Genomic DNA, 115,343 nt, shown 5'->3' on the forward strand with positions numbered 1-115,343 from the left:
CTCTTGATGCTGATCACGACATTGGTAATTTCACTTCATTTTTACGTGTCTGTTGTTCGCGTTATTTATCGCTGGTGGCCGATGGCAACTTAACCCGCGAAGATGCGATACCTTTAAATGATATCGACGCGACACAAGTTTTAGAACAAGAAAAATTGCGTACCAGTGTGCGCAAAAGCCAGTATATAGATACATCGTTAAAGTCTTCACTTAACTAGAGTTTTCATGTCACAATCCTCCTTAGTTCGATCTTTTAAAAAGATTGTTGGCGCACGTTATGTATTAACGAGCGATCGTGCAACTGCTCCTTACCGTAAAGGCTTTAGAGAAGGTCACGGTCCGGCACTAGCAGTAGTAAAACCGGCAACACTATTACAACAATGGCATATTTTACAAGCCTGTGTAAGTGCAAAGGTCATCGTTATTATGCAAGCCGCAAATACCGGTTTAACGGGCGGCTCAACACCGACACAAGGTTGCGATCGCAATACGGTGATCATCAACACCTCGCGCCTTAACGACATTCAAGTATTAGCTGAGCAACAACAAATTGTCGCGTTCCCTGGGGCGAGTTTGTTCTCATTAGAAAAAGCCCTCGCCCCATACGGCCGAGTACCACATTCAGTTATTGGCTCATCATGTATTGGCGCATCGATTGTCGGTGGGGTATGTAATAACTCAGGTGGCGCTTTAGTTGAGCGAGGCCCAGCATATACTGAACTTGCCTTATACGCCCAAGTAAATAGCAATGGTAGCCTCAGTTTAATTAATAATTTAGATATTGAACTTGGCGATACACCAGAGCAAATACTCACTAATTTACAAAATAAAAAATACCGCACCCAAGATGTTAAAACGACAGCTAAGAAAGCATCCGATCGCGAATATGCCGATTGGGTTCGTAAAACAGATGATGATACCCCGGCACGATTTAATGCCGATCCTCGGCGTTTACATCAAGCCAGCGGCTGTGCGGGAAAACTAGCTGTATTTGCCGTACGAGTAGATACCTTCGCAAAAAATCAACAAGAACTGACGTTTTACCTCGGTACTAATTCCTCCACTGCGTTGCAAGCGGTACGAAAAACGTTATTAGAGCAAGCCACCAGCTTGCCTGTTTACGCCGAATATTTACACCGTGATATTTTTGAGCTTGCTGATAATTATGGTCGAGATACAGTATTATTAATTAAACATCTTGGCACCAATTGGTTGCCTACTTTTTTTAATATTAAGCGCCAGCTCGATTCCGTCTGTCAAAAACTGCCTTTTATATCCAAAAATGCTATTGATAAACTAGTTTATTGCTTCGCAAAACTGTTCCCAAGTCAAACACCCAATAAGCTCAAGCAATGGAATAGTCAATATCAACATCAGCTCATTTTGACAGTTAAAGGCGAGGCGCATCAACAAACTCTTGCATTGCTTGAACACGTTCAAAAAGACTACCAAATTGATTTTTTTCAGTGTAGTGAGCAAGAAGCTAAATCGGCATACTTACTACGTTTTGCTGCCGCAGGTGCTGCTGTGCAATATGCCAAAATAAATCATCAAGAAGTCGAAGATATTCTCGCGCTGGATATCGCTTTAAAACGTAACGACAACGAATGGTTCGAAAAATTACCGCCAAGCATCTGCAATAAATTAGTAGGGAAACTGTATTACGGGCACTTTTTATGTCACGTATTTCACCAAGATTACTTAGTGCGTAAAGGTGAAGACGGCAAAGCAATTAAAGCAGCCTTACTTGAGTTATTAGAGCAACGCGGCGCGCAATACCCCGCAGAGCATAATGTAGGACATCATTATGATGCAAAACCAGCCCTTGCTGATAACTATCGCAATTTAGATCCAACCAATAGCTTTAATACGGGCATTGGCGGCATGTCTAAAAAGCGCGATTATGCTAAGTAAGCTAGTAAGCTAGTAAGCTAGTAAGCGCGATTATACATCGCGCTGTTAGCACACTTAAAAGCTGTAATTAATCCCAGCATAATAACGGCGGCCTGAATAACTAGTATTAAGTAGCCGCGCATCGGTATCTTTACCCAAACGTGTTACCGACTCCGATTGCGTTAAGTTAATTACCGCTGCGGTAAAGCTTAAGTTATCGGTAACGTTATATGCTGCATTTACATCTACTTGCTGGTATGGATCTTGGTAGACATTTAAACCACTGTTAATACCGAGCACCGTTTCACCTCGTTTATTGTACGAAGCGCGAATGTTAAAACTATCCCCTTCATAATAAACGGAGGTGTTATATTGATAGTCAGCACTGCCTATTAATGGCGACTCTGCTAACTTTTCACCTGCAACTGTTACATCGGCCTGATTGGTGTTGTTATACGTGTAGTTTGCGTAAATACCAAAGCCACTATCAAAGGCGTGTTGAATAAACACTTCCACCCCTTTTGATACCGCATCAGTACCATTACCTACTGTGCTATACGGGGAAATACTAATAGTACCAGCATCAACAAGACCTGCTTGCCCTGCAAATTCACGCTGTGAATCAATCACCAGTGGCACGATAAAGTTATCGACCTGTTTATGAAATAACGCAACACCTAATGCAGAGCCTGGCGCGTAGTAATACTCAAGAGATAAATCGGCTTGTACTGACTCAAACGCTTTTAAATTTTTATTACCACCACTACCACTAAAACCGGGTTGTTCATTAAAAGCGGCGCGATCATCTGCCCATTCGTCCGACACATAAGTAATACGCTGTTGACTACCCAAATCGCCGTAATCGGGGCGCGACATCACTTTAGCAAGCGCACCACGGATCACCACATCATCACTGGCATCCCACGCAATATTTAAACTCGGCAATACGTGGGTGTCTGCTGTTTGCTGCGTGATCAACTGGTATTGCTCAACTAAACGATCATCACCGGTGATTTGCTCGCCCGTTTCGTCATCGGTTTCATCCAATAAAAAGGTATAGAGATCGGTTGAAGCACTGCTAGTCTTGGTTTGTACAACGCGCACACCAAAATTACCGCGTATATCTCTGTACTCAAAATCACCTTGTAAATAAAACGCACTGATCTGCTCGGCAATATCATAGACAAAGTTATCTTCAATTCGAGTATACGGCACATAGTTACTGTAAATATAATCGCGATATTTATGCCAATTAATAGTTGGCATTAAATTGATATTAAAGCCACCAGCAATATTGCTTTCACCTTCCACATTAAACACATCTTGTGCCTGTGGCATACCATTATTCCATTGATAGCTATCAAATTGCGTGATACCCCCTGCGCTTGCCTCGCCTGCGGCAATATCAAAACTTGGATCAAGGAAAAAGTTGTTGCCCGTTTCGCGATGCAGTGATGCATCACGGTATTTTGCACCAGTGCGAATGGTGGTCAATATGCCCCAATCAACATAAAAATCAACGTCGCCTTGGTAGTACTTTTCTGCTAAGGTGCTACGTACAAAACTTGAGTTCGATGAGCCTGCATCACGACCTCCGCCAACACCTGCGAGTAAGTTATTGAGTGTATTTGGGTCTATCAGCATCGAAATACGGTCATCACTGATTGACCAAGCGGCACTTTGCGAGGCGTTCTCAATATTACTTTGCCCCTCACCCGCGTTTGAGCTTTTATACGCTGCTTGCCAACTTTCTTTTGGCCCGCCTTTAGCTTTAGTTTTACCAACGACAAAGCGTGCTGTAAAGTTGTCGCCTTCGTAGCTTAAGTTAAAATCAAAAGTATCAGAGGTTGACTCTTCATCCAAATAACTGCCGCGCAACCACGGCAATTGCATATCTTTTTCAACGCCACTGGCCATGGCACTGTAGTCCATGCCATTGACAATTGTGCCACTTTCATCAAGTGTAATACCGGTTAAAAAGTCAGGATTTAACGCCCATTCCGGCATATCAACGACCGAGTCGCTGCGTTGTTGCTTTAAACTAAAACCAAAGTAATTAAAACCTAGTTCAATGCGATTAGTTGGTCGCCACTGAGTCGAAAACTGCACGCCTTCACGTTCACGTTTTTCATTCACAACAGAGCTGCGCACCACCTGCGGAAACCACATATTCTCATAACGTTGCCCGTTGGCATCAGTCACCGCGCCCCAGTCATTACTGTTATTAACCTCGTTACCATTTATATCAACAGCTTGCTGACCTGTGTAACGCCAAACATTGGCATCTGTGCCACCAGAGAGCGTACGGTTGGTGCGCTCTTGACGGGTATAGCCAAGTAAAAAACCAAAGCTATCGCTATCGTTTTTCCATGAATACAAACCAGTAAACTGAGGTTCATAATCTTCCGTTACATCTGCATAAGTACTTTCAACATTAAAAACGCCCGAATTAGCATCCATATCCAATGGTTTGCGGCTATGCATTAACACTGTACCACCGACGCCACCTTCATCTAGTCGCGCTTCAGGTGATTTGAATACTTCAACGCTTGCGATCATCGCTGATGGGAGTAAAGCATAATCAAATGAACGAGATGGCTCTCCTGGTGACGAGGCAATAAAATTACCATTTAACTGCGTGTAAGTAAGATCAGACGATAAACCACGAATACTCACCGTTGATCCTTCACCGCCTTCACGTTCAATCACTACACCCGGCACACGGGCTAATGAATCAGCCACGTTTTTATCCGGGAATTTACCAATGTCTTCAGCGGTAATGGCATCAACCACAGAACTTGATAAACGCTTCACCGCTAAGTTTTCAGCCATGCTAGAGCGAATACCTCGCACCTCAATCACTTCCATATCTTTTTCTGTTTGAGTGCCTGTTAATTGCTCGGCAGCCGCCGCATTCATAGCACTAAAAACCGATAAACTAATAACTGAAAAACGCAGCGATGCTGCTAAAGGCGAGTAACACGTTGAGGTTGACATTGAATGTACGAGTCCATTACTGGTTAACAATTGTAAAGGCGGCAATTGTACACAGCCAGACTTAATGGATTGTTAACCACAACTTACAAGTAACTGAATAAGCGAGCAAATAACCACCTCATAAATAGCCTTGCTCGCACCTAAATAACAGAGCTCGATAGGTTAATTACTCAAGCCTTGCATCCATAACGTTACTAACTGCTGAGCAGAGATACCTAGCGCTGGTGTCTCATTGGTATCAGCTGCTGTAGTGAAAATTTTCTGCGCGACTTGCCGACCAACAAGTTGAGAGGCTGAGGTTTTATCTATGCGTTGTTGATAAAAAGCCGTTAAGGCGTGCTCTAAATCATCATACTTTTCTAACACCCGTACAAGATGCCAAGCATCTTCTAGCGCCTGACATGCCCCCTGCCCTGAAGTAGGTAAAGGAGCATGAGCCGCATCCCCCATAATCAGTACATTACCTTGATGCCAATATGGCAAACGGTCAATATCGTGCACAAATATTCGTTTGAGTGAGTTTTCATCATAAGACTTAAGCACCTGCTGTACTGCATCTGGCCAAGTTAAAAAGCGTTGGTGCATTTCTTCATACCAAGCAGATAGCGGCCGCGCTTTATCAATATTTGTACTCCACCCGGCAGCCCAATAACAAAGGTCTGCTTTAACAGGCACAATACCAAAGCGCTCGCCACGGCCGCGAAAATCATGGATCACATTATCTAAAGTGCCCGGTTTTAACTGGCTAATAGCAATAATATTAATAAACCCCTGATACTGAGGAGTGATTTTTTCAGCATATAAAAATTGCCTTACCACCGAGTTCATCCGCCCATCAGCGCCCACAACTAAATCAAAATCTTGTTTTAGTTGAGCAATCTCTGATACGGTTATTGCGCTGTTAAAATGTATGTTTACCCCTAAATCAGCTAATGTGCGGCCCAACACACTCATAAGATCACGGCGCAATATACTGATACTAGAAAAACCACTGAGTGTATTTACTTTTGCAATATCAAATTCACTTTGCACCGTGCCATGCTGATCACACTGACGCATAAACAAAGGCATACCGCCCAGCGCTTGGATCTGTTTATCCAAGCCCATTTGCTGTAACACAAACATTGCATTCGGCCATAACGTTACCCCGGCACCAATAGAGGAAATCTCACTATCGCGCTCAAATATGTTCACCTGATAACCTTTTCGTGCTGCAAGAATGGCCAGCGCTATCCCCCCGATGCCCGCACCCACAATGGCAATTCGCTTGCTGTTCATATTCTTTACCTCAATAATTAACTGAATAACCATTATCACAAAGTCATTTTTTAAGATAAATTAGTAATAATTGCGTTATTAATCCCATATTTTGAGTTAATTAATGATTGATAAAATCGAACTTCAGTGGTTACTCAGCTTTCAGTGCGTATATGAACAACTGAGCTTTAAACTCGCAGCCGAACAACTGCAATTGCCTACATCTAATGTTAGCCGCCATGTCGCGTTATTAGAGAAGCAACTTAATTTAAGATTATTACAACGTACCACCCGAAAAATGATTGCAACGGCTGCAGGTAAACAACTTTATCAATCTATCACCCCACTGATACAAGCAATGAATGACTCACTAGAAGAGGTGTCTGTGTATGGTGATTCTCTTGCCGGGCACCTTAAAATCATCATGCCTGATCTGCCTTTTTTAGCCGAAATAAGCGCAGAGTTTTGCTCTGTGCATCCACAAATACAACTAAGTTGCGATACGCAATTAAATCCAACCGAAGGCTTGTTAGAGGGATTTGATTTGGTGCTACGCTTTGGCCGTGGACCATTGGACGATTCAGGTTGGGTTGCTAAAGAACTGCTGCGCTGGCCCAGTTGCATTGTTGGCGCGCCACAACTGATCAACAATGCGCCACCGCCTCGCTCGCTAGATGAGTTAAGTAAAGTTCCTTGTATTACTAGCTTATCAGTACTGCAAGGTATGCCTTGGCGTTTTAAACAGCAACAAGCAGTGCAAGTAAAATCTAATTTTAAAGTAAACAGTGGCAACATGGCCAAAGCCGCTGCACTAAAAGGGCTCGGCTATGCCATTTTACCCATTCATGCATGCCAAGAAGATATAGACAACGGCTCATTGATCAATATTAAACTCGACCATGAACCAGAAGATCTGGTGTTATACGCATTTTATGCAGGCAGAAAATACCCGCTAGAAAAGGTAAAAGTATTTTTAGAATTCTTAAAGTCTAACTGCATTGAGCTTACCTAAGATATCAATGCAGTTGGAATTAGATACACAAGTAAGCTAGAAGAAGGAAAGTATAAGCCCTCATATACAAGGTATCCCTCGATATGACACAATCGCCGGTGTAATGAGCCAAAAACACCTTAAAGTCATGCTTTTCCCTGTGATTAGAGGTATTAATAACCGCTCGTGATAATGTTTAAATATATTCTATAAAAGTTTTATTCATCAACTTGTAAATATTATAAAAGTAACCATACATCAATACTATAATGATTTAATAATTCATCAGCCGCTAGTAACAAAGGATGTATATGCACGCCGAAAATTCACTTTCTAACAGTAAAAATATACTCATTAATCTTACTGATAAAAATAGTAGCGATGCTAATTTAAATTACCTATTAACACACTTTTGTGGCACAACAATAACCTTCGCAGCTGATATTACCTGCGTTAATGATCCGCAAAGAATATATGTTATTGGCGATCTTGCAAAACTTGATAGCTGTTTTAATGAGCATGTTGAGCTGTTAGTTATTAAAGAATTTTCTCTTAATATTGAGCCTATAAGTAATGCGACACTAACAACCATTAGCCATGGGCAAGTGCCATTAAATATTCACGGTGCGGGGGTTTATTATCGTAAACTGTTTAGTGATGAATGTGACTATTTTTCAAAAATAAAAGCCGAGCATGACTTTCAACAATTAACAGAGTCTAACAAACCATCAACCGCGCTGCGTAAAGGCATATACATCAGCAAAGTAACGCAAACTAACGCTAAAGACGAGCAACTGCATTTTCATTTACTACGCTGCTCTAGCAATTTAACCGGGGCTACCGACAACCTGCGTGAAACCGACCATCACGTTGTTAATTTGGTAAATGAGGCAGCTAAATATGACTTTACACAGCCTACCGACCTTAATCATGTATTGGCGCAGATTTATGAAAATAAAGCTAAAGATGAAAATAACCCAAAAGATGTTAAAGCAAAAATAAAAGCCCACTCAGATAAAACCAAAGATATGCCAAAAGCGGGGCTAATTGCTTTTTGTACATTTTACGAAAACAGTAAATTTGCTGAGCTAACACCATCAAAAACCGACACATTCGATTGGTGTTATAAAAAATCAAGCGCCCTAACTCGCTTGATTTTTAAACTTAAGCCTTCAGTTACTGATGAATCATTAGTAAAAGAATTTACCGTGACTTTATACCCTAACTCGGTGTTTATTATTCCGCTGTCAACTAATCGCTTATATACCCATGAAATACGCCCTTCGGTATTAAACATAGATAAAATTCCTATTAGAATGGGCTATGTAATACGCTGCTCTAATTTAGAAGCGGTTTATACAAACGATAAAACCTTCATAAAAGAAAATGATGAACTCATTGAAATGAAAAATATCAATGACGAAAACATGCTTGATTTAAGAGATGCTTACTACAAAGAAAACAAATACCAAAGCCACGTTGATTACGGCACAGTGCATTTTAGTATGAACTCTGGCGATTATAAAAAGCCGATATTATGACCTTCCCGTTTTATAAAATAACCCTCCCTTGTGATGAGCACTTATTTGCTCATTTACAAGCGCATACCCAATTAGAAAATATAACGAAAGGTCGGCTAGGTAACACGCTGATTAAAAAAACCAGTGCGGGTATTCCCCTTGTTAGAACCACCAGCCAATATCAAAATCCAGCTCAAGCGTTTTTAACCTGCCACCAGCAAATTGTTGAGCATATAAATAAAGCGCTTAAACAACATGCATTACCAGAGACTGACTTTAACAATGCGTTGGTCGAAGTGTATGATGCCAGCTACAGCACCATGAAATATCACAGTGATCAGTGCTTAGACATTAAAAAACCTTCATGTATTGCGCTATTTTCGTGTTACGAAAAACCCGATTTATTAACTGATAAGCATATTAGAACTCTGCGCGTTAAACATAAAAATAGTGACGAGCAATTTGATATACCGCTCACACATAACAGTGTGGTGTTATTTTCAACCGATACCAATGAGCAGTATCATCATAAAATTATATTGCAAAAAACACCCAGTTTTAAAAAGGGTGAAATAGATAATAAATGGTTTGGCCTAACATTTAGAGAGTCAAAAACCTTTATCAAATTTAAAAACGGCCAACCCTATTTAAACAACGGCCAGCGGCTTACTTTCGCAACAGAATCTGAACAAAAACAATACTATAAGCTCAGAGGAGAAGAAAACAAAAGCCTTGAGTTTAACTATCCACCAATCAATTACACATTAAGTGCTGCCGATTTACTTGAGCCTTAAATATATTATTGAAAGTCGGTATGTCACTGGCTGCACTTACACCTGCGCCAGTGATATATAATATCGTCATAAATAATCCTGTTTAATTGTAAGATTTACGACTCGTTATAGCAGCGTTTAGAGCCCTGTTGATTTCTAGCCAGTAAGTTAATTTGTGTAATTGCGCGCTCCATTTTTATGCGTGCTGAGCTATTAGCTGAATGAACGGTTATTGCTGGTGGTACAAAGCCATCAATAAACACTGCCCGCTCAATCCAAAGTAAAACATCATAGCCAGTGCCTTTAGTATCATTTCCTAAATCATGATCAAGGCTGAGCTGCTTTACTTTACCGGTCTTCAAAAGTTTAATCACTTCATCGGGCCAATAGGCTCGTAACCAACCGGCTGGAGTTTCCCTCTCATCATCTAAATATACGTTCATAGATTTATACCACTTAAAAAAATATTCAGACTCTGAAAACAACAGCTAACAACCCTTTAAGTACAAATAGTGAATAACCGTTATTTCCCGGAGGGCGGCGGGGCTTGATTACGAATAAATGCGGGTATATCAAAAATATCTGAAGCTTGAGGTTTATAGATTACAGCATCTGGCTTTTTTAGTTCACTATTAGGCGCTTTATCATTAGGTTCAACAAGCATCTTCGCGCTTGCGCCCGTTGCTATGATCAACAGTTCGTAATTAGTTGCTAAGCTCTCAATTTTAGACACACCACAGATCACTAACGCATTAGGGCTAACTTGCTGGCGAACCGTGTCGGTGATGAGATTATAACTACCCAGTGAAATCTCATCTTTACAGTTTACTTGCACAATAACGCCGGTACTTGATGACATATCAACTTGGTTAACCAGCGGATTATTAAGCGCCCCATCAAGCGCGTTTGAAAGTTCATCTTCAAGATCGCACTTGCCTACACCTAATACGGCATCGCCTTGGCAATCCATAATTTTAGCAAAGTCGTTTAAATCAACGTTAATCAAACCTTGATAACACAGCATATCGATTAACGATTTTATTAATGAATGCAATATTTGGTTGCTGTGTTTAAAGGCATCAAACAAGCCAACATCATTACCTAACACTTCAATAAGTTGATCATTAGGTAACGTGATCACCGCATTAGCATACTCTTTTAAGGTATTCAGCCCTGCTTGCGCTATGTTGCTTCTAAACTGCCCTTCACTGCTAAAAGGCAATGTCGCTACAAATATCACTGGCTTATTTTGCTCACGCGCAAGCTGCGCTATAAATGGGCTTGCGCCAGTGCCGGTGCCACCACCAAGCCCTGTTGCACACAATAAAATATCGCAGCTATTTATTAATACTAACAGTTGCTCTTTACTCTCTTGAGCAGCCTGTAGGCCAACCTCAGGATCGGCCCCAGCGCCATAACCATGAGTGAGCTCAGCTCCTATAAGCACTGCTTCATCACTTTGTGTATGCTCAAGCACCACTTTGTCGGTATTAACGCTGTACAAGTGCGCCTGATCAGACTCTCGCTGCTCATAAATACTATTTAACGTATTACAGCCGCAGCCACCAATACCAAATACACCAATAGATAAACCATCTTGCTGCTCAATTAATTGAAACATAACCACTCCTTTCATCTTTAAAAGAAGCATAGCAAACAGGTGCGTCAAGAATTGACGCACCCAGACTAGCTAAGGTCATTAGAGGTAGTTTGTAGTAGCAGCTTTAAGCTTAGAAATAATTCTTTGCCGCAGCTTTTCAGGTTTAATAACCTCAAGCCAATGAGCACATTTAAGCAACTCATCAGTTAACTGCTCTGTATCAATGGTTTGGTAGGTGAGTAATACGTTTTTATCGTCAATATGTTGCTTGTCAATCAGCTCGCCAAGTTCAATAAAACCTTGATTAACCGCCGAATGGCTGGGCACTTTAACAATTAACTCAATAGCTGATTGCTTCATGCCTTTATTAATAGCACTGCGTAACGATTTTAATTGCTCAGCAGTTGGCCCACGTCGTGTTTTTTGTAGTACCTGTACATTACGAATACGGTAAACCGGCATTTGGTAGCATTTATCGTGAAGTTGCCCCACCATAAACTGCACCATTAAAACACCGCCTTGCTCAACTAAGTTGTAAAAACTCAACTCAGCAAACTTCAACCAATGTGCTTCATCGTAAAGTACCCTATAAAGTTCAGCGCTCACTGCACGCTTATGCTTAATCGCATGCTCAATTTGTGCCACTAACTGAGCATCAATATTCACTTTTAACGAAGGCTTAGGAAGGGTTGCAAGCCAGTCAGGTACATGCCCATTAAAACGTTTAAGCGCCTGCTCTGCTTTAATATGCACTGACTGCTTAACATCACTCGGGACAGATTGCGGTAGTAACTGCTCTAGCAACAAATAGTGTTCAGCCATTTCGCTACTCATTACTTTTGCGTTACCACCTCGCCACTGTGCATTGATAGACCAACCATACGGTTTACTCCTCGTGTCTTTTTCAAGCCCAAAACAACCTTGTTCGTAAAGTGATTGGAGGTCTCGCTGGAGCATGCGGGTTGAAAGGTCAAAGCCACGTTCAATTAATTGCTGTTGTAATTGTTGTGTCGAGATAAAGCTTGGCCCCATTGGCACAAGCTCGAGAATAAATAAATGACGATGTGAATTCATTAATAAACTTTTGTATCAAGGAGTAAAATCCGGTGCAGCTGAGCATAATTCATCATAATAATGTGAAAACGCATCATCTCGTTCACTTATAGGGATGACAACTCCATGTAATTGTGAGCGAAGTTGATCCCAGCGTGCATGCAATACCTGCCAATTATATTCGTCATAAGTTCCCTTAAATATAACCTGCTTAATTTCAATAAATGGAAGCTCTCCCCCTTGGTCTTGTTGCTCATAAAACTCTTTCTCCCAACGAGATCCGAGCCTATCAACACGACCTATTTGTTGCTCAACAACGCCAGGATTCCACTCTGGGTGTAATAAATATACGAACCGACAAGCTTGATGTAAATTTAACCCTTCTCTTCCAACTACTGACTGTGCAACTAACACATTAGGAAAACTGTTCTTACGATTAAAACCCAGCTGTAACATACGACGACTTGCCGCTGACGTATTCCCATACATTAAACGCGCCATGCCACCTCTAACATGTTCATACTCTTCTTTTACCCTTGCTTCTATACAGGGCCAAAGCTTGCTTGCTTCTTTTTCATCTAATTGACCATCACCATCGGCATCACCTTCATTTTCTGCTGTGACTGCCCCCATTAGATCTTTAAAACCCTGAGCAACTTCTTCAGATGTTAAATTAAAATCGCTTGAATCTGATAGCTCATAAATAGCACGAGTCATAAAGGTAAGAACAGAATGTTCCTCTGAGCAGGCTTGTTCAACAGATTTTTTAAATGCTTTGAAGAGCTGTTCACAACGTGTATCCAATAAAGAGATAGAGCGCTCTATATTTTCAATTAGATGCTGTTTAGTTTGGTCGACTTGGTTTGCATGTTTTTCATATTGACGTTTTAAACGCTCATTTATTTCATCAATACCCCAATTTAAACCAAGTTGCTTTGACGCAAATTTGGCCGCATGCACTTCAGAGTCATCATTTTCTTTATCACTGATATGAACTTTAGTTTGAGGCCAAAACTCGTTTTTATCTAGCCTGCGTAGCATTTCTCTTGCATTTAATAAATTAACTAATATCCTCATAGGCTTGGTCAACTTACCAAACACTAATGCTTTTTGACCCAACATTAAATTATTTTCAATTTCTGAAATAACTTTTAATAATGCAGGATGTTGATATAACGATTCATCTCCACTTGCATATACTTCAGTGATCTGTTTTTTCCACCAGTGAGCTCGTTGAAGCTTTTTACTATCATCATTGTTCAAATCATTTTCTAGCTCGTCATCGTCAGGGGATGAATAAGCTGAGTTATCAATAATTCCAGCAATCCCGTGACCATTAGCTAGTGTAAGTCGTGCTCTTTTTGAAGTCGCATCTTGCATAATTGAAGCAGCAGATAGTCCCTCAACAGAGCACACTATTTGCTTCCACTGCCCTGATAGTTCTTCTACTTTGATTTCAACCTGGGTATGCTTCCTATATGCATTAATTGGTAAATTTGAAACAGAGTGAAATTGTTGAATTGTTGGGTCTTGTCGCTTATCTCTTCTTAATAAATAAGGTTTTAACGAATTTTCAAACGCTCTAGCCGCCCGCTGAAAACTCAACCTAGATTGCTCATCAACCTTCCAATATAACTTGAGTTTAGCGACAGCTTTAGCATAGTTATCAACACTCTTTAAAATAGGCTGCTGATCAGATTCGGATAACTCAATTCTATTGAGCATTTGTTGCCATTGCTCAACATTTAACTCAACAGGTGTAGCCGTCATAGCTAACCGGCGACCATTATCATTTTGAATAATAATTTCATTCAAAATTCGGCTTAAGCTGCTGCTTTCACCTCGGCTTTTATGTGCTTCATCTATAACAACTAAGTCAAATGAACCGAGTCCTAAACCTACCGTTTTTTCTAACAAATCTCGATATTCACTTCCAGCAGAAAAATTATCCCCACCAAATGAATTTACACCCCATTCAAAGTTTTCAATGATGCAATTTAAAATTTTCTTTCTAGGATCATTATTCGATAGGTAATATGTTTGTTCAACAATTCTACGTGCGCAATATTCAGCATCCATATATTTTAGGTCTTCATGGCTATTGTAACCATTAGGTAACCTGTTATTTTTAGCTTTTCGCCACTGTGCATACACTTCTGGTAACAGTGCCCAACGACTTGAATGAGAATTACCACCAATGCGCCAATTCGCAAAATTTTGAGATAATAAAATAACCGACTGTTTATCCCAATGCTCTTGCTTATCACCATCAGCCCAAGCAGACATAAAACGCCAGAGACTATTTACTGTGAACTGTGGCGCTAAATCTGCTTCGCGTTCATTAAGCTCTTTTTGCCATTGATATCCTAATGTTGTGGGCACAATAATGGCTGTACGACCACCTGCTTGTTTAACAGCATGGATAAGCTCAACTGCTATTCGTGTTTTACCCATGCCGACTTCATCAGCAATAATTACTCCCGTGTCAGCTATCCTATTTAATATCGCATTTACACTTTCTTTTTGGGTTGAGTTCAAACGCTCATTAAATGCGAGAGTATGTTTTATTATTTCAGCAACCTTTTTCCAACCTAAAAAACTACTCACCTTTGCCTCCAAGCGTTATTAACTGATTCAATTCCAAACTATGTTCAATTTTTCTTAATAATGACTCATATAAACGACCTTGTTCAGTACTTGAATCTTCTGCAAAATGAGGTCTAAAAGGGGCTGCCCATAAAGGGGATAATGGATTAATATTAATTTCTTTAAAGTAAGAAATTGCTGCTGATTTACTCATTTGACAAAATATTTGCTCTAAACGATAACACCACTGTTCCCAGTTGAATGGATCTAGTTCTGTTTGTTTTTGTGCTATATGTTCAATCAATAACATCATTTTATTTATATGATAATTAGAACCTGATGTCTCATGCTGACAATTTAATGCCACTGAATGACTTTCATCTAGCACCTCGCCATCGAAACCGTCCTCTGCGGGCAAAGTAGGGAATGCGCCTAGTAAGTTCCATGCGTCATCTATCTCTAACTCAGGCAAAGCGGTTGCTGCCATTCGTCCAAACTCATCGAATACAGGTATATAAATGCTGTGCGTCTCATCTTTGATATTCCACGTAACTTTCACTTGCCTCGGAGTATTATCGGGCCAAATTATATTTTCACCTTTACACTCACACGCGTAATTTTCAGCGTACCAAACTTGATAGCCTTTTATATCATCAGTATTAGGTCGTAATAAGCAACCTGTCTTAGTTAAGCTACAAATAGTAAAATAACTTATCGGTGCAGCTACAAATTCACCTTCGAGTTCTGGCATCCCTTTCCCTGAGCACAACTGCGTAGCATCTGTAATAATCGTTTCTTCATCCCAATTAATAGGCAATTTATCACTAATGCAATTAGCTGAGTCATCTTCGCCATACCAACTCAATTCTTTTGGAGAAAACACAACTCCCGCTTCTAGGTTACCGCCATGCAAACTTGCTTTACTTAAAAAGCCAGGCGTTGTTAAATTTCCTGACCCTAAATACAACCATGATCTTTTGCAGATATCGTCATTTCCATTTTTGGCTGAAAAAATAAACTTTGCATGCAATGATCTTTGATAATTTTTACTTTGATAAACAGCATCGTAAGCAGGCCTAACTGACCAATCATTTGTATTTAATATATCTAAAGTTTGAGCGACTAGTTGACAATTATCAGGGTTGACATAAACATCTTTTTCAGCTGTTTTAGTTAAGAGACCAGCCTGCTGTAATACTTTTTCAATCTCAGAAATCACTTTTGGCACTTTGCTCTTATTATCTCCACCTTCATAAAAACCAGAACCAAGGGCTAAATAATTGCACTTTGTATTATTACTATGTGTTTTTATTAAATGTGGTAACTGTGTGATGAGTGCTTGCTTTGTATTATCAAAAAAGCGAGGTTGTACATTTTTTACTGGCTTAATTTCATCTAAAACATGTTGATAGTGTTTAAACCTTAACGCTGTTGCTGTTGCTTTATTTTCTATTCTTACGCTATTTAATATATCGATATTAAAAAAAGTTAAAGTGTGATTGATAAAATCATTTACCTTGGCAATATCAGTTTGCACTTGATGATCATCACTATAGGCTACTTCATAATCAATCGACCAAACCATATCTAAACTGTCTTCTATTGTTTGGCGTGTCCAATTCCCCGTAGACACAATAACCCTAATAATTTTTTGCTCTGTTAGCTTATTTTTAAATAGTAATAACGCTACTTTTGCATGTAATAATCTAAACTTTTTTTCTGTATTAGATTTAGCTGCTAAATGAACCAACCCAGGGCAGTCAACCGCAGATATCTGGTGATGGCTTGGGTCTAACATCATGGCTAAATAACCACTTCCTTCATAGGCTCTTTGTGATTTAATTGTTTGCGTAAACTTATCAAGTGCATCATTAAAAAAGTGAGTATCTGCAGAATATCCAGTCAACAAGCCAAACTCACCAATACAATCTGTCGGTGGCACAAAATAAGCCGATAAAGAAAGTGGTAATGGATTACTCATCAGCTTTCTCCTTTTTATTTAGCCACATATTGGGCTGCACATTAAAGTCAATATTCAGTAGATACAAGTTCCTAAAACGAAATGAAACGCCTTTTGGAAATAAGCTTTCTGTTTCGCCAGCGTCGCTGGCATCTTGCTGGACTCCACCAAAAGCAGATCCTTTAATAACAGCTTTATCTCTTACTTTAAGTACTAAATTATCTCTTTCAACAACACTTAAAATAATTAATTCATCCTGACTTTGTAAGCATTCACGTGCAAAACTCAGCGCTAATTTATCAGGTGTAGGATCATGGCTTAAATTAACAAAACTAGTTGCTGCCGACTTCACTCTGGTTAATGCGTTTTGTAAATCTAAAGGAGTGCCTTTACGTAAATCTAAACTCCCCGACTTTTCATTAGCAACTGCGGTTTCAATAGCGTCTAATAACATCATCACACTATCTCTGAGTATGAAAAAGTAAGCTCCGCTTTTTATGTCTTTAAAATGTAAGTCTGTTAATTCTGATGGTTTTCGCCAATTAATACATGGGTTTGTATTTATATTACTAACCCACGTTAATGCATTTCTTCTTCGAAGTGCAGACTCATCATTACCAGAAACCAAACGGTCTTTTAAAATAGCTGTAGCGTCTGCCGCTAAACTATAAATTGGCGCTAGCGCCTGTATTAAACCACTCACTCTAGGATTTCTATGATTGCCTAGCACCCACTTAACTAAAAAATTAACAATACTACTGTTATGGCATTTAAGATTAGCGCAGCCGGCAATAACTAACTTCAATCCGTTGTCGTTCAAACTATAGCTATTAAATCGCTCTCCTTGTGATTCAACTAACCCAAGCCCTGGTAATAATTGCACAGTAGCCATACGCATAGGCTGTGTTACATAATAATTGTTAGCGCCAACTACTTTATATGATAAATCTTTTGCACCTGCTAACTTGGAGTTTCCCCTTAACCTTTCATCAGACTGCCAATTATTTTTTTCAAACGACAAAATACAGCCGAGCGCTTCAATTGCATTTGCAACTTGTATGTTACTTACCTGCTTACCCTCTAATCTTACTTTTTCAGCCACATGAATGCCCAAACAGGCTAAAAAAACATTTTTACTAAATTTTACCCCACCTAAATTAGGTACTGCCAAGTCATTAAATGCACGTACAGCAACTGCAAGACCCAAGGTGCGAGTGCGTCGTTCAGATTCAAGTTTATCAGGGCCAAGTAGACCCCAGTTTATTATTGTCATGTAAACCTTCTTAGGCCGTTATTTTATTAAAGTAAATAAAAAGCACTCAACCGAAATCTTGCAAACTCAGTCAGCAAAATAAACGAGTTATCGGCTGTTTTAAGCCTCTTTCTTTGCTTTCACATTTTGCGCTTGCTCAAATATTTCTTTGTACACTTCATCGCGGCTGATTGGTGGGTATTTAAATTTAGCGAGTATTAAAATTAGCTCTACTTTGAGCGATGATTTAATGTCGTCACGGTTATTCCAATCTACAAATTTTACCTTGTCGTCTACGATAACTTTTACTGCTTGGGCGAGCTCTATTAGTTTATCTTCGGGGTAGTCAAAGTCGTATTTAAACGCTAACATTTTTAATGCGTCGTAAAAGCCTTTTTCTTCAATATCAATGCCTAGCTCGTCGCCGGCGTTCATTTCGTCGCGTACGCTGTAAATCATATCAACCATGCTTTCTGAAAAGTCATCCAGTACGCTACTTACCAGTACGTCATCTTCTTTGCGCTCGTTGTAGCGCTGTACTAGCGATTCAAAGCGTTTAGTAAAATCGATACCTTGAGTTTGGTTTACTTTTTTAAGCTCGCCAATGGCTTTGGCTAGCATTTGTTGCAGTATTTTTATTTTGGTATTGGGGAGTTTTATTTTTTCTATTTTGGCGATGTAGTCGTCATTAAAAATGTCGATTTCGCCGCCTTCTTCATTACCGAGTTTAAATACCTCTTCTACGCCCTCGCTTTGCAGGGCCTCGCTTATCATTTCGCGCACTTTAGCGTTCATTTGCGCGGTGTCGGGCGCTTCGCCTTTGGTGAGCTTGTAAATAATGGCGCGAATGGCGAGGTAAAAATGAATGTGGTTTCGCTCATTTTCGTTAATTTTTTCACTACCACAACATACATCGTAAGCGGCTTTTAACCGCTTAACTAAATCCATAAAACGCTTTTGGCGCTTTTCGGTAATTAGTGCAAACTCGGCGGCGTGGTTTAAACAGTTTAGTTGGGCTACGGCTTCACCGCTAAAGTATGGGCTGCTGTCAAAGTTATGAAATAACTGGGCAAGTAGCGCTAAGTGGTTTTTTACTTCAATAACCGAGGCAGTAATGTCTTCAAAGTTGGTTTCGTCAGTTTTTGAATACTGCGCTAACGCTTTATTCATTTGCGATTTAATACCAATGTAGTCAACCACAAGGCCTTTGTCTTTGCCTTCAAACTGGCGGTTAACCCGCGAAATAGTTTGTATTAAACTGTGCTTTTGCAGTGGCTTATCAATGTACATGGTGTCTAAAAATGGCACGTCAAAACCGGTTAGCCACATGTCTACCACTATGGCTATTTTGAAGTTTGAATTTTTGTTTTTAAATTGCTTATCAAGCTCTTTACGCGCGTCTTTACTGCCCAGTAAATTATATAAGCGATCAACGTCGTCTTTGCCACGCGTCATCACCATTTTTACTTTTTCAGAAGGAGCAGCAATACGGCCTTCGCTAATAGCACGCTTTCGCTCGGTATCTGATAGTGTTTGCGCGTCACCGGTGTCAATTACATCAAACCAATGTGGGCTGAGTGCTTCAAGTTCTTGATACAACTGATAGGCAATCTCGCGCGAGCTGCACACAAACATGGCCTTGCCAGCAATGGTAGCGCCTTCCTCAACGCGTTTTTCATAATGTTCAACAAAGTCCCTTGCTAATACAGCAATGCGATCAGGGTCGCCTAAAATGCTATTCATGTTAGCGGTGGCTTTTTTGCTGTCTTCTATTTGCAGCTCGTTACTGCCTGCTTCGGCGCATTGCTTGTAATAGGCTTCAATTTCGGCCAGCTTGCTGTTGTTTAAACACACTTTGGCAGCGCGGCCTTCGTACACAATGCGTACGGTTATTTCATCTTTCACCGATTCGGTCATGGTGTACGAGTCAACCACTTCACCAAATACATCTAAAGTCGCATCCACTGGCGTGCCGGTAAAACCAACGTAAGTAGCATTGGGCAGTGAGTCGTGCAGGTATTTTGCAAAGCCAAAGGTCTTTCTCACTCCGGCATTAGGGCCCTTTTCAATAATGGTAATTTTTTGGTCAAGATTAACTTGGCTACGATGCGCCTCATCAGAAATACAAATAACGTTAGTGCGGTCAGTTAAAAGCTGGGTGTCTTCGGTAAACTTATGAATAGTCGTTAAAAATACACCGCCACTGTTACGGCCCTCTAATAACTCACGTAAGTGAGTACGGCTGGTAACAGTTTTTACCGTGTCATCGCCAATGTAGGTTTTAGCATTACCAAACTGCTGCGAAAGCTGGTCGTCTAAATCGGTTCGGTCGGTAATTAAAATAATGGTGGGGCTTTTAAGTTCAACGCTTTTCATCAACAAGCGTGTTAAAAATTGCATGGTGTAACTTTTACCGCAACCGGTTGCGCCAAAGTACGTACCGCCTTTACCATCGCCTTGTGGCTTTAAATGCTGTTTTATGTTTTCGAACAGCTTATTAGCCGCATAATATTGCGGGTAACGCGGCACAATTTTTATTTCTTTTTTGCCAGCGCTTTTATTATCAGAATCAGGGAAGAATACAAAATTGCGCATTACATCGCGCAAGCGCGCTTTATCAAATAAGCCCTGCAATAAGGTATGTAACGAGTTAATCCCCTCTTGCGCTGTCAGCTCTTGCCCCGTTACCTTACCCCACGAGTAAAAAAACTGGTACGGCGCAAATAAGTTACCCATTTTGTTGTTTACGCCATCGCTTATAACGCACAAGGTATTAAACACAAATAACTGCGGAATAGCGCGGCGGTAGCGCACCGTTAACTGCTCATACGCTTCAAATATTGGGGCTTGTTCGCGTATTGCGCTTTTAAATTCAAACACCACCAGCGGTAAACCATTTACATATAAAATGCCATCGGGAATACGCAGTTCTATGTTGTCGTACGTTGTGGGGCTTTGTATTTCTAACTGGGTAACAAAGCGGTAAATATTGTCGTCTTGTTGGTAGGTAACGCTTGCCTCACTTACTTTATCTAAAGCCGCCATAGCACTGCCTGCTACTAGGCTACTTTTAATACCTTGCGCAACGTTGTCGTAATCAAGCAGCTGAATATACAAATCTTTTTGCGCTGCACTGCCTGCTACCCTGCCACGCTCACGTGTCAATACTTCCCGTTTAAGTAAGAATCCATCACTGAGCCACTTACAAAAGGTTTTATTGCTCTCGTATAAATCACTGGCAGGCAGCTTTTCAAGCTGTGCAATAATTGAGTCTACTTCGCCCGTGGTAATATTATTGTTAGCATAACGTTTGGTTAAAAAAGCCCGTAAGTCGTCTTTAATTAATACCTCACTATTATTACGGCTCAGCTCACCACCTAGTAAATGCGGGTAGCCTTGCTCGCCCAATAGCTCAACCACCGCGTGTTCTAATTTGGCTTCAGTAAATTTCATCAAACATCCTTATTGTTGTTATTTTGGCCTTTAAACGCTCAGCTAAGGTTAATCGACTATTTCTTCAACAGTGGCTGCATCAGGTATTTGTAGTTCACCAGAGATGAGTTTGGGTAACAGAGTATCTCTTATTTTTGTAAGAACGATTGTCTGATGGCTAATCTGTTCAATTTTGTTATCCCAATTTGAGCAAATAGAACTAAAACATGAGATTAACTCAAGCGGATAAGATAACTGGGTTATTGCATTAAAGTCTTTTTGATTAATGCTTCCAAAAACAGTCCCCTCTCCCTCAAACACTGCAAAATGATTTGCTAAGTCATTCATTGCATAATATGTGAAAGAAACACTTCCAGACTTATGCTTTACGGCTGCTAAGCCTCGACCAATAGTACAATCCTCGCCGGCTAAATTTATTGTTCCAACAGGAGCTCTGACACTGACTAATGTGTCATTTTTTTTTGCTAATCGCTTTGGTAAAGTACAATAAATCCTATTCGTAGGAAACCTAAAACCATAGTCAGTTTTCCCTTGGAAAAAAGGTATGCCGTTTTCTTCTTCGTTATACGATGAACCAGGAGGAGACTGCCCCATAATAACATCAAACTCAGCCCCTACATTAGAGACTGTCCAACCCTTTGGTATCCAGCCTAGTTGTTCGTTGTGCTCGAACTCACTTGGGAAGTGGGCGTGGGTGTTGGCGTGTTGCGCTAATATGTGAGGGTTCGCGCTAACGTTTGCTTTAACGGGTGTTTCAGCGGTTTTACCTAATATTTGCACTGCTGCGTGTGTTGCTTCTTTTGTTGGTAGCTGTGCTTGTAACTCGTGAGCAAGCGCAATGAGTGAGGCTTTGCATTCGGCCGCATTTTTTAAACTGTTCAGTGCCGCTAAGCGGCGCTGTGCTTTTTGTATTAACTCGTCAGGCAAGCGGTTTTCAAGGTTGTCCAAGTTAAAATCAACGCTGGCAAGGAGATTGTCGAACACCGGATCAAAATCAACAAACCAACTTTTAAATAGCGCCTGCGCCATTTGTTCAAGGGTTTGGTTAGCTGTTTTGTTTAGGCTTATCTTGTTATTAATAGCATTTAAAGTATTAATAACTTTTCGTTGCGTTTTTATTTCAGGAATGTGGATATCGAAGTCTGGTAACTCTCTTAATGAAATTCGTTCAACTGTTGCCCCATGAATTGTACGTTTTTTTATTTCTTGTTGGAAAACAGGTGACAGGTAAGCATATAGTAAATACTCTGGGAGAACTTTAGATTGATCCGGCCTTAGCAACCCCATTCGCCTTCCTAAACAAGCAGTTACACCAGCAGGCATTAATGCGGCTTCACCAAGCCTAGTTTCGTATGAAAAGAGTACATCTCCTACTTGGGGCGTTACCCTTTTAGTCCACTTTTTGAATTGCTCCTCGCTAAGATGGGCAGATTTAGAAAGATCTAATTGACCATTTACGAGGCTTGATATACTTAAAAAATAAGGACCTACATCAATTTTCTTTGGCGTAGCATGTGGGCCATCAAAAACTTCAGCTATATCTCTTATCTTCATCAGATATTTACTCCCCATAACCCAGCGCCTCCAAATTTTTACGAATGGCTTTATCAAGCTCATCGCTGTGCTTCATTTGGCTATAAAGCGTTTGGCTAAATGCGAGTTGTTTATATTTATTATTTTTCATTGTTTAACACCTGCCAATATCCGTCTTTTTTTGATCCGATCCGCTTTATTACTTTATGATCTTTTAACCATTTAATATGACGTTCAACCGTTGCCGTACCTAAATCAAGCTTTTTAGCGAATACCTTTGTAGACAATGAAGGCGCTTGCTTAATACACGTTAACAATGGTTGAATATTTTTTGGAATAGCAGTTTGATGATTTATTCCATCATTTATTCCATCACTTATTCCATCATTTATTCCATCATTTATTCCATCATTTATTGCTAATACTTCATTACTCTGGTGTGTTTTTCTTGGGAATTCCCAATCGATAAAATCGCCTGACTCAGAGAACACAGGTAAACCGGTGTTCGCCTTGGTGCAATACTCTTTTATTCTTTGTATACCGCTGCCCCATTGCTCAACTAAGTCCAGCTCCTTAAACACTCTTGCAATCACCGTATTGCGGATTTCAGAGCGCCCTTTTAGCGCATCATGCATAGTTAATCCATGTGGTAAACCGCCCGGAGAAACAATATTTACAATATCATCGTAGATACCTATTTTTATATCTCGTCCAAAATTGCTGTAATCTCGATGCATCACTGCATTGAGTAATGCTTCTCGAATTGCAGGAAATGGGATCTCAAAGGTATCAGTACGTTGCAACCCCAGTACCTCTGCGCGTAAATGAAGATGGTTTTTTATAAATAGCTCTGCGTTTTCTATTTGCTGAAAAAGATCACCCGTGTACTCTTTTTTATCTAAAAAGATAGACATTGTGTTGCCTTTAAATCGGCTACATTTTATTTCTACATGCTCATAAAAGCCTAATAAGATCAGCAAGCCATGTGTGGGGTAAAGCGTATTATTATCGTTTTTGACTAGTTTTAAACTTAATAACTTTTCTGGCGTTAATTGTTTACCATGCGCTGCAAAACGTTGTTGAAGTGGCGTTAAATCAAGGGTTGATAAATCCACTTCATAATTAATAAGTGAGTCAAAGCTAATATGGTTACGCTGACGTTCAAGCTCTATCACTTGCGCCTGACTGACTACGCGATTAGTCGCACCAATACGTTGATAACAACCCAACTCTTTGCCCTTACTCTTTAAATAATAAGGGAGTAATGCTCCGCGCTGCACTTCTATCACTAATAACTCAATCCCGTTAATATTCTCTATATAAATATTAGGTAATAGCGTAGGTGCAACCAGTTCATGCATTGTTGAGCTAATTTTATCCATTAATTCAAATAGGTCAAAATGTTGCAAACCAATCAGAGTTCTATTATCAGAAACGCCTATAACCAGCTTTCCACCCGCAGAGTTGGCAAACGAGATAATGCTTTTAACCCACTCTTTACTGGTTGGCAATTGCACTTTAAATTCTAAATTTTTGCTTTCACCTTTTTCTATTTCAAGCAATAAAGGGTGTTTATTTTCCATTGCATCGCTCTCCATGATTCTGCGTTTCCACGATTTTGGGGATCACTTTACAAAGCTCTAATAAAAACTGTTGTAGGGTATTTATAATACTTTGCTCTACGGGTTGTTTGTTTTTACTTGAGAGTAAACGTTCGTAGTAAAGTGTACCAATTTGGCGTTCTAACGCGCGTGCCGACCACTTTTGTAAAATGGCTTCATCGCGATACCAACTGCGTGCAGTTGAATTATCAATCCGTAATAGGGTGCGATAATGCGTCCAGCTTAATTCGAGACGCACTGCGTCTCGTTTTTCAAAGGCGAGATAAAAGCGGCGCATATTACGCAGGTTGGTTATGTCAAACTCCTTACCGTAGTCAGTGGTGAGTTGCTGCGATAACCGTTTTAATGTTGCTTTACCATAAGCTGCGCGTGTTTCACCGCCTTGTTCATCTTCTACAATTAAGCGTCCTATTTGCCAATACGCTTGTAGCATGGCGGTATTTACGGTTTGTTTAACTTGCCCACGGGCTTGCTCAACAATGCGGCGAATATCAACTAATAAGTGCTCGTTTTGAGTCGATGGGTGTTCTTCACTGTTAGTCATTACGTTCTTCACTATCGCGCTTTTCAGCAAAACGTTCTTCGCCATAGCCTAAGGCCTGTAAATTTTTACGAATAGCGTTATCAAGTTCATCGGCTTGATTCATTTGGCTATAAAGGGTTTGGCTAAGTTCGCTCATTTTAGTTTCGAACGGGATGCCGTCGTCTGCAATATCAGCAGCGCCGACATAGCGCCCTGGAGTCAGTACGTAGTCGTTCGCTTTTATATCGGCAAGAGAGGCTGATTTACAGTAACCGGCGATATCTTGGTACTTTTGCTCTTTATTTGTGCTTTGCTCTTTATCTGCGCTTTGCTCTTTACTTGCGCTTTCTCGCTCCGCGTTTTGTGTGGCAAGCTCTTCGCCGCGCCAAAGGTGGTAGGTTTGGGTAATTTTAGCTATGTCGTCGTTGGTTAGCTCTTTTAAAGTACGGTTAACCATAGCGCCCATTTCGCGAGCGTCTATAAATAGCGTTTCGCCTTGGCGGTCGCGGCGTTTTAGTAGCCCTTTTTCGTTATTACCGCGTTTATCTTTACTTATAAACCACAAACACACTGGAATTTGCGTGGTGTAAAATAGCTGCCCTGGTAGGGCTATCATACAATCGACTAAATCATTTTCGATTATTTTTTGGCGAATATCGCCCTCGCCACTGGTGTTTGAACTCATTGAACCATTAGCCAATACAAAGCCTGCGGTGCCATGCTCGCTGAGTTTTGAGATCATATGCATGATCCACGCATAGTTGGCATTACCGGTAGGCGGTGTTGGATAACCTGCCCAACGGGCATCGTCGACTAGCTCGTTATCGGCGCGCCACTGTTTTTGGTTAAACGGTGGGTTTGCCATAATGTAATCGGCTTTTAGGTCGGGGTGTTGGTCTTTAAAAAAGGTGTCGCCTGCTACATCACCTAAGTTGCCCGAAATACCGCGCACGGCTAGGTTCATTTTTGCCAATTTATAGGTGGTGTTAGTGTACTCTTGCCCATAAATAGACACATTTTTTTGATTACCGTTGTGGCTATTAATAAACTTAAGCGATTGCACAAACATACCGCCCGAGCCACAACAGGGGTCGTAAATTTTGCCTTCGAATGGTTCAATCATATCGGCAATTAGGGTAACAATTGATTTTGGCGTATAGAACTCGCCCCCGCCTTTGCCTTCAGATGCGGCAAATTTACCTAAAAAGTATTCGTAAACACGGCCAACGAGGTCTTCTTCTGTTTTTTCGTTTTGGTTGGCAATGGTGTCGATATTATTAATGGTATCGATAAGCGCTGAGAGCTTACTGGCATCAAGCCCTAAACGTGAAAAGTAGTTGTCGGGCAATGCGCCCGCGAGTGATTTATTGTTTTTTTCAACCGCGTGCAGGGCGGTATCTATTTTAACGGCTATATCGCCTTGCTTGGCGTTGATTTGAATATGCGACCAGCGTGCGTCTTCTGGTAGGTAAAATACGTTATCCATCGCGTAAAAGTCGACCATGTCGATGTATTCGTCACCGTATTCGCTGGCAATGGCTTTTTTACGCCCTTCAAACTTGTCACTAATAAATTTAAGAAAGATTAAGCTTAAAACAATGTGCTTATATTCGGCTGATTCAACACTTCCGCGCAGTTTATTGGCGGCATCCCAAAGGGACTCTTCAAACCCGACTTGTGTTTTTTTTGCGGCTTTTTTAGGTGCGGGCTTTGTAGCTGTTTTTTTAGGTGCGGCTTCCATAAGTCTCTCAGACAGAATATCAATATAAATTATTGGCTTATCATACCGCAAAGGTCGTGGTTTTTTGAGTGTTAATTATAAAATATATGAGGAGGTTTTTATCGATAACAATACGTAATATATGAGCAGTTTAATTGTTGCGACAGTGTCGCAACTTTAGCTTCGTAACCCGATGAAACATAAAAAACCAATCAACAAACTAACCCGTCAATCTCACATACTTTTCGGCCAGTTCATCTAAGCTTTCACGATGAGCGGGATCGGGCTTTATGCAATCAATGGGGCATACGGTTACGCAAGTTGGTTTGTCATAATGGCCTACACATTCGGTGCATTTTGCAGGATCTATTTGATAGATTTTAGCGCCCATATAAATGGCTTCATTTGGGCACTCTGGATCGCACATGTCACAGTTAATGCATTTGCTGTTAATTAGTAAAGCCACTCTCTAACCTCATTTATTAGAGCTAGTACTTCTAGCATAAATTTGCAGCCGTAAATTATGCATTTTATTCCGCGTTTTCTTGTTGATCTCAATCAATAAAAATCATATTAGGTAATCCGCATTCAACCATTCACTTTACAACTAAAAAATGGATACTATAATATCCATTAAGATCATAAAAAAGCAGTTTTGGCTATAGTAATGTCCAATCAAGTTCGTGAGGTGCTATTATTAATTATCTATTATTAAGCGAAGGTGATGTGCAGCAAGCCTTTGCTGAGCATCTAAAAGAATGTCGCAAAAAAGCAAAAATGTCACGCGAGGCGTTAGCTAAAAAAAGCACAGTACCTGCTTCTACAATAAAAAAGTTTGAGGTTACAGGGCTTATTTCATTCAGACAGCTATTGCTTTTGTGGCAAACACTCGACGACTTAACTCGTTTATATGACTTAACAAAAGTGCCAGCTCAAAATAAAAATGCGCCAACGTCTATTGATCAGGTGTTAAACAATGGCCTTTAAACCCATAGATAAGCTAGAAGTAAAACGTACGCTGTCAGACTCAACAGAGTTAATGGTGGGTGTACTTGCTCAAAATAGGCAAGGTGTTTACTTTCAATACGATCAGGGCTATTTAGAGACATACGGTAACCTTTCGCCATTCTCACTCGCCTTTAATAGAGAGGTTCAGTTAGCACCTAAAAACCCACACAACGGGTTGCATGGGGTCTTTTCTGATTGTTTACCTGATGGGTGGGGGTTACTTCTACAGGACCACGTATTCAGACAAAATAATATAATGCCTAACTTTGTTACCGCTATGGACCGCTTATCTTTTGTTGGCCATTCGGCTATGGGCGCATTATCGTTTACACCTGAAACTCATTATGATGGCACAAATGACAATGAGGCTGGCCTTGCTACATTAGGTCAACAAGCTCAAGCAATATTTGACGGGCAAACAGAAGAAGTACTTTCTGCGTTAGTAGCTGCTGGCAGTTCCGGCGGTGCACGACCTAAGGCTCAAATTTATTTTCCTGACAATAATATACAAGAATGTAGAACAAAGCCTAAAACGGGCGATGATGCTTGGTTAATAAAGTTCACATCCAAAAACCTCGCTTTAGGACATGAGGAAGGGTTATGTGAAGCTGTGTATTTGGATTTGGCTGAACAAACGGGATTAAACCCACCTCAGAGATTACTGGTACCCGCCCCAGAAGGAACCGGTGCAAAGCAATGGCTCGCCTTAAAGCGATTCGATAGGTTTAAATTAATGGGTGATAAAATGGGCTGCAAACATATGCATAGTGCATGTGGCTTACTGGATGCTGATTTTCGCACACCTTCATTAGATTATGAGGATTTAATTAAAGCGAGCCGTGTTTTATGCAAATCACCTGCTGCAGGGCAATTGCAATTTCGTCGAGCTATGTTTAATTTATTTAGCTGTAATCAAGATGACCACAGTAAAAACTGGGCTTTTTTACAAGAAGATTCAGGTGAGTGGGATTTAGCGCCTTTTTATGATGTAACTTTTAGTCCTCATCCTTTTAACGAGCATGCGACTTCATTTGCCGGATTTGGAAAAAACCCACCACTAAAAGCGATTCAAAAGCTGGCCTCTGCAGCTGGTTATGCAAATTGGAAGCAGGTACAAGTGATCATATCTGAAATAGCAGAGATTATTTTCAACTTTAAAGACACAGCTAAAGCACTCGACGTAAATAAGCAAACGATTAACTTAATAGAGCAACAGCTTGATAATACGTACGCCATGAATAAGCATTTAACTGGTCGCTAATTGTATTCAACTAATAGCACTTACAAATCAATTAGATTTTCTCTACAAATTTGGGGTTGCAATTTTTACTCTAATTGTTCAAAAACCATATAATTTAGTCGGTAAAGATCTTGAATCAATTATCTGCTTTGTAATTTCATGGTTTTATCTTCTTAATATCTGTAGCAGTTGTAGGTGGGAATTGAATCGCAGGCAATGCAATTTTAATAATCAAAAACAAATATCGTAATAGCTATCAAAAATCTGGTCATAGAGAGTTAGCCCGTGTAATGCTAGTTTTAACAACCTCTTAAAAAAAGTGATTATAACTATTATGATAAATTTTACTTTACGACCCTTTGTATTACCCAGTTCTTTGCTGTTTTCGACAGTAAGCTTGCCCTGCATTTAACGCCCCAATTTATTGGGTTAACCAATCTCGATTATCGACAACGAATTACATCTTCTTCAGTAATTCCAGAATTTTCCATGCAGTTATAGATTTCCTATCGGCTCAAGCTTCCTGCACGGCTTAACTAAAAAACAGTTAAATAATTAATATAAATATTTTTTACAGAAAAGGTCTAATTAGTGATAATCACCTACTGAAGTGCTGGTTTTGGGGTTAAGAATAAACCTAAGGAACTAAATTAAGTAACGACGTGTATTTTAAGGGCAACTTTTTCTGATTACTATTTTTACGCAACTATCTTATAATACTAATGGAGTCAATAACTTAAAAAATACATATGATGATTGGAGCTAAATGAGTAAAGAAAAGTTAATAGAAGTTAAAGATGACTTAAATATGCTATCGCCTATTTGCTACATTACCAAGTCAATCAACTGGCTTATTGGCAAAGTCTTTAACAACTTTAAAATAAGTTTAATGGTTTATTTAATTGCTTACGTTATTGCTGTAACGGTTGTAAATATACCGATGCTGGACTTTACCCGCATGCAGAAAATATATGTTAGCGTTTCAATACTTGGCTTACCACTTTGTTTGTTCCTTGCTTATATTTTTATAGGAATGGTGTTATTAGCATTATTTGCAAGCAACCCTAAAACCCGCCTTAGTTATGCCATTATCTTAATCGTTATCGCTTTATTTCCATTTATGGTGATCGCAATGGCTGATACTCGTTTACTCCTCATTTTTGGCGTTTATTTATCTGCGGCATTAATTGTTATTAATATGATTATGCTACCAAATTTGGCCTATAAATATAGGGAAAGGCTTATAAAGCACGCTTACTTGTGTATGCCCGTAATTCTTTCAATTGTTGCATTTACTTGGTTTGAATCATCACAGGGGTTTTCGTATGGGCGTATTGATCGCGAAAATTTCACAACCAGCGATCATCAACGTGTGGTTCCTGTCAGTAAATCTGGCGCACAGGGTACGCCTTTTTATACCTGTGATGTCTTTGTTAATTTCAACGGATACCAGTATGAATTTCAAGATATGATCATACCTAGTAATGGCCACATTGAGTATATTGAAGTTAGACAAGCTGTTTTCCAGCACTTTCAATTACGCTAATGTCTATTGAAAGTGATACCGCGGCTTTGTTTTTCGGCATCACTTTTTATAGGTAATAATCAACCCAAAACTTGGATGATAGATAATTAAAGGTGTTGAAAGCATTAACACCTGTTGTTAACTACAAGCTAACCCGCGATTTGTTTAAACGGATTGCGGGTGTCTTGGTTTTCATCTAGGTTGCGCATTAATATGGCGTGTTCTAAATCGATATTGTCGGGCAGTGGAATTTTTACTATATGCCCTGAGCCTTTGGCATCGGTAATTGCCTCGCCTTTTTTGTTTTCCATGCATTCAAGGGTAAAGCTAATATTACCTTTTGGAGTCATTAGCTCTAATGAATGACCCACACAAAATTTGTTTTTAACATCAATCTCTACCAAGCCATTGCTATTTCGCCCTAATACTTCGCCGACAAATTGCTGCTTAGTCGATACCGAATGGCCGTATTCGTAGTTTTGATAATCTTGATGGGCGTGGCGCTTTAAAAAGCCTTCGGTGTAACCGCGATGGGCTAGGTTTTCTAATGTTTTAAATAAATCAGCGTCGAATGGTTTTCCTGCTGCGGCATCGTCGATTGCTTTACGATAAACCTGTGCTGTACGCGCAACATAATAAAACGATTTAGTCCGGCCTTCTATTTTTAAGCTATGCACGCCCATTTTTGTAAGCTGCTCTACGTATTGCACGGCGCGTAAATCTTTTGAGTTCATGATATAAGTGCCGTGTTCGTCTTCAAACGCTGGCATGTATTCACCCGGGCGGCCTTGCTCTTCAAGCATAACAATATCATTACTTGGTGCGCCGTCGCCAAGAGTAGGAATAACCTGCTGAGGATCAAATTTGTGCACCATTTCACCGGTTTCGTTTTCAACGCCCGGTTTTACATCGTATTCCCAGCGACATGCATTGGTACAGGTGCCTTGGTTTGGATCGCGTTTGTTTATATAGCCTGATAACAAACAACGGCCAGAATACGCCATACATAATGCGCCATGTACAAATACCTCTAGCTCTGTTGCTGGGCAAAGCGTGCGAATTTCACTTATTTCTTCAAGTGATAGCTCGCGGGATAAAATCACCCGCTCTATGCCTTGTTTAGCCCAAAACTGTACACTGGCATAATTTACAGCGTTTGCTTGTACTGATAAATGAATAGCCATATCAGGCCATTTTTCACGCACTAACATGATTAAACCCGGATCTGACATGATCAGCGCATCTGGCCCCATCGCAATTACTGGTTCAATGTCGCGTAAATACGATTTCACTTTGGCATTGTGCGGGGCAATGTTTGATACCACATAAAACTTTTTATTCAGCGCATGCGCTTCATCAATGCCTATTTTTAACGTTTCCAGATCAAATTCATTATTACGTACTCGCAAGCTATAACGAGGTTGTCCGGCATACACCGCATCAGCCCCATAAGCAAAGGCATAACGCATGTTTTTTAAACTGCCAGCTGGTGAAAGTAACTCTGGGGTAAACGAGGTAATAATTGACGACATGCGCGCTCCATACATAAAACTGGGATCAAGCCAGTGGCATGAAAATAACCTGAAAATCAGATCAAGTAATAAAGCGCGGCAGTATATGGTACGTTAAATTAAGATGTTTTGATCGAAATCATAAAACTCACTTTAATTGATTGGCAAACTGGCTCACTGCATCAACGACTTGCTGGGCACCTTTTTTAATATTGCTCATCACAATGCCAGACTCGTTTGACAGCTCTAACCCTTCTTGTGCTTTATCTTCACCTTGCTTAATGGCTTTTACGCTTGACTGCGTTAAGCTTTGATTTTTTTGTACCACTTCAACAATTTCTTCTGTGGCTTTACTGGTTCGAGATGCTAATTGACGCACTTCATCGGCGACTACCGCAAAACCTCGCCCTTGCTCACCAGCTCTTGCTGCTTCAATCGCCGCATTTAAGGCTAGCAAATTAGTTTGATCAGCAATGCTGCTAATACTTTGCACTATGCTGGCAATTAACTGTGATTGTTTATCCAATGCTGATATTTCATCCCCTGCTTGCGACATTTGCACCGCCAGCTCATTCATTACTTTAACCGCTTGCTCAATGACAGCAGCACCTTGATCTGCAAGGTGGTCAGTTTCAGTTGAAGTGCTATAGGCAATATCTGCCGCCTCTGCGATTGCGAGCTCCCGCTCAACTTGCTCAGTAATAACAGTAGCGAATTTAACCACTTTATACAGTTCGTTTTGCTCATTGAAAATCGGGTTATAAGAAGCTTCAAGCCAAACCACTCGCCCATAACTGTCTATGCGTTTAAAACGGCTTGAAACGTATTCGCCTCTTTTGAGCTGTTTCCAAAAGGCTTCATATTCAGGTGAATTTGCCTCTTCTGGTTCACAAAAAATACGATGATGTTGGCCAACAATCTCTTTAAGTGAATATCCCATTCCCGCCAAAAAGTTTTCGTTTGCCGTCAATACAATGCCATTAGTATCAAATTCAATAACGGCCATGGCACGATGTAATGCCTTAATTAAATCTTGATGCTCACGGGAGGTTTCAATCGTACGCGTTAACACATTTGAATGCAGAGTAAACTCAACTAGCTTACCTTGCTCATCAATAATCGGCTGTAAAATACTTCTTAGCCAGTCTTGTTCACCATTAACATGAACAAACTGCAATGCACCAGCCCAATGTTCATGCTTCTCTAATGCTTTTTTTAAACTTTTAAAATGCCCTGTCTGTCTGGCGTTACTTGGCACAAAATCTAGTAGCCTCTTTCCAATAAGTTGCTGTTCAGGATAACCAAGCTCGTTTGCAAAGTTTTTATTTTGCGCTGTAATAAGCCCAGTCTTATCAATGATTAAAACTAGCATTTCTTCGTCTAAGCTTTTTCTTACTTGATTCTGCACAAAAAGCTGACTTTTTAATTTAGCATTCTCACTTTTTATAGTGTTATTAAAAAACATAGCAACCTACTATCAATGAAATGGATGAAATGAAGCACGAAGATATTAAAACCTTTAATTTATTTCATGGTTATAACTTGAGTGTAAACCAAGTCCCCAAATTTAGTAGAATTTAACTAAAATAATCATTTTAAGCTAAAAGTGGATTTTCTATTGTGCACCTTATAGCAGTTTAAATGGTAAAAGCTCGAATGATACAAAAGCGCCTATCAATAATTTTAAAATAAATAATTAAAACATAAGGTTAATAAAATTTAAGGTAATTTTTAATAGTGCAGTTACAGATAAGGGCCTAAACGTTATAGTCACTGAGCACCATTTTGTACTAAAAATAACCTTCGAAAAATATTTCAACTTATTATTAGCTAAATTAAGTAATACGTAGTCCCATGCAATGTTAGATCATTAATTAATTCACAGCATCATGCTTTTCTATGCGTGGTGATTGCCTAACATTTAAAAATCGCACAATTGTCATCAAGCTAGTTTTTAATAAAACTAGGCATTGCCTACTAAAACGCGTATAATTCGCGCCCGTTAATATTCACACTTTTACTTAAAAATTATTGGAGCATAAAGATGGCTTTAGAGCGTACTTTCTCAATCGTAAAACCTGATGCAGTTGCTAAAAACCACATCGGCGCTATCTACAACCGTTTCGAAACTGCTGGCCTTAAAATCGTTGCAGCTAAAATGGTTCACCTTTCACAAGAGAAAGCGGAAGGTTTCTACGCAGAACACAGCGAGCGTCCTTTCTTTGGTGCTTTAGTATCTTTCATGACATCTGGTCCAGTAATGGTTACAGTTCTTGAAGGCGAAAACGCTGTTCTTAAAAACCGCGAAATCATGGGTGCTACTAACCCTGCTGAAGCACTAGCTGGTACTTTACGTGCTGACTACGCTGATAGCATCGACGAAAATGCTGTTCACGGTTCAGACGCTGTTGAATCTGCTGCTCGCGAAATCGCGTACTTCTTCGCAGACGAAGAGCTTTGCCCACGTACTCGTTAATTCGAACGCGCTAAGCAAAAGTAAAAAGGGCTTTCGAGCCCTTTTTTAGTCATTAGTTAAAGTATTAATTATCTAATTTATGATGTTTTACTTAATGATTAAAGTGAGTGAATTGTGTACAATTCGCCTTTGTAAATTTTTATCACCACCGTCACTGATTAAGGTTGTTTCATGACCACTGAGCAAAAAAAGATTAACTTATTAGATTTAAACCGAGATGCAATGCGCGAGTTATTTGTATCGTTCGGTGAAAAGCCATTCCGTGGCGATCAGGTGATGAAATGGATTTATCATTTTGGCGTTGATAACTTTGACGAAATGAGCAACGTTAACAAAAAGCTGAAAGAAAAACTAAAAGCAGAATGTGAAATTGTCGCGCCTGAGATCACCGTACGCCAACAAGCCAGTGACGGTACAATCAAGTACGCGCTGATACTTGAAGGCGGCCAAGAAGTTGAAGCCGTATGGATCCCAGAAAAAGAACGTGCCACTTTGTGTGTATCATCGCAAGTTGGTTGTGCGCTTGAATGTACATTTTGCTCAACAGCGCAGCAAGGGTTTAACCGTAACTTAAAAGTATCTGAAATTATCGGCCAAGTTTGGCGTGTGGCCAAAGACATAGGCCTTGATGGCAACAGTGAAAAGCGTCCGGTCACCAACGTCGTTATGATGGGCATGGGCGAGCCATTGCTTAATCTTAAAAACGTAGTTCCGGCAATGGAATTAATGATGGACGATTGGGGTTTTGGTTTATCTAAACGCCGCGTTACTTTAAGTACCTCTGGTGTGGTGCCTGCACTTGATTTATTGAAAGAAAAAATCGACGTTGCATTGGCTATTTCTCTACACGCACCTGATAACGCATTACGTGATATTTTAGTGCCAATCAATAAAAAATACCCAATTGAAGAGTTTTTAGCGGCGTGTCGTCGTTACATTGATGGCTCTAAAGCCAATAAAGATGTGACCATTGAGTATGTGATGCTAAATGGTATTAATGACAGCACAGATCAAGCCCATGAATTAGTTAAAACACTCAAAGGCACACCATCTAAAGTGAACCTTATCCCGTTTAACCCATTCCCGGGTAACGAATATACACGCTCTAGTAACAGCCGTATTGACCGCTTTTCAAAAGTGCTACAAGCAGCAGGTATTACCTGTATTGTTCGTCGTACTCGCGGTGATGATATTGATGCGGCCTGCGGCCAGTTAGTTGGTGATGTAGTTGACCGTACAAAACGTTTAGCGAAAAAGAAAATGCGCGACGATAATGCGATTGCGGTTAATATCCACCAAGCATAATCTGTTGTCGTGAATCAAAAGCCCTTAGCGCTGCTTTATTTTTAAATAAATGATGCAAGATAAGGGCTTTTCGGTAATATAGGTGCATGGACAATAATAAAGAGAAGAAGTAATGCGATCTTTACTTGCTTTAACTATCAGTGCACTCGCTTTAACAGGGTGTGTAACTGAAAATAGTTATGATGGCAATGACAAACCAGTCGTTGAAAATAAAATCAATAATACCGGCGCAGCACGTACCCGAATAGCCTTAGCATTAGAATATTTAAGCACTGGTAATAGCTCGCAAGCAAAGTATAACCTCGAACGCGCCGCGTCTTTCTCTCCTGATCTTCCTGAAGTCCATTATTCATTTGCTTATTATTACCAACAAGTCGGCGAAAACGTACAAGCCGATAAAGCCTATCAAAAAGCAATAAAAATTGATCCCAATGATCCTAATACCCGAAATAACTACGGGGTATTTTTATGCGGTATTGACGAGTACGGCCGCGCCACAGAACAACTACTCAAAGCCATTGCCATCCCAAGTTATATACGAGTAGCAGAAAGTTATGAAAATTTAGCTTTGTGCGCCATTGAGTTTGATGATTTTGATAACGCTGAAAAATATTTCAAATCGGCCATTAATCACAGTTCAATGCGTGCCTCATCACTGATCAGTTTAGCCGCTTTGTATTACGCTAAAAGTGATTTACATAGAGCAAAAGAAATACTCGAGCGTTATGAGAATAGTGGTCAAGTATCGTCTCGCTCATTGCTATTAAGCTATTTAGTTGAGCAGCGCATGGGCCACATTGAAAAAGCCGAAACCACTGCGGCAATGATATTGCAAACCTACCCAACCTCAAGTGAAGCGGGGATAATTCGCGAGCAAAAAATCAAACGTAGTGAGTTTGAAATACTGCGCTCGCAATACCGCCAAGCAAAATTAGATGAGCTACAAGCAAATAGCCCTGCGGGAGAGGTGATCTCGGCACCCAAAATACGCATTGTAAAAAAGAAAAAAGCGCCAACAACTAGTACGTCGGCGCAAAGTATCACAACGCCAACAATGGCCGTTAAAAATAACAATGCAAGCAGCAATGAATTAACTACCGCGTTGCTAACCTCACCGGTTGCGCCAACGCAAAGCACCGCATCACTAAGTAGCCAGCAAAGCCAAGCAACAGTATCAACACCAGTCGATACGAGTGGTATTTTGGCGGCTTTAAGTACCACAGCAATAACAACGCCAGTGCAAACAAACGTTGATACTACCGCTGTACAGATCAGTGCCCCAGCAAACAATAATGATCCTGTGGCAGTAATGTCTGCTCTGGCGGTCGCACAAGCACCAAACAATCCAGCTGTAAATTCAACTCAAGCGACGGACATTGCATCACTAGCCTCTGAGGAGGCAGTTGCTAAAGCATTAGCAATACCAACTGTGCATTTAGCAACAGCGCCCACAGCGACTGCCGCAACGCCTCCCCAAACGCTTGCTCGTAGTAGCAAAGCACAAGATGGTGTAACAATTGTTTCTTTTGGTGCGCCCACTGATAGCCAAGCCGTTGCAAATAACAGCCAGGCTTCAAGCCAAGCACAATTTAGTGATGAATTAACGGATGAAGAAAAGGTGGTTTTTTACCAGCCAAAACGCAACGCTGCCGTCTTCGCAGAGTCAAGTTATAGCTCTACACCTGAGATCCGTTTTCAAGATCCGCAACAAAATACTCACGCACCGTTGCTAAATTCGCGGATCCCACAATTAACGACGCCTTACCATGTTTTGCAAGATGGTGAAAACCTATTTAGCATTTCAGTACGATACAATGTTAAACTACAGAAATTACTCCAATGGAATGGTCTGAAAGAATCTGATCGGGTGGTCAATGGGACGAAAATTTATCTCAACGATCCCAACATTTATTACGAAATTAACGTCGGTGATACTTTGTATAGTATTGCCACCAAGCGTCGCTTGTTAATTGATCAGTTAATGCGATGGAATAAATTAAGCCCGGATGTTGCACTTAAACCTGGGCATAGACTGTTACTAGTGGACCCTGAATCATACTCATTATGAATGATGAAAATACGGAATCAACAACGCTCACTCTTGGCCAAACTTTAAAAAGTAGCCGCGAGCAAGCGAATGTCAGCTTAGAAGAGTTGGCAAAAAATTTAAAATTATCGGTGTTGCAATTACAACGTCTTGAGAATGACGAACACCAATTAATCGGCCCTGCTACCTTTGTTAAAGGTTATGCAAAAAGTTATTGTCGCGCCTTTAATTTAGATACTGCGGCCGTTTTAGCGCTGTTCCCTGAACCTCAGGAAACCGTTAAAAAAACCAACATGCAAAGCTTTTCTAGACGAACAGAAAAAGAAGCCCATGATAGTCGGTTGATGCTGGTGAGTTACGTTATTCTGGCAATTGTTATTGGTTCATCCGCATTATGGTGGTGGCAAAATTCAACCCCTCTTGACGAACAAGTTGTAACGCAATCTTTAAATAGCTTTGCCGAAGAGACAGTTGCAGTCGCACAAGCAGAGCCTGACGTGGCGTCAATCAGCCAGCTAGAACAAGCGGGCCCTGATGAATCGATTGATGACCCCACTGCGGCGCAAATTATGGAGCAACAAGCCGATACCACCGAACTAGACGTTGCCCAGAGCGAAGCGTCAAGCGAGCCACAAAATGATGGCCTTGGCACCATAGTTATGCATTTCAATGAAGAAAGTTGGGTTGAAATTCATGACGGCAAAGGTGATAAAGTGGCGTTTGGTGTTAAAAAAGCGGGTTATGATATGACTTTATCAGGTCATCTGCCTTTTTCTATCGTGCTTGGTAAGCATCAAGCTGTTGATATCACTCTTGACGGTGAAAAGATTGATATTTCCAGTTTCCCAAAAAATCGTTTAGCCAAATTTAATTTACCGTTAACAGAGTAGTCACTATGTTTTCAGAATCTCCCATTAAACGCAGAAAATCTACCCGCATCAACGTGGGTAACGTACCGATCGGTGATGGCGCCCCTATTGCCGTGCAATCAATGACCAACACCGATACCATGGATGTTGATGCAACTGTTGCACAAATTCAAGCTATTCAAGATGCCGGCGCCGATATAGTGCGTGTTTCCGTGCCGACTATGGACGCCGCCGAAGCATTTAGAAGCATAAAAGAACAAGTCACCATTCCACTGGTTGCAGATATTCACTTTGATTATCGTATTGCTTTGCAAGTCGCAAAGTATGGTGTTGATTGTTTACGTATTAATCCTGGCAACATTGGCAGTGAAGAACGTATTCGCGCGGTAGTCGATGCTGCCCGTGAGCACAACATTCCAATTCGTATTGGTGTTAATGGCGGCTCATTAGAGCGTGATTTACAAGAAAAGTACGGCGAACCAACGCCTGAAGCGTTACTTGAATCAGCCATGCGCCATGTGAATATTTTGCGCCGTTTAGATTTTGATCAATTTAAAATATCAGTAAAAGCTTCTGATGTGTTTTTAGCTGTGGGAGCATATCGCTTACTTGCTAAAGAAATTGACCAACCTCTGCACTTAGGGATCACAGAAGCAGGCGGTATGCGTTCAGGCTCAGTGAAATCAGCTGTAGGCTTAGGTATGTTACTTGCCGAAGGTATCGGCGATACGCTGCGAGTATCGTTGGCGGCTGATCCAGTACAAGAGATCAAAGTCGGTTTTGATATTTTAAAATCACTGCGCATTCGCTCTCGCGGGATTAACTTTATTGCCTGTCCGAGCTGTTCACGTCAAGAGTTTGATGTGGTTAGTACCATGAACCAACTTGAAGAGCGTTTGGAAGATATCATCGAACCGGTATCAGTATCGGTTATTGGTTGTGTGGTCAATGGCCCTGGCGAAGCGTTAGTGAGTGATATTGGCTTAGCTGGTGCAAATCGCCGCTCTGGCCTTTATATTAATGGCGAACGTCAAAAAGCCCGAATTGATAACAACAATATTGTTGATCAACTCGAAGGTTATGTACGCGACTTTATCGCACAAAAAGAAAAACAGACCCCTATCGACATCAAAATCGTCGAATAAATACAATATAGTCGGCAAACAAAGCCGTTTGCCGTTTACCTTTATAGCTAGAACGCTATAATGACGGGTCAATTTTTAGCATTCTTGTTGTGTAGTCATCTTTTATTACGCAAAAAACAGTTTTTAGGATTTAGCAGTGGCAAAACAAATTCAGGCAATACGTGGAATGAACGATTGTCTGCCGGGCGATACCCAAGTTTGGCAGAAAGTAGAAAACATCTTACGCGAGACAGTAGCATCGTTCGGTTATCAAGAAATTCGTTTTCCAATTGTAGAATCAACCGATCTTTTTAAACGCTCAATTGGTGAAGTCACCGATATCGTTGAAAAAGAAATGTACACCTTTGCCGATAATAATGGCGACAGCTTAACACTTCGTCCTGAAGGTACTGCTGTGTGTGTACGTGCTGGTAATCAAAACGGCTTACTGTATAACCAAGAGCAACGCCTTTGGTATATGGGCCCAATGTTTCGTCATGAACGTCCGCAAAAAGGTCGCTATCGTCAGTTTCACCAATTTGGTTTAGAAACCTTTGGTATTGCCAGCGCTGATATTGACGCTGAAGTGATTTTACTGACGGCGCAATTATGGCAACAATTTGGCATCAGCGAACATGTTCGTTTAGAGCTTAATTCTTTAGGTTCAAACGAAGCTCGCGCGCAATACCGTGATGCACTTGTGGCTTATCTTGAGCAACATATTGATGAACTAGACGAAGACTCAAAACGTCGTATGTACAGCAACCCACTGCGCGTGCTAGATAGCAAAAACCCTGATGTACAAGCGGTTTTAGTTGATGCACCAAAACTGTCTGAACACTTAGATGCTGAATCAAAAGAACATTTTGAAAATTTATGTGAACGTTTAGACGCCGCAGGCGTCATATACACGGTTAATGAAAAGTTAGTTCGTGGCCTTGATTACTATAACCGTACTGTTTTTGAGTGGGTTACAGATAGCCTCGGCTCACAAGGTACTGTATGTGCAGGTGGCCGCTATGATGGCTTAGTTGAGCAATTAGGTGGCAAAGCAACGCCAGCTGTGGGCTTTGCTATGGGTCTGGAACGTTTAGTGTTAATGTTACAAGCATTGGAATGTGTTGGTGACATTCGTCGCAACGCTGATGTATATTTGGCAGCGATGGGGGACAAAGCCAGCATTCAAGCCCCTATTATCGCAGCTAAATTACGTGCTGAAGTACCTGGCTTACGTATCATGGTCCATGCCGGTGGCGGTAACTTTAAGAAACAACTTAAACGCGCAGATAAAAGCGATGCACTCGTTGCACTGATTATCGGCGAAGATGAATTAGAACAAGGCGTAGTGACAGTTAAGTATTTACGTGAGCGTAAAGAACAGGTCACCTTAGAATTAGAACAAATTAAAACGCTTTTAGCTGAGCTAATAAACAGCTAAAAAAGACGAGGTAGTAATGGATATTTATTCAACAGAAGAACAACAAGCTGAAGCGATCAAACGTTTTTTTCGTGAAAATGGTGTATCACTGGCGCTAGGTGTAGTGCTTGGTTTAGGTGGCTTGTATGGCTGGAAAGCATATAACCAAAATCAAATTACAACTGCTGAAAGTGCCTCTGATGCATATACTCAGCTGGTTGAAGGTGGTGAAGTATTAGGTTCGGCAGATACATTTATCGCAGAGCACAAAGATACTAACTACAGCGCACTTGCAGCCTTTGTTGCTGCTAAAGAAGCCGTAGAAAAAGGTCAACTTGATGTAGCCAGTGAAAAACTCAGCTGGATAATGACTAATGTTACCAATGCAGATTTAAAAGCAACGGCGACCACCCGTTTAGCTCGCGTGCAAATAGCACAGCAGCAATACGACCAAGCTTTAACAACGCTTAACGCTAAACTTGCAGATTCATTCACTGCAACAGTCGCTGAGCTTAAAGGTGATATATACACAGCTCAAGGCGATGCAAATCAAGCTCGCAGTGCTTATCAGACTGCTGCTGATGCGGGCGGTCTGGAGAATAACCCATTATTGCAAATCAAACTTGATGACTTAGCAGTAACTAGCCCAACGGCGTAAGGGGTTACCATGAAAAAATTAACAGCGGCAACCATAGCGCTATGTATGGCAACCTTAGTCGGTTGTTCATCAAGCGATGACGAAGACGAACTGGTATTGCCTGAAATCGTTAATCAGTTTGAAACCAAAGTAATTTGGCAAGAAAGCATTGGTGACGGTGTTGAACATTACTTTTCTCGGCTAACACCGGCGGTATATAAAGACCGTGTTTTTGTAGCTAACCGTGCTGGTAAAGTCGAAGCGCTATCGCTTGAAAACGGTAATACTCTTTGGGAGACTGATGTTCGCGAAAATTTGACCTTTTGGCCATGGCAAAGCGACATTAGTGCAAAATTATCAGGTGGTATTTTACAAGCTTATGGTAAAATTTTTATCGGCTCTGAGCATGGTTATTTAGTTGCCCTTGACCGTGAAACGGGTGATGTTGTTTGGCGCAAAAAAGTACCCGGTGAAGTGTTAGCAAAACCAGCTGCCGGTGATGGCCTTATATATGTTAACCTAGGCTCAGGTAAATTATTAGCCCTTCACCCTGATACCGGTGAAGAGCGTTGGAGCCATGAGCAAGAAGTCCCCGCATTAACACTACGCGGACAAAGCTCTCCGACCGTTGCTAACGGCGGTGTATTAGTTGGCCTTGAAACAGGCAAGTTAAGCGTACTTATCTCTGACAGTGGTTACTCTGCGTGGAGTGCTGAAATTGCTACAGCAAAAGGCGCATCAGAATTCGAACGTTTAGTCGATGTTGATACACAACCTCTGATCAGTGGTCCTTATGCGTATGCTATTGCCTATAATGGTAACTTAGCAGCTGTAGATATTCGCTCTGGTAATGTTGTCTGGAAACGCGAATACAGCAGTTACCGTGAAATTGCCATGGATACCCAAACTATTTACGTAGTAGATAGTAATGGTGTTGTTTATGGATTAGATAAAACCTCTGGCATTGAACGCTGGAGTCAGCCAGCCCTTCGTGGTTGGTACTTAACAGGGCCTGCGGTAGCAGGAAATTACTTAGCCATGGGTGACCAAGAAGGTAATCTACATTGGCTGAATAAAGAATCAGGCGAACTTGTATCGCGTGAAGACTTCGACAGTTCAGGCTTTTTTATTGAGCCAATTGTTGCTGACGACAAACTGATTTTATACACCCGAGATGGTGAAGTTAGTGCGGTAAAAATACCGGACTAATTTGCTAAATAACTATAAGTTATTAATAGTTAATTTATTTTTTTAAGGCTTCGCTATGCGAAGCCTTTTGTTGTTTTTTTAAGAGGTAGTTTATGCTTCCCGTGATCGCTCTAGTTGGGCGACCCAATGTGGGCAAATCCACATTATTTAACCGTTTAACACGTACGCGTGATGCACTCGTTGCCGATTTTCCAGGCTTAACGCGAGATCGAAAATATGGCCAAGCTAATTACGATGGCTATGAATTTATCGTGGTAGACACGGGCGGTATTGATGGCTCTGAAGAAGGCATCGAGATCGAAATGGCTGATCAATCGCTACTGGCGATTGAAGAAGCCGACATCGTATTATTCTTAGTTGATGCACGCGTAGGTATGACAGTAGCTGATCAAGCTATTGCCAACCATTTACGTAAACAAGAAAAGAAAAGCTTTGTTGTTGCCAATAAAACTGATGGTATTGATGCTGACTCAAATTGTGCTGAGTTTTACCAATTGTCACTGGGCGAAGTACATCATATTGCAGCCGCTCATGGCCGTGGTATTACCTTGTTACTTGAACACACCTTACAGCCTTTGCTTGCAGAGCTGAGTGCGCAAAATGATGATGGTAAAGGCGATGACGACGAGTTAATCGATTTATACTCTGAAGATGATGAAGATTCTACAGCGCATGAAGCATTTGCAGATAAGCCAGTAAAACTTGCTATTATCGGTCGTCCTAACGTAGGTAAGTCAACACTGACTAACCGTATATTAGGTGAAGAACGCGTTATTGTTTATGATATGCCGGGCACAACCCGCGATTCTATTTATATTCCAATGACTCGTAACGAAAAAGAATACGTGTTGATCGACACCGCTGGTGTACGTAAACGCAAAAAAGTCAGCGATGTGGTTGAGAAATTCTCAGTGATCAAAACCCTCCAAGCAATCGAAGATTGTAACGTGGTGCTATTGGTTGTAGATGCCCGCGCTGGCATTTCGGATCAAGATTTAAGCTTACTTGGTTTTGCCTTAAATTCTGGCCGCTCACTGGTTATTGCTGTGAATAAATGGGATGGCCTTGATGATTACGTGAAAGATCGTATTAAATCGGAGCTTGACCGTCGCTTAGGCTTTATTGACTTTGCACGCTTACACTTTATCTCAGCTTTACATGGTACAGGTGTTGGTCATTTGTTTGAGTCAATTGACGAAGCTTATGAATCAGCAACTAAGCGTATTAGCACTGCTATGCTGCGCCGCATCATGGACATGGCACAAGCTGATCACCAGCCGCCACTGGTTCGTGGTCGCCGCGTTAAGCTTAAATACGCGCACGCGGGTGGTTATAACCCACCACGTATCGTAATTCACGGTAACCAAGTACATGATTTACCAGATAGCTATAAACGCTACTTAATGAACTACTATCGTAAAGCATTAAAAATTATGGGCACACCTATCAAAATCGAATTTAGAGAAGGTGATAACCCATTTGCAGGACGTACTAATAAAGTGACTCTTTCGCAAAAACGTAAGATCCGCGCATTTAGTAAAGAAAATAGAAATAAATAATTGGTTATCTTGGTTAATAGCTAACATATCACGAATTATTTATTAAAATTATACCTTTCATTGCCTTTATGTGGGAATGAAAGGTATATTTTACAACGATACATTAAAAGATTTTTTCTAAAAATTATTTAATGTAGATAAAATCTGATTAAAGTTTTCACCTTTAATTGTAGTTCTATATTTATCTCTTGCTTCATTTATGTATTCATAGGCTAGTTCTTCTGCTTCAACCCAACCATAAACAGCTGTATCAAATTGCTTTGTATCCATTCCTGGAAATGAAGCCCTGATCAAACAACCTTTAGGCGCCATTGGTACACTATCATCAGAAAACGAACTATCGTTATATTTTAATTCAGAATAACTTGGTACAGAGTCATCAACATAATTGTTATTAGTTCTCATATCATAACAACCATTTCCAAAATGATATATCCGTCCTAGCTTAGCTGTATAGTTATCAGTTTGAGCACCTAAACTACTTAATCTCGATGCTAAAGATCTTGCTTGTGACTGTACATAGCCATAAGAAATGTAGCCTTGTAGTTTTCTTTCAGTAAGAACTGCAATTGACATGGAAGCAATAAGCGCATAACTAGAAGTTAAAGCATAAGATTTTGGATTATAGCTTTCCTTATAAGCACGATGGTTTTTAAGCGACGTGGTGTAGTCCAACAAAACAGGGAGAATTGATGTATCTAAATTACCACCCTGAGCTGAATTACGATAGTACTCAAGCGTGTCTCCAAAGGACTCAAATTGACTTTTGGCATCTTCAACATCGCTTGTTAAAACAATTCCGGAGACAATATTTTCTATTTTGTCTAGATCATCTTGATGAATACGAACTATTTGTGGACCAGTGTTGCCATTTCCAAACAATAAGCTTGTAATGAAAGATTTAGCTTCACCTTTAACCGCACTTTTAGCGCCATCCAAAATCCAGCCAGCTATCATGGCAGAACTAAATACAACTGTAGTAGCAATTTCAGCTTGATTATTATTTATATTCTCTTCCATCGCAGAATTATCTGCGAAAGTTGGTGCTGACATCATAAGTGCTAGAGTACTAAGTAAACAATGTTTTTTTAACATAAAATATCCTTAATTTATATTTAATAGTCTAATAAACTTTACCTTTATAAAACAAGCGGTGAGTTATAATTCAATGCATTGATGTGAATTATTATTTAATCCATATTTGGCTATATTGCATATTTTAATCAAAATGCCTTAAATTAATATTTGAGCAATTAACCACCACCTTTTGCCACCAAAAAACGTTGGTTTTATGGGTACAATTTACACTATCATTACTTTTGCACTGTAGTCAATGCTTGTTTTATATACAAAACCATTTGTTAATTGATACTTTAAACTAGGTGTTTTTTCGCTAAAAACTTATATATGTGCTTTATTTAAAGTATTAATAAACTTAAATAGAGTCATCAATGGAATTAATCAATCAGGTTATCTACGTTGATAACGTTGAAGAAACCTTAGACTTTTATTTTCAAGCGTTTGGTTTTGGCACTCATGCCCTCAGCGATGATGCCGAATATGGAGAGCTTGCTACTGGCGATGTAAAAATTGCTTTTGCGAATCACCCGTATGCTCAAGCCCATTTTAAACAAGGTTATATCCGCGCTCACCCAAAGCAACCAGCGCTAGGTTTTGAGCTGCGCTTTAGCTGTACTAATCTCAGTGAAAGTTACGATAAAGCGGTGCTTGCTGGCGCAGAGCCTCTTTGCCCCCCTAGCTGTAGAGGAACTCAATATTATGCCTACGTAAGAGCCATTGAAGGTACTTTGATCTGCTTAGTACAAGCCTAGCTCTTCATCAAAACAGCATTAAAGTTTAACTTTGTAGCAATATAAGCCACACGTAACTGTCATCTAATTTCCTTATCTTAGCGGTAATTTAAATAAGGAGATTAATATGAATACATTACTACTAACATTGATGCTACTAAGCCCAACTGAAGCGCTAGTGACTGAACAAGTAAAATTACAAACCGCTGAAACACTTAAAGTTATGCAAATTGAACAGCAGACACAGTTGAAAACACAAGTCATCGCCACATTAGAAAATATAGAATTGGTATTGCCTGTGGTTGTTGATAAGCAAATTTTAGCGAAAGTACAAAACGTAAAACAGCAACTTAACCAAGACTAAGTTGCTCTGCAGAGTTAGTCCAAAAACGAAGCTAAAGCGATTTCAACTAAACTCTCGGTATTTTTGTTGTGGTTTTTCTTAATACCTCGCTGGCTAAATCGATTAGTCGGTATTTCAAAATGTATAATACCAATCGACTTAAATATTTAACCATTCTAGCGAGCTAAATAAAGCGCTAACTGCGTTATAAATTTTTCAAGTAGAACAACTACATGTCAAAATTTACGCCTTGTTATCACTCCATTTATCTGTCGCTATAAATGGTCAGTAACTTAACACGATTGGTATAAAACCATGATTATTGGCTTGCTGGTTCACTAGTAATTGTTTTTCTTTCGCTGTTAAGTGATTGTCGTGAATTTTATTAAGTTCTTTTGGATCTAGCCAAATACCCGCACAACTTGGGCACTCATCAATTTCGACCACATGAAGAGGTGTAAAAAAGCGCCGCATCATCACGATACTCGGGCACTTAGGGCAATTAATTCGTGCCGTTAAATCAACGTCTGTGTCAGGTAAAGCAGCCAAATGCTCAGCAAGCACCAGCGCTCTTTTTAAAGATGGATCACTAAAATTAAAAATCTGGCGATTATCAAAAAATACCCCACCATTGGCGGATGAGAAAACCTCGATCCCCCCGACCATTAGTTTAGTGAGTTCTATATTTGTCCTTGGGCAGCGCATATCCAGTTCCTTTGCATTTTATTACTCATCGCAGTGAGATATTAACTCGGTGCAAGCGCCTTTTCAATTAGCGGTACTAACGGCGCTGGTAAAGTAATATTACCCGCCAACACAAAGTCATGTGCCTCAGTAGACATTTTTTGCCACGTACGTTGCAAAATCCCAATCCACTTTTGCTCATCGTAGTCTGGTTTTGTTTGCACAAATGCCAACATGTAATACTCAATAAACACTAAACTTGCGATATCTTCCACCAATTGACTATCAGGATTACGCTTGATTTGTTTTTTCGCAACCGCTGCATATACTCGTTGCTGATCAACATCAGAACAACCAGCTTGCTGCATTAATTCAACCACAGTACTGGCATGAAAAACATACAACGCACTGCGCCACTGATGATAGCCTTGTTTATCCATTGGAAAGTGACTTCGCGGCGAACACCAACGCTTTATGTGCTGTGCTCTCACAGCAATATGCATTAGCTCATCAGCATCAGGTTTAAAACGGTTTAACATCTGCGTCATACGCTCTGAATATAAACGCTCTTTAGGCCACACTTTACCTGCATAGTGTTCTTGATTTGGATCCTGACTATTTGCTTCATCAATTAACGCGATTACTTGCTCAAACATTAGTTTAGTCATCACTCTTAGATTTATAGGCTATTTTAATCAGCTCATTTGTAATTAGCTAGTTGAAAATATTACGAGTTATTTATTGTTACTTTATTACTGAGCATCAATGAATTGGGAACTAAATGACGACAGCCATCGGTCTGTAAAGTAATATATCTGAGGTTTAAATCGACCACGACACCTTTACAGCTCGCGACCTCGATGTTATCACCCAACTTAATAGGTCTATAAAGCACAACCATTATCCCTGCAACGAGATTTGAAATTGCATCTTTAAGCGCAACCCCTAACGCAAACCCTGTTAAACCCAAGCCAGCGACTAAACCAGTTACATCAAAATCAAGCTTAGAGAGCGCTAATATAGTGCCAATAAAAATCAAAATCGCTTTTTGTGAGTTTGAAATTAAACGAAACGATTCCGCGGCATGGCCATCAAAACGACGTTCAACCTTCTTCAGTGCAAAGTGAAAAACTAAACTTAAAACAATACAGCCAACAAATACCAAAATAGCAGCAATAATTTGATCACTCATACTTTTACTCTGTTACTGGATTAAATTGACTTAAATCTGAAGCAATAGACGCCTTTGGTTTTTCAACTAACCGCCCAAGCTCTTCGCCTGCTGTTAATACTATAATCGTTGGTGAATACTTTAATTGGTAGCGTGCTGCAATCCCTTCAGGATCGCGTTTATCATAACCGACAGCGACCAACTTTAAGCTGGCCAATGCCACCTTGGAGCTATCAAGTAATTTAAGTAACCGTGGTACTTCACGCTGACTATCGTGACACCAAGTGCCAAATAACACCAAAATATCTTTACCTTTGAGTGTTTGCATGGCTTGTGTTTCGGCAACAGTTGGCACAAAGTTATTATATTCACTGGAAAATTGCTGATAATTGTTAAGTAAATCAGCTGCACTTATCTGCCCTACAAACGGCTTATTATCTACAGCAAAAGACAGTAGCGGCACTAAACATACTGATAAAAAGAGCGCTATTCGTTTAAACATGATAATTCTCAGCTATTTATATTAAGTTGACTATACCCAAATCACAGTTTATTGCGAGTGCTATTACCCATTTGTAAATCAGCCAATCTTGCTGCTATTAAGTAAACATTTAAAAATGGATTTTAAATTTATTATTATAAAATTTATAAGCTTGATATTACCTATAAACAACTGCTGCTGCATTGTTTTAGCACGCCAAGTTAAAAATGATGAAAATACGTTCAATTAGTCATAAATCTGCAATTAAACTATAGGATAATTTCCATTCGATTTAATTAACCTAGAAAAGACGACTGACTTCAATGACCACTCCTTTAGTGCGCTTGAACTTTGCACTGCAATCTTTTGAAGATCCGCTATCAGCTGCCATGGCACATACTATGGAGTACGATACGCTGCATCTAAATGCAAACGCGCAGCATGAAATTACATTGCTTTGTGTATTACCAGAAGATGCGCATGAAGGCGACACTGTTTCGTTAAGTGCAACACATATAGCAGCGCGTGATGCACGTTACTTTATGCAATACACACTGCGTCTGAGCGATATCGAAGCCGGTACGGTAACGCTGACACTTGAAAAAATAACTCTCAGTGATGAAAGCGACGAATATGTGCTGCAATTAATGTTGCATGGTTTACATGCCACCCTCAAAGACAGTGCTGAATTTGATGTCGCAATCAAGGAATATGGCGCAGGTTATATACCACAATACGAGCCGGCTCTAGTTTCTAAAAGTCATTCACTGCGCCAATATATGACAAGTTTTAGTAGTTCATTTTTATCATTATTTTAATCCGCAAAGCTGACTTTACCCATAGTAATGGTAGGTATGCCCTGCGCTTGATTACCAAAACGTTGCTGGCCACCCACTAAACATTCGTTTGCTAAAATCGCAAACAAAACTGCTTCTTTCGCATCTGGGTCGATACCTAGAGCATGGGTGTTTTTAATCTCATGTAACTGTGGACACAAGGATAAAATATGCTTCATCAACAGTGGATTATGTATTCCCCCACCACTGGCATAAACTGTAACATCGGCTAATTTTTCACTGCATTGATTAATAGCCTGTGCAATCATCATCGCCGAAAATCGATTTAGTGTTGCCATCACATCTTCGTGGCTTAGCTGTAGGGTGTTGGTTGTCGTTTGTGCTTGGTGTAAATAAGCCAAATTGAAAACTTCAGGGCCTGTCGTCTTAGGAAAGTCTAAATTAAAAAATTCATCTTGGCATAACTCATCCAACAGCGGCTGATTTATCTGGCCTTGGTTGGCAATTAAACTATCTTTGTCATAATGAAGCGGCGCAAAATAACGCTGTATATAAGCGTCCATAATGGTATTACCTGGGCCAATATCAGAGCTAAATACAGCGCTCGCATCAGCAGATTGTGGTAAAAAAGTCAGGTTAGCAATGCCACCCATATTCAGTAATATACGATTTTCAGTTAAGCTGCTAAAAAATAAATAGTCGCCATATACCGCAAGTGGTGCGCCTTCTCCGCCCGCTGCAATGTGCTTTTGTCTAAAATCGCCAATCGTGGTAATACCTGTCGTAACCGCTAAATGGTCGCTATCACCTATTTGCAAAGTGCCATGATTAAAATCGCTCTGGCTATGCTGACTTTTAGGGCAGTGATAAATAGTTTGCCCGTGACTTGCAATCACATCAATATCAGCTGCAGCAACTTTCCATTTAGCTAAACACTGCAATACCATTTTGCCATGTAATTGCCCCACCCAAGGGTGAAGTAAAGTAACTAACTCCAAATCACATTCGCGCTTGGCAAATACTGTTTTTATTTTCTGTTTATAGTCATCATCATAATCAACGGTGTCAAAGGCTAACACATCAATTTGGGTGTCCATGCCATGCCCTGAGACTTTGCACAATGCAACATCTAATCCATCTAATGAAGTCCCACTCATCAGACCAATTATTAATCTTTGTTGTTTTTTAGCACTGTTATACAGTTGTAATATATGCTGATGCATTCTTTTTACCCTTAAAAATCAAAATACTAATGAATGTACATTCACTTCAAACTCAAGAATACTTTATACCTTAACTTTAAATATTGAAAGAATAATTATTGCAAATACGTTAAAAATGCTTTAAAACTTACCAACACACTGAGTGTACCGACAACGATAAAATTCATAATAGCAAAAAATACATAACCACGGGAACAGACCATGAAACACTGCAAACCTAACTCAATGCGCCCACTCCACCTGCTATCACCAATTGCACTGGCAGTTATTGCCACTACTAGCCCTGCTTTATTGGCCGCTGAACAGCAACAAGTGCAGCAAAAAAAACCTGAAGTAATTACTGTTACTGGCTCGCGAATTCAGCGCACAGAATTAGTTTCAAGTAGCCCAGTAGTGAGTGTTGACGAAGCACAAATACACCTAGATCGCGCGGTTAATGTAGAAGATATTACCGCAAAATTACCACAAGCCGCAGCGGGCGCTAATAGTACAGGTGCAACGGTAGGTGACTCATTTGGCTCATCGACTATTGATTTACGTGGTCTTGGTCAAAACCGAACTTTGGTATTAATTGACGGTACGCGCGCTGTGCCATTTAGTTTTCGTAACTCAGTTGACGTCAATACAATTCCTGCCGGTTTGATCAAACGTGTTGATGTTTTAACTGGCGGTGCGGCTGCTGTTTATGGTGCCGATGCAGTAGCTGGCGTGGTTAACTTTGTGCTTGATGATGACTTTACCGGCGCTGAGTTTTCAAGTAGTTATGAAACAGCTGATGGTGGCAATGAAAAACTTAATTTTGAAGCCATTTTTGGTGGCGATATAGCTGATGGTAGTGGCCATATTACTGGCTACCTTGGTTATTCTGAACGTAAAGAGTTACTTGCTGGTGAACGTGATTATGCCTTAGAGAATGGCGCAACTATGATTAATAGCGGCGGGTTTTACACCGATGTTGCCAGCGGCAACAGTTTAGCGATTAATGATGCAGGGCAAGTCGTGAGCGACCGTCAAACCAGTGACTTTACCGGCGACCGTTATTTAACTCAGCCAATGGATAGATTTTCTGCTGGGTTATTATTTGATGTGGATGCCAGTGACAGCGCAATCATTTACGGCCGCGCTATGTATTCAAAAGTAACCGTTAATGGCGCCGGCGCTAGCGGCCAAACACCTATTCTTGTTAATGAACAAGTAACCCTCACACAAGATAACCAATATATTCCTGATGAACTACGCCAACAACTCACCTTTGATGCTGATGGAAATGCGCTAGTCAATGTTGAGCGTAATTTAGGCCTTGGCGTTCAACATACTGAAGCCGTGCGTGATTCATTACAATTTCAACTGGGTTTAAAAGGCGATATTAACGATTATTTACGTTACGACATTTATGGTCAATACGGTCAAACTGACGAAGTCGCTACAATTTACAACAATGGCTATAAAAATGATAACAGTGGCAATAGTCGCTTTGGCAATATTGCCAATAGCAGCGATATTTTTGATCCTAATTTAGATCTAAATGAATTTAGCGATCCACTGTTATATACCACCCGTGAACGTACTCAAAGTGTATTTGCTGCAACTCTCTCTGGCGATTCTAGTGCCTTATTTGAATTACCTGCCGGTTATGTCGATTTTGCAATTGGTTATGAGTACCGCAAAGAAACGGGCAAGCAAACTCCAGGGGATGCATTTAGAAATGGCACTAGCTTTGCCTCTGTTAGCGCATTTGATATGGACGCCAGCTTCGACAGTAGTGAGTTTTATGCAGAAATTTTAGTGCCGATCTTAATTGATATGCCATTTGCTAAAGAACTTAGTTTTGAAGGTGCTTACCGTATTTCTGATTATTCAAACACCGAAGCCGAAGACACTTATAAGCTTGGCATAAACTGGGCAATTAACGATGATATCCGTATTCGTGCTAATAAGCTCACTGCATTTAGAGCACCAAACTTAGGCGAATTCGCAAGTCCGATCACGGGGTTATCATTAGCTTTATTTGACCAAAATAGTGACCAATTTGTACCACGCTTTGCTGGTCGCTTTAATGGCGATCCATGTTTACTAGGTACGGGGGACGCAGCGCAATGTGCCGCTTTTGGCGCACCACCAGTAGGCACTGAGTATGACTCAACAACAGCCGAGTATACTTACGGCGGTAATCCGAACATCAAGCCTGAGCAAGCAGAATCAGATACTTTAGGTGTAGTTTATACTCCAAGTTACATTGAGGGCTTTGACCTATCACTTGATTACTATAGCATTCGTGTAACCGATGCGGTAAGTCAAATTCAACCTGCTGCAGCATTACAAAGCTGCTATATCGACGATCCAAATCCGAACAACCCATTGTGTGGCGCAGTACTTCGCGATCCTAATACAGGCTTTATTAGCACCGCGATCGTAAATGACTTTAACCTTGCAGCGATTGAACAAGCTGGTATCGATTTAGCAGCCAACTATGTATTTGATGCACCAATGGATTTAGGCGGTCGCTTTAGGCTCTCATACCAAGGTAACTTTGTAACAAAACAAACTCGCCAAAATAATAGCACCGTAGCCGAAGTTGATTGTAAAGGTACTTACGGTAGCGCGTGTTCAGGCGATTTTGCGAGTATCTTACAAGCCGATTATAAACATCGCGCCACCTTTGATTGGCAGCTAGATACCATGAACTTCCAATTAGGCTGGCGCAGAATCGGTGAAGTAGACTATGCTGTAGATAGAACCGAAACAATTTCAGCACAAGACTACATGGACTTTGCTGCATCGTGGCAAGCAACCGACACTATCGCGGTTAACTTTGGTATCGATAACCTATTTGACAAAGCACCACCAACACCTGAAATTGGCGCTAACCACTTTAATACTGTGAGTGATTACAGCGTTATTGGCCGTACAGTGGGCGTTGCAGTTCGTTACTCACCGAGTTTTTAGTTAATCCCAAATTGCTCATAGCAACACAGGATTAAACCCTTAAAGCGCACCCTGCCCGGTGCGCTTTTCATATTAGATTAGTTGAATCAAAACATTTGCTACTCATCTTGCAGATGGACTCTAAGTAACTTATTCACAAAGAAGTCATGAGACGCTGCGCTGATGAGGAAAATATTGACGCCATAAATAGCGACCTACATGGGTAAAGGTTCTAGAAAAGTATCTAGGTGCTAGGATTAATCCGTTGCCCGTCGTATTTCTGGGTGTCCCATTTACCCTTATTCACTTCTCTTTGTGCAAATTAGGGTCTTTAAACAATCACAACTAAGTCAATTCCCACAGAATGTCCGCAGTTTTACTCCACATTTATCACTTCAATCGCACCGCGTTTTTGCATAGTGACAAACAGCTTGGTTTGCTGGTCATTAAATGCCACATTGGTTGGATGCTGCCCTGTTAAAGTATAGGTTTGCAATATCTTACCTGCGGGACTAATTTTTAAAATAACACCTGCGCCATAACGGGCTACATACAGGTTACCTTGGTTATCAACACGCATGCCGTCCATACCATGATCGTCAAATGTGATCAGCGGCTGCTTATTGCTGATGTTTAGCTCACTATCAAGATCATATTGCCAAATAATCCGCTGCACGCTTTCGTTTACGTAGAGTTTACTATTGCTGTTATTAACCGCCACACCATTGGTGGTGCCCATATTCTCTTCTAATAATTGAGTACTGCCATCTGTATTTATACGCCATAATTTGCCGGTAGCATCAGCCCAATTAGGGTCGCTGGCAAACAACACACCGCGTTTAGTTATGGCAATATCATTTGGTTGATTCATGGTTTTATTATGAGCAAAAACCTCAACGCTTTTACTATTAGCAGGCACTTTTAAAATATTATGATTTACATAATCCGCAATATAGAGATTACCTTGGCCATCAAATTGCAAACCATTACCAACGCTGTCATTTGGCAGCTTTAAAAATAAGCTGGCTTTACCATTGTTATCAACCTTACCAATGGTGCCCTGATCAGCAAAATTAACTGCGTATAAATGCTGCTTATAAAAAACAGGTCCTTCAACGCCTTGAGTAAACACATTATCAGGCACAAACTCCTTACTGTGCTGCGCAATACTGGTGGCACTAAAAAGTGCTGCACAGCTCAATCCACAGATCATCGCTTTCATTTTATTATTATTCCTAATTTAAATTATTACTGGTGAAGATGCTCAAAATCGGGAAATTGTCTTCGCCAAACGACAGCGTTAATGTGCGCTGCTCACCATCGTCTAGTTTAATATTGTCAGCCAGAGCCATAGGCGATATTCGTCTGCCATCGGCAAATAACGCCATAATATGTTCAGCCTGTAAAATGCGTGAACCTGACGCGTCATTACGAATTGTCACCACTGCGACTCGCCGGCCTTGCTCACTGCTCATCAGCACAGAGTTAACCACACTGAAATCACTGTTTTTAGGCCTTACTTTCGCATCATTTTCAAAACTAAACTGCATTCCCTGTAACGCAACTTGATCGACCGACAATACTTCATCATTTGCCTTTACCAAACCGCTCACAAAAGCACTGACTAGCAGTGGCAGTAAAACCAACAGTTGTATTTTCATTTCATTCCCTCGCTAACAACATCTATCTAAAGGTTATTTTTAACACAACTTGTGTGCTTTCTCATTTAATTTTTCAATTTCTTTAATAACTAAAAAGATTTTATTAACAGTGCTGTGACGCTAATAGAAAGCTCTATAACTTTGTGCTCAATCGGCTTCTACCTTTATTTTTTGTACCAAAAAATCTACGGCGGCTTTCACTTTTGGTACTAAATATCGCTGTTTTTGATACAACAAATAAATAGCCATATTAGAGTTTTGCGTTACCGCAAGCTGATGTTCAAACTTAAGTTCTTGCAACTCGCCCGACTCAAGGTATGGAGCAAGTGCCCAGCGAGTTGACATTAAAATGCCCTCCCCATTACAGGCTTTTTTACTAAGCCATGCTCCGTTATTCGAAATAACCACAGCAGGCCCTGACACGTCATGCCATTGCTCATCTACTTTGCATAGCCAAGGGGTTGGCCCTAGTGGCGTTTTAAAATAAAGGCCATTGTGATGCTTTAACTCCATAGCATGACTAGGCACACCGTGCTGCTGTAAATAACCTGGTGACGCTACAGGAATAAACTCATTGTCCATCAATTTTATGGCTAACACGCGCTCATTGGGTGCATAACCACCGCGAATAGCAATATCAACATCGTCACGGCCCAATGTCGATAGTTCATCACTGAAGCTAACATCGAGTATAATTTCAGGGTATAACGCATTAAATTCATCTAACAACGGTAGTAATATTTTATCACCAAAACTTACCATCGAACTTATTGATAAGCGCCCCATTGGTGTTGTTTGATAACTGCGCACAGTTTCGTGGCTTTGCTCTAACTGGTTTACTATTTGCTGAACGTCGTTATAGTAAATTTGCCCCACTTCTGTCAGCTTCACAAGCCGGGTTGTGCGTTTTAAAAGCGTTGCTCCTAAGCTTTTTTCTAGATCAACCACTCGTCTTGATAAAGAAGAAGGCGGCACATTAAACGTGCTCGCCGCTTTAGTAAAGCTACCCGTTTCGACAACTTTAATGAAGTACCGTATTGCACGTAGTTGATCCATCTAACTTCTCCTTCTAATGAGCAGTGTTATTGTCTTAAAGACAAAAGTTATTGGTATTTTCTCCTATATATAATCAGATTAAAACAAGTAATAATGTATTCAGCTTAAACGTATGTGTTTTTATTTCATTTACTAGCGTTGTTAGCCCTTGTCAGCTTTGCAAAAAGTAAAAGCTCACATTCAGGTAGTAAATGCTAAGTAATACTTAGCGTTTACACAAATTCATACAAATTTTTAGGAGCGGACATAATGACAGATAAAAATATCCAACTTACTTCAACTATCAGTGAAGATAATAAACTAACGCTTGCCCTAAGAAATATCGATATGCCACAACCTGGTGCCGATGAAGTAGTGATTCGTATTGAGGCTACGCCATTAAATCCATCTGACTTAGGCGTTTTATTCAGCGCCGCTGATATGTCCAGTGCAAAGCAAACTGGTACTGAGCAAAACCCAGTTATTACCGCTGATGTTCCTGCTCAATTTATGCCATCACTTAAAACACGTGTTGGTAAAGCCACACCCGTTGGCAATGAAGGCGCAGGTACGGTTGTGGCCGCAGGCTCATCGCCAGCTGCACAAGCATTAATGGGTAAAACTGTTGCTGTAATTGGTGGTGGTACGTATCGCAAATTTATATGCGCAAATGTGCAAAGCTGCTTAGAATTAAAAGAAGGAACGACGGCTAAAGAAGGTGCGTCGGCTTTTGTTAACCCACTTACTGCATTAGCAATGGTTGAAACAATGCGTGCTGAAGGCCATAAAGCGATTATTCATGCCGCAGCGGCCTCTAATCTTGGTCAAATCCTAAATCGAATTTGTATTGCCGATGGTGTTGATTTAATCAATATTGTACGTAAGCCGGAGCAAGAAAAGTTACTACGTGATATGGGGGCAAAGTATGTTGTTAACTCAAGTAATGATACGTTCCTTGCTGATTTAACAGCCGCAATTATCGAAACCGGTGCAACGATTGCGTTTGATCCAATTGGTGGTGGCCAACTAACGAGTGACATTCTTAACTGTATGGAAGTCGCTGCAACTCGTGACATTACAGAATACAGCGTTTATGGCTCTGACACTTTCAAGCAAGTTTATATTTATGGTGCCTTAAACCGCGGCCCAATTACGCTAAATCGCAACTTTGGCTTTGCGTGGGGTGTTAATGGGTTCTTACTATTTAATGCACTAGGCAAACTTGGTACTAATACGGTAATTGCAATGCGTAAACGTATTGCAGATGAAATTACCACAACCTTTGCAAGTAATTACACCCATGAAGTGTCATTGCCAGAGGCCTTACAATTACAATCAATTGAGGCTTACTCGAAACATGCCACAGGTGAAAAATACTTAATTAAACCGCAAGCGTAATTAAGCATAAAACCCCCGTCTTAATTGTGGGGGGTTAAAATGTAAGAGCAGACACTGATTGCGGTGCCTGCTTTTTATATTCTCGTAATTAAAAAGAGTTAGGCAGCTCTTTGTTTTAGATGTGCTGACTGTGTGGCGCTCATAACTACCTTCAAATGATTTAAAGCTTAAATAATGTTTATCATAATGTTAAACACCCAAGTTAACCACTCAACATGCGCTCTCAAAGTTGTAAGAAAAAACAAAAATTCTGCCAAATGGCAGTAAGCAGAATTGCTGTTGCACAGCTGCAAAAGTGATTCTCCGTATAGCGATAAACTTATCTATGCTAGCTGTTGAATTTATCAAGCATAGCCCTAAGTTCATTGGTTAAGCATTTAATCCGCTGCAGAGACTATAACGACTGAGCATTTAGATTTACAGCCGTTATGCAGCCTTCTTTTAATCAGACAAGGAAAAAATTATGCAAGCTATTTCAAATAAACAATTTACTCTAAAGTCTCGTCCTCATGGTGCGCCAACGCTTGATAACTTTGAATTTAAAAGCGTACAAATGCCTGAACTACAACAAGGTGAAGTATTACTACGCACTATTTATTTATCACTTGACCCTTACATGCGTGGCCGCATGAGTGATGCGAAATCATATGCTGATCCGGTAGAAATTGGCGATGTCATGGTTGGCGCAACCGTGTGCCAAGTAGAAGCGTCTAAAAACGATAAATTTAGCGAAGGCGAATGGGTACTAGCCTATACAGGCTGGCAGGAATATGCGATTTCAAATGGCGAAGGATTAATGCCATTAGGCAAAGAGCCAAGTAATCCATCGTATGCATTAGGTATTATGGGTATGCCTGGCTTTACCGCTTATATGGGGCTACTTGATATTGGTGCACCAAAAGAAGGTGAAACAGTGGTGGTTGCAGCAGCAACAGGCCCAGTAGGTGCAACTGTTGGGCAAATTGCTAAACTCAAAGGTTGTAAAGTAGTCGGTGTGGCAGGCGGCAATGAAAAATGCCAATACGCAGTCGAAAAGCTTGGTTTTGATGCTTGTATTGACCACCGCAGCGATGACTTTGCCAAACAGTTAGCTGACGCATGTGATGCAGGTATTGATGTTTATTATGAAAATGTGGGCGGAAAAGTCTTCGATGCCGTATTACCACTATTAAACACCGCTGCGCGCGTACCATTATGTGGTTTAGTGTCGCAATATAGTGCGACTGAGTTACCACAAGGACCTGATCGCATGGGGGCTCTAATGGGTCAAATTCTCTCTAAGCGTATTCGTATGCAAGGCTTTATTATCTTTGATGATTATGGCCATCGTTATGATGAGTTCGCCACTGATATGCAAAAATGGCTCAGCGAAGGAAAAATTCATTACCGTGAACATTTAGTAACAGGTTTTGAAAATACCGTATCAGCGTTTAACGATATGATTGACGGCAAGAACTTTGGCAAAACGGTAGTACAAGTAAATAAACCGCTTTAAATTTACCCTGCGCAGCAACGGCTGCGCTTTTAAGGATAACTATGATCAAGTTACATCATTTAAATAAATCACGCTCTAAACGTATTATTTGGTTACTCGAAGAGCTAGACGTTGACTACGAAATTGTGGCTTATCAACGCAACAGTGAAACCTTTTTAGCTCCTGATGAGCTTAAAGCGATTCATCCACTAGGCAAATCACCAGTGATTGAGGACAATGGCCAAATAATTGCTGAATCAGGTGCGATCACCGACTATTTGATCAGTAAATACGGTAACGGTAAGTTTGCGCCAAGCCGTGACAGTAAAGACTATATTGACTACCAGCAATGGCTGCACTTCGCTGAAAGCTCAGCAATTTTACCGCTATTATTAAAAATGTTTGTGCAAAAAGATGGCGCTAAAACGCAATTTTTAGAAGGCTATGCCGATGCAGAAACCGCCAAAGTTATTAGTTACTTTAATGACCGCTTAGAAGGTAAACGTTACTTAGTGGGAGACTCTCTAACCGGTGCTGATTTTATGATGTCGTTTATTGTTGAAATTGTTAAAAATGCAGGTCAACTAGCACATTTTAAAAATCTCGTTAAATACGATGAGCAATTACAAACTCACGAGAAATTTCATTCCGCTAACGAGTTAGAGGCAAAGTACGACTAAGTTAGTTTTCGTTTTGGCTGTTTAAGGTGGTTTTACAGCCAAGCGATGCACTCATTCCGGTTCGGTCTATCGAGATAGATTTTTTTAAGCTTTACAATTCAAAAGTGCAGTTGCTCATTAACTTGACTGCTGCACATTAATTGTTCAACATTATTGATACATAACTGATTATTAGAAAAGTAAATTCGTTTTGTAAGTCATTCCACTTAACGAATTACGTTGAGTTATAATCAGCCAATATAAAATCGCACCAAATAATACTGGAAAACATATGACCATAAATATGCGCCTCGCCACTGGTTTTGGAGTGATCTTATTAATGATGCTCACATTAACCATTATTGGCACATCTCAAGTAAGTCAAATTGACAATAATATAAGTGAAATTAACGATGTAAATTCTGTTAAGCAGCGTTATGCTATTGATTTTAGGGGCGCAGTACATGATAGGGCAATAGCAATACGGGATGTGGTGCTATTAACAAATGCTAGTGATTTAAGCGATACGATTAGCTTAATAAATGAGCTCAATAACAATTACCAAATATCGCATGAAAAAATGGCGAGCTTGGTTGATCAAATGACTGATCACGAGCGCTCCCTAATGAAAAAAATTGATAAGATAGAAGAGCATACCCTCCCCTTAGTGGAAAATATTATCGCCGCTAAACGTGCTAATAATATAACGCACGCAACTATGCTATTACTAACCGATGCGCGTCCCTCATTTGTAGAATGGTTGGACAGCATTAATCAATTCATCAATCTGCAAGAACAAACAAATCATAATTTAACGGATAAAACACGTGAGATAACCAGCTCATTTGAGCTATGGATGATTTCATTAACTGCACTGGCTGTTATTATTGGCGCTGTAATTGCCTATATTATTAGTTCAAAAATTAAAAATGCAGTAGGCGGTGAACCTCAAGAAGCAGCAGAAGTAATTGCACGTATCGCTAAAGGTGATTTAACCACTGAAATAAATTCCTGCAGCCCTAATAGTATGATGGCATCAGTTCAAGTAATGCAAAAAGAATTGAAAGCTATCGTCAATAGCATTATTGATTCTTCACAAGAGCTTTCATCTCATTCAGCAAGTGTCGCCTCAGGCTCACAACAAGCACTTTATGCCGCAGATAATCAAGTTACGCTAACTAACTCTGCCGTCACCAATTTAGCCAATATGAGCCATAGCATTCACTCAGTTGCCAGTGCAGTAAAACAAACTGAAGATAATTCAAAAATTACCGCACAATTATCACAACAAGGTAGTCAATCGGTGCAAAAAGTAGCAACCGAAATTGGCGGCATATCAACTACAGTGAAAGCAACAGTCAAACAAGTAAACATACTACAAAATCATGTTAAAAACATTGGTGATATATTAAGTGTGATACGTAGTATTTCAGATCAAACTAACTTACTAGCGCTAAATGCAGCTATTGAAGCCGCTCGTGCAGGCGAATCTGGACGTGGTTTTGCCGTTGTAGCTGATGAAGTTAGGCAACTCGCCCAACGTACAGGTGATGCGACCGGTGATATTGAGAAAATGATTTTACAGATCCAAGATAATACCCAAGCATCTGTCACTGCGATGGAAACCACAGTACCACAAGTAGAAAGTGGTTTATTATTGATGGATGAAGCCAATCAACTACTGCAAGAGATACAACAACAAGCTAATGATTCCTTGGAAAAAGTGCTTGAAATTGTCGACTCAACATCAGTGCAAGTTGCCACTGTGTCAGAAATTAGTTCTGGTGTAGAGGAAATCGCTAACATGTCCAAGGAAACCAGTTTATCCTTAAAAAACAATGCACAAGAAGCAGTCGCATTGGCTGAGTTATCAAAAACACTGAAGCAGTACATTAGCTATTTCAAAGTGAACTAAAGAGCGCTTTAATACTTTAATCTACTAATCTATATCCTACCGCAGGCTCAGTAAGTAAATACTTTGGGCTTGCGGGATTTGCCTCTAATTTTTGCCTTAGCTGCGCTACATGCACACGCACATATTCAGGACGATTTATATATTGCTCTCCCCATATATGGCTTAATATTGCATTATGAGTCAGTACCTTATCTTTATTTTGAAATAATAACAGTAAGATTGCATATTCCTTTTTAGTCAGCTTAACCTCATTGTCACCAACACGCACAATATGCTTATTTGGGTCAATACAAATGTCGCCACATTGCAACGCAAAACTGACTTGATTATTAGTACGCAGTAACACCCGAATACGCGCTAATAGTTCATTGGCGCTAAAAGGTTTAGTAAGGAAATCATTGGCCCCATTATCAAGCGCAGTGACTTTTTCCACTTCACCATCACGAGCTGAAAGCACTAATACCGGTAACTGGCTCCATTGCCTAAACTCCACTAGCCAGTCTTGACCATCCATATCCAAAAGCCCTAAATCTAATAATACAAGGTCATAACTTTGCTCACTTAAAAGTGCAAAACCATCCAGCCCTTTATCACAAATACTCAGCTCATAGCCACTGGCTTGCAGTAAGGTTTTTAAAAAGCTTTGCAACGGCGGAGAATCTTCAAGTATTAAGATTTTAGTCATTATTTTTTATCCAGATTAATTTTGCCAAGGCCATTTCTGTATCGTTATCTATCGTCAGTGAAAATGTGCCTTGATGAAACTTAGCAACCACATCACAAATTAGACTGCCAAGCCCTACACCTTCATCAGCACTTGCCTGTGGCTTGCTAATTAATTTATTGCTCAATAGTAATTGATAACTCACCGCTGACTCGTAACGGCTTTGGGTAAATTCAACAACCACCTCACCATCACCATAACGCCATGCATTTTCGAGCATATTTGCCAGTGCTATTTCTAACAGTGTCACATCGCCTTGGCAGCTCGAATTGGCATCAATATTTGTTGTTACCACAAAATGCGCTAATTGCTGCTGCCTACGTGCTTTTGCTTCGCTTAGCAAAGCTTGCAAGTTAATTGTTTGCCAGCACAGGTTTTCGCCCATTTTATTTACTCGGCTAAGCTCCATCACCTTGTCAAAATGCTGATTAAGAATTTTACTTTGCTCATAAATATTACCGGCCTGCTCTTTTATTATCGCTTCACTGAGTGTGATCTCATCATCGGCCAACATGCTTGAGGCGCCCATAATAGTTGCCAGTGGCGTGCGCAAGTCATGAGATAAACTGCGTAATAATGCATTTTTAGCACGCTCGAGTTCAGCTTGAACTGAAATTGCCGCCGACTGCTGCCTCAGTAAGGTTTTCTCATGTACCTGATACAACAATGAAATTGCGGTATTTACGAAGCTCCTTTGTCCTTCAGACAGTAACGTTGCAAAAGCAAACCCCCCCATACTTTGCTCTTTATCACTTAATAGCATAAATTCACCTGCCACTTGCTGACGCATTTGTTGAAATTGGCAAGTAATGGCCAAATGCTCGCTAATAAGCTGCTGAAAGTACTGCTTTTGCTCATCCAGTGCGTCTAAACTATTTAATCCTTTAGCCAGCTCATACAGTGTTCGACTATTACTCGCGTGTAATTGTACATCTCGCACCTTAGTGTTTAATTCGCCCGCTAACTGGCTGATCATCAGTCCCACAATGAGCATCACGATAAAAGTAACTAGATACTCAATATTTTCAATATGAAAAGTAAAATACGGGGTAACATAAAACCAATCGGTACACGCTACACTGACCAAGGTGGTAATGGCTGCAACGCGTCGGTTACTGCGAACTGCAACCCAGGCGACCCATAACAGCTGTAACATCACAATGTCGGTGGTCGAAAACCAATCTCGTAACGGATAAATCGCCATAACTACAATGATCGGCATTATCACCGCCAAAAAAAATGCTTTATATTTGCTTGGTTTGCCCTGCACTTGATTCATTAACGATTCCTCTGACAATTAACTACATAGGTTACTGCCTTTTCAATATTGCCTCTATAAAGTTTTTATAAAGTTTTTTATCTCATTTATAAAATCTTTATAAAGCTTTGCAGTGCAGCGCTGACTTTACTATTTGATCCCGTATATTCAACTCAACTTTAGTGATTGCGTGTTACCTGCTATAGGTATTTGATAAGGCGTATTGATGATAAATTGGAAAATCACCTTAAGACTACTCGCCTTTCCTATTATTTGGATGGGAGTGGTACAACTGGTCTTTGCAGCGCTTTCATTATTTATTTTTAAAGACCGAGTTATTAGCGCATTTCTTATTCCTGGCGCAACGATGATCTCTGTCGCTTTAGTGCTACTTATCAATTTACGTAAAACTGATCTAACCGCCGCAACATTCAGAGATGCACTTATTTACGCCACAGTAACGTGGATTATAGCCGGTGTGTTAGGCGCCATTCCTATTCTAGTCGTCACTGGCGTTAACTTTAGCGACGCGGTATTTGAGTCAATCAGCGCCTTAACCACCACTGGCGCAACGGTGTTATCAGGGCTCGATAACATGCCTGCTAGCTTTTTATTGTATCGACAATTCTTACAATGGATGGGCGGTTTAGGCATTGTAATTTTTGTAGTGGCTATTTTACCTATGTTGAATATTGGTGGCATGAAATTATTAAAAGCAGAAACACCAGGCCCCATTAAAGACGAAAAATTAACTCCGCGCGTTGCCAGTACCGCTCATTATTTATGGGGCGTTTATTTAGCAATCACCGTACTTTGTAGTTTAGCCTATTATGCTGGCGGAATGAGTTTTTACGATGCGATTGCACATGCCTTTACCACGGTTTCAACTGGGGGCTTTTCAACCCATGATGCCAGTATGTGGTATTACCACAGCCACTTACTGCTGTGGATAGCTAATGTATTTATGCTTGCAGGAGCGATTAACTTTGCCTTGCACTTCAAAGTAGCGCACAAAAGAGCCATTACTAGTTATTATCATGATGAAGAGACGCGTTATTTTATTTATATAGTGGTGCTTTTATCGGTTCTTTTAACCACCATGCTACTGCTTAAAGACAGCTACTCAAATGTACTTGAAGCATTTAGTTTCTCTACATTTCATATTATTTCTTTTATTACCAGCACCGGTTATGGCGCAGCAAGCTTTACTGACTGGCCAGCTGAGGCTGGGTTTTTACTGGTTATTGCCGGCTATCTTGGTGGTTGTGCAGGTTCAACGGCTGGCGGAAATAAAATAATTCGTAACATTATTGTTGGCAAAATGATTAATAACAATATTAAACAGCTGCTTCACCCAAGAGCGATATTTACACTGAAGTATCAAGGATCGCCCGTTAAAGAAGATGTACGCCATGCAATTATGGCATTTATGACCTTTGCTGTTGGTTCAAGCTTACTGTTTACAATGTTGCTTATGGCAACGGGTCTGGATTTTTGGAGCGCATTTACTGCAGTAGCTGCATGCGTCAATGTACTTGGCCCTGGATTTGGTGAAGTTGGCGCTAACTTTCAACCCGTTTCAGACACCGGTATTTGGATACTCTCGGTCGCTATGATCGTGGGTCGGTTAGAATATTTTACTGTTTTTACACTTTTTACTCATAGCTTTTGGAAAAAATAACGAAGGAATACTATGGCACATTTTACAGTTATCGGTTTAGGCCGCTTTGGCATTGCAGCAAGCTTGGAGTTGATCCATTTAGGACACACAGTGACTGGCGTTGATAGCAACCCAAAACTCGCCGAAAAGTATGTTGAGCACTTATCAGAGACAGTGGTATGCGATTCAACAGATGAAGCGGCGTTAAAGGAGCTCGATTTAGCAAATAGTGAAGCGGTCTTAGTCGCGATCGGTGAAGATATGCAGTCCAGCATATTGTGTACCTTAGCACTAAAAAATTTAGCGGTTAAACAAATATGGGTTAAAGCCAGCACCAAAGCGCATCATACGATTATATCAAAGTTGGGTGTCTCGCGTATTATTCACCCAGAAGAAGAAATGGGTGTGCGCGTTGCACAAGCGCTTAATTACCCGATAGTGAACGACTATATTTCATTAGGCAATGGCTTATACGTTGTTGAAGTAAGTATAAAAGCTCACCTACATAAAACAAAACTAGGGCATCTACTCAGAGAAATAAAAGGCACTGTAGACCCTCTATTGGTAAAGCGCGCCAAGCAAACGTTTGTCAAGCTTGATGACGACTTTGAGTTACATACCCACGACACCTTACTGCTATCAGGTAGCCGAGTCGAATTAAACTATCTAGCTCCAAGGCTGTTATAACCATGGTTTTATGGCACCCTCTCAAAACGCCTATTGAGCGCAAAGTCAGTGGGCATAAAAAAATCAATGCTGCACCGCCGCTTATTTTATGCTGCAGCTTTTTGATATTAATCGCACTAGGGGCTTTAGCATTAAAGCTGCCTTTTGCCACCAATGAACCTATTTCGTGGATACAAAGTGCCTTTACTGCAACATCGGCGGTAACCGTCACCGGATTAGTTGTGGTAGACACAGGCTCCGCATTTACCCCTTTTGGCCAAGGGGTGATCGCGCTATTAATTCAACTTGGTGGCTTGGGTTTGATGACATTTGCAGTGGTAACCTTGCTGGCATTGGGTAACAAAGTTGGCTTTATTCAAAAAACAGTAACTAAAGCAGCTTTTAATCAAACAGATACATCAACACTTTTGAGTACGGCAAAATCAGTGTTGCTTTTTGCCATCATTGTTGAGTCACTCGGTGTTGTTATTTTAACGCTGTACTGGCTCCCTGAGCTGGGCTTACAAACCAGCTTTTTCCATGCGTTGTTTTATACCATTAGTGCATTTAATAATGCGGGATTTGCGCTTAGCCCCAACAGCCTAATGCAGTATGTTGACGATCCTGTGATCAATCTTACCGTTACTGGTTTGTTTATTATCGGTGGCCTAGGTTTTACCGTACTCATGGATGTGTATAAATCAAAACGTTGGGCAGCCCTTAGCACCTATAGTAAGTTAATGCTGATCAGCACGGTTATCATCAATATTGTAGCGCTGGTACTGATTTACGTTATTGAATATGACAATCCAAAAACACTGCAACCCTTGTCAGAAGTCGGTAAATGGCTAGCTGCTTGGTTTCAAGCCGTAACACCGCGTACGGCTGGATTTAATACCATTGCTATAGAAGAGCTGAGAAATGCCAGTACCGCATTAACAATGATGTTAATGTTTATTGGTGGAGGCTCACTCAGTACCGCAAGTGGTATAAAAGTAGTGACTTTTGTGGTGTTGATTTTAGCAACTTACAGCTACTTACGCCGCGATAAAGGCGTTACTGTGTTACGCCGAGAAATCGACAAAGAATCTGTATATAAAGCACTGGCTTTAACCCTTGTTTCAGCGGGTATAACATGGCTGGCTATTTTTACTTTACTGATTGTTGAAGATGCGCCTTTTTTAGATGTCGCCTTTGAGGCTGTGTCTGCACTTGGCACTGTAGGATTGTCGCGGGGTTTAACTGCTTCTCTTTCTCCGCTGGGCGAATTTATCATTATGTTTTTAATGTTTATGGGAAGGATTGGTCCCTTAACCATTGCCTACTTTTTAGCGAGTCCTCGCAGTAGGAAACTAAGGTATCCAAGCGCACAATTATCGATTGGCTAAATAGCAGAGCTGGGAGAATCTCAAACTAAATCCCAGCTAATGCTCGCTCAGTGGTTTACTCACCTGATGCCATTTAAAATTCGCCACATACTAACAGACGATTTTCATAGGTTAAAAACACAGATAATAACGCAGACACCCATCTTAATTTCGTAATATGTAGACTAAAAATTGATTGGAAAATAACAAAGACATCCACTGTTAATTTATGGAATACAGCCAAAAATTAACCATGATGGTTTAAGAGCTTGCATAAAGATAATAACACAGACACCAATCTTAATTTCGTAATGTGTAAACTAAAAATTGATTGGAAAATAACAAAGACACCCATTGTTAATTTATGGAATACAGCCAAAAATTAACCATGATGATTTAAGAGCTTGCATAACGAATATGAGGTTGGTTAATGGTTCTGAATTGAATTGAATAAAATTTAACTATCGATACATTAATAAACTAACGACAAAAAAACCTTCAAACCAGCGCTTGCTATGCAGGAGAAAAAGCTGTTCATTTGCAGTAATCAACTAATGTAAGCTAACAAAACTCGTCATCGCGAACCTTTATTTATCAGCTTGGTTATCAAACTAAAAGTGAGGATACCTAAAGCATCAGCAAGTAGATCAGCGATGTCTAAGGTTCTGCTAGGTATGAAGTATTGGCTTAGCTCTTCCAATAAAACGAATAGAAACACGACGCTCGAACCAATATACAAATTGCATGACAATACTGAATATGATTTTAGCTTAAACGCAAAATTAGCACCTAGAGTAAGCAAACCAAATAAACAAAAGTGCCCTACTTTATCGCCATAAGGGATACTTCTAACAAGCTCAAAGAAAATACTATGTTGCCCCGTATTAGCTTGATATATGACCCATATAATAAAGCTAAGAAAAGTAACTGACACAATAGTGATTATTTTATGCATGATTGTTTAATGTTATTGTTGAGTTACCAACCATAGCCGAATAGTGATTATGATTCAATCACTTAGTGTTCTACTGCTAAAGCAACCATCAGATCCCTGCAAGGTCACGCTCGGTGATGCACTCGTCCGATGCCATTTCAAATTCGCGGCATACTAACGGGCGGTTTTCGTAGATTGAACACATTAAGGTATTGCGGTCGAGTGCTTGGCACCAACCATCATCGGCGCGTTTCATCACTTCGCTGCCCCATTTATCATACTCAATATAATGAAATGGCACACCGGTGTCGGTCACAATACGCACTTCTAACTGACAACAACATGCTTGGCAGTTAGCACAGGTAACCGGCTCAGGGGCGTTAGTAACTGTTTCAATAGGAATTATATTGTCGATGGGGATAACGGTTTGAGGCATAGCGGCTTACTAAAATAATGTTAGCCGCTTAGCATACACGAGCAAAACTAACGCGCCAGTAGTTTCGCTTTTATTTCGCTGTAACGCTGCTGCTCACACAAACCAAAACCACTGAGTTGACGCACTTTGTTACGCGCAAATAACGGTACGCTCATTCCCGCTAAAAAGCGGCATTGGGTTTCAATACCTATATTATGTATACCTTTACTGGCGAGGTGACTAAGTAACTCATCAACCTTTTGATAAATTACAGCATCGTTAGCAAAGCTATGAGCGAGTGAATATTCAAGTGTTACAGCTTGGCCTCTACATACTGAGCAATGGCCGCATTGCTGTGGCGCTTGATGGTCGTCAAAATAACGAGCAAGGTTATAGCTCAAACATGTTTTAAGCTCGAAAAAGCGAATAAGTGCCGCAATACGCTTAATTTCAGCTTGCTCTTTATCAACAAAATAGCTGTGTAATTGCTTAGCCAGCTCAGGGTTATTAATTACCTCATTATGTACTTGATAGACTTGGGTGATTCGCTTTGTTTCAAGTGCTATTAAATTCTTCTCTGCTAAATAATCAAGCGCTGCAACAACGCGTTTGCGATCCACCTGAGCGGCTTGGGTAAGCGTGTCAAAATTTAGTGTGCCCCAGATTTTTTTAAACTGGGTATGGTTAAATATTAACTGTAAAAATGCTTGTCTATCAGCATCAAAGTGACCAAGTAAAGCGGCTTTATCAACCAAAAACTTATATTTAAAGTCGGCGTAATAAGCATAAAGTGGTGTTATTGCACCTTGCATTTCCAATTGTACTAACAAGGTTTTAAGCGCTAATTGGCGAATATTACTATCACTTGAAAGGCTGTATTCTTGCATTTCCCACTGTTGACTTTCTTTTGAGTGATCGCTTTGGTGTTGGCGAATATCGTTGATCACATGCTCAATACCGCTAAGCTCTGGGGTATCGCCATAAACAAAGTTTTCAACCGTGTTTAAGCCATCTAAATTAGCCAATGTAAAACACTGCGATAGTTGTCCGTCTCTCCCTGCACGACCAATTTCTTGGCTGTAGTTTTCAATCGACTTTGGTAAATCATAATGAATAACAAAACGGATATCTGATTTATCAACCCCCATACCAAAAGCAATCGTGGCCACTACGACATTAATTTTACCCGCCATAAAATCATCTTGGATACCATAACGCAGAGTATCTTCAAGCCCAGCATGATAAGCCACAGCGTGTAAGCCCTGGCGGCTAAGCGCTTCAGCGACTTGCTCTGCACTATGTTGTAAGGTCACATAAACAATCCCTGGGCCCGTTTGCTCGCGCACAATATTAGCCAATGTACTTGCTTTATCAGCGCTTTTCACGCTGAGTATCGATAAGTCTAAATTAGCCCGATAAAACCCAGTTTGTACAATGCATTCTGGGGTAATTGCAAAACGTTCACTCATATCACGCTTTACTTTTTTAGTGGCGGTGGCCGTTAATAATAATACCAAGGGAATATTGAGCTCATCACGATAGCGCGGCAGTTTTAAATAATCAGGCCTAAAATTATGGCCCCATTCGGAAATACAGTGAGCTTCGTCAACCACCAGCATTGAAATAGCCACTTGATTAATAAATTCACGAAATCGCTCGTTTTTAAAACGTTCTACCGACACCATTAAGATTTTCACTTTACCGGCACGCACATCGCTCATTACAGTGTGGCTTTGCTCTGTAGTTTGGCTTGAATCAAGGCTTGCGGCATAAATTCCCTTGTTATTTAAAAAACCAATTTGGTCTTTCATCAGCGCAAGTAATGGCGAAACAACCAGCGTTAGATTAGGTAAATGCAATGCAGTTAACTGATAACACAATGACTTACCAGATCCAGTGGGGAAAATTGCCAATGATGATTGGTTATTTAGCAGTTGCTCTATGGTTTGCTGCTGACCTTGGCGAAATTGACTAAACCCAAAGTGTTGCTCAAGTGAAGAAAGTATCGATCCGCTCATAATATTTCCCTTTATTCATATTCCCTAATAAAGGAAATCATAGTTTGAAAATGCAATGTTTGCCATGGTAACTTTTTTTTGCTTTATTTTCTTGGCTTATCTATTTGTTCCTATTAAATTTTACTGACAAATCGTGAGAAAAGGCGCATTATAAATGCGTTGCTTGAAAAGGTATTTTGAACATTTTTGTTCAGCTCAATACCTAAGTGTTCTATACGTTTCATCATCATAAGAGCATTTAGGTATAATTCTTTTGAGGGCAATGAAATGATAACCACACATCCTAAAATCGTGATCATCGGTGGCGGTGCCGGCGGCCTTGAGCTCGCAACGCAATTAGGGCATAAACTAGGGAAGAAAAAACACGCCGACATTCTATTAATTGATAAAAATCGCACCCATATTTGGAAACCTTTGCTGCACGAAGTGGCAACGGGTTCTATAGATGCCGATTTAGATGGGGTAGTTTACTCAGCACACGCAGCAAAACATCATTATAACTTTCAACTTGGCACTTTTTGCAACCTTGATAACGCTAATAAAACCATCACACTCAGTGCCTTTAATGACGAACTTGGCCATCAAATTTTACCACAACGCACCGTTCATTATGACTACTTGGTGATTGCCATCGGCAGCGTCAGTAACGACTTCAATACACCCGGTATTAAAGAACATTGTTTTTATCTTGATTCAAACCAACAAGCGGAACGCTTTCAGCACGCGCTACTCGATAACTTTACTCGGCTACATCAAGACGACGACCCACAGCATGCATTAAATATTGCCATTGTTGGCGGTGGCGCAACAGGCGTTGAACTCTCAGCTGAGCTGTATCATGTTTCTGACTTATTAAAACTTTATGGTTTGACAAATATGTCGGCAAAGCGCTTACACATTCACTTAATCGAAGCAGGCCCGCGTATTTTACCCGCCCTACCAGAGCGTATAGCAAACTCAGCGAAAAGAGAGCTACTAAAGCTTGGTGTTAACGTTCGAGAAAACACCCAAGTAAAGCAGGCAACAAATCAAGGATTCATCACTAAAGATGATGAACAGATCGATGCCGACATTATGGTATGGGCAGCGGGTGTAAAAGCCCCCGATTTTATAAAAGATCTCGGGATTTTTGAACTAACTCGTAATAACCAAATCATGGTGAACGACTATTTGCAAAGTAATAGCGATGACACCATTTTTGTATTAGGTGACTGTTGCGCGTTTACACAAAAAGATGGCAAATTAGTACCGCCCCGTGCGCAATCAGCCCATCAAATGGCACAATGTGTTGAAAAAAACCTAATTGCGACACTGCGCCAACAGCCGTTAACTGGCTTTGAATACAGCGATCATGGTTCGCTCGTCAATTTGTCACGCTACAGTACCGTGGGGAGCTTAATGGGCAACCTCACTAGTAATAGCTTTTTTATTGAAGGCAAGATAGCCCGCTTTATGTATATTTCGCTCTATCGCATGCATCAACGCGCTATCCACGGCAGCGCCAAAACCTTTGCATTATGGATCAGCGAAAAAGTGCTCCGGGTCGTTAGGCCAAAGATGAAATTACATTAAGCAACTAACAAGAGTAAGTGGAGCCGCCGCTTCACTTACACACCTAGAAATAAAATAAAAAATGACACCCATCTAGAAATTATAATGATACCCATTAAAATTAAAATTGACACCCATCCATACACCCATCCATATATATCTAAAAAAATGCAAACTTACATTTTAAAGCAATGGATTGAAGGTAAATAAAAAAGACACCCATCTAAAAATTGCAATGACACCCATTCAAAATAAGAATGAAATTGCAAACATCCAGGTTAGGGCAATAAACGAAACAATTAAAAACCGTAGTTATTTTCAAAAAGGACTTTTATACAAATGGCAGATAAATATCAGGCGTTTGCATTTTTAGGCGTCAAAAAAATCTGAATTAATAAGTTATGTATTATTGGTTGGCTACGTTATCACGCTAGTAATTTTTCGCAATTCGTTAGATTCGTTCGTCGCTTAAAGTGTTGATGTTCACAAAACATATTTAACGACTCAGGTCTTCCAACAGCACCGTGAAAAACGGTGGTAAATTTGCTGGTAACTTTCAACCAGTTTTCGGGGGTTATTTGCAACCTTTCAAGCAAAGGGGTTAGATCGGCGGCTATATAACCTATTTTATCAGGACGAATACAGCGCCCTGTCGCATCAACAAGAGAAAGGTAGGAAGTTAGCTCAAAAGGTAAACCTTTCACCATATGCTGTGTTGCCATCCCTGAAAAATGTTGTAATGATTTGGGCTGTTTCCCTGCTGCGACCGAAATAATACGCTTTTTGACACTCGTGAAATCTGAATTTTCTGGTTTGTCAGCAATACCTGCGCGAACTGGGTTTAAATCAACATACGCCATACATGCTAATAATGCGGCTTCATCAAGTAACGCTTGGGATTTGAACCGTCCCTCCCAAAATCGCCCCTTACAGTCATCTTCTTTATTTGCTTTTCGCGCTATATATTCATTTAAAGAGCGCATGAACCAGCTAATATCCATTAACCTTGAACGATATTGCGCAATACTATCTGTAACTATTTTCATCTCAAAAGATGCTAGCTTTTCACCTTTAGCAAAACGTCGTGTTAATTCAGAACCTTTAAAGGCTTTATGCCAGCGAATTGCAACTGCTCTATCATTTACTCTTTCCGCCTTTTTACTATCTACGTACACTACAATATGAGTATGATTACTCATTACTGCATAAGCGCACACATCTATAAAAAAGAGAGATGCCAAACTCATTAGCTTATCTTCAACCCATTTCCTGCGGTGTTCATAACATTGACCCGTATATTCATCCACACCACACAAATAGGCACGTCTTACACATCGTGATATACAATGATAGTAACGAGTGTCCGTTAAACTGATTTGTCGATTTCTTGCAGTAGCCATAAATATCTCAGATATCACGTTCCTTATAAAATACTAGTTCCTCATGGTAATACTGCAAATATAGTCATTATTATGGGTGTCATTTAAGTTTGAATTACTACAATCGCCATTTATTAGGTGGGTGTCTTTATTTTTTTTAGGTGGGTGTCTTTATTTTTTTATTAGTTACTCTGGCTGTGCTGAGGCTAGATGTTCGTAACGGGCTAATATTTCATCATATTCACCTGAGCGCTTTATTTGCTCTAGCCCTTTGTTGAAGGAGGTTATTATATATTCAGCATCGGGATGCTCTTTACTGATCCCTATATGAAGAGGGTGCTTAATTAAAGCTGGTTGCCAAATTGTTAGCTCTGTTGAGTAACCATTTTTTTTCATTTCAAACCATGCTGCATATTTATCAACCAGAGCAATATCAGCGCGATGCTTTTTTACATGCTCAAGACAACTATGGACATTAAGCAAAGGAACGATTGTAAGCCTATCAATAGACTATAAATACTCATGATATCCATAACCTCTGATTGTACTGATTGTTAAGCTTTCTAGGCTGTGAGGGCCTTGATAATCAAGCTGCGACTTAGTATTACTAATTATGCTAAGTTCATTAGTAAAGTAGGGCTGGCTGAACAAAATTGTTTTAGCACGATTTTCTGTCCACCATAATGCAGGGATCAAATCTATTTCATTATTTTCTAACATTCGCATTGCACGACTAAATGGCGCTATTTTAATATCGAATGCAATATTCTGGCTAAAAAATGCAGCACGTACAAGCTCAGTAGTCATACCCGTTCCATCAGCAAATATGTAGGGAGGCCATTCATTATGAGATCCTACTAAAGGCTGTGTTATTGAATTAGAAAGCGCAGCAGTACTTTGTATGCATAACAGCAAAATAATAAAAAATTTAGTCATAGCAACACGATACCTTTTATCATGCCTATCTAAAGATACACAATAATACATTTGCTCTAGGCAAATCTGCGTAACTTAACTATTTAACCTAAGGCTTAATGGCAACTTGAACTTTGTTACTAAACCAGAGCTTCAACTGTTTAAGCTTAGACTACATTTGACTATATTATTTTCAATCTATAAAAAAGTATTGCCTAAAATTAATAACAAAAAATCCTTATAGCATATTTGAGTGGATTGTCTTCAAATTTAAATAATTTACCTGTAAGTTATAAAAAACCACATAAAGGAATGATGCTATGACCGCGAAAACGCTGATTTTCAACTTTGATGGCACAGGTAGTGAGCCACGTGATGCTGAGCAGTTCAGCTCTGCGCATTTTAAGGAAGATGCAAGCATTTCGAATATTCTCAAACTTCATTTATTAATGGGTGGCCAATTAAATAACGAGCCCGTTACTCCTTTTACTAATCAACTTAGCTTCTATTACCAAGGTATTGGAACTCAAGGAAGTCGTTTAAAGCGATTCCTCAATCAATCTTTCGCACCACGCGATGACGATGTTGCCAGTATTTTAAATCATGCTATAAATGATTTTAAGCGCTACTACAAAACTGGCGATACATTGTTACTCACTGGCTTTAGTCGCGGCGCTGCGTTAGCACGACGTTTTGCAAAGTGCTTAGAGCCGCTCATAGATAATAACGTTTATTTATGCGTATTTGATACTGTGGCATCCATTGGTTTATCCAAAGTCACCAAGGCCACCCGAGGCGCTGAGCATGTTATTTTTGAAAACCATACTTTAGCGACCAACATAAATCAGGCTCTGCATTGTGTGGCACTGGATGAAAAGCGTCGAGCTTTTGAGCCTACCCTTATAAATCATCAAAACAATGTACATGAAATATGGTTTGCAGGCGCACATTCCGATATCGGTGGTGGCTATTATCGAGATGGGCTGGCGGATATTTGCTTACGCTTTGCAATGGAGTGGTTACTTGAACTGCCTGTGGCTTTATCCTTTTTAACTAGTCAAGCAATCGAGTATTCATCGTTATTTCCTGCGGATCAAAACAGTTTTATCGCCCAAGATGATATGACCATCACCCCAGATCCTCTCGCGTTAAGCCATCAACAGAATTATTTTTGGTTTAATCCTTTATTTAAACTGATTGATCGTGAATGTACCGTGCTGGTTGATGACGAACAAAGTAAGCTGTTACCCATTATCCACCACAGTGTTGCTACACGTATCAATCAATTAACCAGTTATCGTCCCGAGTCTTTAAAAAACCTTAGTTATCAACTGCTGTATGCAGATCAAACTACGTTTAGTTTTAACGGTTTGTCTGCCCATATAGCTTTAAAAAATCAAAACATGTCAGTGTTACAAATTGGCCAAAGCCAAGATGTGTTGGTTTATGCCGCAGAGCAATACAATGCAACAGGACTAATGCTTGAACAAGGAGCTACTTATCGCTTTAGCCCTTACCCAGAACAACTTTGGTATGACGATGGCGTAAAATGTGGGCCACAAGGTTGGCACCGAGATAACCTACAGTTGGGTGTAAAAGAGATCCCCATGGCATTGCTCGAACCCTTTCGTCGTTTACCACATGCAAACTGGTTTGCCTTAATTGGTGCTATTGCCCATAGCGATAATGATGCTTTTGAGATTGCCGATGGGGGTGAATTTAAAATGACTCACTCAGGAGAATTTACGCCTTTTGCAAATGATTTGGTGCGTTTTTATGGCGCTAATGCTGGGCGTATAAAAATAAACGTGACCCGCCTTGGTTAATTGCATTATTAATAGGCCGTGCTAACGGCCTATTGGTAACATTAAACTATCACTATTTTGCACTTAAAGCGGCTTCAGCTTCAGCCAACATAGCAAACTCTTCATCGGCACTGTGTGCGACTAAGTGCTTACTACTGTATGCAAAGTAATAAATCGCTCCGATCACAAATAGCACCACAGTAAACAAGAATGCACGAGGATCAAACGCGTATACCCCAGTTAAAGCCACCAAAGATAAGACCAGCGCAATTGCTGAGGTTATCATGCCACCTGGCGTTTTATAAGGTCGTGCGAGTTCAGGCTGTTTAATACGCAGTAAAATATGGCTCAATGCCATCAATGCATACGAAACCGTAGCGCCTACCACGGCCATCGCCAGCATTAAATCACCTTCACCACTTAATGATGCTAAGAAACCAAAAATACCCGGCACAATTAAGGCACGTGCCGGCACTTTTCGTGAAGTTGTAACCGACAAACTTTTTGGAAAGTAGCCCGCTCTAGAGAGCGCAAACACTAACCGACTATACCCATAGATAATCGAGAAAAACGACGCCACTAAACCCGCTAAACCTAATATATTAACGAGTGTTGCTAAGCTTGCATTCCCTGTTACGTTTAGCGCATCAACTAACGGCACGGCACTAGACCCCATTGCGCTGGCACCACCGGCACCAGGGATCAATACTACAACTAACAAAGCAGTAAACAATAAAAACAACATTGCACCTATAATTCCTTTTGGCACGTCTTTAGCTGGATCTTTGGCTTCTTCTGCCGCTAATGGTACGCCTTCAACGGCTAAAAATAACCACATTGCAAACGGCAATGCAGCCCACACGCCATACCAACCAAAGGGCAAAAACTCGGAGGCTCCAGCAGCATCGGTGATGGCAATATCAAACAATCGCGACACATCAAAATGTGTAAATAATGCGATCGCAGTGGCTATAATGGCAAAAACCGCTAAGCCACTTATCACCATCATCACTTTTAATGCTTCACCCACTCCCGCTAAATGAATACTGATAAACACAATATAGAACAGCGCATACACCCAAGGACCATTAAAACCCAGTAGCGCTTCGACCGCCGAGCCAATAAAAATAACAATCGCAGCGGGTGCTAATGCATACTCGATTAACACGGCCAAGCCGGTCAAATAACCACCAGCAGGGCCCATTGCCTGACGCGCAAAACTATAGCCACCACCCGATGCCGGAATGGCCGCCGACATTTCTGCTAATGACAAAACCAAAGTTAAATACATCACCGCCATTAATACTGTGGCGACAGCAAAGCCGCCCCAACCAGCTTCTGCAATACCAAAGTTCCAACCCGCAAAATCCCCAGAAATAACATACGACACTCCTAATCCCGCCAATAAAACCCATCCCGCGGAGCCTCGTTTTAACTGTCTTTTTGCAAGGTACTCTTTATTATCTGACATTATCTTCTCCTGCTATTTATTGTTGTAATTACATTATGTTTTCGTTGTTGATTATTCTGATAGTAAAAAGTTTGTTGTTTGCGTTTGATGCTCTATCACATCGTCTTGACTGCGATCTTTTAACCCCACCCCTGACAGGTTTAAACGTTTCGCTTCTTGTAAAAGATATAAAGTTCGTTGTGCTGCATCCTGATATGACAGCCCCGCAGGACGAATATTAGAGATACAATTACGACAAGCATCATTCAGCCCTGTTTTTGGCTGCCAAGTTAAATACAGCCCTAAACTATCTGGAGAACTTAGCCCTGGCCGTTCACCAATTAATACCAGCACCACCTTGGCATTAAGGAGCTCACCTATGTCGTCGCCTATCGCCACTCTACCTTGCTCAACTAAGCTGATCGGTGCCAAACGCCATGGCTCTGGTTGTTCACGCAGTATCGTCAGTAACTGAACAAGAAAAGGATGGGCATTTTTTTGTACTGCTAAAGACGATAAACCATCAACAATAACGATTGCGATATCATGGTGTAACTCAGTGGCTATAGCCGCTTTCCTCATATAGTTGCTTAGCTGATCGCGCGATGCTTGATCTAGTTTTCGACCTAAATCAGGGCGTTGTAAATAATGATTGCGATCCACGGCTTGACTATGTAAATGCAGTGGTGATGCGCAAAAATCCTCTAGCTGTTCACTTAACGCAGCTAAATCCAATGGAAAATTAACCGCATCTCGTGCTTGCGCATGGGAGAGTTGAAACGCCAACATTTCAGCCGTCGGAAGACTGATCCCAGCGCGCCCTAAACCAATGCGTGCATCGGTAAAGCTGCGTAGTTGCCGCCATGGGTTATGCACCACTTTGCCATTATCTTGATGTTGTTGCTGTATTTGCTGTGCCGTTTTGGGAGATGAGTTTTTCATGGCTGTCCACCACCTAAAGCTTTCAAAGAACGCGCAAATTGTGACGGTAACGTGTCAGACAAAATATGCTGCTGGGTATCTGTCATAATGTTCATTTTTGCCAGCCAAAGTTCGAATTCAGGTGCTGGACGCAAACCTAATACCCGCCTTGCATACAGAGCATCATGAAATGAGGTGGTTTGATAGTTAAGCATAATATCGTCAGATCCGGGGATCCCCATTACAAACGAACACCCCGCTACACCGAGTAAGGTCAGTAAGTTGTCCATATCATTTTGATCTGCCTCAGCATGGTTGGTGTAGCACACATCACAGCCCATAGGCACACCCAGTAATTTGGCACAAAAATGGTCTTCAAGCCCTGCTCGAGTAATTTCTTTGCCATCAAATAGATATTCCGGGCCAATAAAACCCACTACGGTATTGACCAGTAACGGTTTGAATTTTCGCGCTACGGCATAAGCACGGGTTTCACACGTTTGTTGATCAAGCCCATGGTGGGCATTTGCTGATAGCGAGCTGCCCTGCCCCGTTTCAAAATACATCACATTATTGCCTACTGTTCCGCGTTTTAAACTTTGTGCTGCATCTTGCGCCTCAGCAAGTGTATTTAAATTAAAACCAAAACTTGAGTTAGTCGCCTCAGTCCCCCCTATAGACTGAAACACTAAGTCAACCGGCGCACCGGCCTCAATACATTCAATGGTGTTAGTTACATGCGTGAGAACACAGCTTTGAGTCGGGATCTGGTATTTTTCAATCACATCATCCATTAAGCGCATTAATTTAATCGCTTGTGCAACATTATCAGTGGCGGGGTTAATACCAATTACGGCATCGCCACTGCCATACAGCAGCCCATCTAAAATACTCGCGGCAATGCCATTTACATTATCTGTTGGATGATTAGGCTGTAAGCGTGTTGATAAGTGGCCAGGTAAGCCAATGGTATTTCTAAATGCAGTCGTAACATGGCACTTTTTGGCAACTAAGATCAGATCTTGATTACGCATTATTTTACTAACAGCAGCAGCCATTTCGGGGGTAATACCCGCTCTGATTGTCGCTAAAACATGGCTTGTTGCGTGATCACTCAGCAGCCAATTACGAAAATCACCTACCGTTAAATGTGCGATTGCTGCAAATGCGTTAGTGTCATGTTCATCTATTATTAGCCGAGTAATTTCATCGTCTTCATAAGGGATCAAGGCATCGTTCAAGAATGTTTTTAAAGGGACTTCTGCCAGCGTCATTTGTGCCACGGCTCGCTCTTCGGCAGAACTGGCAATAACACCTGCCAAGCTATCACCAGAGCGCTGCGGGGTCGCTTTAGCCATTAACTGTGCGAGATTGTTAAACTGGTAGGTTTTACTTCCTAACGTGTATCGATACGATTTACTCATAAACTTACCTTGCTGACAAAATGTGTGTTAAAAAGGATAGGCACAGCTATTGCTTTTACTACAATAAAAAACAATAAATAAAGCAATAAACAGTGCAACGATTCTTTTAAGGTAGCTTATAGCGTACCAAGCAACTATCAAATTTTGGCAAAAGTTATTTAAACAATATAAATCAAATAGTTAAAATTAAAAATCGGACAACTACTGTTTGCTTGTAATAATTAGCCTGGGGTGTAATACGCAACTATGCAACATAATTTACCGACAAATGCACCAAGTAAGTGCACTTTAGCTACGACCGATGTGGACCAGCAGGCGGGAAACCTAACAAACTGGCAACAAAAATATGATCAAGTCAGTGATGGCCGCTTTTATGGCTGTATTGATGAAGTGGCTTATGATGGTTTGCAAGTGTTTAAAGAGTATACCCAGTGCGCATTACGACAACAGTGTAAAGTATGGCCAAATGCGTTATGGCTTGGCATTCCGGTAAACGCACTAAACAGTAAAATTAACGGTCTCACCATCGCTGATAATCAATTAATGTGCCGCCCAAGTGATTGCAACTTTGAGCTGATCACCCCTGCGCAATTTAATATTTATGGCATGGTGATCAATCAAGATACCCTTCATCAAATTGCTCAGCAACAAGGGTTGTCGCTTCAGGGCATTTGTGAGCATGGATCACCGCGTATTACAACATCACCACAAGCACTGCAACGTGCTCGTGAATGCATTGAACAAATCATTTATGCTAATGGCGGTGGAGCAAGTGCGGCTTTACAACACGATATTTTATTAAATTTAGTGCTGCACTTACTGCAATCACAACTCCCCCAGCAAAAAGTAACCCCAAGTTATAAACACCGTAAAAACGTTGTTGATAAAGCGAAAGAATTTATTCACGATCACCCAGACAACATAGTGACTATCACCCAATTATGTGAGTTTACCTACGTTTGTCGACGGACTTTACAATACAGCTTTGAAAGTATTTTAGGCATCAATCCGCTGCGTTTTTTACGCATGACCAGGCTTAACCAAATACGCCGTGAACTCAGTGATCCGCAACAAAATAAACCCATTTCAATGATTGCCGCCAATTGGGGCTTTTGGCATCCGGGCCAGTTTGCTAAAGACTATAAACAACTATTTGGTGAAAACCCTTCAGACACAGTAAAACGTGCGCAGCTTTAGTGGTATCAATTATAGCCAGTTAATTAATAGGTATAGCTGGCAATTATTTGCTTGATATTCGATTGCATATCAATGATCGCTGCATTAATTGAGCGCACATTGTCCATCGTGACCGTTTTTTTACTGAGCATAAAATGGATTGGATTATCATGAATAACATAAGGATGCAGTGTAATACCGGGGATTTTTTCTTGGCTTATGAGGTATAACCCAGATATTTCATCATCGATCATAAAATCGACGCGTTTAGCTTTTAACATATATAGCCGGTGCTTGAGCAAAGGTACTCGTACAAGTAAATCTTTATTGTTTGTGACTTTGCTTAGCTGCTCAAATTCTTTACCATAATAACCACCATTATTTACGGCTATGGTTTTTTGTTGCGCCAACAGGCTGGCTAAATCGTGTGTTAGGTACTTAGCATCTTCATACCAGAACAGCCGCATTTTCTCACGTCTATATGGGGTTGAAAAGTGACTATATTGGGCACGTTGTTGATTGAAACTCGCAGCAGTTAATATATCCACGCGGCCTTTTTCAAGCTCGACCAAACCGCGCTTTGATGACGGTAAAGACACAAACTGACTACAGAATCCAGCATGCGTTAACACCAAACGGCTGATCTCTACATCTATTCCTGTAAGAGCCTGCTCACCATCAAAGACAAACGGTGGCCAAGGTAACACCACCCCTACTTGCAGAGTTTTTTCGCAGCCGCTACTAATTGGACTCAACAATATCAAAAATAAGTAAATGTATTTAATAACTACAGCCTAGTAAAATTATAGACGCTTTGTACAGTATGGTGCATCTGACTCGAAATACAAAAAAAGCAGCCCGAAAGCTGCTTTATGTGAGTAAATTACACTTTAATTTATTACCTAAAAGTAGGCTTGATTAATAGGCTAATTAAAGTAATTTCCATACGTCTGCTACGCCGGGCTCATTTCCTTGAGTCCACCACTTCGCTTGGTATTTGTTACCACCATAAGAAACTTGGTCACCGCTATTGTAAGTTGCTGATGACTGCCAAATCAGAGCACCTGTATCATCTGTTGGTTGCGTAATTGCTTCCCAAACGCCACCTAAGTCGGGACGATCACCTTGAGTCCACCATTTAGCTTTGTATGTTACGCCGTTATAAACAACAGTATCGCCACCAACATATACCTTACTGGCATCCCACCTATCACCTGTAGGAGGCGTTGTATCGGTGTTAGTTACCGTTACAGTAAAGCTTTGAGTGGTAGCAACTTGGCCGTCACTTACTGCCACAGATACTGTTAAGTTTGTATCTGCAGCTACTACTGCGCCGGCCGTAAGATTAACACTGGCACCACTGCCAACTAATGTAAGACCTGCAGGGACATACCATGTATAAGTCAGTGCGTCGTTTTGCGGATCAGAGGCAACAACCGTTACTGCTGCAGAAGCGCCTTCTTCAATAGTGATATCAGCAATCGCATCAACTGTCGGTGCAGTGTTGTCACCAGTTGTTGGCGCGATGACATTAACCAAAACACTTTGGCTTACCGTTGCTTTGCCATCAGTTACACTGACGGTTGCGGTAAACTGGCTGTTTTGGGTTACGTTAGGTGCAGTAATTGCCAATGTGCTTGTTGCACTGCCAGATACTGTTAACTCAGGTGATGCAGTCCAACTAAACGTCAGTGGATCATTATCGGCATCTGTTGCTGAAGCACTGACAGAAACACTTTCGCCAGCGTTCACGGTTACAGTGCTTGATACTGATAACACTGGTTTTTTATTACTTGGTGGTGTAACAACTCCGCCTAAGCCATCGTGCATAGCATTGAGAATATCGCCATTATCTGCATCAATTTCCCATGCAAATAACCCACCTAAGTTATATTGATTAACATAAGCACCTTTAGCTATCACTGACTCACGGCTATCATAAGTGATTAGTTTACCTGTGGCGCGATTCCACACATACGCCGCTTGCGCTTGGTCATCGTAGCCTACTTCAAAGCCATTAACACCAGTACCTGCAGCACCAATCATATGAGTTTTGATGCCTTTATAATCAATAACGCCATCTTCCCACACGCCTTGTGCTGTTGAGCCTTTTAATGGACCGGAGCCTGTTGCTGTCATAGGGTTACCATCAATAGTGGTGCCTGTTGGATAAACACCTTCCCAACCACGGCCATACATAGCAGTACCAACAACAATTTTTTTCGAGTTTACATTTTGTGCTAATAATAACTGTACTGCGTTATCTGTTGTATAAGCAGGGCCTTTACGTGGCTCACCGTTTTCATCTACGCCCGTACCATTACATTGCCCTACGCTCATATGCTCACCACAATAAAGCGCAGTTTGATGGCCAGTTACGCCACTCCATGCCCCATAAAAGTCATAAGTCATAGCGAAGATATAATCCATGTATTGGCTAGCGGCTTGGTAGTCAACGTCTTCAATTTTATCGTAACCAGCGCCAATTGCTGACGTAAGCTCATAAGTACGGCCTGTTTCAGCTTCAAGCTTATCAAGCATAGCGCGCAGCTCTTGCATTAACGCAACATATGCAGGACCATCATTTATCGGATCGCCAATATCTGGGTTAGGGCCGTCACCACCAGGAAATTCCCAGTCAATATCAACACCATCGTAAAACTTCCAGGTTCTTAAAAACTCTTCCATTGATGCTACAAATGTGTCGCGGTTAGCTTTATTAGTAAAACCACCAAATGGGTCAGATAGCGTCCAGCCACCTACTGATGGTAAGATTTTAAGATCCGGGTAACGCTGCTTAAGTGCCATTAACTGTGAATACGTACCACGGATTGGATCCGCTGCATCCACACCTGGTAATGCTTTTTGTACAGCAGCCCATGGATCGTGGATAACCACTTCATAATCAGCAGAGCCAGCACAGGCTGTTTCAAGTGCTTGTTTAGGACTGCCAGTTAGTGATGCATTTTCACCACAAATTGGAATGAAGCCATATAAAATGTGACTTAAGTTTTGTGCTGGAATATTTGTTACATCATAATCACGACCGTAAATACCCCACTCAACAAAATACGCACCGGTCACTAACCCTGCTTTGGTACCAATATCACGATTATTAGGATCAACATCCATCGGCAATGGCGCTAAGTGCCCGCCGTCGGTATCTGCAATTACGATTGGCTTACCGGCACTGCGTGCGCAAGTAGTACCGACTTCGCATAGTTCTACATACAATGTATGGCGACCAGCTTTGTCATAAGGGAAAGAAATAGTTCCGCTCTTAGAACCTGCAGAAAGTGTGCCTTCATTTACCAACATATCATCAAAGTAAACTTTGTAGCTGTCACCACCGTCACCGCTCCATGCACTCCATTGAATATTGATGCTCACCTGCTCCACACGGGTAACAAGTTGCTTATAAGAACCGTTACCTTCTAAGTTCACTTCAACAAACGAATATTGTTGCGGTTCCCAATTAATACTTGGTGTAGACGGTGCTGCAAAGGCTGTACTTGCAAATAGAGCAACGCCAATGGCTGCTGTTAACTGTTTAATATTCATATTTCTCTCTTATCCATTATTAATTTAATTATTTAATAAGTTTGAACTACAAAACTTAGGCTTCTTATTAAAGTTTGGTCCATACATTGGCTTGTCCAGGTGTATCACCTTGAGTCCACCACTTAGCGCTATAGCGCTGTCCTTGATAGGTTACTTCAGCGCCACTTTGATAGGCTTTACTTGCATTCCAATCGTTATTCACATCCGATTGTGAATCGCTTTGCCATGCATTAGAGCTATCAGGTTGCTGACCCTGACTCCACCATTTCGCGGTATAAACAACTCCTTGAAAACTGGCTTTGTCACCGGCTTGATAAACTGCACTACTACTCCAAGCTACAACATCAGGATCAGTGATAACGCTGTCATTTACGGTGACTTTAAAACTAGTTTGAGTACTTAATTGACCATCCGAAACCGACACTGACACGGTATAATCTGTGCTTGTTGATACCTCTGGCGCACTAATCACCACGTTTGCGTCACCACCGGTAAAGCTCAGTGGTGCTGGCACTAACCAGCTGTAGCTCAATTGCGTTTGTTCATCATCAAAAGCATGAAGGTGTAAGGCTGTGCTGGTGTTTTCATCGACAACTAAATCATCTGGCGTATGTACAATTGGCGCAGTATTAGTGGGAGCGCTTTGCACGCTTAAGCTATAAGTGTAATTTTCATTACTGCTATACACTTGATTAGTCAGTACATCAGTACTGTTATAAACCACGTCACCGGCTTGATTTTGCACGCCAATTTGTACTAAGTGGGCATAATCTAAGTTCAGTTGTTGTGCCAGTGCTTGCTGCCAACTCGCTTGATTCGCAGCGGTCACTTTTAATTGCTGATTGATAACCTCTTGGCCATTTTCATCAAATAAACGTGCCCAAACAGTGTCACCAGCAATGGCACTTTGTCCTTGACGAACAAAGTAACCAACACTTGACCAAACACTCGGATCCGTCGGCCCTGCGTCTGTCACAATATTGATATCGCTACAGTTATAGAAACCTTCCCCCACCACATCAATACGTTGCCAACGGCTATATAAAATAGCATCGCCGCTGCGCCCTTGTGGAATAGCAACATTCATTTCGTAATAACGCTTTCCATCGGTATCTTTGATAACGTCAATATTTTCATGTTGTTGAACTAGCTCTAAGTCAGCCCACGTCAATACATCTGTTGCTGCATTAAAGCTTGGTTTAGTTAAATAAAACTGCCAAAAACTGGGATTATGCGGCGTTGCTGCTAAGTAACGAATTTGAATTTCACCATTGGCATTAGGCACCACATCACTGCGTTGCCAATGCGGCGAAGGTAAATCCATACCACGCTTTGCGTTGTCACCACCGGCACATAACGACCCATTTGGTACCTTAGCCTCTACCGCAGCTTGATTTAAGTAGTCCGGTGTATTAACTGAAAACTCAATATCTTGTACAAATTGCACTGTACCCGACTCTAAAAATGCGGCACGACAAGCAAGGTTTGGAATATTAGTGCCATCTTCTGGCCACCAATACCCACCATCGGCTTGGCAAAAAGCTTGCCGCGCTTTTGGGCTATCCATATAACCATGGGCGTTCACTTGCGCTGGCATAATTGTTAGTAATACGCTGCTTGCCACTGCCGAGAGTGATAAAGTTTTAAATTTAATAGCTTTCATTGTTTTGTCCTTGAAAAGCTGAAATTTTGGGACAAGCAAACTTGCCCCTATTATTTACTTACAGACTACAACTTTTAGTCCAGTCAGCTGTTGCTCCTGGTTCAGAACTTGTCCACCACTTCGCTTTATAAACGGCACTGTTATGAACCATTAAGTCACCGCCTGCGGCATGGCTTGGATTGCCTGCCCAGTCTTTTTGAGGGAAGTTTGGATATACAGGGATTGAGCTCACAGCCACACCTTCACACATACCAGATGTATCGCCACCACCATTACCAGGATCCGTGGTGTCGCCGCCACCGGTAGTCCCATCAGGCAATTGTGGGAATTCAAATTTGAACGCGTAAACTTTGCCATCTTTTTCTATAGTAAAGTTACTAGGACCGGTAATTGGCATGTAATACATAACTTGCGCATTGACTGTTTTGCCACCACTGAGGTCTTTCGGTTGACCGCCCCATTCATTGTTCAGAGTGATTGAAAAACGGTGGAATTCATTTTCATACCCACCAATGTTGTTACCTGCGGCATTTGAGCCATTTACTTCAACTGCCATGCCCAATTTTTCTTGTGCGTTCCAGTTAGATTTAAAAATAGCCGATGTTGATACAGGTACATCAAACGAAATTTTCGCACCGCTTAGATCAATATTGGAGTTATTAGTGAACGCAAATGTTGGGCTAATTGGGTAGTTATCATCACCAATTGGGAAGTCTTTTGCTGCAAACGTTACATCTACCGCTTCAGTTGGTACAACAAAGTTTGGATTACCTGGATGAGTGTCGTACGCCACACCACTTTGGTTAAACTTGTCATAAGCCAAAGTTGTTAAGGTAGAACCCATGAAGTATTCACCTTTTGCTGAGTCAAAATCATAATCACCAGCAAGTTCCCAGAACATGATACCGCCAAGGCCATTGTTAATTACGTAATCAACTTTAGCTGCCATAGACTGCTCATCTTCAATAGATAGGAATACTTTTTTCTCTGAGTTCCATAACCAAGGTGCAACAGCAACGCTGTCATAGTGACGTGTATAAGTACCCGTTAATTGATCATCAACATCAGTCTCTGGTGTTAAGCCATACACACCTAAGTACGAACCAACAATGCCGTTCTCAAGATTTTTAACATGCCACAACGGGTTAGAACCTGCTGGCATTTCTTGTCCTGCATCGTTCTTATCATGCCAAAGATTATCAATGCCTAATGCGCCATTACCACACTTGTTCTTTTCACCAACGCCGGTACCTGTTGCGCAATCTGCTTGATTAGGTAGTGCAGATTGCCCCCACAGCCCATTAGTACCCCCGCTGACATCTTTAAAACCTCGGGTGTAGTAAGGAATACCAATATTGATACGTCCTGCCGATACTGCACCACGAAAATAACGTACCGCCCAATCAGTATTTAAATAACCAATCCCTTCAAACTCAGCTGTTGAGTAAACCCCCCATTGCGCTAGTTCAGAATCAATACCGGTATCAAACAAGGCCGCATTGTGGCCAACATGCGAGTTCCATGCACCGTGAAGGTCATAAGACATGATGTTAACGTAATCGAGGTATTTAACCGCTTGGAATGTTTCCATACCACGTAGTAAATAACCTGAAGAAGGCGATGCAATTGTTAGTAAATAATGTTTACCCGCTTTTTCACCAGCACGGTCTAGCTCTTCGCGCAGCTTTTTCATTAGTACTTGGTAAGATGCATTTAAACCTGCACGACGTGCATTTGAAATTGGGAAATCATCAGGATGACCTGAATCTTTCATTGATGATGGGTATTCATAATCAATATCAACACCATCAAAACCATATTTTTCAATGAACTCGACTGAGCTTTTTGCAAAGGCATCAATACCCGCTTGATTAACTGAACCATCTGCATTGGTCGTCATGGTATAAAAACCACCACTTTCAACGCGGCCCGTTTCATCAAAGAAACCACCCGTTTCAGCCCAACCACCTACAGATACTAATGTTTTAACGTGTGGGTGTTGTTTTTTGAATTTGTTTAAAAGATTAAAGTGACCTTTATACGAGAAGCTTGGGTCCATTTCGGCACCTACCACTCCTGGCCATTCCATATTTGTAGCTGGATTACCTGCAGCATTTGGATCGCCAATCGATACTTTATTATTGGCATCAACATGGGCAAACGCATAGTTGATATGAGTTATCTTATCCCATGGAATATCATTTACTAAATAGCTCGGTTGGCCATTTGCGCCATTGCGCCAACTGGTAAAGTAACCAATTACACGACGCGGATGATCAACACCCATTATCTCACGACCATCTGCATCATACACAGTACAATACGGCGTATTTACACCTGGTGTTTGATATAACCCCTGCGGATGACAATCAGTTCCAGTCACTGGTCCGGTATTTTCTTCAACAACAGTAAGCAGCTTTGTTACTTGGGCTGTTGCGCCTTCGTTATCAGTTACCGTTAACGTAAAGGTTGCCTGACCAAGCGCTGTTGCTTGCCAAGCATAACTGCTTGATGCCGTACTTGCTTGGTGCACATCAGCACCATTAACCGCAAAGTTAAGTGCCGTTACTTGACCATCACTGTCAGTACCAGCAAGCGCAAACACCACTTGTGAGCCAACCGTTAATTCTGTTGGTAAACTGCTGAAACTAATTGTTGCCACCGGTGCTTGATTAACCGGCTCCACGATCTCAGTAACACTGATCGTATTGATCACTTGCGTAGATTGCGCGCCATCGTCATCGGTTGCCACAGCACTCACTTGATGTGTGCCGACAACTGCAGGCCAATTAGTACTAAACGGTGCGCTACTATCAGTTGCGATTAATGCACCATCAACAAAAAACTCAACTTTTGTCACAGAGCCATCGTCATCGGTTGCTTGCGCAGTCATGACAACGCTGTCTTTATCAGCAAATTGAGAATTGTTTGCGGGGGTTAATACTGTAATATTTGGCGCCTGATTTTCTGTGACAGCGCTGTCACACAAACCCAAAAGTTTCCAATCTTGCCAGTCACCAGCATTTTCAACTGGATTTGACTGTGTCCACCATTTTGCCTCATACGCATTATCTTGTGCGTGTACTTGGCTGCCACCGCTGTGAGTTTGACCCGTTTGCCATTGTGTTAATACACTACAGTCAACTGCTGCATGCGTACTTAAGCCTACAAAACTAAGCGATACCGCACTTAGCTTAAAAGCATTTTTTATTGTCATTTGTGAGCTCATAGCTCCTCCGCCCAGGGTTAAATATAACATTAAATTTACAACTCAGTTTAAAAACTACCACAGTTAACTCATACGTCAACTTAATTTGGATATATGATGTATATAAAACAGCCACTTTATTAATAAAAAAAGACCATAAAATATATTTTTTATCGTTATTTAGAACTAAATTAGAGCCATCCCGTTTAAAGAAAGGGTAATTTCGCATACAGAATATGAATACAAGGTTAATTTATGGTTAAGTTTTATTTGCGAGTATCTTCGCGGGCTCTAGCAAGTTTTACGAAAACGTAAATGAGAGTGGGAATAGATATAAACAATAAGGTGGTAGACTATATAACCAAAAAACCTCGCTTAGAAAAAAATTATCTAAGCGAGGTTTTAAAAAAAATGTCGGAGCTTGCTATTTTTTGTAAAAAATAGCATTTAAATAAAAGCCCTATTTGATCACAACGTCATTAAGCGGCGATTAAATAGGACTCTTGTCCTGCGTGTTTTTTGTTGCGTTTGTAAGCGCCTTTGCCTTTTTTAGCAGCTACAATTTGTGGCTTAAAAATTTTCGATGTCACTAATGCCGCTAATGCATTATCGCGAATAACACCCCGACCTGTATCTACTGATGTTGTAGATTTAGTCACTTTAGAACGACGTTTACTCATTTATTTTTCCTCTTTAAAAGTTTTGCGATTGTATGCTTGATATAAAAAAATACAAGTATTTTAAATCAAAAAGCCCGCTTATTTGCGGGCTTAATAAACAACTATAAATTTAGAAACTAAAACTTACTTTTGCGTAATAACTTCTGCCATCAAAGCCATAAGGCAATGCTCGTAAAGGGTATTTAAATGCCCCATTTGAAATAGCGTTTAATACTTCATCATCGCCTAATTCATCCGGTGTTTCGTCAAATACGTTGTCTGCACCAACAGATAACGCAAACATATCGTTAATTTGATAACTTACATTTAAATCCACTAATACAGCTGATTCTACCGTACTGGTTGCTTTAAATGAGCCATCTGTTGCAAGTTCAATATGGTCATTACCAAAGTACTTCACATCGGTTTCTCCAAAGTAATTAAAGCGGATCATTGAGCTATACGCGTCACGCTCATAATCAAACGTTAGCGTTGCACGTTCGCCCGGCTGCCCATCAGTTAAAAAGCTACTTTGAATATCATCAAGTGCTAGGTTTTCAGGAATACCAGGTGCTGCATTGACACGGTCAATTTTGGTTTCGTTTAAATTACCGGCAAACGTAGCAGAGAAATTACCGTCATATAAATCGGTGCGATATGACGCAATAATATCGACACCTTCTGTTGTTGTATCGACTGAGTTTGAAAAATAAGCAGCTTGGTCAGATCCTGTTGCCTGAAGAGCAGCAACAGCAGTGGGGTTAAATGCAAGATCTTCAGCTTTAATAAAGTTACCCAAAGTAATTCGATCTTTTATTGTTATATGATAAAAGTCTACTGTTAATGACAACTCACTGCTTACATCATAAACAAAACCAAAACTAGTATTTCTGGAGCTTTCTAATTCTAAACTTTCAACACCTAAAGCAACAGGAAGATCTGAACCTGCTTTAGCAATAAATGATTGCTCAAGTTCACCAACATTATTCAAATTAGTGGTAAACGCAGTGTATGCGCTTTGCTGAAGTGATGGCGCTCTAAAACCAGTTGATAACGCGCCACGAACTGCGAAGTCATCGTTAAATTCATAACGCGTAGCTAACTTACCAATTAAATCATCTCCAGCATCAGAGAAGTCTTCATAGCGAAGTGCACCACTGATATTCCAGTCATCAGTGAGCATGGTTTCTGCATCCACATAAAATGCATAACTGTCACGACCTTGTTTGTTTGATGCTTCTGGCCTTAAACCGTTATAAGCTTGAAAACCGCACTCAGCAACAAAATTAGGATTGTTTACTGAAGGGTACAAAGTACTATTATTAGCTAAACCACAAGCGTACGATGCTTCATCACCAGGTACTATCTGGTAATTTTCTTTTCGATATTCGCCACCAAATGACAGATAAATAGGCTCATTGCGACCGATATCAATAATACCATTAATATCTACATTTATTGTGGTTTGATCAAATCTAAAACCACCCGAGTAACCAGCAGTTGGGCCTGCATTTGCTGCTATATCAGCATCACTTGCCGTTGGGTTATTAAATAAATACTCCGCCGCGTAAGAAGCGTTTAATGTATTGCGTGATGTAAAGTCATATTGGTTTTCACCATAAACTGCCGATACATCGTAATTCCAATCTGGATTAATATCACCTTTAAAACCTAGCGCAATAGAAATATCCTGTGCTTCGTTATAAATGCGCGGTAAAAAACCATCACTGTATACTTGAGTAACATTTTTAGATGCTTCGTCAAAGTTACGGTAAAAGCCGTTACCCAGTGCAGTGCGCTCAGAGTAACCACCAAACGAGTAAAGCTCACCGTCGCTCATTGGCAATGCCATATTATAAAATAACGAGGTAAATTCACTTTCCGAATTACCTTGGCCCCAACGAACGTTGTCAGATAACGTACCTGGCTCTACATCAAGCGAACCACCGGTATCGCGCTCTGCACGGTTAGTACCATCGGCATCACGATACTCAAGAGATAAATTAATAAAACCGCCTTCAGTGCCCAAATCAAAACCGCGATTTAAACCCGCTGAAATAGTCTCGCCATCACCTTCAGCTGTTTCACTATATTGTACATAACCAGTTGTTATACCTGTTGAGTTATTCAGTGATAAGTTAATGACCCCAGCAATAGCATCAGAGCCATACTGCGCTGCTGCACCATCACGTAATACTTCAACCCCTTTAAGTGCCGTAAGTGGAATAGCATTCATATCGGTACCCGCAGCACCTGCACCAACTGTTCCATTAAGGCCAAAAATAGATTGATTATGACGGCGCTTACCGTTTACTAAAACCAGCGTTTGGTCTGGCTGTAAGCCGCGTAATGTTGCTGGGCGGAATAAATCAGAGCCGTCTGATACTTGAGTACGCGAAAAATTAAACGATGGCGCTGTAGCTTGTAAGCTTTGGCCAAGCTCGGTAAAGCCACCTTTGTTTAAATCATCAGCGTCAATTAAATCAATGGGTGACGAAGATTCAGTTGCTGTGCGGTTAGAAACCCGTGAACCTAAAACGGAAATTTGTTCTATATTTTTTTCTGCTTGAACTGTTGCTTCTTCAGCAATAACTGAAGAGGTGCTAAATGCAAGTCCTACGGCGATAGCCAATGTATTTAAACGAAGTGTTGTCATGTGTGTTGTTCGACCCTGTTGACTCTTCACCTGTTTACTCAATTGCAGTAGTAAACAGGTAAATTAATAAAAGTTATAATTAGTGTGATCAAGCGTCATTTACAAAATTGCGCTTTGGCAAACATCCTAGCAACATACACATATAAAAAGAAACATATTTAACTGCGACAATGGTCGATATATGCAAAAGTTAGCTAAATTTTCTCCTATTTCATGTTTTTGATTGAATTTTAAACAAAAAAAAGCATGATTATTCACATCATGCTGGTTGTTAAAACTATGTTTTCTAGCCTTCTTCTTCCCACAAAGCCAGTTTTTCATCTTCTAGCATCAATGCCATGGATGCAATGCCAGTAAGACTTTCATCTAATCCGGTATACAGTAGCGCAAAGCCTTCACTAAGTACCGCAGGTTCTGGATGCTCTTTGAGCGAATCTGGCCACATCGCAAAAGTGGCTAGTAAATTAAGCGTCGCTTCAAAGTTATCAATAAATAACTGTCCATCCGCCTGATTCTCAACGACCTGTTTATCGGCACTGAGTAAAAAGTTAAAGTCATGCTGCCATACTTCTTGATTCACCATATAAGCAGCTAAATAGCCTACACACCATTGTTGTAGTTGCTCACTCGGCGCTTTAGCATCTTTACCATGAGGATAAATACTTGCCAGTATATGCTGCTGCGCTACCTGAGCTTCGGTCACATTATCCAGCAGCGTGATCATTGCGTCATGCTCCGCTGAGCTTGTCATTAATTGGGTATAAATAGGGTCATTTTTATCAGCAATATAATTGGCAATTTCTGACTCGCCATAAAATTCCGAGCACGCCAATAACCCACTGATAAAACCAATCACGCTGTCAGAACTCACCACTTTTAGTTCAGGGTGCTGACTTAGATAATCCCTAAGAACCAATTCACTTTTTTCATTAAGCATTATTCACCCTCAAGTTATTATAAAATTCATACCTACACTAACCAACAATTGGCTAATTTAAAAGCAAATTATTACTTAACCTAACTCTGGTTAAATGGTTTTGCCTGAGTTAAGGTCGCTCACTCAACACTGGAAATATACATCGCATACATGTACCTATATTTACGGTGCTCTCAATTTCAATTTTTCCCTGATGATCATTAACCATAGTGTACACTAATGGCATGCCCATACCGGTCCCCCTGCCAACTGGTTTAGTAGTAAAAAATGGATCAAAAACTTTTGCAAGCACTTGCTCACTCATGCCACAACCATTGTCATTAACACTAATAATTATTTGCTGGTCGTCGCTATCAACTTGCACGTGAATATGTGCTTGTCTATCAATTAATGCTTCGCAACTATGTGAAGCATTAATAAGTATGTTAACCATTATTTGATTGATGGTTGCCAAATCACAATAACTCAGCGGCAATGTCGTTATTGATGTGGTTAACTGACAACCTTTTAATTGATTTTTAAGCAATTTAAGCGCATTTTTCACAGCATCTGTCATATCAGCCAATTGTTTCTTGTTAGTTGTTGGTCGCGCAAAATTAAGCAAATTGCCCACGATTTGATTAATGCGCCTTAAGCCTTCAGCACTATCAGCCACTAGTTGATGAATATCTTGCTGCAGTTCAGCAAATGATTGCTGCTCACTAAGTGATGCTAACTGTTGTTGAAAATTTGTTTCACTAATCCTCTTAGCTAAATATTGCTGGTTTAAATCAAGTAACTCACAAAAGCCATGCATGCTCTGTTGCAAACTTTCTACATTGCTCATTGCATAAGCTAAGGGATTATTAATTTCATGGGCAACCCCAGCACATAAGGTACCTAAAGTGGCCATTTTTTCTGCTTGAATAAATAACTGCTGTTGATACTCAAGATCAGCTACTTTTTTTATTAACTCTTCATTTAGTGCATATAAAACGCGACTTTTATCTTCAATCAGCTGCTCAGCCTTTATACGCGCGGTACGTTCACGAAAATAAGCTTGCTTGTAGTCTTCATCTATCGCATCCATCTTAATTAACCAGCAATTAAAAACGATTATCTTGTCATTAAAATTAGCACAATTGATGCCAATGACACGGTTTAATTAGAAAAACTATAGCAGACAGGCTATGGTTAATAATATTGTTTATCCATAGGTAAAATCGTGAGTCAATCAGCAGACCTACCAACCATGCAAGTATTATGCGTTGACGATGATGAGATTGTGCTACGTTCTTTATCGCGGCTGTTCAAAACGCAGCAACTTACGGTACTTACCAGTGATTCACCTATAGATGCACTAAAATTAATCAAACAGTATGAATTTGATGTAATTATTAGCGATATGCGGATGCCAAAAATGAATGGCGCTGAACTTTTTCAACAAGCGCAAAAATTAGCACCTGATACTCAGCGTATTTTACTTACTGGTTATGCAGATATCGAAATCACCTTAGCAGCTGTTAATCAAGGCAAGATCCATGGCTATATCCAAAAACCATGGCAAAATGACTTATTACTACGTTCCATCACCGACAGTATTGAAAAATATCAACTTAAAAAACAAAACCTGAAACTCCAACAACAAATTAATCGCCATAATGAAGTCCTCAAAGAACTTAATAGCTCTCTTGAACAGCGCGTTGAAAAAAGAACCAAACAAATAAAACAAGTACTTAAAAAACTCGAAATTGCCAACGCCCATGAAAAACACGAACATAGTTCAACAGTTGAGTTGCTCTATAACTTCATTAATGCCAATCCATATTTAGATGGCACCAAAGCGCAGAACATTGCCAATACCTGTACGCAAATAGCAAAACAGTTGCAGCTACCACCAAAAAATATAGAAATGGCGGCAATGGCTGGTTACTTAGCTCAGATAGGGCTGTTAGCAATGGATCCCGCACTTTATGAAAAACCCGTGCATGCGCTTAATGAACAGCAACGCAAAAGTTATTATACGCATCCAAGTACAGCACAATTGATGTTAATGCCTGCGACTCATCTGCATGAAGTATCTGACGCCATTTATCACCAGTACGAACGCTATAACGGAAATGGCCTACCTAAAGGATTAAAAGGTAATGATATTCCTCTTAGTGCAATGATACTCGCGCTTGCACGTGACTATTGGGATGCATTTGAACAAAGTAATTTAAAAGATGAAGAAAAGCACCAACATGCACTCGAAACAGTAAAAATGTACAGCGGTAACTTTTACCATCCTAAATTAGTGCAAGCTATGGAGGCTTGCCGAGTTAAATGCATTAAGCAGCAAGCAAAAGTAGGCTCGATGAAAATAATAACGGCCAAAGAGCTAGCCATCAATATGGTACTTAGCCATGCACTGCATAGTCACACAGGGATTATGTTGCTGCCAAAGGGGCATATATTTAGTGCTAAATCCATTGAAAAGTTACAGCAACTAGAAGCTAAAAAACCGACTCCATTTAGGATCATGATCAAATCATTGTAAATCAGTGATCCTATTAACCCTTTCATTCGTTACAATAGGCTATTAATATTAATAGCCTATATTCCATAACCGTCTATTTTGCTTTAGGAGCATTGCGTGTCGCGATTTTCAGCCGTTACCGATAACCCTCATGATCAGCGTTTTAATCAAAAAACAGGGATTTTACTGACCAACTTAGGCAGCCCCGATGCCCCAACAGCAAGTGCATTGCGCATTTACTTACGTGAGTTTTTGTCAGATCCTCGTATCGTAGAAATACCGCGTATTGTGTGGATGATCATCCTGCATGGCATCATTTTGCGTATTCGCCCAAAACGCTCAGCTAAACTATATAAAAGTATTTGGACTGAAAATGGCTCGCCACTGACCCATATTACACGCCAGCAAAGCCTTAAATTAAATGCCTTATTAAAACAGCATGGCTATACCAATACCGAAGTGGTTATGGCGATGCGCTACGGTAATCCATCAATCGAAGCGGGCCTTGAAGAGCTTAGAGATAAAGGCTTAACCCGCATTATTGTGTTGCCACTTTACCCACAATATTCAAGCCCAACCACAGGCTCAACATTTGATGCCGTGGCGAATGTATTAAAAAAATGGCGCTGGGTGCCAGAGCTTCACTTTATAAATGGGTATCACAAAAACCCAACCTACCTAGAGTCACTCGCTAACAGCATTAGCGAAGATTTAGAAAAACACGGTATGCCACAAAAATTAGTGTTTTCGTACCACGGTATGCCTAAACAGTTTTTAGATAATGGCGACCCATATCATTGCTTATGTTTACAAACCACTCGCTTAGTGGTCGAAAAGCTCGGACTCGATAAAGATTTAGTTATCAGCACCTTTCAGAGCCGTTTTGGTAAAGCCGAGTGGTTAAAACCTTACACAGATGCAACCCTTGAGAGCTTACCAAACGAAGGGATTAAAGACGTGGCTATTATCAGCCCTGCATTTAGCGCTGATTGCCTTGAAACACTTGAAGAATTAGAAGGTGAAAACCGAGAGATTTTTGAACAAGCTGGCGGTGAAAAATACCGTTATATAGCTGCGCTTAATGATAGAGACGATCATATTAACGCGTTATTTGAGGTGCTTAAACCAAACTTATAAATTAAACTTTAACACTGCCGCGCAGCGCTTTGGTATTACCATGTTTGGTTTTCTTATCCATGCGTCTGCGCTGTGAATTACGTGTTGGCTTTGTAGCACGACGAGCACGTTCGACCTTAGTGGCTGATAAAATAAGCTGTTTTAGTCGCTTTAACGCATCTTCCCTGTTTAGCTCTTGAGTTCGATGACTTTGCGCTTTGAGAACAATCACACCTTCTTTAGTGATACGACTATCATTGAACGCCAACAACCGCTCTTTATAAAACTCTGGTAACTTTGAGCGATTAATATCAAAGCGAAGGTGGATCGCACTGGCCACTTTATTAACATTTTGACCACCCGCTCCTTGTGAACGAATAGCTGACAGCTCGACTTCCCATTCATCGATTGTTACGGTATTTGAAATAATTAACATGTGGTTCAGCTACATCAGGCAAAAATGTAGTATATCATCTGATGTTAACAGACTAAAACCCTCTTTAATTTATAGCGGTTATCTAATTAATAGTCTTTAATGCAACTAACAATTGAATAAAAAAGGTGCTCAACATGAAAAAAATAATTTTATCTCTTAGTTTGTTAGCAATGAGTTTTTCAAGCCTTGCGGCAGATATCACAGAAAAAGATTTACAAGGTTATATGCAAGCATTACCCGCGGTTGTTGATTGGTCACAAAATCAAGATTCATTAAAAAGCATGGATTTGGGTAGTATGTTAGGTGGCTCTGAAGGGGGCTCGACGGCAATGGCATTAGGCGCCCTTGGTACAATCAAAGATAATGATTTATACAAAGAGTTTGCAGCCCTTACCAATAAATATGGTTTCACGCCTGAACAACTAATTACTGTGGGTTCTGAAGTCTCGATGGCTTACCTTGAAAACATCAAAGGTAATTTATCGACAGAAAACAAAGATAAAGTAAATCAGTTAATGGGCGGTTTGCAAAGTATGGGCGGCTCGAAAAATAACAGCGCTAGTTCAATGATGGGCACACTTGGTAACTCAGCTAATGCTGCTAATACAGATGCGCCGGTTGTTAGCGAAAGTAATTTAAAACTAATTAAAGAATATATGCCGCAACTACAAAAACTATTTGCCAGAGTGCAATAGGTTTTTATAAAAAAGCGACCTTAGGGTCGCTTTTTTATAGTTGTAACTCCCCCAGCTGAAAATTATACTGTCTACAATCATTAGCGACTTTAATTATTGATTTTATGCCATTAAGTACTTTTTCGCCCGCCACAACTGATAACGACCAAAAACAACTGTGTGTATTACTTGCACTGATAATAAGTGGCTCATCGCATGGCTATGAGAACTCTGTCCAGCAGCTCACTAAACGTCTTTATAGTCACATTAAAAATGGCTATTCGTTTTCTCAAGCTGAAGTCGCTAAATACACTAAACAACTCGAATCTAAAGATTTAATTTGGAAGCTCCCCTACGGACCAAACTTTCGTATATCAGTTAGCGCAGTTGCTTATGTAGCTATTAATGCTATAAAACATCAGCCAGTTTTATTGCATGCTTTTTTAACCGAAGCTACAAAAAGCTATTATTACCACGATCAAGCCGTGCACTTTCTGCACCTGCTATTCAATGATCTTGACCGCGCAATAAGCGGAAAAAAACCGCTCCCTAGTGATTTATCACTTGAGCTTGATAGCGCTTTTGTTAATTTGCTCGCGCAATCACCATACAGCGAGCAACTGTGGCAATGCCTTCCTGAGCAATGGCAACAGCTTTGCTTGGATAACTTTATCCGCGGTCAATTTTTCAACCTCACCAGTGAGCGTGCATGGCCGACTCTGATTGCCAAAGCGCTCCCAACAACAGAGCTGAGAAAACGCATTTATCTGAATGAGAATTTAGCCATATTATTACAAGAAGATAATTTTGCTGAATTGTTAGATGATAAAAGAGACCGTGTTTTAGCCACTTTTTATGAAGCAAATACCAATGCCATCAAGGGTGAGTTTATTGATATTGCTTTGATACAGTATAAAAGCGCTTTAACAGCGTTTAGAAAAAACTTTGGCAAAGGCATCTATCCGACCGAGATCACCGGATTACTTTACACTGTATGCCTATTTATCAGTGCAACCGCTGCAGATATTAAACAACTAAATACCTGTCGAAAATGGTATCAAAAAAATCTTGGGGAATTAAGCCACCCAAGCCAAGCGATTGATTATTTGCTGGAAGAGGATTTAGCTAACTATCAAAACCATCGTTTAAGCAACAGCTTAAGTCATCTACTTGGTAACCCGAATGCATTAGCGCCATTATTTTGCTTATTACTGGCAATTATTAAAAACGCCACAGACGAACAGGTAAATCATCTAAGGGATGATACTGAACTGTTAGAACAGCTCAATAGCGCAATTAGTGCGCATCAACACTGGTTAGCTGAGCAATGCCAGCACTTAGTTAATTGGCTTAGCGATGACACACCATTACCCAATACTGGTTTATTACAGCACTTTACCCGCGTCCCACAATGGCAGCGTTGGCTTAATGATATTAGCCAAATTGATACGCCCACTGCGCAGCAACGAATTGTATGGCAACTGGATTTAACCCATCTAGATTTACCGCTCATACAAGCCAAAGTACAGCAACTCAATGCCAAAGGCGAATGGACCAAAGGTCGTAAAGTAAACGCCCAAGAACTTGCTTATAACCAGTATCAAGATGCATTAACCAGCGCCGATCATAACTTAGTACAAGTGCTAAATAACCATGCCGGATTTGGTTATCACGAAATACACGCAACGGCCGCGGTATTACAAGCACTAATAGGGTTTAAAGGGCTTGAAGATCACAATGGACAGTCACTTACGCTGATCAAAGGCGAGTTTGTCATTGAAATCGCACAAGACAGCAATGATTGCTATCGCCTGGTAATGCAACCGAGTATCAGCGATCCGGACTGTGACTTTTTACTTATCCACAGTCACGCAAATTGTTACCAAGTATTCGCCATTGATGACAAACAGCTCAAATTACTGCAACTATTTGAGCAACAACCCAATAATTTAACCGAAGAAAAACTGCCACAACTAAATGCCGCATTACAAGTACTGGCTAACGAGCATCATATTAGCAGCCAGCGTACCGAGTTTGCTCATATCAACAACGTACGCCAAGGCTTGTGTGAATTTGCCGCAGTGATCGCTCTTACCCAATTAGGTATCAACATTAACTTTTATGCCATGCCAAATGGCGTAGATGGCCCTTGGGTTGAGCCCGGCATTGGTGCTTTGACACTGGCACATACTGATGATGATCAAACCGACAGCATTGTTATTAAACGTGATTTAAAAGCAGAGCAAAAAGCGTTTAGAAAATTACTGAAAAGTATGGCCGGATTATTTGCTGATCGGCAATCACCGCAACATAATCAAATTCAACAGCAGTTTTATTTACCTGAAGATATTAGCCAAGCAATTGAGTTACTTGAAGCTGCGCAAAAAGCACAGTCTCTGGTATTAAGTTGGGACGAAACGAGCCAAGGCATGAAAGTTGCCAAAAGCCAGCACCTTTCTCTTAACTTAAATGATGATAACGATTGGTTAAGCGTCAGTGGTAAAATCTCACTCCCTAGCGGCCAAATATACGAATTACAAACCCTGCTTAAAGCCCCGCGCCGTGGCAGCATTTTAGAGTTTTCGGAAGGCAATTCATTATTATTGGATCAGCGTTTAACTAACTTATTAAATCGCTTAGAAGGGATGCAAAATATTGATAAGCACAACCCAAGTGATGAACTACGGATTGCCAACGCGCGTGCATTGCCTTTACACCAAAGCATTGCCGACTTAGGTGATGTCACATTTGGTGACAGCTGGAAAACGCGTTTAGCTAAATTTGAGCAAACTATCGACCCTACCTTACCTGCACATTTAGTCCATATTTTACGAGACTATCAAGTAGTCGGGGTTAAATGGCTAATGCAACTGGCCAACTGGGGACTCAATGCTTGTTTAGCCGATGACATGGGGCTGGGTAAAACCTTACAAACCTTAACCGTGTTACAAATGCGCAGTAGTTTAGGTGCCAGTGTAGTGGTTGCGCCAAAATCTGTGTGTCATAACTGGCAAGTTGAAACCGAGCGATTCGCGCCGGCTTTGCATGTAAAAATCATTGAAAACGCCACTGCATGCGCTGATATTCTGGCAACGGCTGGTAAACACGATTTAGTGATCGTCAGTTATGGTTTACTGCCACTAATTGGTGAACAACTGGCGCAATTTTCTTTTGCTAATATTGTCTTTGACGAAGCACAAGCAATTAAAAACCCCTTGAGTTTAAGAGCTAAAGCCGCATTTGCACTCAATGGTCAATTTAAAATTGCCCTATCAGGCACGCCAATCGAAAACCATTTAGGTGAACTGTGGAGCTTGTTTAACTTTTTAATGCCAGGCTTTTTACATACCCTGCCAGTATTTAAAAAGCGCTTTGGTAACGCCGATAAAAACCAACAACAAGCCGATACCCTGAAAACCCTCATTGCTCCATTTATCCTGCGTCGAACCAAACAAACGGTATTGACCGAGTTACCAGAAAAAACCGAAATAAACTTAACCTTCGCATTAAGTGAAAAAGAGCAAGCACTGTACGAAGCAACCCGTTTAAACGCACTTGAACAAGCAAATCAGGAAGATAGCCAATACATTACTATCTTGGCGTCATTAACTAAATTACGCCGCGCTTGTATTGCCCCGCAGTTGTTATTAGAAAATAGTAAGTTGCCATCGAGTAAACTCGACACCGCAGAAGCGATTATTGAAGAATTACTAGAAAACAACCACCAAGCGCTGATCTTCAGCCAATTTGTCGATGTATTAAAACTGGTTGAAAAGCGCTTACAAAAACGCGGCATCGATTATTGTTATCTTGACGGCAGCATGAGTACTAACAAACGCAAACAACAAGTTGATAAATTTCAAGCAGGTCATGCACCACTGTTTTTGATCAGCTTAAAAGCAGGCGGCACGGGGCTTAATTTAACGGCGGCTGATTATGTACTGCATCTCGATCCGTGGTGGAATCCCGCGGTTGAACAACAAGCATCAGATCGCGCGCATCGCCTAGGGCAAACACGCCCCGTTACTGTGTACCGACTGATAGCACAAAATACCATTGAAGAAAAAATCCTGCAATTGCACGAACATAAACAGGCACTCGCAGATAAAGTACTCGCCGGCAGTGGTGATGCTGGGCAAATGTCTAAAGATCAACTATTGGCGCTGTTAAGTAACAGCGAAATGTAGCTCAGACCTGTTTATCTTTCGAGATTATTACAGCAGCCCATGTGGTTTTTAGGCAGGTCTATGTAGCGCGGTTATTCTTGGTGTGCCAAAGTAACCGCAAAAGCACTGGCATCTTCTAATGTCGAAAGCATCGCTGGAGTAGGCAAACAGATATCCTGAACAAAATGCAGTACGTGGGGCTGTGGCTCACCAAAAAGAATATCCAGCGCTAAGCGGTCTTTACCATATAAACCACGGTGGATCATATTTGCCGAGAAAATTAATAAATCCCCTGCTTGCATTTCTATCACATGGCCGGTGGCTAAATCATCGCTGGTGTTGTTGTGATCAATCGCCAACCGAGTTGCCAGCTCATCAGGGGTATCCCAACGTCGATGGGTACCTGGTACTAACTCAATACCTGGCTCATCCTCAAGCGCAACCCGACAATGTATCACTTCAGGACCCGATAGCGCAGCTTGCTGCTCCGCCAAGCTTAAATGGTACTGCATATCACGATGCCAATAATTTTCTTGCTCAGGATTAACTGGGTTAAAAAACAACTGGGTATTCATAAAGGCCGCTGATTCAAGTATCGAATCAACTTGAGCCATTAACTTATGGCTGGCAATAAACTTAAATAATACTAAGCGCTGGGCCTCATCTAAATAGGTATTTGCAGTTAAATAGGCACTATTAACCGCCTTGGTTTGATAAAACTGTTGATTATCTGCGATCCATTGCTGATGAAAACAATTGATCACTTCGCGCTCATGCACAAGTTCACGTTTAGTGTAAAAACCTTTTACATGAAAAAAGCCATGCTGCTCAAATTGGGTATTGATCATCAAACTAATCATCCTCACATTGCAAAATTGCTTGAATAGTTTGCGCCAACTGTGGCACCACATCACGCTCAAACCAAGGGTTTTTAGTTAGCCAAATATTATTACGCGGACTCGGGTGTGGCAATGGCAAAACATCTGGCCAATACTCACGCCATGATTTTACTAACTCAGTGAGGGGTAAATGTTTTGTGTGTGGTAAATGGTACGCTTGGGCATATTTACCCAGCACAATGGTTAACTTAATATTGGGCAGTGCCGCTAAAAACTGGGAACGCCATGCAGGTGCGCATTCTTTACGCGGCGCTAAATCGCCTGACTTACCTTTACCTGGGTAACAAAAGCCCATCGGCAAAATAGCAACCTTAGTTGCATCATAAAAATCGCATGGCTTAAGCCCTAACCACTCGCGCAGCCGCTTACCACTGGCATCATCAAATGGAATGCCACTTTGGTGTACTTTAAGCCCCGGCGCTTGCCCTGCAATTAAAATACGCGCACTGGGATTAAATTGCAGCACCGGACGTGCCCCAAGCGCCAGCTCAGGCTCACAGATCACGCATTGACTAACTTGCTTTAACAAGGTGCTAGCCATCATCACTGCTTTGCCCTATTCGCCACAGCACACCACTTGGATCATAAATAACAAAATCAATCATTTGCCACGCTTGCAAGCTTGGCTCAGTAATTTTTATATTATATTTTTGCGCCAACCCTGCACTTGTTAATTTATCATGCCATGCTGTCACATCTGCAACTAATAAGTGCATCATAAAATTTTTAGCGTGCTCTGGATTATAAAAATTTTGCAGTAAAAAACTACAGTCTCCGTGGTAAAAGTACGCCATATCTGGGGTTTCCCACGCGATTTGAAAGCCCATATGCTGATAAAACGCACAACTAAGCGCAAAATCTTTTGCTGGTACAAATGCTTTAATTTCTTCGCAACTCAAATCTGTCATTCAATTCATTTCCTTGAGTTAGTAAAATTATGATCTATTTTTGCGTTCAATTATGTTCTGACCACACTGCAAATTCATTGCCACTGGGCTCGGTAAAATGGAATCGGCAGCCCCCTGGAAAATCAAAAATTGGTTTTATAATACTCCCGCCATATTGCTCTACTTTAGCCTGTGTTTGCGCAATATCCTCGCTATAAAATACTAACAAAGCTGCACCATGTTGCGTTAATGAGCTAAGTGGTGCTTGATAAAAACCGCCATCAAGCCCAGCAGTATCAGCACTAAATGACGTATATTCAGGGCCATAATCAATAAACTGCCAATCAAAAACCGCACTAAAAAATGCCTTAGTGGCGATTAAATCTGCTGCGGCAAATTCAACATAATTAAGTTTTTTGTGTGCTGACATAGTACTCCCTAAAAAATTAATGTAACGGCTTATAGCCTTCCAATCACTAAGCATACAAGCAGTTGAAAAATTTGCGAACTTTTCAATTAAAACAGCAAATGATAAAAGCAGATCATCATTTTACTAAGTAAATATACTGAGTATTATTGCGCTATCACCCGAACAAACAACAAAGAAAATACGAATCACTATCTTTTCTGTATCTAGAATATATAATACCCTCTTTATTCGCCCCCATTTGGGACTTTGAGGGATCATCATGCACGCTCAATCTGTCAAAAACAGCCAAACACTCTCTATAAGATCTAAATTAAGCCAAGCTTATCAAGCCCATGCTTACCGTTTTGCTGTTATCTCACGCTTTTTTGCCGCCATTGTTGGTGGTTATACCTTTACTGCCGTGTTTACCGCGTTACTGAGTATTATTTTACCGCTGAAAAAATCAGATGCTGTACTGCTTAGTATCAGCCTGACTATTTTAGTGTACAGCTGCGTGTTTATTTGGGTGTTTGCAGTTAAGTCACTATCTAAAATATGGATCACTATTTTACTAACTACTTCAGGGTGTGCTCTGATCTTATCATTACTAAAGGGTTGGCTATGAAAGAGAGTTTTTTCCGCTCCATGACCTGGATGCATACTTGGGTTGGATTATTAGTATGCTGGCTACTCTATTTAATATTTTTTGCTGGTACGGTGAGTTTTTTTCGGGACGAAATAACGCTATGGAATCAACCAGCACTGCACAATGTACAAGCGCCTGAACAGCGTGTAGCGCAACAGCGAAGCCAAATCATCAGTGGTATTAATTACTTACAAAATGCAGGCCCAGAGTCTACGCGTTGGGGAATTTACTTGCCCACAGAGCGAAAACCGCAGCTTAACTATGCTTATGAAAAGCCTCGTCCTGAAGGGAAGCGTTTTGGTGGTTGGCAAGAGCACAATATCAACCCACAAACAGGCGACGAAATAGCACAAACAAGAGACACCAGAGGTGGTAACTTTTTTTACCGACTGCATTTTGACCTACATTATATTGATGTACGCACAGCCCGATGGATTGTTTGCTTTGCGAGCTTATTTATGTTGGTAGCGCTGATATCTGGGGTGGTGATCCACAAACGTATTTTTAAAGATATGTTTAGCTTTCGTGCCAATAAAGGCAGCCGCAGTTGGTTAGATGGTCATAATGTATCGTCAGTATTGGCGTTACCTTTTCATATTATGATCACCTATACAGGCCTAATCACGCTAATATTTATGTTATTCCCCTATCCAGCAATGACCGCATACGAAGATGGTATTCGTGGTTTATTTAACGATGTGTCACCCACTAATGTGCGCACCAAAACTAGCCCAGATAGCGCTCCATTAATAGCCATCGATACTATTTTAGATCAAGTTTATACTAACTGGCCTGATGCTGACTTAACACAAATTTCAATTCGTGATCCAAATAAAGCCTCAGCCACAATTACAGTCCGTGCAGACACCGGTAGCCTAGTTCGCGACCAAACACCCACCTTATTATTTAACGGTGTAGATGGCAGCTTAATAGCTAAAACTGCTGCCCAATTAACCAATACAGAAGTGTTCTATGACTCGCTAACAGCCCTACACACAGGCCGTTTAGCTAACCCATTATTACGCTGGTTATACTTTTTATGTGGCGTAGCTGGCTGTGTAATGATAGCAACTGGCTGTATTATGTGGGCTAAGCGTATTCGCGAACGCATGAAAAAAGACCAACCCGCTACAATTGGCTTAAAGTTGGTAGAAGGGTTAAACCTTGCCACATTAATGGGCTTACCACTTGCAACCTGCGCATTTTTTATTGCCAACCGGTTACTGCCTATGACAACCCCTGAGCGCGCAGATAAAGAAATACTTGCATTTTTTGTGACTTGGCTAGCTGTTGCTTTGTTTGCGCTATTTAAACGCGCAAGACCGCAGTGGATTTTACTCGCGTGGATCAACGGTATCGCCTGTATCAGCGTGCCTGTTATTAATGCTCTTACCACCAATGGCAATCTAATAAGCTACTTGCTAAACGGCCAATGGGCGTTGTTTAGTTTTGATTTAATGTGCTTAGTATTTGCAGCCTTATTTGTAATTCAGGCCAAAAAAATACCAACTCACACTCCGGCGAAAACACCCCAACAACGGGCGCGCCGTTCAGCAAAAACCAAGTTACAGGAGCAATCATAATGCATGAATTACTGCAATTGAGCCTATGTTTACTGGCATTTAATTGTTTTGCTTTGGCTAAATTTAATCATTACCGTGATGTATTTAAAACCCGCCCTAGCGACAAACTCAGTAAACAGTTTTTGATCGCTGCTTGGATCAGTATTTTACTAAGCTTAGTACTGAGTGTTGTACAACATAACGGCTACGGCGCTTTACTATTTTGTGGTTATATGGCGCTAAGTGTCTTAATATTAATGATTTTTTATAGCTTCAAAGCATCTTGGGTAAAAATAATGAGTGCTTTAAATATCACCGTTGTAATGCTCAGTGGGCTGTTTTTAACAGTTTTTTAAGCTTAGTTAGTAAAAATATGATCTGAGCAAAAAAAAGGCAAACTAACTTAGTTTGCCTATATCCAAATGATTTGGTTATAAATAGTAGGGGGATACTCATGTTACAAATAGCTTGATTGAAGCTATTGCCAATCAATCTATGCGGAACATAATATCCCTCTAATGTGTCATATTTATTACCTAGTAATTACTTTTTAATATAAAAAAATAAAACCTATTACTGTGTAGTCGTAGCAAAGTCAAAGTTACACAAGCCGCCCTACATAGCTACTCTCTATCACTGTAAAGGGGATTTACAGTCATGGTGTACTGTTCTGTTTAACCATAATCAGGTTGTCAGTATCAAAGCCTTTTTGCTGCGCAAGTACTTTAAAGTCAGCTAAGCGTTGCTCACTCACTGTGGGGGTACGCGATAATAGCCACAAATAATCGTTATTGTAGCCAGATACGTACGCATATTGGTAATTTTGTTGATCTAACTTAAATACAATATAAGAGCTGTAAAAAGGACCAAAAAACGATACTTTTAAATGACCAACATCATTGCTATCAACAAATTTCGCAGTACCTTGAGCCTCACTCCATTTGTTTTCCTCGCTATTAAAACCACGGTTTAGCACAGTTACAGAGCCATCATCGTTAATTGTATAATCCGCTGTTATATTATCTAAACCCCGCTCAAAAGAGTGATCTAATCGGGCTATTTCATACCACTTACCTTGGTACTGTTCGATGGAAAAAGGACTCACTGGTGCAACCTTATCGGGCATGCCAGTACAGCCAAGCAGTAAACTACTGACGAACAGAGTAAGAGTGATAAATAATTGATTTTTCATCGTTGATTCCTTGATAGTTAATTAGGCCACCAACGCAGTAAAGCATAAAAAGTTCACTTAATACTAGTTGTTCTAAAAGCCTTAGGTTAGGATCATTTTTTTACTAACTATTAGAAGTTAACAATGAAGATATGGGTTGATGCTGACGCCTGTCCAGTGGTGATCAAAGAAATTTTGTTTCGTGCCGCAGAGCGTACGCAAACTGAAACAATTTTAGTCGCTAATCATGCAATGCGTATTCCGCCTTCAAAATACATTAGCCGGTTGCAGGTCTCATCAGGGTTTGATGTGGCTGATGACGAAATCGTCAAACGTATTGCAGCCAATGATTTAGTGATCACCGGTGATATTCCGCTAGCATCAGAAGTAATCGATAATGGCGGCCAAGCGCTAAATCCTCGCGGCGAACTGTATACTAGTGAAAATATTCGCTCGTTACTAAATGTGCGCGATTTTATGGATACTATGCGTTCAAGTGGCGTTGAAATGAACGGCGGACCGCCACCACTTAGCCAAAGTGATCGTCAAAACTTTGCTAATAATCTAGACCGCATTCTAGCTAAAAATAAATGAGTAAGGCTGCAAGTAATATAGGCTTTGGTGACCCAGCTTTTACAGTCGCTGTGTATATAGCGAATGTACCACCGATGCCACAGTACACCAACCTAAGTACAGTGACGTCATGTGTGGATGGACAAATTGCCAGCATCAACCAAGCCTGTGGTAATGGCTGGCGTAAAGTATTTAATGTATATGCTAAAGTGTTATTTGCACTGCCTAGCGAGTATTACCAATTCGCCAAACTCGCCCCGACTTGGCAACACTATCGTGATGAACAACTGCTGCAGCTTAATAGTCAAACTGCCTTACTTTTTAGCCCTCCGGTTTTAAATAACAATAATACCTTGCATATTATTGCCGGACGCACATATGCTAAAGCGCTGCTGCAGCAAGGACACTTACAGTGCCAATTACAGTGGTTAGATGAAGAATTTGCTATCGATAAAGTAAACAAGTTGATTGTGTGTCCATACTTTGATTACCGCCAACTTAGCAATATAAAAATAGCGCGACTTAGTCAGCTAGTTGCCCAGTGTTTTGTGGCAGAGTAAGACTTTGTTAACTAACCTTAAGGTAATTTGCATATTATGGACAATTTAACTTTATGAAAATCCTCGTCGTTGACGATATGCCTTTGATGCGCCATGTATTAATAAATATGTTAAGAAAACTAAATTATCACGATATTGTTGAAGCGACTGATGGAATACAAGCATTAAGTTTATTACAAAACCAAGGCTATGATTTAGTTATCACCGACTTGCATATGCCAAAAATGGATGGCAAAACTTTACTCAATCGTATTCGTGATGACCAAGAGTTAGCCGAAATCCCGGTGTTAATGATCACCTGCGAAGACAGCTCCACAGCAATCAAAGAAATTATCGCCGCGAAAGTGTCAGGCTTTATTGTAAAACCTTTTAATTTAAATGTGTTAGATAGCCAGTTAAAGAAAGTTATGAAGTTAGAAAGTTAGAAAGTTAGAAAGTTAGAAAGTTAGAAAGTTAGTCAATCTCAACGCAATGTTACTTTAAACATTGTTTAAGTGCGTCATCATCTTGCTGAAATCTAGATAATAACCAAGCTTGAAAAGCGATTACCTTTGGCCAATTAAAATGCTCCTTAGGGCCCACTAAATAATATTTATAGTGGCAGTTATATTCAAAATTAGGGTAAACTTCTAACTGCCCAAGTTTAATATGGGACTCAATTAAACGTCGCCTCACACCACAACCAGATAGGTTTCACTCATCAGATAACTCATATAACCCCAGCATAACTTTATGAACTAATTCGCTTTTACGTGATCGCTACTGTAGTATCATAAATGAGGAATTTATAACCAATGCAGATTTTTTTTACCATGATCATAAATGCTAAATTACACAATGCGAACAGCTAAACGATTACGTAATATATGCAACGCTAGTCTGTTACTACTGTTGTGTGTAAGTAACGCCACTAAAGCAGTACCGACAGCGCAAAGTATTGACTCAACGACAATTCAACTTAGCGCAGGTGAATGGCCGCCTTTTCTCAGTGAATCGCTGCCCTACCAAGGTGTAGTAGCGCATTTAATTCGCGATATATTTGCGGAAGCAGGCATTACCGTTAACTTTACATTTTTACCTTGGTCACGTGCATATCACGATACCGAAAATAACAAATATGCCGCTACTGCGGTATGGATGTTCAGTGACGAAAGAGCAACTGCTTACTTATATAGCGAACCGGTACTCAGTGAACGATTTGTGTTTTTTTATCAAAAGCAGCGCCATTTTGATTGGCAAAATATTGCAGATTTAAAAGGCCTATTACTCGGTGGTGGGCTTGGCTATAGTTATGGCCCAGAGTTTGATAAAGCCCTTGCCGAAGGCTCTTTTGAAATGTCGCGGGTAGGTAATACCGAGCAAAACTTTCGCCGTTTAGCACTAGGGCGTATCGACGCCTTTGCTGAAGAGCAAAGTGTTGGCTACTTTACCCTCAAACACCAACTGCCCGATCTTGTTAATGTTATTAGCCACCACCCCAAACCCCTGTTAATTAATAAAAGCTTCTTACTATTTCCAAAAAATAACAGCGAAAGTGAAAAACTGCTCAACACCTTTAATCAGTACTTATCACAGTTTAAGCACAACGGCCGTTACCAATCTTACTTTAAAGGTTTAGAGCAAGGTGATTATCAGCCCCAAGCCAAACTACAGTAACGAGTTAACCCGTAGTTCATACTTTACGTGACAATAAGCCTAACCTAACCCGGCGTTTACTTAGAGCGACTTGTTTGCACTTAATCTTTAAACCAGCGGTAAGCGCCAAAAACTCCCATAAAGGCAAGACAACCAACAGCCACTAATTGCCAAACTTTGTAGTTGTAGCCTTCTTTTTCCAAAGCAACTGTATTCAAACGGGTATCAGCTTTTGACACTGGGGTTAGCGTCATCGAATGTGTAATTGTGGCTATTGCAGTAGCGTTTTGTTGAGATAAAACAACCGTTGGCTGTTTAACATTCGCGCTTGCTTTGCTTGGTGCTTGCCACTGGGCTTCAAATTTTGCACGCTGCTCAGCTCGATTTTCACTGCACCAAACAAAGTCAGTTTGTTGCATTTCTTTAGCACGGCAGCGCTCAGGATATTGGTAAAAGCTACTCCACGCGAGTCGCTTGCTATCACTGTCGTATGTTTTACTATAGACCGTTGAGTCATGAACTTTTTTAGTTAATAAATCATTCGCAGATGAGCGAGTATAAGTTCGTGAACCTGAACTGTGGCTCCTCCAATTAGTTGGGCTTATGCAGTGACGACCTAATATTTCAAACAACTCAGTTGAGCGCCTGCGTAAACGCTCACCTTCAGCTGCCTTATATCCTGCCCTCATTCTATCCTGAACTTTTTCTCGCTCGGCTTTAATAGCATCACACCGTGATTGCGAATACTGCTCTGCGGCCAATGTGCTATTGGTTGAAATCACGCAGATAGCCAATAAAATCCTTTTAATCATAATAAATCACTGTCGTTAAATTAGGGATAGCGTAGCATTTTTTACGCTAGCAGCAAGACTTTCAATTAGAAGTTTCCGACAACCATTCGCCTCCCCCTGTGTCAGGATAGTTGTCGCCTCTAATATTTAGTAGAGGCAAATAGCTTGCTTAATTGCCTCATTGTGTGAGTTAGCGAGTTTATGCAAACATCCTAGCGCTTTTACAATTGTAGGAACCAGCTACTTAAGTTTGCTAATATCAAATCAATGCAAACCTTACTTTGACCCAACGTCAGTAAATTGATTAGAATTACGCAAAGTTTCAAAACTAAGAGTTATTTCATATGAAGTTAGGCAGAAACGATCCATGCTCGTGTAATAGCGGTAAAAAATATAAGCGTTGTTGTATGGATAGCGCATCAAAGCAGCACAGCGAAGTATTTGACGAAATAGCACACACTATTGCTGCTAACCCTGATTTAAGCCTAGATGAAATGAACCTGATAGCTCAACATAAAATTTCAGGCATCAACAATAGTTCATTAGATGATTTTTGCGGCCTGTCAGCCAATCAAATGGATAATTGGCTAAGAGCACCATTTAATGAGTTGGCAGGGGTAACAATAAGTATACCGAATGAGCTAACAACAAGTCCTGTGATGCGCTACTTAGCGATAATACTAGATGAAGCGATGCAACAAGGAGGATCATTTAAAGCAACAACCAAAGGTAATTTACCAGCCAAAATAGCCAAGCAAGCAAGTGAATTACTCCCAGAGTTTGCCGTATCTGAGCATGAAAAGCCTGTCAGTATCAGTGAGTTTGCAGGTAGTAACGAAGACAAAATTAACGCCTTACATTACACCCGAATTTTGGCAGATATTGCAGGCATTATTTACCTTAAGAGCGGCCGTTTCCATGTTAAAAAAACCGCCCAAAAACAGTATCAAACACAGGGTATAAAAGCTTTCTTCTTACCCATGCTTGAAGCTGCCACCACACGCTATAATTGGGCCTATTTTGATAGCTTTGTCAGTGATTGCGATCTACGTACTTTTTGGGTATTTATGCTATGGCGGATCCAAAGTCACGGTTCAGTTGAGCAATTGACTGAAGAAGTCATTACCGCATTTCCTGCCCTACTAAATGAAGTGCCAGCTACGCAATACAAAGAACCACAAGATCTGTTAGGTGTTTTAATCAGATCCCGTTTTATAGAGCGGTTTTTAGAGTTTTGGGGATTTATTACGGTAAACCCTAAGCGCTTTGCAGATGGCAAACCCATTGCGATAAAAACAAATATACAACCGTTACTAAAGCAAACCTTTGCGTTTGATATATAAAGCTCATGCCATTATTCGCCTCACACAGTGAGGCAAGTAATAAACTTAATTGCATCATTGTGTGAGTTTGCGAATTGAAATCGTAGGAACTGGCTTTAGCCGTGATTATCTTAAAACCACTTTCACCACCGAGGGCCACCGAGGCGCTTCGCTGCACGGAGAAGATAAAAAGTGCTTTGAGCGACAGTCTGCGGAATACACCCTAGCCCTTAACGCCTTTTACCACCGTAGGCGTTAAGCTTGCTGACGCGGTCTTTATATTCTTTCTCTAAAGCGCAGCGCCTCTTAATCTCTGTGGTGAATACATCACTTACAATCAATTTGCACAAAGAGAAGATAATGAGGGTAAATGAGAAGGTAAAAGCTTCGGGCTACGAGTCGCGAGCGACGTGCTATGAATTCAGCCTAGCACCTAGTCACTTCCCTATCGCCTTTTACTTACACCGAAGAAACTTAAATAAACGCTTTCATACTTGGTAACAGCTCAACCTGCTCACTCAGTTCGCCAGCTGCTTTATTGATAATGTTAATACATAAGCCGATATGTTCTAGTTCACTATTAGACAAATTATTTGCAATAGCAGTCGCTTTAGCCATTGTTATTGCAGCTAATACTGACTGAATTGTTTGACTCATCAGTAGCTGCATACGCGCAAGAGAAATATCAAACTCATCAGCAAAATCAGCTAACATATAAGCCGTTATTTCATTACTAAAATTACCCGCGCCTTGTGAATTATAGTCACCTAGCGACATTGCATAATGCCTTGAAATAGCTAGCTTTGAACCACCTTTTGCACAATCAATCCCCGCCTGTTCAATAATAGCCTCTATATTAACCAAGTCGTAAAACGGTGTGAGCTCTAAACCATTTTGCCAACAAAAAAACTAATGTTCTTACCATGAGCATCATAATTACGCACTAAAATATTAAATGTTATCCAGCGAATAAGTTGCGCCTGATACGCTTGCACATTCACTGTTTCAATATTAAAGAGCTTAGGAAAAGAAACCCCATCTCGAATATAAATACCGTCGCCTTCATCACCGTGCTGACGCTCATATTTATAAGAAGGAGGCAAATTTGTCGCTTGGCACCCATCAATAACATGACGACGTAACACTCGGTTTTGCTCTTTAACAACACGCCTATCAAAACGATCGATAACAAAGGCCCGCATTTCACCATAGCTACGCAATTCAACGTCAGGCACATCAAGTCCTGCGCCTCTTGCCAGCAACATAGTAAATAACTCATTTACGGCAATGAAAGGCGCAGCGCCCGTTTCAAACTTAAATATTTTATTAGAACATAATTCGCCTTCACCAAACCCCAGCCTGCCGTCGATTTCGAGTAAGTTAAGCTTATCTTGAACCCCAGCGACAGAGAGCCT

General features: G+C 40.6%; 95 protein-coding genes and 2 pseudogenes (1 of these 97 running past the window's edge). 43 read left to right on the forward strand and 54 right to left on the reverse strand.

Going from position 1 to position 115,343, the window contains the following annotated elements; translation table 11 throughout:
• Positions 1-218, forward strand: a pseudogene (locus FW757_RS14890) (ribbon-helix-helix domain-containing protein); the annotation flags it as partial.
• 7 nt (positions 219-225) lie between these two features.
• Positions 226-1,914: a D-lactate dehydrogenase gene (gene dld, locus FW757_RS14895; protein WP_446441375.1), complete on the forward strand. Its 1,689-nt coding sequence runs from the start codon at positions 226-228 to the stop codon at positions 1,912-1,914.
• 54 nt (positions 1,915-1,968) lie between these two features.
• Here the strand turns inward: dld and FW757_RS14900 are convergent, their stop codons facing one another.
• Both FW757_RS14900 and FW757_RS14905 read right to left on the reverse strand, forming a co-directional pair.
• On the reverse strand, positions 1,969-4,890 hold the full coding sequence (locus tag FW757_RS14900) for a TonB-dependent receptor (RefSeq protein ID WP_446441376.1): 2,922 nt from the start codon (positions 4,888-4,890) through the stop codon (positions 1,969-1,971).
• Between the two features lie 162 nt (positions 4,891-5,052).
• A complete protein-coding gene (locus FW757_RS14905) occupies positions 5,053-6,168 on the reverse strand; it encodes an FAD-dependent monooxygenase (protein ID WP_182719074.1) in 1,116 nt (371 codons plus the stop codon).
• Between the two features lie 103 nt (positions 6,169-6,271).
• Here FW757_RS14905 and FW757_RS14910 point away from each other — a divergent pair, with 103 nt between their 5' ends.
• From FW757_RS14910 to FW757_RS14920, 3 genes are all read left to right on the forward strand, one after another.
• Positions 6,272-7,159 carry a LysR family transcriptional regulator gene (locus FW757_RS14910; RefSeq protein ID WP_182761778.1) on the forward strand — a complete coding sequence of 296 codons (888 nt, stop codon included), beginning with the start codon at positions 6,272-6,274 and terminating at the stop codon, positions 7,157-7,159.
• Positions 7,160-7,449: 290 nt separating this feature from the next.
• The gene (locus FW757_RS14915; protein WP_446441377.1) at positions 7,450-8,679 is read left to right on the forward strand and encodes a hypothetical protein; all 1,230 of its coding nucleotides are present in this window, start codon (positions 7,450-7,452) and stop codon (positions 8,677-8,679) included.
• Positions 8,676-9,452, forward strand: coding sequence for an alpha-ketoglutarate-dependent dioxygenase AlkB (locus FW757_RS14920; RefSeq protein WP_182830849.1), 777 nt, complete (start codon positions 8,676-8,678; stop codon positions 9,450-9,452). The genes FW757_RS14915 and FW757_RS14920 overlap by 4 nt, the downstream gene beginning before the upstream one ends.
• 95 nt (positions 9,453-9,547) lie before the next feature.
• Here the strand turns inward: FW757_RS14920 and FW757_RS14925 are convergent, their stop codons facing one another.
• The 13 genes from FW757_RS14925 to FW757_RS14985 all read right to left on the reverse strand — a co-directional run bounded on the left by FW757_RS14925 (position 9,548) and on the right by FW757_RS14985 (position 27,199).
• A complete protein-coding gene (locus FW757_RS14925) occupies positions 9,548-9,874 on the reverse strand; it encodes a cyclic-phosphate processing receiver domain-containing protein (protein ID WP_145242070.1) in 327 nt (108 codons plus the stop codon).
• Positions 9,875-9,954: 80 nt separating this feature from the next.
• Positions 9,955-11,052 (reverse strand): cell division protein FtsZ, encoded by a 1,098-nt coding sequence (locus tag FW757_RS14930; RefSeq protein ID WP_182798060.1) that lies wholly within the window; start codon positions 11,050-11,052, stop codon positions 9,955-9,957.
• Positions 11,053-11,130: 78 nt separating this feature from the next.
• Positions 11,131-12,105 (reverse strand): helix-turn-helix transcriptional regulator, encoded by a 975-nt coding sequence (locus FW757_RS14935; protein WP_446441378.1) that lies wholly within the window; start codon positions 12,103-12,105, stop codon positions 11,131-11,133.
• Positions 12,106-12,120: 15 nt separating this feature from the next.
• Positions 12,121-14,691, reverse strand: a complete 2,571-nt coding sequence (locus FW757_RS14940) for a DEAD/DEAH box helicase (protein ID WP_182784689.1) — start codon at positions 14,689-14,691, stop codon at positions 12,121-12,123.
• Positions 14,684-16,651 carry a hypothetical protein gene (locus FW757_RS14945; protein ID WP_182784687.1) on the reverse strand — a complete coding sequence of 656 codons (1,968 nt, stop codon included), beginning with the start codon at positions 16,649-16,651 and terminating at the stop codon, positions 14,684-14,686. Before FW757_RS14945 ends, FW757_RS14940 begins: the two co-directional genes overlap by 8 nt.
• Positions 16,644-17,903: a hypothetical protein gene (locus FW757_RS14950; protein ID WP_182784685.1), complete on the reverse strand. Its 1,260-nt coding sequence runs from the start codon at positions 17,901-17,903 to the stop codon at positions 16,644-16,646. The genes FW757_RS14945 and FW757_RS14950 overlap by 8 nt, the downstream gene beginning before the upstream one ends.
• 99 nt (positions 17,904-18,002) lie before the next feature.
• On the reverse strand, positions 18,003-21,335 hold the full coding sequence (locus FW757_RS14955; RefSeq protein ID WP_446441379.1) for a type I restriction endonuclease subunit R: 3,333 nt from the start codon (positions 21,333-21,335) through the stop codon (positions 18,003-18,005).
• A 48-nt stretch (positions 21,336-21,383) separates the two neighbouring features.
• Entirely contained in the window at positions 21,384-22,952 is a 1,569-nt protein-coding gene (locus FW757_RS14960; protein WP_446441380.1) for a restriction endonuclease subunit S, read from the reverse strand.
• A complete protein-coding gene (locus FW757_RS14965) occupies positions 22,897-23,019 on the reverse strand; it encodes a hypothetical protein (protein WP_259398545.1) in 123 nt (40 codons plus the stop codon). Before FW757_RS14965 ends, FW757_RS14960 begins: the two co-directional genes overlap by 56 nt.
• Positions 23,009-24,451, reverse strand: a complete 1,443-nt coding sequence (locus FW757_RS14970; protein ID WP_446441381.1) for an ATP-binding protein — start codon at positions 24,449-24,451, stop codon at positions 23,009-23,011. The genes FW757_RS14965 and FW757_RS14970 overlap by 11 nt, the downstream gene beginning before the upstream one ends.
• A complete protein-coding gene (locus tag FW757_RS14975) occupies positions 24,441-25,034 on the reverse strand; it encodes a DUF1016 N-terminal domain-containing protein (protein ID WP_446441382.1) in 594 nt (197 codons plus the stop codon). The genes FW757_RS14970 and FW757_RS14975 overlap by 11 nt, the downstream gene beginning before the upstream one ends.
• On the reverse strand, positions 25,027-26,754 hold the full coding sequence (locus FW757_RS14980; RefSeq protein ID WP_446441383.1) for an N-6 DNA methylase: 1,728 nt from the start codon (positions 26,752-26,754) through the stop codon (positions 25,027-25,029). Before FW757_RS14980 ends, FW757_RS14975 begins: the two co-directional genes overlap by 8 nt.
• A gap of 199 nt (positions 26,755-26,953) precedes the next feature.
• Entirely contained in the window at positions 26,954-27,199 is a 246-nt protein-coding gene (locus tag FW757_RS14985) for a YfhL family 4Fe-4S dicluster ferredoxin (RefSeq protein WP_446441384.1), read from the reverse strand.
• Positions 27,200-27,429: 230 nt separating this feature from the next.
• Here FW757_RS14985 and FW757_RS14990 point away from each other — a divergent pair, with 230 nt between their 5' ends.
• The 3 genes from FW757_RS14990 to FW757_RS15000 all read left to right on the forward strand — a co-directional run bounded on the left by FW757_RS14990 (position 27,430) and on the right by FW757_RS15000 (position 30,527).
• Positions 27,430-27,720, forward strand: a complete 291-nt coding sequence (locus tag FW757_RS14990; RefSeq protein WP_149981911.1) for a helix-turn-helix domain-containing protein — start codon at positions 27,430-27,432, stop codon at positions 27,718-27,720.
• Positions 27,710-29,002: a type II toxin-antitoxin system HipA family toxin gene (locus tag FW757_RS14995; RefSeq protein ID WP_446441385.1), complete on the forward strand. Its 1,293-nt coding sequence runs from the start codon at positions 27,710-27,712 to the stop codon at positions 29,000-29,002. The genes FW757_RS14990 and FW757_RS14995 overlap by 11 nt, the downstream gene beginning before the upstream one ends.
• 745 nt (positions 29,003-29,747) lie before the next feature.
• Complete coding sequence (locus FW757_RS15000) at positions 29,748-30,527, forward strand: hypothetical protein (RefSeq protein ID WP_149981913.1); 780 nt, start codon at positions 29,748-29,750, stop codon at positions 30,525-30,527.
• A 128-nt stretch (positions 30,528-30,655) separates the two neighbouring features.
• Here the strand turns inward: FW757_RS15000 and trhP are convergent, their stop codons facing one another.
• Positions 30,656-32,038 carry a prephenate-dependent tRNA uridine(34) hydroxylase TrhP gene (gene trhP, locus FW757_RS15005; RefSeq protein WP_182718275.1) on the reverse strand — a complete coding sequence of 461 codons (1,383 nt, stop codon included), beginning with the start codon at positions 32,036-32,038 and terminating at the stop codon, positions 30,656-30,658.
• Positions 32,039-32,165: 127 nt separating this feature from the next.
• Complete coding sequence (locus FW757_RS15010; RefSeq protein ID WP_182794370.1) at positions 32,166-33,482, reverse strand: methyl-accepting chemotaxis protein; 1,317 nt, start codon at positions 33,480-33,482, stop codon at positions 32,166-32,168.
• Positions 33,483-34,061: 579 nt separating this feature from the next.
• On the opposite strand from FW757_RS15010, the gene ndk reads away from it, so the two are divergent.
• The 9 genes from ndk (at position 34,062) to der (ending at position 44,660) form a co-directional block, all read left to right on the forward strand.
• Positions 34,062-34,493 (forward strand): nucleoside-diphosphate kinase, encoded by a 432-nt coding sequence (gene ndk, locus FW757_RS15015; RefSeq protein WP_008111339.1) that lies wholly within the window; start codon positions 34,062-34,064, stop codon positions 34,491-34,493.
• 171 nt (positions 34,494-34,664) lie between these two features.
• The gene (locus tag FW757_RS15020) at positions 34,665-35,798 is read left to right on the forward strand and encodes a bifunctional tRNA (adenosine(37)-C2)-methyltransferase TrmG/ribosomal RNA large subunit methyltransferase RlmN (protein WP_145239689.1); all 1,134 of its coding nucleotides are present in this window, start codon (positions 34,665-34,667) and stop codon (positions 35,796-35,798) included.
• 112 nt (positions 35,799-35,910) lie between these two features.
• The gene (pilW, locus tag FW757_RS15025; protein ID WP_446441386.1) at positions 35,911-37,866 is read left to right on the forward strand and encodes a type IV pilus biogenesis/stability protein PilW; all 1,956 of its coding nucleotides are present in this window, start codon (positions 35,911-35,913) and stop codon (positions 37,864-37,866) included.
• A complete protein-coding gene (locus tag FW757_RS15030; protein WP_446441387.1) occupies positions 37,863-38,735 on the forward strand; it encodes a RodZ domain-containing protein in 873 nt (290 codons plus the stop codon). The genes pilW and FW757_RS15030 overlap by 4 nt, the downstream gene beginning before the upstream one ends.
• A 5-nt stretch (positions 38,736-38,740) precedes the next feature.
• On the forward strand, positions 38,741-39,859 hold the full coding sequence (ispG, locus tag FW757_RS15035; protein WP_145239699.1) for a flavodoxin-dependent (E)-4-hydroxy-3-methylbut-2-enyl-diphosphate synthase: 1,119 nt from the start codon (positions 38,741-38,743) through the stop codon (positions 39,857-39,859).
• A gap of 136 nt (positions 39,860-39,995) precedes the next feature.
• Positions 39,996-41,276, forward strand: a complete 1,281-nt coding sequence (gene hisS / locus FW757_RS15040; RefSeq protein ID WP_446441388.1) for a histidine--tRNA ligase — start codon at positions 39,996-39,998, stop codon at positions 41,274-41,276.
• A 16-nt stretch (positions 41,277-41,292) separates the two neighbouring features.
• Positions 41,293-41,913: a YfgM family protein gene (locus FW757_RS15045; protein WP_149981918.1), complete on the forward strand. Its 621-nt coding sequence runs from the start codon at positions 41,293-41,295 to the stop codon at positions 41,911-41,913.
• Positions 41,914-41,922: 9 nt separating this feature from the next.
• Positions 41,923-43,101, forward strand: a complete 1,179-nt coding sequence (gene bamB / locus FW757_RS15050; protein ID WP_182797822.1) for an outer membrane protein assembly factor BamB — start codon at positions 41,923-41,925, stop codon at positions 43,099-43,101.
• 92 nt (positions 43,102-43,193) lie between these two features.
• A complete protein-coding gene (gene der, locus FW757_RS15055) occupies positions 43,194-44,660 on the forward strand; it encodes a ribosome biogenesis GTPase Der (RefSeq protein WP_145239710.1) in 1,467 nt (488 codons plus the stop codon).
• Positions 44,661-44,777: 117 nt separating this feature from the next.
• On the opposite strand, the gene FW757_RS15060 is transcribed toward der, so the two are convergent.
• On the reverse strand, positions 44,778-45,755 hold the full coding sequence (locus tag FW757_RS15060) for a hypothetical protein (protein ID WP_182797821.1): 978 nt from the start codon (positions 45,753-45,755) through the stop codon (positions 44,778-44,780).
• Between the two features lie 356 nt (positions 45,756-46,111).
• On the opposite strand from FW757_RS15060, the gene FW757_RS15065 reads away from it, so the two are divergent.
• On the forward strand, positions 46,112-46,492 hold the full coding sequence (locus FW757_RS15065) for a VOC family protein (protein ID WP_182797820.1): 381 nt from the start codon (positions 46,112-46,114) through the stop codon (positions 46,490-46,492).
• 106 nt (positions 46,493-46,598) lie between these two features.
• Positions 46,599-46,835, forward strand: coding sequence for a hypothetical protein (locus FW757_RS15070; protein ID WP_182718269.1), 237 nt, complete (start codon positions 46,599-46,601; stop codon positions 46,833-46,835).
• Positions 46,836-47,114: 279 nt separating this feature from the next.
• Here the strand turns inward: FW757_RS15070 and FW757_RS15075 are convergent.
• From FW757_RS15075 to FW757_RS15090, 4 genes and pseudogenes are all read right to left on the reverse strand, one after another.
• Positions 47,115-47,519 (reverse strand): annotated as a pseudogene (locus tag FW757_RS15075) (TFIIB-type zinc ribbon-containing protein); the annotation flags it as partial.
• Between the two features lie 41 nt (positions 47,520-47,560).
• Positions 47,561-48,154 carry a DUF4202 domain-containing protein gene (locus FW757_RS15080; protein ID WP_182797828.1) on the reverse strand — a complete coding sequence of 198 codons (594 nt, stop codon included), beginning with the start codon at positions 48,152-48,154 and terminating at the stop codon, positions 47,561-47,563.
• Positions 48,155-48,225: 71 nt separating this feature from the next.
• Positions 48,226-48,690: a mechanosensitive ion channel family protein gene (locus FW757_RS15085; RefSeq protein ID WP_446441389.1), complete on the reverse strand. Its 465-nt coding sequence runs from the start codon at positions 48,688-48,690 to the stop codon at positions 48,226-48,228.
• 4 nt (positions 48,691-48,694) lie between these two features.
• Positions 48,695-49,171 (reverse strand): TlpA family protein disulfide reductase, encoded by a 477-nt coding sequence (locus FW757_RS15090; protein ID WP_446441390.1) that lies wholly within the window; start codon positions 49,169-49,171, stop codon positions 48,695-48,697.
• A gap of 302 nt (positions 49,172-49,473) precedes the next feature.
• Here FW757_RS15090 and FW757_RS15095 point away from each other — a divergent pair, with 302 nt between their 5' ends.
• The gene (locus tag FW757_RS15095; protein ID WP_182718264.1) at positions 49,474-49,968 is read left to right on the forward strand and encodes a hypothetical protein; all 495 of its coding nucleotides are present in this window, start codon (positions 49,474-49,476) and stop codon (positions 49,966-49,968) included.
• Here FW757_RS15095 and FW757_RS15100 read toward each other — a convergent pair.
• Positions 49,965-51,170 (reverse strand): anhydro-N-acetylmuramic acid kinase, encoded by a 1,206-nt coding sequence (locus FW757_RS15100; protein ID WP_446441391.1) that lies wholly within the window; start codon positions 51,168-51,170, stop codon positions 49,965-49,967. The genes FW757_RS15095 and FW757_RS15100 overlap by 4 nt on opposite strands.
• A 201-nt stretch (positions 51,171-51,371) precedes the next feature.
• Here FW757_RS15100 and FW757_RS15105 point away from each other — a divergent pair, with 201 nt between their 5' ends.
• Entirely contained in the window at positions 51,372-54,116 is a 2,745-nt protein-coding gene (locus FW757_RS15105) for a TonB-dependent receptor domain-containing protein (protein ID WP_446441392.1), read from the forward strand.
• Positions 54,117-54,471: 355 nt separating this feature from the next.
• On the opposite strand, the gene FW757_RS15110 is transcribed toward FW757_RS15105, so the two are convergent.
• The 3 genes from FW757_RS15110 to FW757_RS15120 all read right to left on the reverse strand — a co-directional run bounded on the left by FW757_RS15110 (position 54,472) and on the right by FW757_RS15120 (position 56,812).
• Positions 54,472-55,317 (reverse strand): SMP-30/gluconolactonase/LRE family protein, encoded by an 846-nt coding sequence (locus tag FW757_RS15110; protein WP_182739977.1) that lies wholly within the window; start codon positions 55,315-55,317, stop codon positions 54,472-54,474.
• 13 nt (positions 55,318-55,330) lie between these two features.
• Positions 55,331-55,756, reverse strand: coding sequence for a hypothetical protein (locus tag FW757_RS15115; RefSeq protein ID WP_149981933.1), 426 nt, complete (start codon positions 55,754-55,756; stop codon positions 55,331-55,333).
• Positions 55,757-55,903: 147 nt separating this feature from the next.
• Entirely contained in the window at positions 55,904-56,812 is a 909-nt protein-coding gene (locus tag FW757_RS15120) for a LysR family transcriptional regulator (protein WP_182762525.1), read from the reverse strand.
• A 249-nt stretch (positions 56,813-57,061) separates the two neighbouring features.
• Here FW757_RS15120 and FW757_RS15125 point away from each other — a divergent pair, with 249 nt between their 5' ends.
• The 4 genes from FW757_RS15125 (at position 57,062) to FW757_RS15140 (ending at position 62,237) form a co-directional block, all read left to right on the forward strand.
• A complete protein-coding gene (locus tag FW757_RS15125) occupies positions 57,062-58,189 on the forward strand; it encodes a zinc-binding dehydrogenase (protein ID WP_149981935.1) in 1,128 nt (375 codons plus the stop codon).
• 463 nt (positions 58,190-58,652) lie between these two features.
• Positions 58,653-59,684, forward strand: coding sequence for an NADP-dependent oxidoreductase (locus FW757_RS15130; protein ID WP_446441393.1), 1,032 nt, complete (start codon positions 58,653-58,655; stop codon positions 59,682-59,684).
• Positions 59,685-59,725: 41 nt separating this feature from the next.
• Complete coding sequence (locus FW757_RS15135) at positions 59,726-60,343, forward strand: glutathione S-transferase family protein (protein ID WP_182739979.1); 618 nt, start codon at positions 59,726-59,728, stop codon at positions 60,341-60,343.
• A 271-nt stretch (positions 60,344-60,614) separates the two neighbouring features.
• Positions 60,615-62,237, forward strand: coding sequence for a methyl-accepting chemotaxis protein (locus FW757_RS15140; RefSeq protein WP_446441394.1), 1,623 nt, complete (start codon positions 60,615-60,617; stop codon positions 62,235-62,237).
• A 16-nt stretch (positions 62,238-62,253) separates the two neighbouring features.
• On the opposite strand, the gene FW757_RS15145 is transcribed toward FW757_RS15140, so the two are convergent.
• Positions 62,254-62,922 (reverse strand): response regulator, encoded by a 669-nt coding sequence (locus FW757_RS15145; RefSeq protein WP_149981938.1) that lies wholly within the window; start codon positions 62,920-62,922, stop codon positions 62,254-62,256.
• On the reverse strand, positions 62,915-64,240 hold the full coding sequence (locus FW757_RS15150; RefSeq protein WP_446441395.1) for a DUF4118 domain-containing protein: 1,326 nt from the start codon (positions 64,238-64,240) through the stop codon (positions 62,915-62,917). Before FW757_RS15150 ends, FW757_RS15145 begins: the two co-directional genes overlap by 8 nt.
• A gap of 205 nt (positions 64,241-64,445) precedes the next feature.
• Here FW757_RS15150 and FW757_RS15155 point away from each other — a divergent pair, with 205 nt between their 5' ends.
• From FW757_RS15155 to FW757_RS15165, 3 genes are read left to right on the forward strand one after another with little or no spacing between them, the layout of a single operon-like run.
• Positions 64,446-65,900: a TrkH family potassium uptake protein gene (locus tag FW757_RS15155; protein ID WP_446441396.1), complete on the forward strand. Its 1,455-nt coding sequence runs from the start codon at positions 64,446-64,448 to the stop codon at positions 65,898-65,900.
• 12 nt (positions 65,901-65,912) lie between these two features.
• Entirely contained in the window at positions 65,913-66,566 is a 654-nt protein-coding gene (locus FW757_RS15160; RefSeq protein ID WP_182718253.1) for a potassium channel family protein, read from the forward strand.
• A gap of 2 nt (positions 66,567-66,568) precedes the next feature.
• Complete coding sequence (locus FW757_RS15165; protein WP_182739983.1) at positions 66,569-67,933, forward strand: TrkH family potassium uptake protein; 1,365 nt, start codon at positions 66,569-66,571, stop codon at positions 67,931-67,933.
• Between the two features lie 553 nt (positions 67,934-68,486).
• Here the strand turns inward: FW757_RS15165 and FW757_RS15170 are convergent.
• The 3 genes from FW757_RS15170 to FW757_RS15180 form a co-directional block, all read right to left on the reverse strand.
• Positions 68,487-68,867, reverse strand: a complete 381-nt coding sequence (locus tag FW757_RS15170; protein WP_089369064.1) for a VanZ family protein — start codon at positions 68,865-68,867, stop codon at positions 68,487-68,489.
• A gap of 88 nt (positions 68,868-68,955) precedes the next feature.
• Positions 68,956-69,282: a YkgJ family cysteine cluster protein gene (locus FW757_RS15175; protein ID WP_182718251.1), complete on the reverse strand. Its 327-nt coding sequence runs from the start codon at positions 69,280-69,282 to the stop codon at positions 68,956-68,958.
• A 47-nt stretch (positions 69,283-69,329) separates the two neighbouring features.
• Positions 69,330-71,279 carry a RecQ family ATP-dependent DNA helicase gene (locus FW757_RS15180; protein WP_182783970.1) on the reverse strand — a complete coding sequence of 650 codons (1,950 nt, stop codon included), beginning with the start codon at positions 71,277-71,279 and terminating at the stop codon, positions 69,330-69,332.
• A gap of 267 nt (positions 71,280-71,546) precedes the next feature.
• Here FW757_RS15180 and FW757_RS15185 point away from each other — a divergent pair, with 267 nt between their 5' ends.
• Entirely contained in the window at positions 71,547-72,851 is a 1,305-nt protein-coding gene (locus tag FW757_RS15185; RefSeq protein ID WP_182718249.1) for an NAD(P)/FAD-dependent oxidoreductase, read from the forward strand.
• 404 nt (positions 72,852-73,255) lie between these two features.
• On the opposite strand, the gene FW757_RS15190 is transcribed toward FW757_RS15185, so the two are convergent.
• The 3 genes from FW757_RS15190 to FW757_RS15200 form a co-directional block, all read right to left on the reverse strand.
• A complete protein-coding gene (locus FW757_RS15190; RefSeq protein ID WP_182718248.1) occupies positions 73,256-74,230 on the reverse strand; it encodes a transposase in 975 nt (324 codons plus the stop codon).
• A gap of 165 nt (positions 74,231-74,395) precedes the next feature.
• Positions 74,396-74,692, reverse strand: coding sequence for a transporter substrate-binding domain-containing protein (locus FW757_RS15195; RefSeq protein ID WP_182718247.1), 297 nt, complete (start codon positions 74,690-74,692; stop codon positions 74,396-74,398).
• A 27-nt stretch (positions 74,693-74,719) separates the two neighbouring features.
• Positions 74,720-75,196, reverse strand: a complete 477-nt coding sequence (locus tag FW757_RS15200) for a transporter substrate-binding domain-containing protein (RefSeq protein ID WP_404698739.1) — start codon at positions 75,194-75,196, stop codon at positions 74,720-74,722.
• A gap of 248 nt (positions 75,197-75,444) precedes the next feature.
• Between FW757_RS15200 and FW757_RS15205 the strand changes: the two genes are divergently transcribed.
• Complete coding sequence (locus tag FW757_RS15205) at positions 75,445-76,950, forward strand: phospholipase effector Tle1 domain-containing protein (RefSeq protein WP_182718245.1); 1,506 nt, start codon at positions 75,445-75,447, stop codon at positions 76,948-76,950.
• A 52-nt stretch (positions 76,951-77,002) separates the two neighbouring features.
• Here FW757_RS15205 and eat read toward each other — a convergent pair whose 3' ends face one another.
• The 3 genes from eat to FW757_RS15220 are packed head-to-tail and all read right to left on the reverse strand — an operon-like array spanning position 77,003 to position 80,724.
• A complete protein-coding gene (gene eat, locus FW757_RS15210) occupies positions 77,003-78,400 on the reverse strand; it encodes an ethanolamine permease (protein WP_446441397.1) in 1,398 nt (465 codons plus the stop codon).
• Between the two features lie 51 nt (positions 78,401-78,451).
• Positions 78,452-79,321, reverse strand: a complete 870-nt coding sequence (gene eutC / locus FW757_RS15215; RefSeq protein ID WP_182718244.1) for an ethanolamine ammonia-lyase subunit EutC — start codon at positions 79,319-79,321, stop codon at positions 78,452-78,454.
• Complete coding sequence (locus tag FW757_RS15220; RefSeq protein WP_182718243.1) at positions 79,318-80,724, reverse strand: ethanolamine ammonia-lyase subunit EutB; 1,407 nt, start codon at positions 80,722-80,724, stop codon at positions 79,318-79,320. The genes eutC and FW757_RS15220 overlap by 4 nt, the downstream gene beginning before the upstream one ends.
• 246 nt (positions 80,725-80,970) lie before the next feature.
• Here FW757_RS15220 and FW757_RS15225 point away from each other — a divergent pair, with 246 nt between their 5' ends.
• Positions 80,971-81,921, forward strand: coding sequence for a helix-turn-helix domain-containing protein (locus FW757_RS15225; protein ID WP_182831608.1), 951 nt, complete (start codon positions 80,971-80,973; stop codon positions 81,919-81,921).
• A gap of 23 nt (positions 81,922-81,944) precedes the next feature.
• On the opposite strand, the gene FW757_RS15230 is transcribed toward FW757_RS15225, so the two are convergent.
• The 8 genes from FW757_RS15230 to FW757_RS15265 form a co-directional block, all read right to left on the reverse strand.
• Positions 81,945-82,655, reverse strand: coding sequence for a substrate-binding periplasmic protein (locus tag FW757_RS15230; protein ID WP_182718241.1), 711 nt, complete (start codon positions 82,653-82,655; stop codon positions 81,945-81,947).
• A gap of 175 nt (positions 82,656-82,830) precedes the next feature.
• Complete coding sequence (locus FW757_RS15235; protein WP_446441398.1) at positions 82,831-85,461, reverse strand: glycosyl hydrolase family 18 protein; 2,631 nt, start codon at positions 85,459-85,461, stop codon at positions 82,831-82,833.
• A gap of 67 nt (positions 85,462-85,528) precedes the next feature.
• Entirely contained in the window at positions 85,529-87,124 is a 1,596-nt protein-coding gene (locus tag FW757_RS15240) for a lytic polysaccharide monooxygenase (RefSeq protein ID WP_182718239.1), read from the reverse strand.
• A gap of 58 nt (positions 87,125-87,182) precedes the next feature.
• Positions 87,183-90,353: a glycosyl hydrolase family 18 protein gene (locus FW757_RS15245; RefSeq protein WP_446441399.1), complete on the reverse strand. Its 3,171-nt coding sequence runs from the start codon at positions 90,351-90,353 to the stop codon at positions 87,183-87,185.
• Positions 90,354-90,811: 458 nt separating this feature from the next.
• The gene (arfA, locus tag FW757_RS15250; protein WP_149981958.1) at positions 90,812-91,012 is read right to left on the reverse strand and encodes an alternative ribosome rescue factor ArfA; all 201 of its coding nucleotides are present in this window, start codon (positions 91,010-91,012) and stop codon (positions 90,812-90,814) included.
• A gap of 109 nt (positions 91,013-91,121) precedes the next feature.
• Positions 91,122-93,647, reverse strand: coding sequence for a TonB-dependent receptor plug domain-containing protein (locus FW757_RS15255; RefSeq protein WP_182797815.1), 2,526 nt, complete (start codon positions 93,645-93,647; stop codon positions 91,122-91,124).
• A gap of 286 nt (positions 93,648-93,933) precedes the next feature.
• Positions 93,934-94,584, reverse strand: a complete 651-nt coding sequence (locus FW757_RS15260) for a hypothetical protein (RefSeq protein ID WP_182718236.1) — start codon at positions 94,582-94,584, stop codon at positions 93,934-93,936.
• Positions 94,585-94,693: 109 nt separating this feature from the next.
• Positions 94,694-95,653 carry a sensor histidine kinase gene (locus FW757_RS15265; protein WP_446441400.1) on the reverse strand — a complete coding sequence of 320 codons (960 nt, stop codon included), beginning with the start codon at positions 95,651-95,653 and terminating at the stop codon, positions 94,694-94,696.
• A 162-nt stretch (positions 95,654-95,815) separates the two neighbouring features.
• Here FW757_RS15265 and FW757_RS15270 point away from each other — a divergent pair, with 162 nt between their 5' ends.
• Together FW757_RS15270 and hemH are read left to right on the forward strand one after the other, a co-directional pair.
• Positions 95,816-97,102, forward strand: coding sequence for an HD domain-containing phosphohydrolase (locus FW757_RS15270; RefSeq protein ID WP_446441411.1), 1,287 nt, complete (start codon positions 95,816-95,818; stop codon positions 97,100-97,102).
• Between the two features lie 96 nt (positions 97,103-97,198).
• On the forward strand, positions 97,199-98,218 hold the full coding sequence (hemH, locus tag FW757_RS15275) for a ferrochelatase (protein ID WP_149981962.1): 1,020 nt from the start codon (positions 97,199-97,201) through the stop codon (positions 98,216-98,218).
• 1 nt (position 98,219) lies between these two features.
• On the opposite strand, the gene arfB is transcribed toward hemH, so the two are convergent.
• The gene (gene arfB, locus FW757_RS15280) at positions 98,220-98,633 is read right to left on the reverse strand and encodes an alternative ribosome rescue aminoacyl-tRNA hydrolase ArfB (RefSeq protein ID WP_145239847.1); all 414 of its coding nucleotides are present in this window, start codon (positions 98,631-98,633) and stop codon (positions 98,220-98,222) included.
• A gap of 134 nt (positions 98,634-98,767) precedes the next feature.
• Here arfB and FW757_RS15285 point away from each other — a divergent pair, with 134 nt between their 5' ends.
• Complete coding sequence (locus tag FW757_RS15285; RefSeq protein WP_446441401.1) at positions 98,768-99,328, forward strand: short-chain dehydrogenase; 561 nt, start codon at positions 98,768-98,770, stop codon at positions 99,326-99,328.
• A gap of 104 nt (positions 99,329-99,432) precedes the next feature.
• Positions 99,433-103,494 carry a DEAD/DEAH box helicase gene (locus FW757_RS15290; RefSeq protein ID WP_182767874.1) on the forward strand — a complete coding sequence of 1,354 codons (4,062 nt, stop codon included), beginning with the start codon at positions 99,433-99,435 and terminating at the stop codon, positions 103,492-103,494.
• A gap of 71 nt (positions 103,495-103,565) precedes the next feature.
• Here the strand turns inward: FW757_RS15290 and FW757_RS15295 are convergent, their stop codons facing one another.
• Genes FW757_RS15295 through FW757_RS15310 form a run of 4 tightly spaced genes read right to left on the reverse strand, consistent with a single transcriptional unit; the run spans position 103,566 to position 105,689 of the window.
• The gene (locus tag FW757_RS15295) at positions 103,566-104,321 is read right to left on the reverse strand and encodes a phytanoyl-CoA dioxygenase family protein (RefSeq protein ID WP_182797814.1); all 756 of its coding nucleotides are present in this window, start codon (positions 104,319-104,321) and stop codon (positions 103,566-103,568) included.
• Between the two features lie 4 nt (positions 104,322-104,325).
• A complete protein-coding gene (locus FW757_RS15300; protein ID WP_182718232.1) occupies positions 104,326-104,916 on the reverse strand; it encodes a uracil-DNA glycosylase family protein in 591 nt (196 codons plus the stop codon).
• Entirely contained in the window at positions 104,906-105,280 is a 375-nt protein-coding gene (locus tag FW757_RS15305) for a VOC family protein (protein ID WP_182718231.1), read from the reverse strand. The genes FW757_RS15300 and FW757_RS15305 overlap by 11 nt, the downstream gene beginning before the upstream one ends.
• Before the next feature lie 46 nt (positions 105,281-105,326).
• Positions 105,327-105,689 carry a VOC family protein gene (locus FW757_RS15310; RefSeq protein ID WP_182718230.1) on the reverse strand — a complete coding sequence of 121 codons (363 nt, stop codon included), beginning with the start codon at positions 105,687-105,689 and terminating at the stop codon, positions 105,327-105,329.
• Positions 105,690-105,948: 259 nt separating this feature from the next.
• Here FW757_RS15310 and FW757_RS15315 point away from each other — a divergent pair, with 259 nt between their 5' ends.
• From FW757_RS15315 to FW757_RS15325, 3 genes are read left to right on the forward strand one after another with little or no spacing between them, the layout of a single operon-like run.
• Positions 105,949-106,293, forward strand: coding sequence for a hypothetical protein (locus FW757_RS15315; RefSeq protein ID WP_182739995.1), 345 nt, complete (start codon positions 105,949-105,951; stop codon positions 106,291-106,293).
• Complete coding sequence (locus FW757_RS15320; RefSeq protein WP_446441402.1) at positions 106,290-107,897, forward strand: PepSY-associated TM helix domain-containing protein; 1,608 nt, start codon at positions 106,290-106,292, stop codon at positions 107,895-107,897. The genes FW757_RS15315 and FW757_RS15320 overlap by 4 nt, the downstream gene beginning before the upstream one ends.
• Positions 107,897-108,232 (forward strand): DUF3325 domain-containing protein, encoded by a 336-nt coding sequence (locus tag FW757_RS15325; RefSeq protein ID WP_149981968.1) that lies wholly within the window; start codon positions 107,897-107,899, stop codon positions 108,230-108,232. The genes FW757_RS15320 and FW757_RS15325 overlap by 1 nt, the downstream gene beginning before the upstream one ends.
• A 299-nt stretch (positions 108,233-108,531) precedes the next feature.
• On the opposite strand, the gene FW757_RS15330 is transcribed toward FW757_RS15325, so the two are convergent.
• Entirely contained in the window at positions 108,532-109,068 is a 537-nt protein-coding gene (locus FW757_RS15330; RefSeq protein WP_149981969.1) for a lipocalin family protein, read from the reverse strand.
• Positions 109,069-109,191: 123 nt separating this feature from the next.
• Here FW757_RS15330 and FW757_RS15335 point away from each other — a divergent pair, with 123 nt between their 5' ends.
• The 4 genes from FW757_RS15335 to FW757_RS15350 all read left to right on the forward strand — a co-directional run bounded on the left by FW757_RS15335 (position 109,192) and on the right by FW757_RS15350 (position 111,836).
• On the forward strand, positions 109,192-109,641 hold the full coding sequence (locus tag FW757_RS15335; protein WP_145239874.1) for a YaiI/YqxD family protein: 450 nt from the start codon (positions 109,192-109,194) through the stop codon (positions 109,639-109,641).
• Complete coding sequence (locus tag FW757_RS15340; protein ID WP_182739997.1) at positions 109,638-110,180, forward strand: DUF6942 family protein; 543 nt, start codon at positions 109,638-109,640, stop codon at positions 110,178-110,180. Before FW757_RS15335 ends, FW757_RS15340 begins: the two co-directional genes overlap by 4 nt.
• A gap of 53 nt (positions 110,181-110,233) precedes the next feature.
• Positions 110,234-110,605 carry a response regulator gene (locus FW757_RS15345; RefSeq protein WP_145239878.1) on the forward strand — a complete coding sequence of 124 codons (372 nt, stop codon included), beginning with the start codon at positions 110,234-110,236 and terminating at the stop codon, positions 110,603-110,605.
• Positions 110,606-111,002: 397 nt separating this feature from the next.
• Entirely contained in the window at positions 111,003-111,836 is an 834-nt protein-coding gene (locus tag FW757_RS15350) for a substrate-binding periplasmic protein (protein ID WP_446441403.1), read from the forward strand.
• Positions 111,837-111,916: 80 nt separating this feature from the next.
• On the opposite strand, the gene FW757_RS15355 is transcribed toward FW757_RS15350, so the two are convergent.
• Positions 111,917-112,627 (reverse strand): hypothetical protein, encoded by a 711-nt coding sequence (locus FW757_RS15355; protein WP_182783984.1) that lies wholly within the window; start codon positions 112,625-112,627, stop codon positions 111,917-111,919.
• A gap of 323 nt (positions 112,628-112,950) precedes the next feature.
• Here FW757_RS15355 and FW757_RS15360 point away from each other — a divergent pair, with 323 nt between their 5' ends.
• A complete protein-coding gene (locus tag FW757_RS15360; RefSeq protein ID WP_182739999.1) occupies positions 112,951-113,949 on the forward strand; it encodes a YecA family protein in 999 nt (332 codons plus the stop codon).
• 453 nt (positions 113,950-114,402) lie between these two features.
• On the opposite strand, the gene FW757_RS15365 is transcribed toward FW757_RS15360, so the two are convergent.
• Entirely contained in the window at positions 114,403-114,792 is a 390-nt protein-coding gene (locus FW757_RS15365) for a hypothetical protein (protein ID WP_446441404.1), read from the reverse strand.
• Positions 114,793-114,812: 20 nt separating this feature from the next.
• Positions 114,813-115,343, reverse strand: the 3' portion of a protein-coding gene (locus tag FW757_RS15370) for a HipA domain-containing protein (protein ID WP_446441405.1). The gene runs 195 nt beyond the window's last position; 531 of the gene's 726 nt are visible here — the last part of the coding sequence; its start codon lies beyond the right edge, outside the window — the gene reads right to left on this strand; the stop codon is at positions 114,813-114,815.

The sequence above is a fragment of the Pseudoalteromonas sp. 1181_04 genome, assembly GCF_052850545.1.

Coding starts and splice junctions, on each gene's coding strand:
- dld (WP_446441375.1), top strand. CDS start 226: ATGTCACAATCCTCCTTAGTTCGATCTTTTAAAAAGATTGTTGGCGCA.
- FW757_RS14900 (WP_446441376.1), bottom strand. CDS start 4,890: ATGTCAACCTCAACGTGTTACTCGCCTTTAGCAGCATCGCTGCGTTTT.
- FW757_RS14905 (WP_182719074.1), bottom strand. CDS start 6,168: ATGAACAGCAAGCGAATTGCCATTGTGGGTGCGGGCATCGGGGGGATA.
- FW757_RS14910 (WP_182761778.1), top strand. CDS start 6,272: ATGATTGATAAAATCGAACTTCAGTGGTTACTCAGCTTTCAGTGCGTA.
- FW757_RS14915 (WP_446441377.1), top strand. CDS start 7,450: ATGCACGCCGAAAATTCACTTTCTAACAGTAAAAATATACTCATTAAT.
- FW757_RS14920 (WP_182830849.1), top strand. CDS start 8,676: ATGACCTTCCCGTTTTATAAAATAACCCTCCCTTGTGATGAGCACTTA.
- FW757_RS14925 (WP_145242070.1), bottom strand. CDS start 9,874: ATGAACGTATATTTAGATGATGAGAGGGAAACTCCAGCCGGTTGGTTA.
- FW757_RS14930 (WP_182798060.1), bottom strand. CDS start 11,052: ATGTTTCAATTAATTGAGCAGCAAGATGGTTTATCTATTGGTGTATTT.
- FW757_RS14935 (WP_446441378.1), bottom strand. CDS start 12,105: ATGAATTCACATCGTCATTTATTTATTCTCGAGCTTGTGCCAATGGGG.
- FW757_RS14945 (WP_182784687.1), bottom strand. CDS start 16,651: ATGAGTAATCCATTACCACTTTCTTTATCGGCTTATTTTGTGCCACCG.
- FW757_RS14950 (WP_182784685.1), bottom strand. CDS start 17,903: ATGACAATAATAAACTGGGGTCTACTTGGCCCTGATAAACTTGAATCT.
- FW757_RS14955 (WP_446441379.1), bottom strand. CDS start 21,335: ATGAAATTTACTGAAGCCAAATTAGAACACGCGGTGGTTGAGCTATTG.
- FW757_RS14960 (WP_446441380.1), bottom strand. CDS start 22,952: ATGAGCTTGATAAAGCCATTCGTAAAAATTTGGAGGCGCTGGGTTATG.
- FW757_RS14965 (WP_259398545.1), bottom strand. CDS start 23,019: ATGAAAAATAATAAATATAAACAACTCGCATTTAGCCAAACGCTTTAT.
- FW757_RS14970 (WP_446441381.1), bottom strand. CDS start 24,451: ATGGAAAATAAACACCCTTTATTGCTTGAAATAGAAAAAGGTGAAAGC.
- FW757_RS14975 (WP_446441382.1), bottom strand. CDS start 25,034: ATGACTAACAGTGAAGAACACCCATCGACTCAAAACGAGCACTTATTA.
- FW757_RS14980 (WP_446441383.1), bottom strand. CDS start 26,754: ATGGAAGCCGCACCTAAAAAAACAGCTACAAAGCCCGCACCTAAAAAA.
- FW757_RS14995 (WP_446441385.1), top strand. CDS start 27,710: ATGGCCTTTAAACCCATAGATAAGCTAGAAGTAAAACGTACGCTGTCA.
- FW757_RS15000 (WP_149981913.1), top strand. CDS start 29,748: ATGAGTAAAGAAAAGTTAATAGAAGTTAAAGATGACTTAAATATGCTA.
- trhP (WP_182718275.1), bottom strand. CDS start 32,038: ATGTCGTCAATTATTACCTCGTTTACCCCAGAGTTACTTTCACCAGCT.
- FW757_RS15010 (WP_182794370.1), bottom strand. CDS start 33,482: ATGTTTTTTAATAACACTATAAAAAGTGAGAATGCTAAATTAAAAAGT.
- ndk (WP_008111339.1), top strand. CDS start 34,062: ATGGCTTTAGAGCGTACTTTCTCAATCGTAAAACCTGATGCAGTTGCT.
- FW757_RS15020 (WP_145239689.1), top strand. CDS start 34,665: ATGACCACTGAGCAAAAAAAGATTAACTTATTAGATTTAAACCGAGAT.
- pilW (WP_446441386.1), top strand. CDS start 35,911: ATGCGATCTTTACTTGCTTTAACTATCAGTGCACTCGCTTTAACAGGG.
- FW757_RS15030 (WP_446441387.1), top strand. CDS start 37,863: ATGAATGATGAAAATACGGAATCAACAACGCTCACTCTTGGCCAAACT.
- ispG (WP_145239699.1), top strand. CDS start 38,741: ATGTTTTCAGAATCTCCCATTAAACGCAGAAAATCTACCCGCATCAAC.
- FW757_RS15045 (WP_149981918.1), top strand. CDS start 41,293: ATGGATATTTATTCAACAGAAGAACAACAAGCTGAAGCGATCAAACGT.
- bamB (WP_182797822.1), top strand. CDS start 41,923: ATGAAAAAATTAACAGCGGCAACCATAGCGCTATGTATGGCAACCTTA.
- der (WP_145239710.1), top strand. CDS start 43,194: ATGCTTCCCGTGATCGCTCTAGTTGGGCGACCCAATGTGGGCAAATCC.
- FW757_RS15060 (WP_182797821.1), bottom strand. CDS start 45,755: ATGTTAAAAAAACATTGTTTACTTAGTACTCTAGCACTTATGATGTCA.
- FW757_RS15065 (WP_182797820.1), top strand. CDS start 46,112: ATGGAATTAATCAATCAGGTTATCTACGTTGATAACGTTGAAGAAACC.
- FW757_RS15070 (WP_182718269.1), top strand. CDS start 46,599: ATGAATACATTACTACTAACATTGATGCTACTAAGCCCAACTGAAGCG.
- FW757_RS15080 (WP_182797828.1), bottom strand. CDS start 48,154: ATGTTTGAGCAAGTAATCGCGTTAATTGATGAAGCAAATAGTCAGGAT.
- FW757_RS15085 (WP_446441389.1), bottom strand. CDS start 48,690: ATGAGTGATCAAATTATTGCTGCTATTTTGGTATTTGTTGGCTGTATT.
- FW757_RS15090 (WP_446441390.1), bottom strand. CDS start 49,171: ATGTTTAAACGAATAGCGCTCTTTTTATCAGTATGTTTAGTGCCGCTA.
- FW757_RS15095 (WP_182718264.1), top strand. CDS start 49,474: ATGACCACTCCTTTAGTGCGCTTGAACTTTGCACTGCAATCTTTTGAA.
- FW757_RS15100 (WP_446441391.1), bottom strand. CDS start 51,170: ATGCATCAGCATATATTACAACTGTATAACAGTGCTAAAAAACAACAA.
- FW757_RS15105 (WP_446441392.1), top strand. CDS start 51,372: ATGAAACACTGCAAACCTAACTCAATGCGCCCACTCCACCTGCTATCA.
- FW757_RS15110 (WP_182739977.1), bottom strand. CDS start 55,317: ATGAAAGCGATGATCTGTGGATTGAGCTGTGCAGCACTTTTTAGTGCC.
- FW757_RS15115 (WP_149981933.1), bottom strand. CDS start 55,756: ATGAAAATACAACTGTTGGTTTTACTGCCACTGCTAGTCAGTGCTTTT.
- FW757_RS15120 (WP_182762525.1), bottom strand. CDS start 56,812: ATGGATCAACTACGTGCAATACGGTACTTCATTAAAGTTGTCGAAACG.
- FW757_RS15125 (WP_149981935.1), top strand. CDS start 57,062: ATGACAGATAAAAATATCCAACTTACTTCAACTATCAGTGAAGATAAT.
- FW757_RS15130 (WP_446441393.1), top strand. CDS start 58,653: ATGCAAGCTATTTCAAATAAACAATTTACTCTAAAGTCTCGTCCTCAT.
- FW757_RS15135 (WP_182739979.1), top strand. CDS start 59,726: ATGATCAAGTTACATCATTTAAATAAATCACGCTCTAAACGTATTATT.
- FW757_RS15140 (WP_446441394.1), top strand. CDS start 60,615: ATGACCATAAATATGCGCCTCGCCACTGGTTTTGGAGTGATCTTATTA.
- FW757_RS15145 (WP_149981938.1), bottom strand. CDS start 62,922: ATGACTAAAATCTTAATACTTGAAGATTCTCCGCCGTTGCAAAGCTTT.
- FW757_RS15150 (WP_446441395.1), bottom strand. CDS start 64,240: ATGAATCAAGTGCAGGGCAAACCAAGCAAATATAAAGCATTTTTTTTG.
- FW757_RS15155 (WP_446441396.1), top strand. CDS start 64,446: ATGATAAATTGGAAAATCACCTTAAGACTACTCGCCTTTCCTATTATT.
- FW757_RS15160 (WP_182718253.1), top strand. CDS start 65,913: ATGGCACATTTTACAGTTATCGGTTTAGGCCGCTTTGGCATTGCAGCA.
- FW757_RS15165 (WP_182739983.1), top strand. CDS start 66,569: ATGGTTTTATGGCACCCTCTCAAAACGCCTATTGAGCGCAAAGTCAGT.
- FW757_RS15170 (WP_089369064.1), bottom strand. CDS start 68,867: ATGCATAAAATAATCACTATTGTGTCAGTTACTTTTCTTAGCTTTATT.
- FW757_RS15175 (WP_182718251.1), bottom strand. CDS start 69,282: ATGCCTCAAACCGTTATCCCCATCGACAATATAATTCCTATTGAAACA.
- FW757_RS15180 (WP_182783970.1), bottom strand. CDS start 71,279: ATGAGCGGATCGATACTTTCTTCACTTGAGCAACACTTTGGGTTTAGT.
- FW757_RS15185 (WP_182718249.1), top strand. CDS start 71,547: ATGATAACCACACATCCTAAAATCGTGATCATCGGTGGCGGTGCCGGC.
- FW757_RS15190 (WP_182718248.1), bottom strand. CDS start 74,230: ATGGCTACTGCAAGAAATCGACAAATCAGTTTAACGGACACTCGTTAC.
- FW757_RS15200 (WP_404698739.1), bottom strand. CDS start 75,196: ATGTATTATTGTGTATCTTTAGATAGGCATGATAAAAGGTATCGTGTT.
- FW757_RS15205 (WP_182718245.1), top strand. CDS start 75,445: ATGACCGCGAAAACGCTGATTTTCAACTTTGATGGCACAGGTAGTGAG.
- eat (WP_446441397.1), bottom strand. CDS start 78,400: ATGTCAGATAATAAAGAGTACCTTGCAAAAAGACAGTTAAAACGAGGC.
- eutC (WP_182718244.1), bottom strand. CDS start 79,321: ATGAAAAACTCATCTCCCAAAACGGCACAGCAAATACAGCAACAACAT.
- FW757_RS15220 (WP_182718243.1), bottom strand. CDS start 80,724: ATGAGTAAATCGTATCGATACACGTTAGGAAGTAAAACCTACCAGTTT.
- FW757_RS15225 (WP_182831608.1), top strand. CDS start 80,971: ATGCAACATAATTTACCGACAAATGCACCAAGTAAGTGCACTTTAGCT.
- FW757_RS15235 (WP_446441398.1), bottom strand. CDS start 85,461: ATGAATATTAAACAGTTAACAGCAGCCATTGGCGTTGCTCTATTTGCA.
- FW757_RS15240 (WP_182718239.1), bottom strand. CDS start 87,124: ATGAAAGCTATTAAATTTAAAACTTTATCACTCTCGGCAGTGGCAAGC.
- FW757_RS15245 (WP_446441399.1), bottom strand. CDS start 90,353: ATGAGCTCACAAATGACAATAAAAAATGCTTTTAAGCTAAGTGCGGTA.
- arfA (WP_149981958.1), bottom strand. CDS start 91,012: ATGAGTAAACGTCGTTCTAAAGTGACTAAATCTACAACATCAGTAGAT.
- FW757_RS15255 (WP_182797815.1), bottom strand. CDS start 93,647: ATGACAACACTTCGTTTAAATACATTGGCTATCGCCGTAGGACTTGCA.
- FW757_RS15260 (WP_182718236.1), bottom strand. CDS start 94,584: ATGCTTAATGAAAAAAGTGAATTGGTTCTTAGGGATTATCTAAGTCAG.
- FW757_RS15265 (WP_446441400.1), bottom strand. CDS start 95,653: ATGGATGCGATAGATGAAGACTACAAGCAAGCTTATTTTCGTGAACGT.
- FW757_RS15270 (WP_446441411.1), top strand. CDS start 95,816: ATGCAAGTATTATGCGTTGACGATGATGAGATTGTGCTACGTTCTTTA.
- arfB (WP_145239847.1), bottom strand. CDS start 98,633: ATGTTAATTATTTCAAATACCGTAACAATCGATGAATGGGAAGTCGAG.
- FW757_RS15285 (WP_446441401.1), top strand. CDS start 98,768: ATGAAAAAAATAATTTTATCTCTTAGTTTGTTAGCAATGAGTTTTTCA.
- FW757_RS15290 (WP_182767874.1), top strand. CDS start 99,433: ATGCCATTAAGTACTTTTTCGCCCGCCACAACTGATAACGACCAAAAA.
- FW757_RS15295 (WP_182797814.1), bottom strand. CDS start 104,321: ATGATCAATACCCAATTTGAGCAGCATGGCTTTTTTCATGTAAAAGGT.
- FW757_RS15300 (WP_182718232.1), bottom strand. CDS start 104,916: ATGATGGCTAGCACCTTGTTAAAGCAAGTTAGTCAATGCGTGATCTGT.
- FW757_RS15305 (WP_182718231.1), bottom strand. CDS start 105,280: ATGACAGATTTGAGTTGCGAAGAAATTAAAGCATTTGTACCAGCAAAA.
- FW757_RS15310 (WP_182718230.1), bottom strand. CDS start 105,689: ATGTCAGCACACAAAAAACTTAATTATGTTGAATTTGCCGCAGCAGAT.
- FW757_RS15315 (WP_182739995.1), top strand. CDS start 105,949: ATGCACGCTCAATCTGTCAAAAACAGCCAAACACTCTCTATAAGATCT.
- FW757_RS15320 (WP_446441402.1), top strand. CDS start 106,290: ATGAAAGAGAGTTTTTTCCGCTCCATGACCTGGATGCATACTTGGGTT.
- FW757_RS15325 (WP_149981968.1), top strand. CDS start 107,897: ATGCATGAATTACTGCAATTGAGCCTATGTTTACTGGCATTTAATTGT.
- FW757_RS15330 (WP_149981969.1), bottom strand. CDS start 109,068: ATGAAAAATCAATTATTTATCACTCTTACTCTGTTCGTCAGTAGTTTA.
- FW757_RS15335 (WP_145239874.1), top strand. CDS start 109,192: ATGAAGATATGGGTTGATGCTGACGCCTGTCCAGTGGTGATCAAAGAA.
- FW757_RS15340 (WP_182739997.1), top strand. CDS start 109,638: ATGAGTAAGGCTGCAAGTAATATAGGCTTTGGTGACCCAGCTTTTACA.
- FW757_RS15345 (WP_145239878.1), top strand. CDS start 110,234: ATGAAAATCCTCGTCGTTGACGATATGCCTTTGATGCGCCATGTATTA.
- FW757_RS15350 (WP_446441403.1), top strand. CDS start 111,003: ATGCTAAATTACACAATGCGAACAGCTAAACGATTACGTAATATATGC.
- FW757_RS15355 (WP_182783984.1), bottom strand. CDS start 112,627: ATGATTAAAAGGATTTTATTGGCTATCTGCGTGATTTCAACCAATAGC.
- FW757_RS15360 (WP_182739999.1), top strand. CDS start 112,951: ATGAAGTTAGGCAGAAACGATCCATGCTCGTGTAATAGCGGTAAAAAA.